General features: G+C 60.1%; 85 protein-coding genes and 1 pseudogene. 31 read left to right on the top strand and 55 right to left on the bottom strand.

The genetic code is table 11. The features are described from left to right. The 15 genes from FUU19_RS11765 to FUU19_RS11695 all read right to left on the bottom strand — a co-directional run. Positions 1-204 (bottom strand): transcriptional regulator GutM (locus FUU19_RS11765; RefSeq protein ID WP_304622315.1); only part of this gene is annotated, 204 nt, incomplete at its 3' end. A 46-nt stretch (positions 205-250) separates the two neighbouring features. Then, a complete protein-coding gene (srlD, locus tag FUU19_RS11760) occupies positions 251-1,030 on the bottom strand; it encodes a sorbitol-6-phosphate dehydrogenase (RefSeq protein ID WP_230490582.1) in 780 nt (259 codons plus the stop codon). A 10-nt stretch (positions 1,031-1,040) separates the two neighbouring features. Beyond that, complete coding sequence (gene srlB, locus FUU19_RS11755; RefSeq protein WP_004941520.1) at positions 1,041-1,403, bottom strand: PTS glucitol/sorbitol transporter subunit IIA; 363 nt, start codon at positions 1,401-1,403, stop codon at positions 1,041-1,043. A 22-nt stretch (positions 1,404-1,425) separates the two neighbouring features. Then, positions 1,426-2,406, bottom strand: coding sequence for a PTS glucitol/sorbitol transporter subunit IIB (gene srlE, locus FUU19_RS11750; protein WP_025303875.1), 981 nt, complete (start codon positions 2,404-2,406; stop codon positions 1,426-1,428). A 15-nt stretch (positions 2,407-2,421) separates the two neighbouring features. Beyond that, positions 2,422-2,970 carry a PTS glucitol/sorbitol transporter subunit IIC gene (gene srlA / locus FUU19_RS11745; RefSeq protein WP_004941528.1) on the bottom strand — a complete coding sequence of 183 codons (549 nt, stop codon included), beginning with the start codon at positions 2,968-2,970 and terminating at the stop codon, positions 2,422-2,424. A gap of 235 nt (positions 2,971-3,205) precedes the next feature. Then, on the bottom strand, positions 3,206-4,255 hold the full coding sequence (gene fbaB, locus FUU19_RS11740; RefSeq protein WP_043137996.1) for a class I fructose-bisphosphate aldolase: 1,050 nt from the start codon (positions 4,253-4,255) through the stop codon (positions 3,206-3,208). Positions 4,256-4,461: 206 nt separating this feature from the next. After that, positions 4,462-5,148, bottom strand: a complete 687-nt coding sequence (locus tag FUU19_RS11735; RefSeq protein WP_025303872.1) for a GntR family transcriptional regulator — start codon at positions 5,146-5,148, stop codon at positions 4,462-4,464. Positions 5,149-5,246: 98 nt separating this feature from the next. Further along, positions 5,247-6,578 (bottom strand): MFS transporter, encoded by a 1,332-nt coding sequence (locus FUU19_RS11730; protein ID WP_141967266.1) that lies wholly within the window; start codon positions 6,576-6,578, stop codon positions 5,247-5,249. Then, positions 6,559-8,064 (bottom strand): mannitol dehydrogenase family protein, encoded by a 1,506-nt coding sequence (locus tag FUU19_RS11725; protein WP_230490583.1) that lies wholly within the window; start codon positions 8,062-8,064, stop codon positions 6,559-6,561. The genes FUU19_RS11730 and FUU19_RS11725 overlap by 20 nt, the downstream gene beginning before the upstream one ends. 52 nt (positions 8,065-8,116) lie before the next feature. Continuing rightward, complete coding sequence (locus FUU19_RS11720) at positions 8,117-9,406, bottom strand: MFS transporter (protein ID WP_180547583.1); 1,290 nt, start codon at positions 9,404-9,406, stop codon at positions 8,117-8,119. Positions 9,407-9,497: 91 nt separating this feature from the next. Next, positions 9,498-10,514 (bottom strand): Zn-dependent oxidoreductase, encoded by a 1,017-nt coding sequence (locus FUU19_RS11715; protein ID WP_197834515.1) that lies wholly within the window; start codon positions 10,512-10,514, stop codon positions 9,498-9,500. Positions 10,515-10,519: 5 nt separating this feature from the next. Continuing rightward, positions 10,520-11,734 carry a D-mannonate dehydratase ManD gene (gene manD, locus FUU19_RS11710; protein ID WP_180547582.1) on the bottom strand — a complete coding sequence of 405 codons (1,215 nt, stop codon included), beginning with the start codon at positions 11,732-11,734 and terminating at the stop codon, positions 10,520-10,522. Between the two features lie 167 nt (positions 11,735-11,901). Next, positions 11,902-12,807 (bottom strand): lipid kinase YegS, encoded by a 906-nt coding sequence (yegS, locus tag FUU19_RS11705; RefSeq protein ID WP_141967275.1) that lies wholly within the window; start codon positions 12,805-12,807, stop codon positions 11,902-11,904. A 466-nt stretch (positions 12,808-13,273) separates the two neighbouring features. Beyond that, positions 13,274-14,626: a prephenate-dependent tRNA uridine(34) hydroxylase TrhP gene (gene trhP / locus FUU19_RS11700; protein ID WP_141967277.1), complete on the bottom strand. Its 1,353-nt coding sequence runs from the start codon at positions 14,624-14,626 to the stop codon at positions 13,274-13,276. Between the two features lie 301 nt (positions 14,627-14,927). After that, positions 14,928-15,266 carry a YegP family protein gene (locus tag FUU19_RS11695; RefSeq protein WP_033644064.1) on the bottom strand — a complete coding sequence of 113 codons (339 nt, stop codon included), beginning with the start codon at positions 15,264-15,266 and terminating at the stop codon, positions 14,928-14,930. A 337-nt stretch (positions 15,267-15,603) separates the two neighbouring features. Between FUU19_RS11695 and FUU19_RS11690 the strand changes: the two genes are divergently transcribed. Next, complete coding sequence (locus FUU19_RS11690; protein ID WP_049204860.1) at positions 15,604-15,867, top strand: antitoxin; 264 nt, start codon at positions 15,604-15,606, stop codon at positions 15,865-15,867. Between the two features lie 3 nt (positions 15,868-15,870). Beyond that, positions 15,871-16,260 carry a type II toxin-antitoxin system VapC family toxin gene (locus tag FUU19_RS11685; RefSeq protein WP_149571695.1) on the top strand — a complete coding sequence of 130 codons (390 nt, stop codon included), beginning with the start codon at positions 15,871-15,873 and terminating at the stop codon, positions 16,258-16,260. 8 nt (positions 16,261-16,268) lie between these two features. Here FUU19_RS11685 and baeR read toward each other — a convergent pair whose 3' ends face one another. From baeR to FUU19_RS11655, 6 genes are read right to left on the bottom strand one after another with little or no spacing between them, the layout of a single operon-like run. After that, positions 16,269-16,985, bottom strand: a complete 717-nt coding sequence (gene baeR / locus FUU19_RS11680; RefSeq protein WP_060441150.1) for an envelope stress response regulator BaeR — start codon at positions 16,983-16,985, stop codon at positions 16,269-16,271. Further along, on the bottom strand, positions 16,985-18,367 hold the full coding sequence (baeS, locus tag FUU19_RS11675; RefSeq protein ID WP_230507130.1) for an envelope stress sensor histidine kinase BaeS: 1,383 nt from the start codon (positions 18,365-18,367) through the stop codon (positions 16,985-16,987). Before baeS ends, baeR begins: the two co-directional genes overlap by 1 nt. Further along, positions 18,364-19,794: an MFS transporter gene (mdtD, locus tag FUU19_RS11670; RefSeq protein WP_141967286.1), complete on the bottom strand. Its 1,431-nt coding sequence runs from the start codon at positions 19,792-19,794 to the stop codon at positions 18,364-18,366. The genes baeS and mdtD overlap by 4 nt, the downstream gene beginning before the upstream one ends. Positions 19,795-19,804: 10 nt before the next feature. Beyond that, a complete protein-coding gene (gene mdtC / locus FUU19_RS11665) occupies positions 19,805-22,885 on the bottom strand; it encodes a multidrug efflux RND transporter permease subunit MdtC (protein WP_230490584.1) in 3,081 nt (1,026 codons plus the stop codon). Next, positions 22,882-26,004: an MdtB/MuxB family multidrug efflux RND transporter permease subunit gene (locus tag FUU19_RS11660; RefSeq protein WP_230490585.1), complete on the bottom strand. Its 3,123-nt coding sequence runs from the start codon at positions 26,002-26,004 to the stop codon at positions 22,882-22,884. Before FUU19_RS11660 ends, mdtC begins: the two co-directional genes overlap by 4 nt. Then, positions 26,004-27,242, bottom strand: coding sequence for an MdtA/MuxA family multidrug efflux RND transporter periplasmic adaptor subunit (locus tag FUU19_RS11655; protein WP_141967292.1), 1,239 nt, complete (start codon positions 27,240-27,242; stop codon positions 26,004-26,006). Before FUU19_RS11655 ends, FUU19_RS11660 begins: the two co-directional genes overlap by 1 nt. Positions 27,243-27,513: 271 nt before the next feature. Between FUU19_RS11655 and FUU19_RS11650 the strand changes: the two genes are divergently transcribed. Together FUU19_RS11650 and FUU19_RS11645 are read left to right on the top strand one after the other, a co-directional pair. After that, a complete protein-coding gene (locus tag FUU19_RS11650; RefSeq protein ID WP_141967295.1) occupies positions 27,514-28,467 on the top strand; it encodes an aldo/keto reductase in 954 nt (317 codons plus the stop codon). A 68-nt stretch (positions 28,468-28,535) separates the two neighbouring features. Then, positions 28,536-29,153, top strand: a complete 618-nt coding sequence (locus tag FUU19_RS11645) for a pyridoxamine 5'-phosphate oxidase family protein (protein WP_141967297.1) — start codon at positions 28,536-28,538, stop codon at positions 29,151-29,153. Here the strand turns inward: FUU19_RS11645 and FUU19_RS11640 are convergent. Next, positions 29,150-29,716 (bottom strand): GNAT family N-acetyltransferase, encoded by a 567-nt coding sequence (locus tag FUU19_RS11640; RefSeq protein ID WP_230490586.1) that lies wholly within the window; start codon positions 29,714-29,716, stop codon positions 29,150-29,152. The genes FUU19_RS11645 and FUU19_RS11640 overlap by 4 nt on opposite strands. Before the next feature lie 51 nt (positions 29,717-29,767). After that, entirely contained in the window at positions 29,768-31,120 is a 1,353-nt protein-coding gene (gene yegD / locus FUU19_RS11635) for a molecular chaperone (RefSeq protein WP_141967300.1), read from the bottom strand. A 164-nt stretch (positions 31,121-31,284) separates the two neighbouring features. Between yegD and alkA the strand changes: the two genes are divergently transcribed. Then, positions 31,285-32,775 carry a DNA-3-methyladenine glycosylase 2 gene (gene alkA / locus FUU19_RS11630; RefSeq protein WP_230490587.1) on the top strand — a complete coding sequence of 497 codons (1,491 nt, stop codon included), beginning with the start codon at positions 31,285-31,287 and terminating at the stop codon, positions 32,773-32,775. A gap of 9 nt (positions 32,776-32,784) precedes the next feature. On the opposite strand, the gene FUU19_RS11625 is transcribed toward alkA, so the two are convergent. From FUU19_RS11625 to ppk1, 6 genes are all read right to left on the bottom strand, one after another. Continuing rightward, complete coding sequence (locus FUU19_RS11625) at positions 32,785-33,138, bottom strand: DNA-binding protein (protein ID WP_141967305.1); 354 nt, start codon at positions 33,136-33,138, stop codon at positions 32,785-32,787. 192 nt (positions 33,139-33,330) lie between these two features. After that, positions 33,331-36,657 (bottom strand): diguanylate cyclase, encoded by a 3,327-nt coding sequence (locus FUU19_RS11620; RefSeq protein ID WP_230507129.1) that lies wholly within the window; start codon positions 36,655-36,657, stop codon positions 33,331-33,333. 185 nt (positions 36,658-36,842) lie between these two features. Then, positions 36,843-38,276, bottom strand: a complete 1,434-nt coding sequence (gene mgtE, locus FUU19_RS11615; protein ID WP_141967309.1) for a magnesium transporter — start codon at positions 38,274-38,276, stop codon at positions 36,843-36,845. A gap of 103 nt (positions 38,277-38,379) precedes the next feature. Beyond that, entirely contained in the window at positions 38,380-38,562 is a 183-nt protein-coding gene (locus FUU19_RS11610) for a YfgG family protein (RefSeq protein WP_197811300.1), read from the bottom strand. Between the two features lie 181 nt (positions 38,563-38,743). Beyond that, positions 38,744-40,294, bottom strand: a complete 1,551-nt coding sequence (ppx, locus tag FUU19_RS11605) for an exopolyphosphatase (RefSeq protein WP_230507128.1) — start codon at positions 40,292-40,294, stop codon at positions 38,744-38,746. Positions 40,295-40,304: 10 nt separating this feature from the next. Then, the gene (gene ppk1 / locus FUU19_RS11600; RefSeq protein ID WP_141967313.1) at positions 40,305-42,368 is read right to left on the bottom strand and encodes a polyphosphate kinase 1; all 2,064 of its coding nucleotides are present in this window, start codon (positions 42,366-42,368) and stop codon (positions 40,305-40,307) included. Positions 42,369-42,764: 396 nt separating this feature from the next. Here ppk1 and FUU19_RS11595 point away from each other — a divergent pair, with 396 nt between their 5' ends. The 6 genes from FUU19_RS11595 (at position 42,765) to FUU19_RS11570 (ending at position 55,768) form a co-directional block, all read left to right on the top strand. Continuing rightward, a complete protein-coding gene (locus tag FUU19_RS11595; protein ID WP_230507127.1) occupies positions 42,765-44,936 on the top strand; it encodes an ABC transporter permease subunit in 2,172 nt (723 codons plus the stop codon). Then, on the top strand, positions 44,933-46,582 hold the full coding sequence (gene pstA, locus FUU19_RS11590) for a phosphate ABC transporter permease PstA (RefSeq protein ID WP_141967316.1): 1,650 nt from the start codon (positions 44,933-44,935) through the stop codon (positions 46,580-46,582). Before FUU19_RS11595 ends, pstA begins: the two co-directional genes overlap by 4 nt. A 28-nt stretch (positions 46,583-46,610) precedes the next feature. After that, on the top strand, positions 46,611-47,423 hold the full coding sequence (gene pstB / locus FUU19_RS11585; RefSeq protein ID WP_019452422.1) for a phosphate ABC transporter ATP-binding protein PstB: 813 nt from the start codon (positions 46,611-46,613) through the stop codon (positions 47,421-47,423). Between the two features lie 191 nt (positions 47,424-47,614). Next, entirely contained in the window at positions 47,615-49,282 is a 1,668-nt protein-coding gene (locus tag FUU19_RS11580) for a ShlB/FhaC/HecB family hemolysin secretion/activation protein (protein WP_230490590.1), read from the top strand. A 60-nt stretch (positions 49,283-49,342) separates the two neighbouring features. Continuing rightward, positions 49,343-55,393, top strand: a complete 6,051-nt coding sequence (locus FUU19_RS11575) for a DUF637 domain-containing protein (RefSeq protein ID WP_230507126.1) — start codon at positions 49,343-49,345, stop codon at positions 55,391-55,393. A gap of 9 nt (positions 55,394-55,402) precedes the next feature. After that, positions 55,403-55,768 carry a DUF596 domain-containing protein gene (locus tag FUU19_RS11570; protein ID WP_049242884.1) on the top strand — a complete coding sequence of 122 codons (366 nt, stop codon included), beginning with the start codon at positions 55,403-55,405 and terminating at the stop codon, positions 55,766-55,768. A gap of 207 nt (positions 55,769-55,975) precedes the next feature. Here the strand turns inward: FUU19_RS11570 and FUU19_RS11565 are convergent, their stop codons facing one another. The 4 genes from FUU19_RS11565 to purM all read right to left on the bottom strand — a co-directional run bounded on the left by FUU19_RS11565 (position 55,976) and on the right by purM (position 58,734). After that, positions 55,976-56,191 (bottom strand): hypothetical protein, encoded by a 216-nt coding sequence (locus tag FUU19_RS11565; protein ID WP_197786669.1) that lies wholly within the window; start codon positions 56,189-56,191, stop codon positions 55,976-55,978. Positions 56,192-56,393: 202 nt separating this feature from the next. Next, positions 56,394-56,945, bottom strand: coding sequence for a spermidine N1-acetyltransferase (gene speG / locus FUU19_RS11560; RefSeq protein WP_004941631.1), 552 nt, complete (start codon positions 56,943-56,945; stop codon positions 56,394-56,396). Between the two features lie 113 nt (positions 56,946-57,058). Continuing rightward, on the bottom strand, positions 57,059-57,697 hold the full coding sequence (gene purN, locus FUU19_RS11555; RefSeq protein ID WP_015378720.1) for a phosphoribosylglycinamide formyltransferase: 639 nt from the start codon (positions 57,695-57,697) through the stop codon (positions 57,059-57,061). Next, the gene (purM, locus tag FUU19_RS11550) at positions 57,697-58,734 is read right to left on the bottom strand and encodes a phosphoribosylformylglycinamidine cyclo-ligase (protein ID WP_025303843.1); all 1,038 of its coding nucleotides are present in this window, start codon (positions 58,732-58,734) and stop codon (positions 57,697-57,699) included. Before purM ends, purN begins: the two co-directional genes overlap by 1 nt. Positions 58,735-58,989: 255 nt before the next feature. On the opposite strand from purM, the gene upp reads away from it, so the two are divergent. The 3 genes from upp (at position 58,990) to FUU19_RS11535 (ending at position 61,742) form a co-directional block, all read left to right on the top strand. Beyond that, positions 58,990-59,616: a uracil phosphoribosyltransferase gene (upp, locus tag FUU19_RS11545; protein WP_038873707.1), complete on the top strand. Its 627-nt coding sequence runs from the start codon at positions 58,990-58,992 to the stop codon at positions 59,614-59,616. A gap of 76 nt (positions 59,617-59,692) precedes the next feature. Further along, positions 59,693-60,982, top strand: coding sequence for a uracil permease (gene uraA / locus FUU19_RS11540; RefSeq protein WP_021504398.1), 1,290 nt, complete (start codon positions 59,693-59,695; stop codon positions 60,980-60,982). A gap of 109 nt (positions 60,983-61,091) precedes the next feature. Then, complete coding sequence (locus tag FUU19_RS11535; protein ID WP_019452427.1) at positions 61,092-61,742, top strand: DUF421 domain-containing protein; 651 nt, start codon at positions 61,092-61,094, stop codon at positions 61,740-61,742. Between the two features lie 34 nt (positions 61,743-61,776). Here the strand turns inward: FUU19_RS11535 and FUU19_RS11530 are convergent, their stop codons facing one another. Together FUU19_RS11530 and FUU19_RS11525 are read right to left on the bottom strand one after the other, a co-directional pair. Beyond that, entirely contained in the window at positions 61,777-62,025 is a 249-nt protein-coding gene (locus FUU19_RS11530) for a GlsB/YeaQ/YmgE family stress response membrane protein (protein WP_016926728.1), read from the bottom strand. 33 nt (positions 62,026-62,058) lie between these two features. Next, positions 62,059-62,574, bottom strand: a complete 516-nt coding sequence (locus FUU19_RS11525; RefSeq protein WP_141967334.1) for an E3 ubiquitin--protein ligase — start codon at positions 62,572-62,574, stop codon at positions 62,059-62,061. Between the two features lie 272 nt (positions 62,575-62,846). On the opposite strand from FUU19_RS11525, the gene hda reads away from it, so the two are divergent. Continuing rightward, positions 62,847-63,548 (top strand): DnaA inactivator Hda, encoded by a 702-nt coding sequence (gene hda, locus FUU19_RS11520; protein WP_025159568.1) that lies wholly within the window; start codon positions 62,847-62,849, stop codon positions 63,546-63,548. Between the two features lie 7 nt (positions 63,549-63,555). Here the strand turns inward: hda and FUU19_RS11515 are convergent, their stop codons facing one another. From FUU19_RS11515 to bepA, 4 genes are all read right to left on the bottom strand, one after another. After that, complete coding sequence (locus tag FUU19_RS11515) at positions 63,556-64,101, bottom strand: helix-turn-helix transcriptional regulator (RefSeq protein WP_141967336.1); 546 nt, start codon at positions 64,099-64,101, stop codon at positions 63,556-63,558. Between the two features lie 13 nt (positions 64,102-64,114). Then, entirely contained in the window at positions 64,115-64,345 is a 231-nt protein-coding gene (locus FUU19_RS11510; RefSeq protein WP_074181238.1) for a hypothetical protein, read from the bottom strand. Between the two features lie 200 nt (positions 64,346-64,545). Continuing rightward, complete coding sequence (gene arsC, locus FUU19_RS11505; RefSeq protein ID WP_033648817.1) at positions 64,546-64,899, bottom strand: arsenate reductase (glutaredoxin); 354 nt, start codon at positions 64,897-64,899, stop codon at positions 64,546-64,548. Positions 64,900-64,919: 20 nt separating this feature from the next. Next, a complete protein-coding gene (bepA, locus tag FUU19_RS11500) occupies positions 64,920-66,389 on the bottom strand; it encodes a beta-barrel assembly-enhancing protease (RefSeq protein WP_038873698.1) in 1,470 nt (489 codons plus the stop codon). A 340-nt stretch (positions 66,390-66,729) separates the two neighbouring features. Here bepA and FUU19_RS11495 point away from each other — a divergent pair, with 340 nt between their 5' ends. Together FUU19_RS11495 and FUU19_RS11490 are read left to right on the top strand one after the other, a co-directional pair. Further along, positions 66,730-67,269, top strand: coding sequence for an RrF2 family transcriptional regulator (locus tag FUU19_RS11495; RefSeq protein WP_141967338.1), 540 nt, complete (start codon positions 66,730-66,732; stop codon positions 67,267-67,269). Between the two features lie 160 nt (positions 67,270-67,429). Next, entirely contained in the window at positions 67,430-68,638 is a 1,209-nt protein-coding gene (locus tag FUU19_RS11490; protein WP_230490592.1) for an NAD(P)/FAD-dependent oxidoreductase, read from the top strand. Positions 68,639-68,674: 36 nt separating this feature from the next. On the opposite strand, the gene FUU19_RS11485 is transcribed toward FUU19_RS11490, so the two are convergent. Continuing rightward, positions 68,675-69,136: an Lrp/AsnC family transcriptional regulator gene (locus tag FUU19_RS11485; protein WP_060434434.1), complete on the bottom strand. Its 462-nt coding sequence runs from the start codon at positions 69,134-69,136 to the stop codon at positions 68,675-68,677. Positions 69,137-69,330: 194 nt separating this feature from the next. Between FUU19_RS11485 and FUU19_RS11480 the strand changes: the two genes are divergently transcribed. Next, positions 69,331-69,948, top strand: a complete 618-nt coding sequence (locus FUU19_RS11480; protein WP_004941674.1) for a LysE family translocator — start codon at positions 69,331-69,333, stop codon at positions 69,946-69,948. A 36-nt stretch (positions 69,949-69,984) separates the two neighbouring features. On the opposite strand, the gene FUU19_RS11475 is transcribed toward FUU19_RS11480, so the two are convergent. Together FUU19_RS11475 and FUU19_RS11470 are read right to left on the bottom strand one after the other, a co-directional pair. Then, positions 69,985-70,413, bottom strand: a complete 429-nt coding sequence (locus FUU19_RS11475) for a TOBE domain-containing protein (RefSeq protein WP_230490593.1) — start codon at positions 70,411-70,413, stop codon at positions 69,985-69,987. A gap of 113 nt (positions 70,414-70,526) precedes the next feature. After that, on the bottom strand, positions 70,527-70,979 hold the full coding sequence (locus FUU19_RS11470) for a GNAT family N-acetyltransferase (RefSeq protein ID WP_141967344.1): 453 nt from the start codon (positions 70,977-70,979) through the stop codon (positions 70,527-70,529). A 391-nt stretch (positions 70,980-71,370) separates the two neighbouring features. On the opposite strand from FUU19_RS11470, the gene FUU19_RS11465 reads away from it, so the two are divergent. Both FUU19_RS11465 and FUU19_RS11460 read left to right on the top strand, forming a co-directional pair. After that, positions 71,371-72,453 carry a YncE family protein gene (locus FUU19_RS11465; RefSeq protein WP_033644010.1) on the top strand — a complete coding sequence of 361 codons (1,083 nt, stop codon included), beginning with the start codon at positions 71,371-71,373 and terminating at the stop codon, positions 72,451-72,453. Positions 72,454-72,510: 57 nt separating this feature from the next. Beyond that, positions 72,511-74,706, top strand: coding sequence for a TonB-dependent receptor (locus FUU19_RS11460; RefSeq protein ID WP_033644008.1), 2,196 nt, complete (start codon positions 72,511-72,513; stop codon positions 74,704-74,706). Positions 74,707-74,775: 69 nt separating this feature from the next. Here the strand turns inward: FUU19_RS11460 and FUU19_RS11455 are convergent, their stop codons facing one another. Next, entirely contained in the window at positions 74,776-74,991 is a 216-nt protein-coding gene (locus tag FUU19_RS11455) for a hypothetical protein (RefSeq protein WP_033644007.1), read from the bottom strand. A gap of 853 nt (positions 74,992-75,844) precedes the next feature. On the opposite strand from FUU19_RS11455, the gene FUU19_RS11450 reads away from it, so the two are divergent. Continuing rightward, positions 75,845-76,921, top strand: a complete 1,077-nt coding sequence (locus FUU19_RS11450; RefSeq protein WP_230490594.1) for an AI-2E family transporter — start codon at positions 75,845-75,847, stop codon at positions 76,919-76,921. A gap of 44 nt (positions 76,922-76,965) precedes the next feature. Here FUU19_RS11450 and bcp read toward each other — a convergent pair whose 3' ends face one another. Together bcp and FUU19_RS11440 are read right to left on the bottom strand one after the other, a co-directional pair. Next, the gene (gene bcp, locus FUU19_RS11445; RefSeq protein ID WP_025303830.1) at positions 76,966-77,430 is read right to left on the bottom strand and encodes a thioredoxin-dependent thiol peroxidase; all 465 of its coding nucleotides are present in this window, start codon (positions 77,428-77,430) and stop codon (positions 76,966-76,968) included. Between the two features lie 2 nt (positions 77,431-77,432). Continuing rightward, a complete protein-coding gene (locus FUU19_RS11440; RefSeq protein ID WP_369783268.1) occupies positions 77,433-78,038 on the bottom strand; it encodes a glycine cleavage system transcriptional repressor in 606 nt (201 codons plus the stop codon). Between the two features lie 110 nt (positions 78,039-78,148). Between FUU19_RS11440 and dapA the strand changes: the two genes are divergently transcribed. From dapA to ypfH, 6 genes and pseudogenes are all read left to right on the top strand, one after another. Then, a complete protein-coding gene (gene dapA, locus FUU19_RS11435; RefSeq protein ID WP_004941701.1) occupies positions 78,149-79,030 on the top strand; it encodes a 4-hydroxy-tetrahydrodipicolinate synthase in 882 nt (293 codons plus the stop codon). 16 nt (positions 79,031-79,046) lie between these two features. Beyond that, complete coding sequence (gene bamC, locus FUU19_RS11430; protein WP_033644004.1) at positions 79,047-80,099, top strand: outer membrane protein assembly factor BamC; 1,053 nt, start codon at positions 79,047-79,049, stop codon at positions 80,097-80,099. A gap of 170 nt (positions 80,100-80,269) precedes the next feature. Continuing rightward, positions 80,270-80,984: pseudogene (purC, locus tag FUU19_RS11425) on the top strand (phosphoribosylaminoimidazolesuccinocarboxamide synthase). Positions 80,985-81,193: 209 nt separating this feature from the next. After that, positions 81,194-82,060 (top strand): KPN_02809 family neutral zinc metallopeptidase, encoded by an 867-nt coding sequence (gene ypfJ / locus FUU19_RS11420; protein WP_043140420.1) that lies wholly within the window; start codon positions 81,194-81,196, stop codon positions 82,058-82,060. A 56-nt stretch (positions 82,061-82,116) separates the two neighbouring features. Continuing rightward, positions 82,117-84,129, top strand: a complete 2,013-nt coding sequence (locus FUU19_RS11415; protein ID WP_197834494.1) for a tRNA(Met) cytidine acetyltransferase TmcA — start codon at positions 82,117-82,119, stop codon at positions 84,127-84,129. 120 nt (positions 84,130-84,249) lie between these two features. After that, a complete protein-coding gene (ypfH, locus tag FUU19_RS11410) occupies positions 84,250-84,939 on the top strand; it encodes an esterase (protein WP_197834493.1) in 690 nt (229 codons plus the stop codon). A 30-nt stretch (positions 84,940-84,969) separates the two neighbouring features. Here ypfH and FUU19_RS11405 read toward each other — a convergent pair whose 3' ends face one another. From FUU19_RS11405 to FUU19_RS11385, 5 genes are all read right to left on the bottom strand, one after another. Continuing rightward, a complete protein-coding gene (locus FUU19_RS11405; RefSeq protein WP_004941720.1) occupies positions 84,970-85,155 on the bottom strand; it encodes a YpfN family protein in 186 nt (61 codons plus the stop codon). A gap of 2 nt (positions 85,156-85,157) precedes the next feature. Beyond that, the gene (locus FUU19_RS11400; protein WP_048234517.1) at positions 85,158-85,832 is read right to left on the bottom strand and encodes a M15 family metallopeptidase; all 675 of its coding nucleotides are present in this window, start codon (positions 85,830-85,832) and stop codon (positions 85,158-85,160) included. Then, on the bottom strand, positions 85,829-86,956 hold the full coding sequence (gene dapE, locus FUU19_RS11395; protein ID WP_141967355.1) for a succinyl-diaminopimelate desuccinylase: 1,128 nt from the start codon (positions 86,954-86,956) through the stop codon (positions 85,829-85,831). The genes FUU19_RS11400 and dapE overlap by 4 nt, the downstream gene beginning before the upstream one ends. Further along, complete coding sequence (locus FUU19_RS11390; protein ID WP_141967357.1) at positions 86,953-87,339, bottom strand: ArsC family reductase; 387 nt, start codon at positions 87,337-87,339, stop codon at positions 86,953-86,955. Before FUU19_RS11390 ends, dapE begins: the two co-directional genes overlap by 4 nt. Before the next feature lie 254 nt (positions 87,340-87,593). Further along, a complete protein-coding gene (locus FUU19_RS11385) occupies positions 87,594-88,145 on the bottom strand; it encodes a helix-turn-helix transcriptional regulator (protein ID WP_038873648.1) in 552 nt (183 codons plus the stop codon). 531 nt (positions 88,146-88,676) lie between these two features. Between FUU19_RS11385 and FUU19_RS11380 the strand changes: the two genes are divergently transcribed. After that, a complete protein-coding gene (locus FUU19_RS11380) occupies positions 88,677-89,102 on the top strand; it encodes a GNAT family N-acetyltransferase (RefSeq protein ID WP_141967359.1) in 426 nt (141 codons plus the stop codon). A 7-nt stretch (positions 89,103-89,109) separates the two neighbouring features. On the opposite strand, the gene FUU19_RS11375 is transcribed toward FUU19_RS11380, so the two are convergent. Beyond that, complete coding sequence (locus tag FUU19_RS11375) at positions 89,110-89,541, bottom strand: GNAT family N-acetyltransferase (RefSeq protein WP_141967361.1); 432 nt, start codon at positions 89,539-89,541, stop codon at positions 89,110-89,112. A gap of 9 nt (positions 89,542-89,550) precedes the next feature. Then, the gene (locus tag FUU19_RS11370; protein ID WP_230490595.1) at positions 89,551-90,024 is read right to left on the bottom strand and encodes a tetratricopeptide repeat protein; all 474 of its coding nucleotides are present in this window, start codon (positions 90,022-90,024) and stop codon (positions 89,551-89,553) included. 216 nt (positions 90,025-90,240) lie between these two features. On the opposite strand from FUU19_RS11370, the gene ypfM reads away from it, so the two are divergent. Next, positions 90,241-90,300 (top strand): protein YpfM, encoded by a 60-nt coding sequence (gene ypfM / locus FUU19_RS24680; RefSeq protein ID WP_100396732.1) that lies wholly within the window; start codon positions 90,241-90,243, stop codon positions 90,298-90,300. 126 nt (positions 90,301-90,426) lie between these two features. Here the strand turns inward: ypfM and acrD are convergent, their stop codons facing one another. Next, entirely contained in the window at positions 90,427-93,564 is a 3,138-nt protein-coding gene (acrD, locus tag FUU19_RS11365; RefSeq protein WP_197834490.1) for a multidrug efflux RND transporter permease AcrD, read from the bottom strand. Between the two features lie 293 nt (positions 93,565-93,857). Here acrD and FUU19_RS11360 point away from each other — a divergent pair, with 293 nt between their 5' ends. Beyond that, a complete protein-coding gene (locus FUU19_RS11360; RefSeq protein ID WP_004941750.1) occupies positions 93,858-94,136 on the top strand; it encodes a winged helix-turn-helix domain-containing protein in 279 nt (92 codons plus the stop codon). A 32-nt stretch (positions 94,137-94,168) separates the two neighbouring features. Here the strand turns inward: FUU19_RS11360 and FUU19_RS11355 are convergent, their stop codons facing one another. After that, positions 94,169-94,801, bottom strand: coding sequence for a response regulator (locus FUU19_RS11355; RefSeq protein WP_141967367.1), 633 nt, complete (start codon positions 94,799-94,801; stop codon positions 94,169-94,171). Positions 94,802-94,962: 161 nt separating this feature from the next. After that, positions 94,963-96,639 (bottom strand): nitrate/nitrite two-component system sensor histidine kinase NarQ, encoded by a 1,677-nt coding sequence (gene narQ / locus FUU19_RS11350; RefSeq protein WP_230490597.1) that lies wholly within the window; start codon positions 96,637-96,639, stop codon positions 94,963-94,965. A 386-nt stretch (positions 96,640-97,025) separates the two neighbouring features. On the opposite strand from narQ, the gene nudK reads away from it, so the two are divergent. Then, positions 97,026-97,601, top strand: coding sequence for a GDP-mannose pyrophosphatase NudK (gene nudK, locus FUU19_RS11345; protein WP_197834488.1), 576 nt, complete (start codon positions 97,026-97,028; stop codon positions 97,599-97,601). The last annotated feature ends 25 nt before the right edge of the window (positions 97,602-97,626 follow it).

Genomic DNA, 97,626 nt, shown 5'->3' with positions numbered 1-97,626 from the left:
GCTGCCGCACACCCGCCGATCGGCATCGAAGGCCAGCGCCAGCACCACCCGCGGGCGGAAACGGCCGCCGGAACGGCCGACGCCGACGGCGCCCAGTTGGCACAGGCCGTCGAAGGCGCGATTGAAGCGCTGCAGTTGCCACCAGCCGAAGGCGATTTGCAGCAGCCAGGCCAGCAGCGCGAAGGCGATCAGAGCTTGAGTCATGGGATTCTCCTTAGGCCCCCTTCGGCGGAAGGGGGCGTCGATGGCGTCAGAACATCACCTGGCCGCCGGTGATGTTGATCGACTGGCCGGTGCAGTAAGAGGCCTTGTCGCTGGCGTAGAACAGCAGGGTGTTCAGCACGTCCTGGTAGTCGCAGCCGCGTTTCAGCGGCACCTTGTCGATGTAGTACTGCTCCACCTGTTCCGGCGCGATGCCCAGTTTTTGCGCGTACTGCGGCAGCAGCGACTGGAACATCGGCGACTTCAGAAGGTTGCCAAGCATCAGTGAATGCACGGTAATGCCGTACTCCGCCAGATCGAGCGCCAGCGACTGCGTCAGCCCCACGCCGCCGAACTTGGCGGCGCTGTAGCCGGAGTTGTGCTTGCTGCCGACCTTGCCGGACTTGGAATTGATCTGAATGATGCGCCCGGCGATGCCGTCACGGATCATCAGGCGCGAGAATTCGCGGGCGCAGAGGAAATAACCCACCAGGTTCACCTGCAGCGAGCGATCGAAGTCGCCCAGCGGGAAATCGGTGATCGGCGCCGCCTTGGCGATGCCGGCGCTGTACACCAGCAGGTTGGTCTGGCCGAATGCCCGGTCAACCGCCGTCGCCAGCGCGATCACGCTCTGTTCGTCGGTGGCATCGGCCTGAAAACCGCAGGCGCTGCCTGCGCCAAACGCTTCGTTGATCTGCTGTGCCACCAGATTGGCGTTATCGGCGTTCAGATCGGCCACCGCCACCCGATAACCGGCCTGCGCCAGCCCGTGGGACAAAAAGGCGCCTAACGTTTGGCCGCCGCCAATCACTACAGCTACTTCAGACATGGTCTACTCCTTATGCGATAAATGACAGCGTGCTGCCCAACGGGATATCGGTCGGCGTCGGGCCGGATACGTGGATCGAGCCGGGGAATTCGGCTTCGGCTTCGCCGTCGAAGCGCACGGTGATGTGGCCCAGCTCGCGCAGATTCTGCGTGGCAACGCTGCCGACGGCGGTGATGGCGTAGCGCTGCTGCGCCAGTTCCATCACGCCGCCGACCTGCAGCTCACCGGCGGTCGCGCCGTGGCGGTGGATGAAACAGAACTCTTCGATATCCGCCGGCGCGCCTTCACGGAAGGTGATCAGCATGTTGTCCAGCAACGCGTCGCGGGCGCAGCCGCCGATCTGCGTGATGGTGGTATGAAAAATGGTGTGCATAAACGTCTCCCTGGGAATCAAATTATTGATAAATAAAGGCCGAGGCGGCCCAGGCGATCAACACCGTCGGCGCGCCGGTCAGGAAGCGGCCGACCAGCACCGAGGGCACGCCGACCCGCACGGTGTCCTGCTTGGCTTCCGCCAGCGACAGGCCGACCGGAATGAAGTCGCAGGCGGCCTGCGCGTTGATGGCGAACAGCGCGGGCAGCGCCAGCTGCGGCGGAATATGGCCGAGGCCGATCTGCACCCCGACCAGTACGCCGATCACCTGGGCGATGACCGCGCCGGGGCCGAGGAACGGCGACAGCAGCGGGAATGAGCAGATCAGCGCCAGCGTCACCAGGCCGATCGGGCTGTTGGCCAGCGGCGTCAGGCCGTGAGCGATAAAGTCCCCGAGGCCGGAGGCCATGATGATGCCGATCAAGGCCGAGACGAACGCCATAAACGGCAGGATGGTCTTCAGCACGGTGTCGATGGTGTCGCGCCCGGCCTGGAAGAACACCGCCACCACCGATCCCATGCCCATGCCGACCTTCGCCAGCAGCCCGTCGCTTTGCTCGGTGATCTTCTTGCTGGTGTCGTAGTCGCGCGCCTTGGGCGGCGCGGCAACGGCGGCGGCGGGTTGGCTATCTGCCGCTTCGATTCGGCTGATGTTGTGGTCACGCACGCCGGAGACATAGATGTCTTCGAGGATAAACTGCGCCAGCGGGCCGGACTGGCCGGTGGCGTGGATGTTGACTGTCGGAATGCGGCGTTTCGGATACAGGCCGCAGCGCAGGGTGCCGCCGCAGTCGATCACCGCCACGCCGATCTCTTCTGCCGGCGGCTCGCCCTCTTTGAAACCGTCGACGGCCGGCCAGCCGGTCAATTCGCTGAGGCGATCGACGATCGAAGGCCGGGTGCCGGCGGTGATGTACACCACTTTCTTGCCGGGCTCTATCGGCAGCTCCAGGGGGCCACCCCAGCCGCTGGCGCCTTTTTCAATACGGATATAAGCACTCATGCTGCACTCCACGAATTAAAGTTGCACCTGGCGATCCAGACGGATGCCCATCTTGCGTTCGAACAGGCTGGTGGTCAGATCGGTGACCCAGCCGCGGAAGAAGTTGGTGAACAGCCCCACCAGGAAATAGCTCACCGCCAGCGGGCCGAGCGGCAGGCCGAGGGTGGTCAGGCCGCTGGCGATGCCGAGGTAAACGAACAGCTCGCCGGGGTTGATGTGTGGGAACAGGCCGTTCATCGAGTGGCAGCTGTAGGAGGCCGCCGCGTAGTAGCTCGGCTTGTATTTCTCCGGCATGAAGCGCCCCAGGCTGAGGGTCATCGGGTTGCAGAAGACAAAGGTGCCGATCAGCGGCAGCAGCAGATAACGCGAGACGGGGTTGCCCGCGCAGCGCTGCGCCAATCGTTCGATACGTTCCTGGCCAACAAATTTGATCAGCGCGTTCATGATTACCAACAGGCTGATCAACAAAGGTAAAATGCCGGTCACCATGCCGACAAACACTTCACCGCCTTTCTGAAACAGGCCGATAAACCACTCGGCGCCGTGGGTGATTAGCTCAATCATTATGTTCTCCTGTAATGGACTGATATGGCCTGGAGCGAACGGCGGCTCTGTCGCCATGGGCCTTACAGTAGTCACTTTGTTGGGTTATTTGTTTTAAATAGATCACAATTTGAAAGATAAATATTTTATTTTGAAAGTTTAAAGTGAAAGAAAGAGAAGTTCTGTGGCAGGAGGGGGAGAAAGCGGGCACAAAAAAGCCCGGCGAGCCGGGCTTTGGGACAGACGGTCCGTCACATCAGGCGATAGTGACCTTCTTGTCCAGGTAGGCGTCTTGCACGGCGTTGATCAGCGCCACGCCGTCTTTCATCGATTTCTTGAACGCCTTGCGCCCCAGGATCAGGCCCATGCCGCCGGCGCGTTTGTTGATCACCGCGGTGCGCACCGATTCCTGCAGGTCGTTCTCACCGGCGGCGCCGCCGGAGTTGATCAGTCCAGCGCGGCCCATGTAGCAGTTGGCCAGCTGGTAGCGCACCAGATCGATAGGGTGATCGGTGGTCAGTTTGTTGTAGACGCGATCGTCGGTATAGCCGAATTTCACCGCACGGTAGCCGCCGTTGTTTTCCGCCATTTTCTGTTTGACGATGTCGGCGCCGATGGTGGCGGCGATGTGGTTAGCCTGGCCGGTCAGATCGGCGCTGGAGTGGTAGTCCACGCCGTCCTTGGTGAACGCCGGGTTACGCAGATAGGCCCACAACACGGTGACCATGCCCAGCTCATGCGCGCGCTCGAAGGCGATCGAGATCTCTTCGATCTGGCGGCGCGACTGCTCGGAGCCGAAGTAAATGGTGGCGCCGACCGCCACCGCGCCCATGTTGAATGCCTGCTCGACGCTGGCGTACAGGGTCTGGTCGTACTGGGTCGGGTAGCTCAGCGTTTCGTTGTGGTTGAGTTTGACCAGGAACGGGATCTTGTGCGCGTAGCGGCGCGATACCGACGCCAGCACGCCGTAAGTGGAGGCGACGCAGTTACAGCCGGCTTCAATCGCCAGCTCGACGATGTTCTTCGGATCGAAATACAGCGGGTTGGCGGCGAACGAGGCGGCGGCGGAGTGCTCGATGCCCTGATCGACCGGCAGGATCGACAGGTAGCCGGTGCCGGCCAGGCGGCCGTGGTTGAACAGGGTTTGCATCGAACGCAGCACGCTGTTGGGACGGTTGTTATCGATCATTACGCGGTCGACGAAGTCGGCGCCCGGCAGGTAGAGATTCTCGGCGGGGATAGTGGTACAGCGGTGTTGCAGCAGATCTTCCGCTTCCTTTCCTAGCAACTGCACAATATCAGTCATGATTCACTCCCGATTAAGCTTCTTCATACACCGGCAATGCAAGGGTTTTTGACCACCGGCGAAGTAAAAAAGCGGTGATTGAAGCTGTAAAGCGATACTACCGAACTTGATCCGGCAAGGACAAACAATAGATGCGATTGAGAGGAAATGCCATTTGCGAGGCCAAATACGCGGGGACGATCGCCCCCGGCGCGCTAAGCGATTGATTATTCGATCTCGAACCACTCGGTGTTCTGCAGGGCGATCGGGGTGATAGAGTAGATCATCTCCTGCAGGTGATCGTGGATGGCGCGCTCCGCCGCCTCGGCATCGCGCGCTTTCAGCGCCTCGTAGATGCGGTAGTGCTGCTTGATCAGGCTCTCCGGCGGCGAGACTTCGCTCAGGCTGAGGAAACGCACCCGATCCATGGTGGCCTTGATGGTTTCGATGGTCTCCCATGCCAGCGGGCAGTCGGCGAACTGGGTCAGCAGCTGGTGGAATTCATCGTCCAGCGCCAGAAACTCGCGCGTCTGCCCATTCTGCGCCGCCAGCGCCTGGCGGTGCAGGTTATGCTCCAGCGTCATCAGCTGCGCCGGGGTGGCGCGCTCGGCCGCACGGCGCACGATGGCGCATTCCACTGCCTGACGAATAAAGCGCCCGTCGGCCACGCGCTTGGCGGAGATTTTCATCACGAAGGTGCCGCGCTGCGGCAGGATCTGCACCAGGCCGGCCTCCGCCAGCTTGATAAAGGCTTCGCGCACCGGCTGGCGCGAAACGCAAAAGCGGGTGGAAATCTCTTTCTCGGACAACAGGGTGCCGGGGGGGATGGTGCAGTCGACGATATCCTTGCGCAGGAAGCGATAGATCTGCTGGTTGACCGGGACATTGTTGGTGAGACTGTACGTTTCAGACATGGCGACAATCAGGCATCTGGCTGGAGTTCGAATGCCACCATACTAGCAGATTATTGGTTGAGGGCGGGGGGATAAATCCACCCGCCGGGTAGGGTAACTCAGTGATGCCAATCCTGATATTCCTGCTTGCGCCGCCCCGGCGCGGTTTCCGGCATCAGGCTCAGGCCGATGGCCGACACCACGCCCAGCACCATCATGTAACCCGCCAGCCCGTAGTAGTGGCCGCCGGTCACCTGCAGGATCTTCACCGCCAGCAGCCCCAGAATGCCGCTGCCGATCAGCGAGCCTATCTGCCAGATCAGCGCGATGCCGCTGCAGCGCACGCGGGTGGGGAACAGCTCCGGGAAGTAGGAGGCCTGCGGCGCGTAGCACATGCTGTGGCCGAAGGTCAGCACCACGATCATGGCGATCTGCGTCACCCAGAAACTATCGAGGTTGATCGCCATAAAGAACGGCACGATGCACACCACCTGCAGCAGCGCGCCGGCGATGTACACCGGTTTGCGCCCCAGCCGATCGGAGAGGCGGCCCATCAGCGGAATGGCGAAAATTTCCAGCAGCACCGCCACGATCATCGCCTCCAGCAGAATGCTTTCGTTGAGGTGGTTGGCCTTGCCATAGGCCAGCACGATCACCGTGAACATGGCGAAGGCGCAGGCTTCAATCAGCTTGGCGCACACCCCTTTGCCGATAAGGCCGGGGTAGCGGCGGGCTACTTCCACCACTGGCCGGCTCTCCACCGCCTTGGTGGCGCGGATCTGGGTAAACACCGGCGACTCGTCGATCTTCAGGCGAATAAACAGCCCGACGATCACCAGCAGCAGGCTGAGCAGGAACGGAATGCGCCAGCCCCAGTCCAGCATCTGCGCCGGCGACAGCACGGCGGTCAGCAGCGCGAACAGCCCCGATGGCAGCAGGAAACCGGCGGGCGCGCCGATCTGTACCCAACTGGCGTAGAAACCGCGCCGCGGCGCCGGTGCGTATTCGGCGGTCATCAGCACCGCGCCGGCCTGTTCGCCGCCGACGCCGAAGCCCTGCAGCACGCGGATAAAGATCAGCGCGAGCGGCGCCCAGATGCCGATCTGCTCATAGGTGGGCAGCAGGCCGATGCAGAAGGTGCCGAGGCCGACGATCAGGATGGTGATCACCAGTGCCTTCTTGCGGCCGACCTTGTCGCCGATGTGGCCGAACACGATGCCGCCCAGCGGGCGCGCCAGGAAACCGACCGCGTAGGTGGCGAAGGCCGCCAGCGTGCTGATCAGCGGATCGGCGCTGGGGAAAAACAGCTGGCCGAAGAACAGCACCGCGGCGGTGCCGTAAGCGAAGAAATCATAATATTCGGCGGCGGTGCCGATGGCCGAAGCGCTGGCGACGCGCCGCAGCAGCGGTTGATTGCCGGTATTGACGGCGTTATGCGTGGTGACGGTCATCGGAAACCTCCCGGTCGGTAAGCGGCAGAGCGGCGACGGCGGCTTTGGCCCCCAGGCTCAGCAGTTGATGATAAGCGTGGCTGACGGCGCGGACGAAGTCAGGCGAGTCGGGCAGATCCTGGCCGAAGACGCTGTCGAGCTGCAGCAGCGCCAGGACGCGGGGCCGGCCTTCCTCGCTGCCGGCGACCAACGCGGCGAGGCGCTCGCGCAGCGGATCGCTGATGTTGATCGGCGCGCCTTGCTCATCGCGGCCGCCGACGTAGCGCATCCAGCCGGCGACGCCCAGCGCCAGGCAGTCGAAGCGGCTGCCGCGCGCCAGATGCCAGCGGATCGCGTCCAGCAGCCGCTGGGGCAGCTTCTGCGTGCCGTCCATGGCGATCTGCGCGGTGCGGTGCTTCAGCGCGCGGTTGCGGTAACGCTGCAGCAGCGAGTCGGCATACTGCGCCAAATCGACGTTCGGCACCTGCAGGGTCGGCGCCTGTTCCGCCAGCATCAGGTGACGGGCGGCGTGGACAAAATCCGCATCCTGCATACAGTCGCCGACGTGCTGATAACCGGCCAGATAGCCGAGGTAGGCGAGGAACGAATGGCTGCCGTTCAGCATGCGCAGCTTCATCTCCTCATACGGCAGCACGTCGCTCACCAGCTCGGCGCCGACCTTTTCCCAGGCCGGTCGCCCCTGGGGAAAGCAGTCCTCAATGACCCACTGGCTGAACGGCTCGCAGGCCACGCCGACCTCATCCTCGACGCCGCCCAGCCAGGCGTGCAACTGCCGGCGGGTCTCCGGCGTTACTGCCGGCACAATGCGATCCACCATGGTGGAAGGGAAGGCGACCTCTTGACGCACCCAGTCGGCCAGCGTCGGATCCTGCCGCTGCGCCAGGTCGAGCAGCACCTGGCGCGTGACCCGGCCGTTGGCCGGCATGTTATCGCAGGACATCACGGCGAAGGGCGGCAGCCCGCGTTCACGGCGCAGGCGCAGCGCCGCCAGCAGCAGCCCCGGCGCCGACTGTGGCTGTGCGGGGTGGGCGATATCATGCGCGATCGCCGGGTGTTCCGCCATCAGCCGGCCGCTGGCGGGGTGGTGGCAATAGCCCTTTTCGCTGATGGTCAGCGAGACGATGGCGAGCTCAGGCTGCGTCAGGGCCGCCAGCACCGCCGCCAGCCCGTCGGTTTGCAGGTGCAGCGCCTGGCGCACCACGCCGATGATCCGGCCCCGCCAGCCGTCGTCGTCCATCTCCGCCACCGAGAACAGCAGGTCCTGTTGCCGTAGATCGGCGATCTTTTGCCGGCCGTGCTGCATGCTGATTTCGCAGTAGCCCCAGTCGCTGCCGTGCTCGCTGGCCAGCCTGTCGGCGTACATCGCCTGGTGCGCGCGGTGAAACGCGCCGAAGCCGATATGCACCATGCGCGGTTTCACGCGCTCACGTGCGTAGCCGGGCCGGATAACGGCGGCCGGCAGCCCGCTGTGGTCGGAAAGTCTCATGTTCAATGTCCCTGGAGAGGTAAGCAAAGGGGCGAAGCTGCCCCGTCTGGCGTTAGGGTTTTAAGATTTGCACGCCCGCCGTTGCGCGCGGCGCCTTGATCACCAGCAGCACCAGCAGCGCGCCCAGCGCGGCGACGCCGCCCGCCAGCATAAAGGCGCTGTCGAATTTGCCGGTGTTCTGCACGATGTAGCCGGTGACGATCGGCCCGATGATGCCGGAGACGCTGCCGATCAAATGAATGAACCCGCTGGCGCCGCCGACCCGGGATTTATGCACCACGTCCTGGATGATCGCCCAGTAGAGGGCGCCGGTGATGTAAAGGAAGAAGATCGACACCGACATCAGCATCACCGCCGGCACCACGCTGCTGACGGTACCTGCCAACGCCACGCACACCGCCGCCGCCAGCAGGCTGGTGACCAGCACGATCTTGCGCGACAGCAGCAATTTGCCGGTGATGTTAAAGATTTTGTCGGAAATATAGCCGCCGAGTGCCAGCCCGACGAAGCCGACGATCCACGGGATCATCGTGGTCAGGCTCATCTCTTTGATGTTCAGGTTGTGCGCCTGCACCAGATACGAAGGGAACCAGCTCAGGAAGAAGAACAGAATGTAGTTGTAGCAGAAGAAGGCGAAGGCGGTGACCAGAATGATCGGCTGCTTCAGGTAGTAACCCAGCCCGTGCGCGGCGTCGCTCAGCGCGCTTTCCTCGCCGAGGTTTTCCTGTTTCAACCGCGCGATCAGCGCCCGTTCTTCGGCGCTGGCGCGTTGGCTTTTCGCCGGGTTATCCGCCACCACGAAGAACCACACCAGCATCCAGACGATGCCGATGGCGCAGATGATCATAAACGCCGGCCGCCAGCCGAACGCCAGCGCCAGATAGCCGACGATCGGCCCGGCCACCGCGCCGCCTAATGGCGAACCTGCGCTGAGCAGGCCCATGGCGGTCGCCGCCTGCTTCTTCGGGAACCAGCCGTTGATCATCTTGTTGGCCGAGGCGCAGATCGGCCCTTCGGCCATGCCGAACAGGACGCGTAGGATCAGCATCGAGTAAAAACCGGTGGCGATCGCCGTCATGCCGCAGAAGAGAGACCACAGACCGACCGCCACGCCCAGCACCAGCGTCGGGCCGAAACGGTCGACCGCCAGCCCGCCGACGAAGTTGAAGATGGCGTAGCCGAAGAAGAAGCTGCCGAAGATCAGGCCGAACTGTTCGGCGTTCAGCATCAGATCCTGTTCGATCATCGGCACGGTGATCGACAGCGCCACGCGATCGAGGTAGTTGATCATGTAGACCATGAACAGCAGGAACACGATGGTCCAACGCAGGTTTTTAAACATAAAGCACTCCACTGGGTGTCGTTTTAATCGTGATGCTTCGTTGTTTGCACGGGCGGCGGGGGCCGCCCAATGCCCCGATGCTGCCGTGACGTTACTCGAACTGCAGCAGTACCTTGCAGCAGGTGCGCTGATCCCGCTCGAACATCAGCATCGCCCGTTCGACGTCGTCGGCGGGCACGCAGTGGGTGAGCAGCCGCTCCGGGTCTAGCTTGCCGTCCGCCATCCAGGCGATCACCTGCGGGAAGCGCGCGCTGTTCAGGCGCGAGGAGAAGATCGACAGCTCCTTGCTGGTGATGCCCTGCTGGGTCAGGGTGCAGGCCTCGCCGGAAAAGCCCATGATGCCGATGCGCGCCGCCGGCGAGGCCAGCGCGATCGCTTCCGGTAAAATGGCGGGGTGGCAGGCGGCATCGACGATCAGCGTCGGCTGAATGCCACGCTGCTGGAGCGCCTGCGGCAATGCGGCCTCGGCGTTGTTGAACACTTCATCAGCACCGTTGGCGCGCGCCATGTCCAACCGCTCGGCGATGCGATCGACGACCCACACCTGCTTGACGCCGTACACGCCTTTCAGCGTCTGGATCACCGTGAGCCCCATCGGCCCGGCGCCGTAGATCAGCGCGATGTCGTCGGGGCGCGGTTGCAGATGGGCGGTGATGTTGGCGGCGATGCTGAACGGTTCGATCATCGCGGCGTGGCGATCGCTGATGGCGGGTGGAACCGGGTAGGCGTTGCGCGCCGGCACGCAGGCGTAGTCGCTGAAGCCGCCGTCGCGGTGCACGCCGATCACCTGCAGCGAGGTGCAGACGTTGGGGCGGCCGACCGAACAGGGATAGCAGTGGCCGCAGCTCACCACCGGGTCTACCGAGACGCGTTCGCCGAGGCGGGCCGGATCGACGCCTTCGCCCAGCGCCTCGATCAGGCCGAAGAACTCGTGGCCGATCACCCGTGGGTAGCGGGCGAACGGGTTATGGCCGTGATAGATGTGGACGTCGGAGCCGCAGATGCCGGCGAATTTCACCTTGACCCGCACCTCGCCGGCCGCCGGCTGCGGCAGCGCGCGCGTCTGCAGCGCCAGGCGCCCGGGCTGTTCGATCACGACGCTGCGCATGGTGTTTACCAATTCCATAAGGTGCCATCCTCCAGACGTGCGACCGGCAGGTAGGCCGGTTCATACGGGTAACGGGCCGCCAGCTTCTCATCGAACTCGATGCCGATGCCCGGCTTATCGCCCGGATGCATATAGCCGTCGTCGAACGTCCAGCTGTGCGGAAACACCTCGAGCATCTGCTCGGAATAGCCCATGTATTCCTGCACGCCGAAGTTCGGCACCCACAGATCGAAATGCAGCGCCGCCGCCATGCAGATCGGCGACAGATCGGAAGGGCCGTGGGAGCCGGTACGCACCTGATACAGCGAGGCGAAGTCGGCGATGCGCCGCATGCCGGTAATACCGCCCGCGTGCGTCAGGGTGGTGCGGATATAGTCGATCAGCTGCTCTTCAATCAGCTGTTTGCAGTCCCAGATGCTGTTGAACACCTCGCCGACGGCGATCGGCGTGACGGTATGCTGGCGGATCAGGCGGAAACAGGCCTGATTTTCCGCCGGCGTCGGATCTTCCATCCAGAACAGGCGATACGGTTCGGCGCTTTTGCCGAAGCGCGCCGCTTCAATTGGCGTCAGGCGATGGTGCATGTCGTGCAGCAGATGCTCGTTGAAGCCGAACTTGTTGCGCACCGCGTCGAACAGTTTGGGGGTGAAATCGAGGTATTTTTCCGTCGACCATAGCTGTTCTTCCGGCCAGTCACCCTTGGTGGCCGGCTCATAGGCCTGGCCTTTGCCCTTGGCCATGCCGTAGGTGGTTTTCATGCCCGGCACGCCGCATTGAACGCGGATCGCCTTGAAGCCTTGCTCTTTATGTTTGGCGTAGTCGTCGAGCACCTCGTCGATCGAGTGGCCGGTAGTGTGGCAATACACCATCACCCCCGAACGCGATGCGCCGCCCAGCAACTGATACAGCGGCATGTTGGCGGCCTTGGCCTTGATGTCCCACAGCGCCATGTCGACGGCAGAAATGGCCGACATGGTCACCGGGCCGCGCCGCCAGTAAGCGCCTTTGTAGAAGAATTGCCAGAGGTCTTCGATCCGCTGTGCGTCGCGGCCGATCAGCTGCGGGCAGAGATGATCTTTCAGGTAAGAGGCCACCGGCAATTCACGCCCGTTCAGCGTGGCGTCACCGAGGCCGATGATGCCCTCATCGGTGGTGATCTTCAGCGTGACAAAATTGCGCCCCGGGCAGGTGACGAACACCTCGGCGTTGACGATTTTCATAACCTTCACATCCTGTAGCTGCGGAGAGATAGCGCGAAAATACGCCATGAACTAACTACCATACAAGTATGAATTAATGGATTTGCCGGAGAGGATCACATTTGATCGCGAGCGGAAGCAGATAAACGGGGGGAAGATGCGGGGCGCAGCGGCTGCGCCCGACAGAATTAGCCCAGCAGAGCGCAGTTAGGCGGCAGGCGACATTCGATGGCCTGCGGCAACACTTCGATGCGGAAATGACGGCCTTTGAGCGGTTCGCCGTCGAGGTTGAAGGTGATCTCATGAGGCGCGTCGATCTCGAGCCACGGCAGCGCCGCGCTGAGGATGCTGTTGCTCTCTTCGTCGTTGAACAGGGCAGCGACCAGCGCCGGCAGCAGCTCATCGGCGATCAGCAGGCGCAGCTGCAGCAGGCCGTCGTTGATCAGCGCTGTGGGGCACAGTTCCTGGCCGCCGCCGGCCTGTTTGCCGTTGCCGATACCGATCACCAGCGCGTCGCCGGCCCAGTGGAAGTTCGGCCCGCGGATTTCACAGCGGTCGGCCTGCAGCGTATCCATGCGCAGCAAGCCGTGAACGAAGTAGGACACGCCGCCCAACGCCGCCTTCAGCTTCTCCGGCGTTTCGGTGGTGATGCGGGTGCCGAAGCCGCCGGTGGCCATGTTGATGAAGTAGCGCTCGCCGTTGACCTTGGCCAGATCGATCGGCACCGAGCGGCCCTTGATCGCCAGCTGTAGCGCCTGTTCCGGCGACGGGGGAATATTGCAGGCCATGGCGAAATCGTTGGCGGTGCCGAGCGGCAGGATGCCCAGCGCCGGCCGGTTATGCGCCGGCAGCTGCACCAGCGCGGCGGCCACTTCGTTGATGGTGCCGTCACCGCCGCCGGCGACGACGGTGCCGACGCCAAGCTGTGCGGCTTCCGCGACGTAGCGCGCGGCGTCGCCGTGCTCCCAGGTGACGCGTACGTGCAGCGTTACCTGCTCTTCGCGCAGCCGTGTGACCGCCTGACGCAGTTCTTCGTTGCCGGCGCCCTTGCCGTTGAGAATAAGCAGGGCGGCTGCATGTGAGTGTTGAGGCATTGCCGATCTCCTCCGGCGGAAAACCAAGAATGCCTCAAGATAAACCAGCTGCCGCCGTCAGGCCATCAGAATATTCAGCTAATTCCGCTTATATCCCGCATCGCAGTGAATAGGGTGATGGTACGAATTTATCTGAATTTTGCAGGATAATAAGAGAAGTTTTTATGACGGAGGGATTATTCGCTGTAGCGTTATTTATATATCGATGTGACGTTATTATTCTTATTTAAATGGATAACGGGAAAAGATAATGGAAATAGGCACAGCGAAAAAATAGGCGCACCCATAAAGAAAAAGCCAGCCCAAGGGAGATTGGGCCGGCTAAGGAGGTGGTTCCTAGTATTGCTATGCAAATATTTTCGTTGTTCGTTTTAAGCAGCGTGATAGTAACCAAGCTGCGCGCACATTGATGTGATCCAATTCTAATATTTGCTAAAAATCGCCGCCGAATGACGGCGATTCGTTTTTATGCCACGACGCTATTTTCTTCCGCCAAATTGCGGATCAGCAACGCATAATTGAGATCGATATCCTGCGGGATCGGCAAATAAACGATATGGCCGTTGCCCGGCGCCACCTCAATCGGCTCGCCTTTCTTATTTTGCATGCTTTCGAGGGTGAAGACCACGTTGCCGCCCGGCGTCATCATTTCGACGCTGTCACCGAGTGCGAACTTATTCTTCACGTCGACTTCCGCCCAGCCATCACGGCGCACGCCGGTGAATTCGCCGACGAACTGCTGGCGTTCGGAGAGCGAGGAACCGTAGTCGTAATTCTGCTGCGCTTCGTGCACGTGGCGGCGCAGGAAGCCTTCGGTGTAGCCGCGGTGTGCCAGGCCTTCCAGCGTGGTGAGCAGGGTCGCATCGAACGGTTTGCCGGCGGCCGCGTCGTCGATGGCGCGACGGTAGACCTGGGCGGTGCGGGCGCAGTAGTAGAAGGACTTGGTGCGGCCTTCGATCTTCAGCGAGTGCACGCCGAGCTGCGTCAGACGCTCCACGTGCTGGATGGCGCGCAGATCCTTGGAGTTCATGATATAGGTGCCGTGCTCGTCTTCGAAGGCGCTCATATATTCGCCTGGTTTTTGCGCTTCAGACAGCATGAACACCTTGTCAGTCGGCGCGCCGATGCCCAGCGTCGGCTCGACGGTTTGCACCGGGATCGGCTCGTGCAGGTGCACGATATTGCCGGTGTCGTCCTCTTTGCCTTCTTCAGCCTTATACTGCCAGCGGCAGGCGTTGGTGCAGGTACCTTGGTTGGGATCGCGCTTGTTGATGTAGCCCGATAGCAGGCAGCGGCCGGAGTAGGCCATGCACAGCGCGCCGTGGACGAAGATCTCCAGCTCCATGTCCGGCACTTCGGCGCGGATCTCGGCGATCTCTTCCAGCGACAGTTCTCGCGAGAGGATCACGCGGGTCAGGCCCATTTGCTTCCAGAACTTCACCGTCGCCCAGTTAACGGCGTTGGCCTGCACCGACAGGTGGATGTCCATCTGCGGGAAGGCTTCGCGCACCATCATGATAAGGCCGGGATCGGACATGATCAGCGCATCCGGGCCCATATCGATAACCGGCTTCAGATCGCGCAGGAAGGTTTTCAGCTTGGCGTTGTGCGGGGCGATGTTCACCACCACGTAGAATTTTTTGCCCAGCGCATGCGCTTCGTTGATGCCCTGCGCCAGATTCTCGTGGTTGAACTCGTTGTTGCGCACCCGCAGGCTGTAGCGCGGCTGGCCGGCGTAAACCGCATCGGCGCCATAGGCGAAGGCGTAACGCATGTTTTTCAGCGTTCCGGCCGGGGAGAGAAGTTCCGGTGTAAACATAGTGTGTCTCGGTCTGATTTCAGGTCAGTATACCTCTGTCTTTCGAACTGCAGCGTTGTTGGCTGCATTCGCTCACTCCAGTCACTTGGTTGACCAAGCTCCTGGAGACTCACGAACTTGCCGCCTAGCTGCCGTATGAAAGCCAGTGGGTATATCGCGCCCCAGATGGCGCAGTAAAAGCGGGGGATTGTAGCCGCAGCGCGGCAAGAAATCAGCAGTTAACCAGATTTATTCAAGGGAGATTGATCCCGGTCAAACGGGAAACGCGCGATGGCGGCCACCGCGCGGGCGAAACGAGGGGTCAGGCGCTCAAATCGCGGATATCGGTGGTCGGGCCGTTTTTTATCACCGACTGGATACCGTTTTTGGCGGCGCTTTCGGAGCTGTACATTTCGCTGACGCCGATCACCTGATGGTTCTTGGCCTTCAGCACAAAATAGGGCTGATTGCTGGTGCTGTGTTTCAGTTCAAACTGCGCTTCGTGCGGCGAGTTGGTCTGCACCGAAGCGATACCGTTCTCCGCCGACGCTTTGCTGGCGTACATCTCGCTGGCCAGAATGATCTCGCCGTTACTGGCTTTCAGGTTGAAGTGGTACTGTCCGTTCTTTGCTTTTTTCAGCTCGTAATGACCGATTGCCATGGTTCTTCTCCTGTAGGTTCCGATTCGTGATGTAAGTGTAGCCAATCGCTTGAAAATCGGCGGCTAAACCTCACAGCAGCTTAGTCTAAAAAATGCGCAGTTTTTTTGCGCCGGCGCGGAGTTTTCATCCGAGCAGCCCGGCGCCGCACGGGAAGCTAAGGGAAGGCGTGGTGATTGCGCAGTGCGCCGCATAATGACAATTACGTGGTTTCATCGAGCAGCATTGCGCGTTACCGTTTGCCCGCTACGTAAAGGTGAGTGAAAAGTGAGCGATAGATCTTGGCATCGAAACGCTGCAGGCATATGCTTTGGCCTATGCCTGCTGTGGAGTGTCGAGATGGAAAGAATCGCCAAGCTGTTTAAAAACGGTAGAAATCAGGCGGTGAGGTTACCGGTGGAATTTGAATTTGATACGGATCGTGTGTATATCCGTCGCGATCGGGAGGGAAACGTGATTTTATCCAAATATCCGGCAAAGCCGGACAGCTGGGCACCGCTGCTGAGCATTATCGCCCAAACGCCGGTGCCGCAAGAGTTTCTTGGCGCGGAAGATCGTCAGCAAGGGGTTGCAGAGCGCGATCCTTTCTCAGAGGAAGAGTAGGCGATGTACATGTTTGATACCAATACCGTCAGCCACCTGTTTCGGCAGCATCCGCAGGTGCTAAGCATCATGGAAAAGCTTCCGCCTTCTGCCGTGTGCATTTCCAGCGTAACGGAAGCGGAACTGCTTTACGGTGTGGCTAAACGGCGGAACAAGGCGTTGCAAAGCATGGTCGAGGCCTTTCTGGCCGCAGTGACGGTCTATGCATGGGATAGCGAGGCCGCCCGCTGCTACGGTGAAATGCGCGCGAACATGGAGAGAAAGGGCAAAATCATGGGCGCGCTGGATCAACTGATCGCCGCTCACGCGCAGAGCCGTGGCGCGACGCTGGTGACCAACGATCGCGCATTTGCCATGGTGCCCGGGTTGGCGGTCGAAGACTGGACGCGCTGATTTCCCCCCTAAACCCCATTCACCAGCCGGCAGGGCTCGGCCTCCCAGCGGTAGCCCACGCCGTATACCGAGCGGATAAAAGATTTTTCCCCGTCGATCAGTTCCAGCTTGCGGCGCAGGTTTTTGATGTGGCTGTCGATGGTGCGATCGGTGACCACCCGGTAGTCGTCATACAGGTTGTTCAGCAGCTGCTCGCGTGAAAACACGTTGCCCGGCTGGCTGGCCAGCGTTTTCAGCAGGCGGAATTCCGCCGGCGTCAGATCCAGCAACTGCCCCTGATAGCTGGCCTGGAAACGCGGCTCATCGATGTGCAGCAGGTCATCTTCCCGCGCGCTCTCCTGCGGCCGATAGCTGCGGCGCAGGATGGTTTTCACTCGCGCCACCACTTCGCGCGGGCTGTAGGGTTTGCAGATGTAATCGTCGGCGCCGATCTCCAGCCCCAGCAGGCGATCGATCTCTTCGATTTTCGCCGTCACCATGACGATAGGCACGTCGCTGAAGCGGCGCAGCTCGCGGCACACCGTCAGACCGTCGGCACCCGGCAACATCAGGTCGAGCAAGATCAGCGCCGGCGGATGCTGGTGCACGGTCGGCACCACCTCGTTGCCGTTGGTCAGCCAGCGGGTGGCGTAACCCGCCGCCTGCAGATAATCCACCAGCAGCTGGCCCAGTTTGGGCTCATCTTCAACAATCATGATCTGCACGGGGTGATTCTGAATGTCCATCAGGGCGCCTTATTTTTTATCGGGGTAGCAAATTCTACTGTAATGCGCACGCCGCCTAAAGGCGAATGCTCGGCGCGGATTTTCCCGTCGTGGGCTTCCACGATGTTGTGGCAGATTGCCAGCCCCAGCCCGGAACCGCCGCTGGCACGGTTACGCGAGCCTTCCGCCCGGTAGAAACGTTCGAAAATGCGCGTCAGCTGCTGATCGCTGATGCCCGGTGCGCTGTCCTGCCAGTAGAGGAACAGCCGCCCCGGCTGCAGCTCGGCGCTGATTTCCAGCCGGCCGCCGGCGTCGGTGTAGCGCAGGCTGTTTTCCAGCAGGTTATTGAACAGCTGGTTCAGGCGATCGGGATCGCCGAACAGCGGCGCCTGGGCCGGCAGTTGCGTAACGATCTCCAGCCCTTTGGCGCGGAAGCGTTCGCGGAAGGCGGCGACGGCGATCTGCAGCAGGTGCACGCAGTCCACTGACGATTTGCGATAGGCCAGCGCACCGAGATCGGAAAGCGACAGCTGGTGCAGATCGTCGACCAGTTTAGTCAGGGTAGACACCTCGGCCTGCAGAGAACTGAGCGCTGCCGGCGTCGGCTGGCGCACGCCGTCCTGCAGCGCCTCCAGCTCGCCGCGCAGCACCGCCAGCGGCGTGCGCAGCTCGTGCGATACGTCGGCCATAAAGGCGCGGCGCATCTGTTCGTTTTTTTCCAGCGAGGTGGCCAGCTGGTTGAAGTCGTGCGCCAGCCGGCCCAGTTCATCCTGGCTGCTGACCGCCACGCGGGTGGTGAAATCCCCCGCCGCCAGGCGGTGGGTGCCCGCCACCAGGCGCTTGACCGGGGCCAGCATGCCGCGTGACAGCAGCCAGGTCACCGCCGCCGCCAACAGGGTGGAGAGCGCGACGATAATCCAGCTGGTGCGCCGCTGCTGGCGATCGAAGTTGATGTCGGTATTGCGCGTCAGGCGCTCGACCGGGGTGGTGAGCACCCAGCCGACGATCTCGTTGTTGTAGCGGATCGGGTGGCGAGGTCCCTCTTTCGGCAAGGGACCCGAATGCCCGACCAGCCGATTGAACTGGCTGTCCACCACCCAAAACTGGGTGCGCCAACCCTTGGGCGGCAGGTTGTGGCTGCTGTCGCTGTTCTGCTCGAACGAACGCATGATTTGGTAGACCACCTGATCGTTGTTGCGCAGGAATACCCAGTTGCCGTGGTGGCTGTACTGTTCCTCCAGCGCTTCGCTCAGCATGTTGATGCGCTGTTCGTTACTGCTCTTGATGTAGTCGATAAAGCCGCGCTCAAAGCTGACGCGCACCCCCCAATGCATGGTGATTAACACCAGCATACAGGCGGCGAAAATGGCCAGGAACAGCTTCCCGGTAATGCCTATCTTCATTGCAACCTCGTTGAGCCGGTTCCCGGCTCTTTGGTCAGCGTGCGGTTGGGCGCGCTATCGGCCGGCACGCGCGCGAAGGCCAGCGCGGGCAGGGCGATAATCAACGCCATACAGCAGTAGCTGTAAATAAATGCGCTGTGGATGGCCGGGCTGTCGGCCACCACCTGGTGATGGGCGAAGCTGCCGATCAAAATGCCGGCAACGCTGACGCCGAGGCTCATCGACAGCTGCATGACCATCGACAGCAGGCTGTTGCCGCTGCTGGCCAGCCGGTCCGGCAGATCTTTCAGCGTCAGGGTGTTCATCGCCGAGAAGCGCAGCGAGTTGACCATCCCCTGGAAGAACAGCACCACCGGCAGCAGCCACAGCCAGCCGAGCATCGCCACCAGCAGGAAGCTCAGGCTGACCAGCGCCAGCAGCAGCGTGGCGGCCACCAGCACGTTGCGGTAGCCGAAGCGATTGACCACCTGCACCACGATGCGCTTCATGCCCATGCTGCCGATGATCATCGGGATCATCATCAGCCCGGCGTGGAACGGCGTGAAACCCATGCCCACCTGCAGGAACAGCGGCGTCATGAACGGCAGCATGCCGCTGCCGATGCGCCCCAGCAGGCTGGCCAGCAGCCCGATCTTGTAAGTCGGGGTGCGCAACAGCCGCAGTGAGAACAGGGCGCGGCTATTGCCGTAGGCATGCCAAACATACCCCAACAGCGCCGCTACGCCCAGCGCCACCAGGCCGGCGATGGCGCTGCCGGACAGCCCCATGCCTTTGTGGCCGTCGAGCGCCAGCGTCAGCGACGCCATGCCGATCGCCAACAGGATAAAGCCGCTGACGTCGAAGCGTCGGGTCTGCATTTGGTAGTTGGGCATCAGCAGCAGCGTGGCGATGGCGCCCACGATGCCTACCGGAATATTGATCAGGAAAATCCAGTGCCAGCTGGCGTATTGCACCAGAAAGCCGCCCAGCGCCGGCCCCATCAGCGGGCCGATCTGGCCCGGCAGCGTCACGAAGGTCATCGCTGCCATGTACTGTTCGCGCGGCACGATCTTCATCACCGTCAGACGGCCGACCGGCACCATCATCGCGCCGCCGACGCCCTGAAGCACACGCGAGGCGATCAGTTCGTTCAGGGTTTCCGAACGGGCGCAGAGAATGGAGCCAAGGGTGAACAGCACGATGGCGCTGAAAAACACCCGCTGTACGCCGACCTTGTCCGCCAGCCAGCCGCTGGCCGGCAGCGTTACCGCCACCGTCAGCACATAGGAGACGATCACCGACTGCATGCGCAGCGGGTTCTCCCCCAGGCTGGCGGCCATCGAGGGCAGGGCGGTGTTGACGATAGTGGTATCCAGCGTCTGCATAAAGAAGCCGAACGCCACTATCCAGAGTTGCCAGCGTACCGTGGCGGTGTGTTTCATCAGCATCGGTCGGCCATTAATGGGGCAGTGGGGCCAGTTGCTTACTGCGGCGGAACTTCGCCTGCAGCCGGTCGAAGTAAAGATAGACCACCGGCGTGGTGTACAGCGTCAGCAGCTGGCTCATCACCAGACCGCCGGCGATGGTGATGCCGAGCGGCTGGCGCAGTTCGGCGCCATCGCCGCTGGCCAGCACCAGCGGCAGCGCGCCGAACAACGCCGCCAGCGTGGTCATCATGATCGGCCGGAAACGCAGCAGGCTGGCCTGGAAAATCGCCTCGCGGGCGCTGATGCCGCCGTTGCGCTGCGCTTCGAGCGCGAAGTCGACCATCATGATGGCGTTTTTCTTCACGATACCGATCAACAGCATGATGCCGATCAGCGCGATCAGGCTGAACGGCGCGCCGAACAGCTCGAGCGCCAGCAGCGCGCCCACGCCCGCGGAAGGCAGCGTGGAGAGGATGGTCAGCGGATGGATATAGCTCTCGTACAGCACGCCGAGCACGATGTACACCGTGGCGATCGCCGCCAGGATCAGGATCACCTGCGATTTCAGGGTATCCTGGAACACTTGGGCGGTGCCGGCGAAAGCGCCGCGTACCGTGGGCGGCACGCCGAGCTGGGTCATGGTGCGGGTGACGGCGTCAGTGGCGTCTCCCAGGCTGACACCGAGCGGCAGGTTGAACGAGATGGTGGAGGCGGCGGACAGACCCTGGTGATTCACCGCCAGCGGCGTATTGGCCGGCTGCCAGTGCGCGAAGTAGGAGAGCGGTATCGCCTTGCCTTCGCTGTTGATGATGAACATTTTGTCCAGCGAACTCACGTCCTGGGTGTAGGGCGGCGCCACTTCCATCACCACCTTGTATTGGTTGAGCGGCTGATAGATGGTCGAGATCTGGCGCTGACCGAAGGCGTTGTTCAACAGGTTGTTGGCGTCGGACACCGAGATGCCGAGGCGGGACATGGTGTCGCGATCGTAAATCAGATCCATCTCCGAGCCTTTATCCTGCTGATCCGAGTTGACGTCCGCCAGCTCCGGCAGGGCGGCCAGCGCGGTGCGGATTTTCGGTTCCCAGGTGCGCAGGGCGCTCAAATCGTCCGACAGCAGCGTGTACTGGTAGCTGGCGTTGGCCTGCCGGCCGCCGACGCGGATATCTTGCACCGCCATCAGGAACAGACTGGCGCCGGGCTCTTTTGCCAGCTTGGTGCGCAGGCGGGCGATCACCTGCTGCGCGCTGTCCTTACGTTCGGACAGCGGCTTGAGCGAGATGAACATCGAGCCGCTGTTGGTGCGCGAGCCGCCGGTAAAGCCGGTGACGTTATCCACCGCCGGATCGTCGCGCACGATGGTCATGAAATCCTGCAGCTTTTGGCGCATCGCCTGGAACGAGATGCTCTGATCGGCCTGAATGGAGCCCATCAGGCGGCCGGTATCCTGTTCCGGGAAGAAGGTTTTCGGGACGCTGATATACAGCCAGACGTTCAGCGCTACCGTCGCCAGCAGGATCGCCAGCACCCAGCGGGCATGATCGAGCACCCAGTGCAGCGAGCGGCCATAGCCCTGCTGCAGTTTCAGCAACAGCTTGCCGAAGCCGCGCACGCGCTGCTGCGCACGTTCCGTTTGCGGGCGCAGCAGGTAGGCGCACATCATTGGCGTGAGCGTCAGCGAGATGATCAGCGACAGCCCGATAGACACCGACAGGGTAACGGCGAACTCGCGGAACAGGCGCCCCGGCAGCCCCTCCATCAGCAGCAGCGGAATGAACACCGCCACCAGCGACATGCTCATCGAAAGCACGGTAAAGCCGACCTCGCGTATCCCTTGCAGCGCCGCCTGCAGCGGCTTGATGCCGGCTTCCACGTGGCGGGAAATGTTTTCCAGCACCACGATGGCGTCGTCCACCACGAAGCCGGTGGCGATGGTCAGCGCCATCAGCGACAGGTTGTTGAGGCTAAAGCCGCACAGATACATGGCGGCAAAGGTGCCGATCAACGACACCGGCACCGCGACGGCGGGGATCAGCGTGGCGCGGCCGGAGCGCAGGAAGGCGAACACCACCAGGATCACCAGCGCGATGGCGATGACCAGCGATTGCTCCACTTCCGCCAGCGAGGCGCGAATGGTCGGCGAACGATCCTGCGCGATGTTCAGCTTGATCGAGGCCGGAATGCTGGCCTGCAGATCGGGCAGTTCGGCGCGGATGCGATCGACGGTGGCGATGATGTTGGCGTCCGGCGAACGGCTGACCACCAGCAGGATCGCCGGTTGGGCGTTGGTCATCCCGGCGTTGCGCACGTCCTGCACCGAGTCGATGACGTTGGCGACGTCGCTCAGCCGGACGGCGGAGCCGTTGTTGTAATGCACGATCAGCGGCTTGTAGCCCTCGGCCTTCTTGATCTGGTCGTTGCTCTGGATCTGCCAGCGCTTGTCCTGGCTTTCGGTCGAGCCGAGCGGCGTGCGCAGGTTGGCGTTGCTGATGGCCTGGCGCACGCTGTCCAGCGAGACGCCCTGGTTAAACAGCGCGGAAGGGTTCAGCTCCACCCGCACCGCAGGCAGCGAGCTGCCGCCGACGGTGACGTCGCCGACGCCCTCGGTTTGAGCGATCTTCTGCGCCAGCTGGGTGGAGGCGAAGTCGTAAAGTTGCCCCTGGCTGTAGGTGTCGGAGGTGAGCGTCAGGATCATGATCGGCGCGTCCGACGGGTTCATCTGCCGATAGGTGGGTCGGCTCGGCATGCCGGAAGGCAACAGGCTTTGTGCGGCGTTGATCGCCGCCTGCACGTCGCGCGCGGCGCCGTTGATGTCGCGGCTGAGATCGAACTGCAGGACAACGCGGGTGCTGCCGAGCGAGCTCATCGAGGTCATTTCGTTAACCCCGGCGATGCGGCTGAGCGCGCGCTCCAGCGGGGTGGCGACCGAGGTCGCCATGGTTTCCGGATCGGCGCCCGGCAAAGTTGCGGTGACGGAGATTACCGGGTAGTCCACCTGTGGCAGCGGCGCGACGGGCAGCAGGCTGAAGCCCAACGCGCCCGCCAGCGCAATCGCCAGCGTCAGCAGGGTGGTGGCCACCGGCCGGAAGATAAACAGCGAGAAGAATTTCACGGTGTCTCCCGCGCTTCGTCTTTTTTGGCGTGGGTATTGCGCGCCAGTTTATCGAACAGCAGGTAGATCACCGGGGTGGTGAACAGCGTCAGCATCTGACTCATGATCAGGCCGCCGACCATGCAGATGCCGAGCGGCCGGCGCAGCTCCGCGCCGACGCCGGTGCTGAGCATCAGGGGCAGCGCGCCGAGCAGGGCGGCCAGCGTGGTCATCAGGATCGGCCTAAAACGCAGCAGGCAGGCCTGATAGATGGCGTCATAGGGCTTCATGCCCTGCTCGCGTTCGGCGGCCAGGGCGAAGTCGATCATCATGATGGCGTTTTTCTTCACGATGCCGATCAGCAGGATGATGCCGATGATGGCGATCACGTCCAGTTCGCTGCCTGCCAGCATCAGCGCCAGCAGCGCGCCGACCCCGGCGGTCGGCAGGGTGGAGAGGATGGTCACCGGATGAATGAAGCTTTCATACAGCACGCCCAGCACGATATACATCGCCACCACCGCCGCCAGGATCAGCCACAGCGTGCTGCCGAGCGCCGCCTGGAAGGCCAGGGTCGCGCCCTGGAATTTGGTGGTGATGTCTTTCGGCATCGCCAGGGTCTTCTCGACCTGGGTGATGGCGTTGACCGCTTCTTCCAGCGAATAGCCCTCCGCCACGTTGAAGGAGACCGTGGTCGACGGGAACTGATCGAGATGGTTGATCGCCAGCGGCCCGTTGCGCTGTTCTATTTTGGCGATGGTATTCAGCGGCACCACGGCGCCGCTGCTGCTGGTCAGCCGGATGTCGTTCAGCGCCGCCAGCCCCGGCGTCGCCTGCACGTCATGCTCCAGCACCACGCGGTACTGGTTGGCCTGGGTATAGATGGTGGAGATCAGGCGCTGGCCGAAGGCGTTGTATAGCGCGCTGTCCACGTCGCTCATCTGGATACCGAGGCGCGAAGCCGAGTCGCGATCGACGTTGATATAGGCCTCCAGCCCCTGATCCTGCCAGTCGCTGCTGACGTCCTGCAGTTCAGGCGTCTGTTGCAGTTCGTCGACCAGCTGCGGCACCCATTGGCTGAGCTGCTCGAGGGACATCGCCTGCAGGGTGAACTGGTACTGCGTGCGGCTGACCTGGGTATCGATGGTCAGATCCTGCACCGGCTGCAGGTAGAGCTTCAGGCCGGGCAGCGTCGCCGCTTTTTCCTGCATCCGGTCGATGATGCTTTGCAGGCTGCCGCTGCGTTCGCTCAACGGTTTCAGGTTGATCTGCAGCCGGCCGCTGTTGAGCGCGGCGTTAGTGCCGTCGACGCCGATAAACGAGGTCAGGCTCTCTACCGCCGGATCTTGCAGCACCTGCGCGGCGACCTGCTGTTGCAGTGCCGCCATTTTGCTGAACGATACCGACTGCGGCGCTTCCAGCGTGCCCTGGATCAGGCCGTTATCCTGGATCGGGAAAAAGCCCTTGGGGATGAACAAATAGAGCAGCACGGTGATCGCCAGGGTGCTCAACGCCACGCACAGCGTCAGCCACTGGTGGGCGAGCACCACTTTCAGCCAGCGGCCGTAGCCGGCGATCACGCGTTCGAAGAAGCGCTCGGAGGCAGCGGAGAAACGGTTCTGTTTGTGCAGCGACTCGTGGCTCAACAGGCGGGCGCACATCATCGGCGTCAGCGTCAGCGACACCACGGCGGAGATCAGAATCGCCACCGCCAACGTCACGGCGAACTCGCGGAACAGGCGGCCGACGATGTCGCCCATGAACAGCAGCGGGATCAGCACCGCCACCAGCGAGAAGGTCAGCGAGATGATGGTGAAGCCGATTTCACCGGCCCCTTTGAGCGCGGCGTCGAGCGGTTTTTCGCCTTTCTCGATGTAGCGCGAGATGTTCTCGATCACCACGATGGCGTCGTCCACCACGAAGCCGGTGGCGATGGTCAGCGCCATCAGCGTCAGGTTGTTGATGGAGAAACCGAGGAAGTACATGGCGGCGAAGGTGCCGACCAGCGACAGCGGCACCGCCACGCTGGGGATAATGGTTGCCGGCACGTTGCGCAGGAACACGTAAATCACCATCACCACCAGCGCGATCGCCAGCAGCAGCTCGAACTGCACGTCGCTGACCGAGGCGCGAATGGTGGTGGTGCGGTCGGTCAGCACCTTGACGTCGACCGACTTGGGCAGGCTTTTAATCAGCGTCGGCAACATTTCGCGAATGCTGTCGGCGGTGGTGATGACGTTGACGCCGGGCTGGCGCTGAATGTTCAGCACGATCGCCGGCTGCTTGTTGGCCCAGGCCGCCAGCCGGGTGTTTTCCGCACCCTGTTCGACGGTGGCGATGTCCTGCAGGCGGATCGGCGCGCCGTTTTTGTAGGCGACGATCAGCCGCCGGTACTCATCGGCAGATTTCATCTGATCGTTGGCGGACAGGGTGACCGAGCGGGTCGGGCCGTCCAGACTGCCTTTGGCGGAGTTGACGTTGGCGGCCGTGATGGCGGTGCGCACGGTTTCGCTGTCGAGTCCGTTGGCCGCCATCGCCGGCGCGTTGAGCTTCACGCGCACCGCCGGGCGCTGGCCGCCGGAAAGGGTAACCAGGCCGACGCCGGTCACCTGGGAAATCTTCTGCGCCACGCGCGTTTCCACCATGTCTTCCACCTGCGTCATCGGCATGGCGGTGGAGGTGACGGCCAGCGTCAGGATAGGCGGATCGGCGGGGTTAACCTTGCTGTAGATCGGCGGGTAGGGCAGATCGGTCGGCAGCAGGTTGGTGGCGGAGTTGATCGCCGCCTGCACCTCCTGCTCGGCGACATCCAGCGACAGCGCCAGCTGGAACTGCAGGGTGATCACCGAGGCGCCGCCGGAGTTTTGCGACAGCATCTGTTTGAGGCCGGACATTTGCCCGAACTGGCGCTCCAGCGGCGCGGTGATGGCAGAGGTCACCACGTCCGGGCTGGCGCCGGGGTACAGCGTCACCACCTGAATGGTCGGATAATCGACCTCCGGCAGGGCGGAAACCGGCAGCGCGCGGTAGCCGATGATCCCCGCCAGCAGGATCGCCACCATCAGCAGCGTCGTGGCGACCGGGCGCAGGATAAACAGACGGGACGGCCCGCCGCCGGGGTTCGGCGTCATCACCTGCATCAGGCTTTCTCCCGCTTGGCGTGCGGTGTGGCGTTGCCGCCGGCCGCCGGGGTCTGCGGCGTCACCACCTCGACCTTCATGCCCTCCGTCAGTTGATCGATGCCGTCGGTCACCACACGCTGCCCGGCGTTCAGGCCGCTGGCGATGACCACGTTCTGGCTGTCTTCAATGCCGATGGTGACCAGGCGTTTGCTGACCTTGTTCTCATCGTCCATCGTCCAGACGAAGTTGCCTTCGTTGCCCATTTGCACCGCGGCGGTCGGCACCACGATGGCGTTTTGCAACGTGGCGACTTTCAGCCGCGCATTGACGAACTGATTGGGAAACAGCGCATCGTCCTGGTTGGCGTACTGCGCCTTCAGCTTGATGGTGCCGGTGGTGGTGTCTATCTGGTTGTCCAGGCTGAGCAGGTTGCCCTGCGCCAGCAGAGTCTTGTTGGTGCGCCCCCAGGCTTCGACGCTGACCGGCCCTGTTTTCTGTGCCTTCATGATTTCGCTGATGTTGCCTTCCGGCAGGGTGAACACCACCTCGATCGGGTGCGTTTGCGTGATCACCACGATGGCCGTGGTGCCGCTGGTGATGTAGTTGCCCATATCGACCTGCTTGAGACCCACGCGACCGGAGATCGGCGCGATGATTTTGCTGTAGGTCAGCTGCAGCTGAGCGCTGTCCACCGCGCCCTGATCGGCCTTGATTGACCCTTCGGTCTGCTGCACCAGTGAGGCCTGCGTATCCAGCTCCTGGCGGGAAACCAGGTTGGTTTTCACCAGTTGCTGATAGCGCGCCAGATCGCGCCGGGCGTTGGCCAGCGTTGCCTGGTCTTTCGCCAGCTGCCCTTGCGCCTGCGTCAGCTGCACCTGGAAGGGCCGCGGATCGATCTCTGCCAGCAGATCGCCGGCTTTCACCTGTTGCCCTTCAGTGAAGTGCAGCGTCATCAATTGGCCATCGACCCGGCTGGTGACGGTAACGGTATTGGCAGCGGTGACGGTGCCCAGCCCGATCAGATAGCTTGGCACCGATTGCTGCGTGGCCGTGGCCACCTGAACCGGCGACAGATTGCCGCGTCGTTTGCCGCCGGCCGCCCCTTTGCCTCCACCGGCAGGACGGGCAGCCGCCGGTGTTTCAGCGGCCGGCGGTGCGGTATTGAAATGGCGCCAAATCAGTACGGCGGCAATGGCCACGATGGCGACAACCAGCAGGCGCAGCATCAGGGAACGACGTTGGGGTTTTGCATTCATGGCGGCGAAAATTCTCTCCAAAGGACAAGCGTGCGGGCACGCGTTGCCACAAAAATAGCACTCCTTACAGAATACTAGTTTAGCTAGCCAAAGCGGCATAAAAATGAAGGAAATAAGGAGGAACCGTCAGCATTTTCCGAATAAGTTAACGATTGTTGCCTGCTATGTTTATAAGCGTTGGCTTTTAACTTATAGCCAATGTGTTTTAACGACTTTCTGCATTCAGAGCTAATAATTAACGAGCAAATCATTTAACCCATGGAGCCTTATAATGAGCAAGAAACAACTGGGCCGTTCGGGCATTCAGGTGCCGGCGTTGACCTTCGGCGGCAACGTGTTCGGCTGGACGGCGGATCAAGCGACCTCTTTCAGCCTGCTGGATGCGCTGGTGGACAATCAGCTCAACTTTATCGACACCGCCGATGTCTATTCCAGCTGGGCGCCGGGCAACCGGGGCGGCGAATCGGAAACCGTCATCGGCGAATGGCTCAAGAAGAGCGGCAAGCGCGACCAGGTGATCATCGCCACCAAGGTGGGCAAACCGATGGGCGAAGGCAAACAGGGGCTGTCGCCGCGCTATATTCAGCAGGCGGTGGAAGATTCGCTGCGCCGCCTGCAAACGGATTATATCGATCTTTATCAGTCGCACGATGATGACCGCGATACGCCGTTGGAAGAGACGCTGGCGGCGTTCGATGCGCTGATCAAGGCCGGCAAGGTGCGGGCGATCGGCGCCTCCAACTATCAGGCGGATCGCCTGGAAGAAGCGCTGCGGGTGAGCGAAAGCAACGGGCTGGCGCGTTATGAAACCCTGCAGCCGGAGTACAACCTGTATGCGCGTGAAGGGTATGAAGCCGAGCTGGAAGGTGTGGCGCAGCGCCATGGCCTCGGGGTGATCAATTTCTTCGCGCTGGCCAGCGGCTTCCTGACCGGCAAATATCGCAGCAAAGCGGACGAGGGCAAAAGCCAGCGTGGCGATCGCATCGTCGAACGCTACCTTAATCCGCGCGGCTTCCGCATTCTGGCGGCGCTGGATCAGGTGGCGGGCAAGCACGGCAGCTCCCCGGCGCAGGTCTCGCTGGCCTGGCTGATAGCGCGCCCGAGCATCACCGCGCCGATCGTCAGCGCGACCTCGTTGCCGCAGCTGGATGAGTTGGTCAGCGCCACCCAGCTGACGCTGGATGCGGACGACATTCAGGCGCTGAACGACGCCAGCGCCGAGTAGGGGGCGTTACCCGGCGGCGATTTTGCTCTATGCTGAAGGGGTCAACATGGCCCATTCAGGAAACCGCAATGTCTGGTGATACCATCAACGACCTCGCGACGCTGGAACAGCTGTACGGCAAACCCGCCGCGCCCTCGGTTTTTAAAGAAGTCAGCTATATCCACCCGGCGTACCGCCCGTTTATCGAGGCGGCGCCGTTTGCCGCGCTCTCAACGGTCGGGCCGGACGGCATGGATGTCTCACCACGCGGCGATCCGGCCGGTTTTATCCATATCGAAGACGAGAAAACCTTGCTGCTGCCGGACCGGCGCGGCAATAACCGCATCGATAGCCTGCGCAATATCCTGCACGACAACCGGGTAGCGCTGCTGTTGCTGATCCCCGGCATCGGTGAAACGCTGCGGATTAACGGGCGGGCGGAGATCGTGGTGGCGCCGGCGGTGCTGCAACGCTTCGCCCACCGCAATCAGCTGCCGCGTTCGGTGCTGCGGATTCGGGTGGAGGCGGTGTTCTTCCAGTGCAGCCGGGCGATCTTGCGTTCGGGACTCTGGGAAGAGGGCAGCCGCCTCGAACGTTCGGCGCTGCCCAGCCCCGGCCATATTTTGGCCGCGGTGAGCCAAACGCGCTTCGACGGTGAGGAGTATGACAGCGCGTTGCCGCAGCGACTGAAGGATACGCTGTATTAATCGCCGTGGCGGTCGCGCCACGTTTGCCGGTTCAGCCGGTACAAGACGTGCTTTTGCAGCGGATGGCCCGTCGGCAGGCGCGGGTGCAGGAAGGTTTCGCCGTCAAACTGCATACCGATGCGCGTCATTACCCGGCGCGACGGCTGGTTATTTTCGGCGGTGAAGGACACCACTTCCGGCAAGTGCAGCGTGTCGAAGGCGCACGCCAGCACAGCGCGTGCCGCTTCAGCGGCGTAGCCGTTGCCCCAGTGGGCCGCCGCCAGCCGCCAGCCAATCTCTACGCAGGGGGAGCAAGGCAGATCGTCGCCCGGCCGCGCCAGCCCGACAAAACCGATAAAAGGCGCGCCGCCTTTCACTTCCACCGCCCATAGCCCCCAGCCATGTTGTTGCATGAAGGCGCGGATGCGTTCGGCCTGCGCGTGGCTTTCCTCGGCCGTCATCGTCGCCGGGAAATAGCGCATCACCTGCGGATCGGCGTTAAGCGCGGCGAAGGCCGGCAGATCGTCGTCGCGCCAGGCGCGCAGCCGCAGCCTGGTGCTGTCGAGGGTAAGGATGGTTGACATGATGCATAGCCTCCAATGAGCAAGGGCGCGGCGAACCGCGCCCTTGGGCTGTCAACGGAACAGCGTTTGCGCCCAGCGCGCCAGCCCGGCGGTGACCGAGCCGAAGTCGTTGCCGCCGACGATCGGAATGCCCGGCAACTGCTGTTGCAGCGCGGCGCGCAGCAGCGGTGAGCGCGCGCTGCCGCCGGTCAGGTAGATCACCTGCGGTGCGGTCTGGCTGCTGGCCAGCGCGGCGCTGACCTGCTCCTGAATGCGCATCAACGGCTGCGAGATGGCGTCGGCGAGCTGAGCCTGACTGATGCTCTCCGCCAGATCGGCCTGCACGAAGCTGAGCGGCGCGCTGATGGCCGTTTGGCCGGACAGGGCTATCTTACTCTCTTCGGCCGCGCGCACCAGTCGGTAGCTCAGGCGCTGCTGGTACACTTTCAGCAGGCGTTTGACCTTTTCCGGCTCCGCCGCGTCGAGGATCAGATCGCGCAGCACGCGGCCGTTGGCGGCGCTGTAGAAGTCGTTTTGCGCCGGCACGTCGTTGGTCGCCACCGCGTTCCAGTAAGGCAGCGCTGGCAGGGCGATGCCTTTCCCGGTTTCGCCGCCCAGGCCGAACAGCGGCATCAGCTGTTTGAAGGCCAGCATGATGTCCAGATCGTTACCGCCGACCCGGCAGCCGCTGTGGCCCAGCAGGCTCTGCTGACGATCGGCGCGGTCGCGCCACTGCGGCCCCATCAGCAGCACCGAGCAGTCGGTGGTGCCGCCGCCGATGTCCACTACCAGCACTGTTTGTTCTTCGCTCAGCGTCGCCTCGAAGTCCAGCCCGGCCGCCACCGGCTCGAACTGGAATTCAATGGCTTTGAAACCGGCGCGTTCGGCGGCGCGCTGCAAAATGCCCTGCGCCTGCCGGTTGGCTTCGTCGCCGCCGATGCCCTGGAAGTTGATCGGCCGGCCGATCACCGCCTGATCGATGCCGGTCTGCAGCACGTTTTCCGCCTGGCGCTTGATGTGGAACATCATGGCGCACACCAGGTCTTCGAACAGCGCGATCTGCTGCGGTTTCAGGCCGTTGGCGCCGAGAAAGGACTTCGGCGAGCGCACGAAGTACACTTCTTCCGGATCTTCCATGTAGTGCGCCAGCGCCTGCAGGCCGAACAGCACGCTGTCGCCGTTGACCGGGATGTCTTCTTCGCGGTTGTAACTGATGGCGCGGCGCAGCAGCTGCTGGTTTTCTTCGCTGCCGGTCGGCACCTGCCAATGGCGGTGCAGGCATTCGCTCACCGCTTCGCGGGTCGGCGCGCACAGCATCGAAGGCAGATACGGTTCGTTGTTTTCCAGCGTCAGCAGCTCGGGGCCGTGGTCGCGCATCACCGCGACGGAACAGTTGGCTGTCCCATAGTCGAATCCAATAAACATCTCTTTTTTATCCCCATGCCAATGAAGGGGGGCGACTTTACCCGAGACGGGGCCGGTGGGCAATGCGCCGATGCGCGAGTGTCGAAAAATTTAGCGGGCGTGGCATCGGCATGCTTAACTTAATGTCCGAATTCCGCACGTCAGCGCGCCAGCCGAGCCTCATAATGCAGAAAAAACCGAACCCGAGCGTTGCCATGAATACTCAACAGCAAGCGTTGTACGACGCGCTGCGCGCGCGTGACCGCAAATTCGACGGCCGCTTTTTCGTCGGCGTCTCCTCCACCGGCATTTATTGCCGCCCGGTGTGCAGCGCCCGCACGCCAAAGCTGGAAAATTGCACCTTCTATCCGAGCGCGGCGGCGGCCGAACTGGCGGGCTTTCGCCCCTGCCTTAAATGCCGGCCGGAACTGGCGCCCGGTCTGGCGCTGATCGATCTGGGCAACCGCTATGCGCAGGTGGCGGTGCAGCTCATCGAGCAGGGCTATCTGTCCGAACACAGTTGCGAAGCGCTGGCGGCGCGGCTCGGCATTTCCGATCGCCACCTGCGGCGTATCTTCGCCGAGCAGTTTGGCGCTTCGCCGATCGATTACGCGCAGTCGCACCGGCTGCTGCAGGCCAAGCGCCTGTTGGCGGATACCGACCTGCCGCTCAGCGAGGTGGCGTTCGCCGCCGGTTTCGGCAGCCTGCGGCGTTTCAACGAGCTGTTCAAGGCGCGCTACCGCCTGATCCCGTCGGCGCTGCGCAGCGGCGGCGCGCGTGGTGAACGGGCGGCCGCCAGCGGCCTGGTGTTCCACCTGGGCTATCGGCCGCCCTATGACTGGGATCGCATGCTGAACTTCTTGCAGGCGCGCGCCGTGCAGGGCGTAGAGCGGGTCGAGGGACGCCGCTACCTGCGCTCGATCGCCGTCAGCCAGGCCGGCACGGAGTATTGCGGCTGGGTCAGCGTACAGCCGGAAGAAGCGCGCAACCGGGTCAGGGTCGAGATCGCGCCTGCGCTCAGTCTGGTGACGACGGAGGTGTTGCGTCGTGTGCGTTTGCTGTTTGATCTGGACGCCGCACCGGATCGCATCAATGAGGCGTTGGGTTCGCTGGCGGCTGATGCGCCGGGATTGCGCCTGCCGGGCTGCGTGAACAGTTTCGAGCAGGCGGCGCGTGCGGTGCTGGGCCAGTTGGTCAGCGTGAAAATGGCGGCGACCTTCGCCGGGCGGATGGCCGAACGCTGGGGGGAAGCCCTGGCAACGCCGCATGAGGGCATCACCCATGTCTTCCCCACCGCAGAACGGGTGGCGCAGCTGCAGCCCGAAGAACTGCGCCCGCTCGGGGTGCAGGTGAAGCGTGCGGCGGCGCTGATCGAGATCGCCCGCGCACTGGGCGAAGGACGGCTGCAGCTCGATAACGTGCTGGATATTGAACAGGGCATCAAGGCGCTGACCGCGCTGCCGGGCATCGGCAGCTGGACCGCCAGCTATATCGCCATGCGCGCCTGGTCGTGGCCGGACGTGTTCCTGGCGGGCGATTACCTGATCAAACAGCGTTTCCCCGGCATGACGCCGCGCCAGATCGAACGCTATGCCGAGCGTTGGCGCCCGTGGCGCTCTTACGCCACGCTGCACCTGTGGCATAACGACTGTTGGGCGCCGGAAGGGGAGGATTAAGGTTTCGGGCTAGCGGGGGGCGTCGATTAGCTGCAGCAGGCGGCTCATGCCTTCGCGCATCAGGAACGCCAGCAGCTTTTCCCGCTCGGCCGGCGTCAGATGGTAGTAATATTCGATCCAGACCCGAACCGGATCCTGGCGTTTGATGTCGTAGTCCGGATGGTCGGCCTCGCGCAAGGCCGACAGGCTGCGCGCGCCGAACGGCAGGCTGTCGATATGGTATTCCAGCGCTTTACCCTGCACGCCGCTGCGGCGGCGGCTGACCCAGCCTTCGCGCCGGGCCATCAGATTGACCCCTTGCGGGGTCGAGGGCAACCCTGCTTTCCCCATCAGTTCCCTGGCGGAAAACCATTTCTTTTCCATAGTCCCTTATCCCTGAGCTATCACATGTCGAGGAAAATCAACGGATACGTCGATGTCCGCATGGGAGCTTCATCTTACTTAATCGTTTAAGCTTCAGGTGTTATTTATATCACTAATCTCGTATGGGTTAACATAATGTGAAAGACGAGACGTGCGGCGCCGCCCGGGAGACGGCGCCGGCGAGGGAAGGCGTTAGCGGATGCCGAAGTAGCCGTCGCTGAGTAGAACCGCCAACGGCTGCTCCAGCGCCACCTGGTCGCCGTCTGCCAGATCGACGCCGACATCGCGCAGCGCCTGCAGCGTCACCGGCTGGTGGGCCGGCCCGGCGAGCGTCTGCGCCTTGATCCGATGCGCCGCGCCGTTGAGCATCGAGACCATCAGTTCATCCATCTGGTTGCAGTGCAGGTTGGTGATAAAGCGTTCATCGATGCGAATGATGTCTATCTTCTGATCGCCCAACTCATCGAAGGCATTGATGTTATGCCCAAAGCCGTTGACGATCAGTCGGCAGCCCAGCTGCTGCAGCTCGCGGAGAAATGCCCGGCACTGCGCGGCATGTTCCAGCACCGCAGCCTCATCGACGCTAAACAGCAGTGCCTGCGGCGGCAGCGAGGAGGCGCGCACCGTTTCCGTCAGGTAGCGCTGGAAGTCGGTGCTCAGCAGGCTGTCGGTGGCCAGCGGCAACGCGAGCGACAGCCCCTTGCGCTTGATGTCGTCGGCGCACGATACCAGCAGCTGCGCCACCGCCCAGCGGTCGATATCCGGCATCAGGCCGTACAGCTGCGCGGCGGCGATGAACGCCTCGTGCGGCAGCGGCCGATCGTCCGGTGCCATCACCTGCAGCTTCACCTGGTGGAACGCGGCTGACAGCGGCGTCGCCGGCGGCGCGACCGCGTGGGTCAGCAGCCGCAGTTGCCCCTCGCTGATGATGGCCTGTACCTCCTGCGAGTTCAGCAATTCATGCTGCCGTTCCAGCAGCTGTTTTTGCCGCGTTTCGTATAGATAAACCTGGCCGCGCCCGTGGTGTTTGGCGGTGTAGCAGGCGATGTCGGCCTGCGCCAACAGTTCGCTGCTTTTGGCGTCGCCGCTGATGCGCGTGATGCCGGCGCTGGCGCCGACGCGGTAAATTTTTCCTTCCCAATAGAACGGATGCTGGCTGATTTGGTTGACCACCTGCTGTACCAGCGATTTGGCCTGTTCCAGCCGGCAGTCGAACAGGATCAGACCGAACTCGTCGCCACCCAACCGAGCCAGGCAGTCGCTATTGCGCAGCTGGTGGCGCATCAACTGAGCGATGTCGCGCAGCAAGGCATCGCCCGCCGCATGGCCGGCGGTGTCGTTCACCGCCTTGAACCGATCCAGATCGAGGAATACCAGCGAATGCGGCGGCGACGGTTCCCCGGTGGCGGCGATCGCCGCCTTCAGCTGCTTCTCGAAGCGGGTGCGGTTCGGCAACCCGGTCAGCGCGTCGTGTGAGGCGCTATAGCTGAGCTTTTTCATCAGTTCGCGCGAGGCGGTGACGTCCTGCAGCACCATGACTGCGCCCATGGTTTCGCCGTCGAGAGTTTTCAGCGGTGAGACCGACTGCTGCACGTCGAAATAACGCCCGTCACGGCTGTGCAGCACCAGCGCATAGTCCGCCGGCCATTGCCGCGGGTATTGCGTGAGGTTTTCGATTTCCGGGCCGTCTTTGCCGTTGGTCAGGCGCACCACGCCGGCGACCGGCATGTCGATCGCCAGGTCGAGCGGCCAGCCGCACATTTGCTCGGCCACCGGGTTCATAAAGGTGATGCGGAGGTGGCCGTCGGTGGAGATCACCCCTTCGCCGATGGCGTCGAGAGTGATGTGCAGGCGCTCTTTTTCTTCGTGCAGCGCCTCGGCGAGGATCTTGAGCTCGGTCATGTCGATATTGGTGCCGATCATGCGCAGCGGCTGGCCCAGGTCGTCGAGGATCACGTTGCCCTGGCCGCGAATATGGCGCAATTTGCCGGCGCGCGTGGTAATGCGAAATTCCATGATGAACGGCCGCGGCTGCGCCAGGATCTCGGCCAGTTCGCGATCGGTGCGCTCGCGATCTTCCGGCACCAGCAGGCTGCGCCACAGCGCCAGCGTCGGCGTTTGGTCGGGATTGAGATCGTAGAGTTCGAACATACGCTGATCCCAGGTGAAGTTTTCCTGGTTCATCACCCATTCCCAGATGCCGACGCCGCCCACCTGGTTGGCCAGCGTAATGCGCTCCACCAGCCGGTTGTTCTCCGCCTCGCTGCGTTTGAGGCCGCTGATGTCCTCGACCTGAGAGATGAAGTACAGCGGTTGCCCTTCGGCGTCGCGCACCAGCGAGACGGCCAACAGCGCCCAAACGGTCTGGCCGTCGCTGCGGATATAGCGTTTCTCCATGGTGTAGCTGCTGATGTGGCCGTCGAGCAGATCGTGCAGCTGGCTGAGATCGGCGTTGAGGTCGTCCGGGTGGGTGATCGCCTGGAACGTCAGGCGATGCAGCCCTTCCGGCGTATAGCCGAGCAGTTTGCACAGCGCCTGATTGACCTGTAGCCATTTGCCCTCCGGCGACACCAGCGCCATGCCGATGGCGGAATACTCCAGCGCGCTGCGAAACCGGCTCTCGCTCTCGACGATGTGCTGTTTCTCCACCCGGAAGGTGTGCATCACCATCGCCATCGCGTGCGCCGGGATCAGGATCAGCAGCATCGGCAAGTACAGGCCGAGCTCACCGAAGACGTGTGCAGAGGCCTGCAGGTGCAGCACGCCCAGCGAGATCAGCACCGTGATCAGCAGCAGGGTGCAGAAACAGACGGCGAAGGCTTCGAAGCGCGGCAGCGCGATGGCGGCCCACAGCAGCGGCAGGATGACGAAGGTGAACGGGAACGGCAGATAGGTCAGCGCCAGGTAGCTGAAGGCCAGGGAGCCCATCAGCGTGAGCAGCAGCGGGTAGGGGTTCAGCACTGCCAATGTGCGGCGGTGATAGGTGAGGCCGAGCGGCGCCAGCGACAGCACCCCTATCGCTTCGGAGATGAACCAGATGCCGAACGATTGCCAGAACGTTTGATCCGGCGTGGGCGAGAGCCCGGCGGCCAGCAGCGCGCTGAACAGCGGGGTGAAGATCACCGCGCACACCACAAAGCGCAGCCAGCAGCCCAGATCGCTCAGCGGATCGTTCACCGGCAGTGTGCGGCGCAGCAGCAGGGCGCAAACCGCCGCTTCCAGCAGGTTGATGGCGGCCAGCTTGACGGGAGTGGCGCTGACGCCGAACAGCAAGAAACTGGCGAGCACGATGCCGAGGCCGCTGGCCAGCAGCGGCAGGCCCCAGTGGCGCGGGGCGTGGCGGAACAGCACGGCGATCGCGGCGGCGGTCGGGAACCACAACGGCGTGAAGTGGCGGGCTTCGCTGGATAGCGACAGGCTCAGCAAGGCGAGCAGAAACGTCGCCAACGCCACGAACAGGGAATGCGTCAGCATGACGCCTTTGTGGGTGCCGAACGTGTTCGGCGCGCTGATCTCCATAGACACCCTTACCGATGGCCTCTGTCAGTGATTGGATTCATGACGTGGATGAATTAAGACGATTTATTGGCAAAGGGTAGTACAGCGCGAGAGGAAAACCTACCGGGAAGGCCGACTTTACTGCGTTAACGCCAGCCCGGCGGCAGAATGACGAAAAAGCCGGCGCGAGGCCGGCTTTTGGCGTATTACAGCAGGAACAGGGTGGCGAGGCCGAGGAAGATGAAAAAGCCGCCGGTGTCGGTCAGCGCGGTGATGAGCACGCTCGAGCCGACCGCCGGATCGCGGCCCAGTTTGAGCATGGTCATCGGGATTACCACGCCCATCAGCGCCGCCAGCAGCAGGTTGAGCAGCATCGCCAGCGTCATCACGCCGCCCATCGCCGCGTCGCCGTACAGCAGCCAGGTGATCACGCCCATGATGCCGCCCCACACCACGCCGTTGATGATGGCGACGCCCAGCTCCCTGAGCATCAGGCGCGAGATGTTGCCGACTTCAATCTGGTGCAGCGCCAGTGCGCGCACAATCATGGTGATGGTTTGGTTGCCGGTGTTGCCGCCGATGCCGGCGACGATCGGCATCAGCGCCGCCAGCGCCACCAGCTGGGAAATGGTGTGTTCGAACAGGCCAATCACGCGCGAGGCGACGAACGCGGTGCAGAGGTTGATCGCCAGCCAGGCCCAGCGGGTCTTGACCGCCTTGCTGACCGGGGCGAACACGTCTTCTTCCGGGCTCAAACCGCCCATGCGGCGCAGGTTGGTGTCGCTCTCTTCGTTGACGGCGTCGACGATCTCTTCGATGGTCAGGCGGCCCATCAGTTTGCCCTTGGCGTCAACCACCGGGGCGCTGATCAGGTCGTAACGTTCGAACGCGCCGGCCGCTTCATCGGCCTTGTCTTCGGGCTGAAAGGTGGCGGGATCGCTGTCCATCACGTCACGCACCGGGATCTCCGGATCGTTCAGCAGCACTGCGGTCAGCGGCAGCTCGCCCAGCAGGGTGTTTTTGCGGTCGGTGACGAACAGTTTATCGGTGGCGTCGGGAATGGTTTTGCGCATGCGCAAGAAACGATGCACCGCGCCGAGCGTGACGTCCGGCCGCACCGTCACCAGTTCGAAATCCATCATCCAGCCGACGCTGTCTTTGGCGTACTGGCTCATCTCGCGCACCTGGGCGCGCTGCTCCGGCTCCAGCGAGGTCAGCAACCGGCCCATCAGGTTACGCGGCAGGTATTGCGCCAGGTAGGCCTGTTCGTCGACGTCCAGCGTTTTGATCGCTTTGAGCAGGTCTTTGTCGCTCATTTCCTCGATCAGGCTGTCCCAGACTGGCTCGGCGACTTCCACCAGCGTCTGGCCGCGCTTGCTGTTGCCCACCAGCCGCCACAGCGCCATACGTTCGTCCTGCGGCAATGCTTCCAGCAGGTCCGCCAGGTCGGCGGCGTGCATATCGTCCAACAGGCCGGTGATTTCCGCCGTTTGGTTCAGCCGTTCGCTTTGGCTGAGAGCGTGTTCATCGCCTGGCCGGCCGAGAATGCCGTCGACCAATTCCTTATTGTTCAACAGCAGAGTGAGAATGCGCTGGCGGTGTTCAGCGACTTTTTTGACGTTATGGGTTGCGGCTGACATGGTGTTCCTTAACGGGCGCTCGGCGTTCCTGACGCAGGCTCATTAAAAGATAGAGCATAGCGGGTGCCGGAGTCATTTTTATGAAACGGACGGGGCGCGGCGGTTATTCAGAGGTGGCGTCCTGTTGCGGCGCGCTGACTTCGGCGGCGTTTTGCGCAGCGGCCTGCTTTTTTTCCTGATGATGAGGCACCGCCACCACGGCGGCGTACAGCAGTCGGCCGACTAAAATGATAAAGCTGATAAACAACACTATCTTCGTCATCTGTCCGGTGGTTTTCTTGCGCATATATCACCCGGTATGCCGGTGTCCTGTGTTATTCGCTCGAGAATTTGTAACCGGATTTTAGGCGCTGATGACAAAAGTTGTCCATTTTTTTCCGGCGTGCGGCACGGCGCATTAGGGTTTCGTTTAGGTTGACGGGGCGAAGGCGGAAAGGAAAACCCCCTGTCTGGCAGGGGGCGGGGGATCAGGCGGAGCGCTGTTCGTCTTGCGAGCCTTCTTCGTCTATCAGCAGCTTCCAGCCGACGACGTCGTTCCAGTAGGCCTGCTCGCGTTCGAAATCCAGCTGCACCAGGTTGTTCTGCGCCAGGTAGCCGGCCGGGAAGCGCAGCGTCCAGTGGTTGTCGTCGGTGGTCAGGCGCAGCGTTTCCGGCGTGGTGGTCGACTGACGCTGGTTGTTGAGCAGGGTGCTCAGACGCAGCAGCTGGATCAGCGGCAGGTAGTGTTTCTTCTTGAACAGGTTAAGGCGCGGCAGCTCTTCCAGCTTGATCGCCTTGCGGTGGAAGCGTACCAGCGCCGCCAGCAGCTGCTGCTGTTCCTGGTTGAAGCCAGGCAGGTTGGAGTTTTGCAGAATGTAAGCCGAATGGCGGTGCATGCCGCTGTGGTTGATGCTCAGCCCCACCTCGTGCAGCATGGCGGCCCATTTCAGCAGGGCCTCCAGCTGCGGATGCGCCAGCTTGGTGTTTTGCGCCATCCACTGCGAGTAGAGCAACTCGGTGGTTTCCAGCACCCGTTTGGCCTGCTCGCGGTCGATGTTGTAGTGATCGGCCAGGCTCTTGGCGGTGCGGCTGCGGATGTCCTGGTGGCGGAAACGGCCTTCCATTTCATACAGCACGCCTTCGCGCAGCGCGCCGTCGGACAGGCGCAGATCGCGGATCGCCAGCGCATCGAACACGCCGCACAGGATAGCCAGCCCCGGCACGAATACCGATTGGCGGTCTTCCGACAGCCCCGGCAGGCTCAGCGAGCCGAAGCTTTTGAACTGCAGCACCTGTTCGGTGAGCATTTCCAGACGTTCCAGGGTGATGAGACCGTCTTTTTCTCCCATCGCCACCAGCACTTCGTGGGCGGCCTTGATGGTGCCCGAGGCGCCCAGCGCATACTGCCAACCTTGAATGCGGTACTGCCAGGCCAGCGTTTCCAGCTTCTGCGCCGCCGCCAGCCGCGCGCGGCGGAAGTTGTTTTTGCTGATCTCGCCACCCGGGAAGAACAGCTGGGCGAAGCTGACGCAGCCCATGCGGCGGCTTTCCGCCAGCAGCGGCTCGAAGTCTTCGCCGATCACCAGCTCGGTGGAGCCGCCGCCGATGTCGATCACCAGCTTGCGGCCTTTCTCTGGCTGGGTGTGTTCCACGCCCATGAAGATCAGACGCGCTTCTTCCTGACCTGCGATGATTTCGATCGGGTAGGGGATCACTTTGGCGGCGCGCTTGAGGAATACTTCGGCGTTCACCGCCTGGCGCAGGGTGTGTGTCCCAACGATGGTGACGTTATCCGCCGGGAAGCCCTGCAGCCGTTCGGCAAACAGCGCCAGGCAGGCCAGGCCGCGTTCTATCGCCTCTTCACTGAGTACGTTGTTGCTGTCCAATCCGTCGGCGAGATGCACCCGTTGTTTTAAACGGCCCAATACCTGTAAGGCGCCGTTGACGACGCGGGCGATCACCATGTGGAAACTGTTCGACCCGAGGTCGATGGCGGCGATTTCCTGCGGTTTGTTCGTTGCAGTGTTTTTTAGCGGCATAGTTGCTGGCCTACTGTCCTGGTTGTTCCAGAGCTTTTAAGTACTCGTAAATAGCCACCTGGGCACGCACTTTGCGACGGTTGCCGCGCGGCACGTACTGGTTGCTCAGTTCTTTATCCACATAACGGGCCTTGACCGTGTCGCTGAACAGGATCTCCAGAATATCCAGAACGCGCTGTTTCAGCGCCGGATCCAGCAGCGATACCGCCACTTCGATACGGTAATCTATGTTGCGGGTCATCCAGTCGGCGGAGGACAGATACACCCGTTTGTCACCTTTATTGTCGAAAACGTAAACCCGATCGTGTTCCAAAAAGCGATCGACGATGCTGATCACCTGAATATTGTCGCTGATCCCCGGCAGGTTGGGAATCAGGGAACACATGCCCCGCACCAGCAGGCGGATCTTCACGCCGGCGCCGGACGCGGTATATAACCGATCTACCAGCCCTTTATCCACCAGATTATTTATTTTCAACATAATGCCGGCCTGTTCCCCGGCCTGCGCGTTGGCGATTTCGTTGTCGATCAGCTCATACAGCTTCAGGCGCGAGTTCTGCGGCGACACCATCAGGTTGTCGAAGGTGACCGGCCGGTAGGGGTTCTCGATAAAGTTGAATACCCGGCGCACCTCGTTGGTGATGCGTGAATCGGCGGTCAACAGCGAATAGTCGGTGTAGATGCGCGCGGTTTTTTCGTTAAAGTTGCCGGTGCCGATATGAGCATAGCGCACAATGTCATCGCCTTCACGGCGTGAAATCAGGAACAGCTTGGCGTGGATTTTCAGGCCCGGCGCGGAGAAGATCACGTGTACGCCGGCTTCGGTCAGGCGCTTCGCCCAGTGAATGTTGGCCTCTTCGTCGAAGCGCGCCTGCAGCTCGACCACCACCGTGACCTTTTTACCGTTGTGCGCGGCGTGGATCATCGATTCGATGATGCGCGAATCTTTCGCCACTCGGTAGATGTTGATTTTGATCGCCAACACGCTCGGATCGAACGACGCCTGGCGCAGCAGCTCCAGCACGTGCTCGAAGGTGTGGTACGGGTAGTAGAGCAGCACGTCTTTTTCACGAATGGCGTCGAAGCCGTTGCGGAAACCGTCGAACCAGATGTGGCGCAGGCGCGGCAGCGGCTTGTTGACCAGGTTGGCTTTGCCGACGTTCGGGAAACTGATGAAATCTTTGAAGTTGTGGTAGCGGCCGCCGGCGATCACCGAATCGTAGTTGGAGATGCCCAGCTTGCCGCGCAGCAGCTCCACCATTTCGTTCGGCATGTCGCGCTGATACACGAAGCGCACCGGCTCGGCGGTCAGGCGCTGTTTCAGGCTGGAGGACATCAGTTCCAGCAGGCTGGATTCCATTTCGGTGACCAGATCGTACTCCGCGTCGCGGGTCATTTTCATCGAGTAGGCGTTGAGCGCGTCGTAGTCGAAGAAGCCCTTGAAGATATCGTCCAGGCAGTAACGCAGAATGTTGTCCAGCAGGATCATCGGCTTACGGCGGCGCGGCGCTTCCGGCGGCAGATTGACGAAGCGCGGCACCTTGTCGGACGGGATCTCCAGCAGCGCATAGTCGATGCGCGCGCCGCGGATGATCTCCACCGCCAGATAGGTGTAATCGTCTTTCAGGAACTGCACCAGGTTGGTGTCGTGGTTGATCAGGATCGGTGTGATGTGCTGGCGCAGATGCTGTTTGAAATATTGCCGCAGCCAGATTTGCTGGTTCTCGGACACCTGGCGCTCGTTGATCAGGAAGATCTGGTTACGCGCCATTTCCAGCAGCAGATCGTTGTACAGGCCGTCGAACTCCTGATCGGTTTTCAGCACCTTGGCCTGGATCTTTTTCAGCAAATGGCGCGAGGAACCGGCGGAGCCTTGCTCTTCGCTGATCAGGATACGCCGTTTGAGATCGGCGAAGCGGACCTTATAGAACTCGTCGAGGTTGTTGGAGTAAATGCCCAGAAAACGCATACGTTCAATCAGGGGATTGCTCTTATCTGCGGCTTCCTGCAACACACGTTCATTAAAGGATAACCAGCTTAGTTCTTTTTCGATGTAGAGCTTTTCCTGACCCATTGCCACTCCAGTTCAAATTTAGAATAGGATCCGGGACGCAGCGCCCGGATGCCGCTCTAGTGTCCTTCATCATTATTGCGAGAGATTGACAGGAAAGTCCAACATATCCACTGCGTTGGCGCGCGGCGTTTTTCGGTGGCAATAAATTTTCGCCGAGGCGGGATGTTCGGCAGTGAAGTGATTAGCATGAAATGACGGTTAGCAGGCTTATTTTTGGCATTATAAAGCGTGTTTGTGGTCATTTTTCAGCAATATATCAACTTCATATTGTCTGTTTGTAGCGTAAAAAACCTGGGTTAGGGTGGGTAACTTTGTCATGCAAACGTCATAAAACTGACATAAGATGCCCGGTTATCTTACGGCGCAAGCCCGATTACATCAGCGACAGCGAGACACATGACTCAGACGACGGCAAATCAACATCCCCGAGATCGCCTGCGCGGGCGCATCGACCGTGGCGTGCAGGCGGCAGTGACCGCCAGCGGGCTGATGGTGCTGATGACGTTGATGCTGATCTTCGTTTATCTGCTGTTTGCAGTGCTGCCGCTGTTCAAACCGGCCTCGCTCGGCCAGGCGCAGCCGCTGCCGATCGCGGTGTCGGCCCCGGCGCTGGCGCTGGGCATGGACGTGCAGCAGCGCGTCGGTTACCGCATCGACGCGCAGGGCGCGGGGCAATTTTATCGCCTGACGCCGGCGCCGAACGGCCAGCCACAGACGCCGCTGGCACAGCAGACGCTGCTGGCCAAACCGGCACTGCTCGCGCAGGCCGCCGGAGAGCGCGATCTGTTCGCACTGGCGCAGGCCGATGGCCGGCTGGTGGTGGCGCGCGCGGATTTCGCCACGGCGGAAAACGGCCGGCCGCAGTGGCTGTTCCCGCTTGGGCAACAGCCGTTGGCGCTGGATCCGCAGCGCAAGCCGCTGAAACTGCTGTCGCTGGCGGATGCGCATCGCGGGCAGTATCTGCTGGCCGGGGTGACCGACGATCGGCGGCTGGTGTTCGGCCGTTTCAGCCCTGACCGGCCGCCGCAGTTCAGCGAGCGGCCGCTGGAGCACGACGCAGAACAACTGGTGCTGACGCCAGATGGCCGCCAGCTTTACCTGCTGACCGGCAACCGGCTGGCGCGTTATGAAATCGACGGCGCACAGCTGCAGCTGCGTGAAACGCGCACCCTTGGCGAACACGCCCCGTATCAGATGACGGCGCTGCCCGGCGGCAGCGCGCTGCTGATCAAGGGCGCCGACGGCAATCTGCGCGAGTGGTTCGAAGTAGAAAAAGAGCAGCGCTGGCGCCTGACGCCGGTGCAGCATTTCGACCACGGCGCTGACGGGCAAGAGCTGACGGTGGCGGAGCCCTATCGCCGGGTGTTCGCCACCCTACGGCCCGATGGTGGCTTCTCGTTATTCTCCACTATTCAACCGCAGCCGCTGCTGAATACCCGTTTGGGCGCCGAGGTGCGGCAGATGGCGTTCGCGCCGCGCGGCGATGGTCTGCTGCTGGAGAGTGCACAGGGCTGGCAGCGCTATGCGCTCGACAACCCGTATCCGGACGTCACCTGGCGTTCGCTGTGGGGCAAGGTGTGGTATGAAAACTACCCGCAGCCGGCCTACGTCTGGCAGTCCACCTCCGGTGAAGACAGCTACCAACCCAAATTCAGCCTGATGCCGGTGATCTTCGGCACCTTCAAGGCGGCGGCTTACGCGATGCTGTTCGCCATTCCCTTGGCCTTGGCCGGCGCCATCTATACCGCTTACTTTATGACGCCGGGGCTACGGCGGGTGATCAAACCGGCTATCGAAGTGATGGGCGCGCTGCCGACGGTGGTGATCGGGCTGGTGGCCGGCATTTGGCTGGCGCCGATCATCGAGCAGTATCTGTTGGCGGTGCTGGCGTTGCCGCTGTTGCTGGCGGCGGCGGTGCTGCTGTGCGGCGCGTTGACCCATCGCTTTATGCCGCGCTGCCGGCCGGGCGTCGATCTGCTGTTGCTGTTGCCGCTGCTGGCGTTGACGGTGTGGCTGGCGCTCAGCCTGGGGCCGCGGCTGGAAGTGGTGCTGTTCGGTGAGCCGCTGCATTTCTGGCTGGGGGATAATTACCACCAGCGCATTGCGCTGGTCGTGGGCGTGGCGATGGGCTTCGCGCTGGTGCCGATCATCTTCTCGCTGGCGGAGGACGCGCTGTTCAGCGTGCCGGCCACCCTGAGTCAGGGTTCGTTGGCGCTGGGCGCTACCCAATGGCAGACGGTGGTCAAGGTGGTGCTGCCTTCCGCCAGCGCCGGCATTTTCTCCGCGCTGATGATCGGCTTTGGCCGTGCGGTGGGGGAAACCATGATCGTGCTGATGGCCACCGGCAACACGCCGATTATCGACGGTAGCCTGTTCCAGGGGCTGCGGGCGCTGGCGGCCAACATCGCCATTGAAATGCCGGAGGCGGTCTCCGGCAGCAGCCATTACCGCGTGCTGTTCTTGACCGCACTGGTGCTGTTTGTCTTCACCTTCGTGTTCAACACGCTGGCGGAGGCGGTGCGCCTGCGGCTGCGCAAGCGTTACACGCCGAATCAGGAGGCGCCATGAAGAACTGGGTGAAGAGCGGATCGCCGTGGATATGGCTGACCGCCGGTTCGGTGGCCGTCAGCCTGTTGGCGCTGGTCGGCATTCTGTTGCTGCTGGCCGGGCAGGGGATGCGCTATTTCTGGCCGAGCCCGGTTTATCAGTTCGAGCTGAATCAGAACGGCGCCGGGGCGGTGACGGTGATCGGCGAGCTGTATCAACAGCAAAGCATTTCACGTCGCCAGCTGACGGAGGCGGGCGTGGCGCCGCCGGGCGAGGCGCAGAGCGTCGAACGTTATCTGATTAAGGTCGGCAACCGCGAGCGCGAGGGGCAGGATTTCCGCACGCTGCTGGCCAGCGACATCCGCAGCCAAAGCGCGCCGCGCAGCCTGCTGGTGCTGGAGCGGAACAGCCACGGCACCGCCTACGGCTATCTGGCGGGCATGCTGGAAGACGGGCAACCGCTGACCGGCCGCAATCTGGGGCAGGCGTTGCAGCAGCGGCTGCCGCAAATCGCTGCGCTCTCGCGCCAGGCGCACGACATCCAATTCCGCGATATGGCGCGCATTAATCAGCAGTTTGACGCGCTGCGGCTGCGAGAAAAGCGCCTGCAGCGCGACGCTAAGCTGGACGCCCGCGCGCAGGACGCCATCAAGGCCGAGCGGCTGGCGTTGCAGCGGCAATACCAGCTGCTGTCCGAACGCCTGGCGGGGCTGAATCGCGATCGCCAGCGCGATGCGCTGCTGCTGCGCGACATGCACGGCCAAACGTTGACCATTCCGCTCAGCCAGGTGCGCGATGCCTGGTACCCGAACGCCATGAGCACCACCGAGAAACTGACGCACTGGGGCGAGCAGGTGAAGAAGTTCCTCACCGACAGCCCGCGCGAGGCGAATACCGAAGGCGGGGTGTTCCCGGCCATTTTCGGCACGGTGTTGATGGTGATCCTGATGTCGATCGTGGTGATGCCGTTTGGCGTGATTGCGGCGGTATATCTGCACGAGTATGCCGGTAACAATCTGCTGACGCGGGTGATCCGCATTGCGGTGGTCAACCTGGCCGGCGTGCCCTCGATCGTCTACGGCGTCTTCGGCCTCGGCTTTTTCGTTTATATGATAGGCGGCACGCTCGACCAGCTGTTCTACCCTGAATCCCTGCCTAACCCGACCTTCGGCACGCCTGGCGTGCTGTGGGCGGCGCTGACGCTGGCGCTGCTGACGCTGCCGGTGGTGATCGTCGCCACCGAGGAAGGGCTGTCGCGCATTCCCACTTCGCTGCGGCAGGGCTCGATGGCGCTGGGCGCCAGCCGGGCCGAGACGCTGTGGCGCATCGTGCTGCCGATGGCTGCGCCGGCGATGATGACCGGCTTGATTCTGGCGGTGGCGCGCGCCGCCGGGGAGACCGCGCCGCTGATGCTGGTGGGGGTAGTGAAATCGGTGCCGGTGCTGCCGGTGGACGAGATTTTCCCGTATCTGCACCTGGAACGGAAGTTTATGCATTTGAGCTTCCAGATCTACGATATGGCATTCCAGAGCCCGAGCGTAGAGGCGGCCCGGCCGCTGGTGTTCGCCACCGCCTTCCTGCTGGTGACGATCGTGGTGAGTTTGAATCTGGCGGCGATGGGTATCCGCCATTCGTTGAGGGAGCGGTACCGAGCATGGTCGCAGTAACAATGACGCTATTTTTGGGGAGTGCGTAATGGGTTTGATGACGCCAGGCAGTTTGCCCCGGCTGGATGTCCAGCATCTCGACGATGAACAGACCGCGCTGGCGGTCAACGGTCTGAACCTGTTTTATGGCGACAAACAGGTGCTGCACGATATTTCGCTGCGCATTCCGAAACACCGGGTGACGGCCCTGATCGGCCCTTCGGGCTGCGGTAAATCGACGCTGCTGCGCTGTTTCAACCGCATGAACGATCTGGTGGACAACTGCCGCATCGAGGGCGATCTGCAGCTGAACGGCGCGGCGATCTCCGGCGCGCAGATCGACGTGGCGGCGCTGCGGCGGCGGGTGGGCATGGTGTTCCAGCGGCCGAACCCGTTCCCGAAATCGATCTATGAAAACGTGGTGTACGGCCTGCGGCTGCAGGGTGTGCGCGACCGGCGTTTGCTGGATGAAGCGGTGGAGCGTTCGCTGCGCGCCGCCGCGCTGTGGCATGAGGTGAAGGACCGGCTGCGCGAAAATGCGTTCCGCTTGTCCAGCGGCCAGCAGCAGCGCCTGGTGATCGCGCGCGCCATCGCCATCGAACCGGAAGTATTGCTGCTCGACGAGCCGACCTCGGCGCTCGATCCGATCTCCACGCTGACCATCGAAGAGCTGATTTCCGCGCTGAAGCAGCGTTACAGCGTGGTGCTGGTGACGCACAACATGCAGCAGGCGGCGCGCGTCTCCGACTACACCGCCTTTATTCATCAGGGCCGGCTGGTGGAGTACAACGACACCGACGCCATTTTCACGTCGCCGCGCCAGCGCCGCACCGAGGATTATATTACCGGGCGGTATGGATGAGTTCTGGGGGGCGTTGCATACGGCGCCCCTTTTCCCGTCTTTGTGTTTCCTCCGATTATTCTCGCTAACACGCCAAGCACGTCTTTTCACTGGCTACATTAATAAAAATAATTCTCATTTGCATGGACGGAGCCAGCGAATTGTTTATAATTCGCCAATCTGTGTAAATCAGTGTAAATGGATGTGTTTGAATGTGTGCATGGAGGCTTGGCGCCTGGTCGCTATTATTAGCGTTTTGCAGCTCGGCGTGGTGCGCGGAAATCACCAGCCCTGCCGATCGCGACAGCATTACCCAACAGCAGAAAACGTTGCTGGAACAGGCCCAGCAGCAACGCGAGGCGCTGCAAAATAACGTTGAACTGCCGGCGTTACCGCTGCCTGAGCCGGCCGCCGCAGGGGCGGTTTGCCAACCGGTGCGGCAGATCGTTTTTCAGGGCGCCGAACATCTTTCCTGGTCGGTAAAAGAAAGCCTGGCCCGCCCGTATCAGGGGCGCTGCCTGACGCTGGAACACATCAACCGTCTGGTGCGCGAAACCACCAATGCTTATCTGCAACGCGGCTATGTCACTTCGCAGGCCTGGCTGCAGGAGCAGGATATCTCCCGCGGCGTGTTGACCGTCAGCGCCAGCGAAGGGCGAATCGAGTCCATCACGCAAAACGGTGAGCAGACGCTGGCGTTGAAGATGGCGTTTCCCGATCGGGTTGGTGACGTATTGAATCTGCGCGATATCGAGCAGGGCATGGAGCAGCTCAACCGCCTGCCGTCGCAACAGGTGACTATCGATATTCAACCTGGCGAGCAACCCGGCTTTTCCAAAGTGGTTTTGCTGCGCGGTGCCACGCGCGCACCGGTCTCTTTCTCTTTCGGCGCCGATAACAGCGGCCAGAGAAGCACCGGCACCGGGCAGATGAACGCCGCCTTCTCGCTGGAAAATCCGCTGCGTCTCGCCGATCAATGGTCGCTTTCTGCAGCGCGCAATAACGATTTCAGCCCGCATCATCGCAGCCGCAGCCTGAACGGCAGCGTCACCTTACCCTATGGCTATTGGCTGTTCAGCTACCAGTATGCCTGGAACGATTTTTTCCAGCAGGTGCCGTTCAACGGCGCCGCTTACCGCTATCAGGGCAACAACCAGACCCAGCGTTTGGGCGCCAACCGCACGTTGCTGCGGGATGGCAAACGTAAGCTGGCCGTCGATATCGGGCTGGCGCGGCGCACCACGGAAAACAAGCTGGCGGGGGAACGGTTGGGCGTCAGCAGCACGACGCTCAGCATTGCCAGCCTGGGCCTCAATTACAGTGCGGTCGCGGGCGGCGGCTATATGACGCTGAACCCGACGGTAAGCCGTGGGCTGCGCATGCTGGGCGCCACCGCCGACGATCCTGAGCGCAACGGGGCGCCGCGCAACGAGTTCCGCAAGCTTGGTCTCAGCGCCAGCTATTTCTATCCGCTCGCCCCCTCTCTCTACTACCTGACCTCGGCCTACGGGCAAACCAGCGCAGACAACCTGTATGCCGGGGAACGCATTTCCATCGGCGGGCAATACTCGGTGCGTGGCTTTAAAGAGCAGTACCTGACCGGCAATCGCGGCGCCTACTGGCGCAATGAACTCAACTGGCAATGGCGGACGTTGCCGGGGCTGGGGGCGCTTTCTTTGACCGGCGCGTTAGACGCCGGCTGGCTGCAGGGGCGCGCCGGGCAGATAGACGGCGGCAGCGTCGTTGGTGCGGCGCTGGGCGCCACGCTAAGCGGCCGCTGGTTCAATCAGGCGATCACCGTCGGTAAACCGTTGACGCACCCAGACAGCCTGCAACCGGATCGTTGGGTGGCCTACTGGCAAGCCACCGTCACGTTATAACGCCAGCACACAGCAGGAGCGCCTCGGCGTTCAAAACAACATCCTTTCGAAGGAATGAATATGGATAAGCTCAATCATCCGCTGGCGCGCGGCGCCAGCTATTTGCTGATCTACCTGACGGCTTTCCAGCCGTTGCACCCGGTGTTCGCCGCCGGCATTACCGCCGCCAACGGCAATACGCAGGTGGTTATCAAGCCGGGTGACGTGCCGGTGGTGAATATCGCCACGCCGAACGGTGCGGGCATCTCCCACAACACCTATAAAGATTTCAACGTTGGGCCACAGGGCGCCGTATTGAATAACGCCACGCACGGCGGCAAAACGCAGCTGGGCGTGGAGATCTACAGCGCGCAGGGCAACACCTACCTGAAGGGAAAACCGGCGGAGTTGATCATCAACGAGGTGATCGGCGGCAGTCGTTCCGAGCTGCAGGGCAAGCTCGAGGTGTTCGGCAACAAGGCCAATGTGATGATCGCCAACCCGAATGGCATCACCTGCGACGGCTGCGGCTTTATCAACGCGCCGGGCGTGACGCTGACCACCGGCAAACCGCAGTTCGACAAGCAGGGCGCGCTGGAAGCGCTGGAGGTGAAAAAAGGCGGCGTCACCATCGGCGGCAAAGGGCTGGACGGCAGCGGCGCCGACTATGTCGATATCATCAGCCGCGCCACCGAGCTGAACGGCAAAATCAACGCACAAAATCTGTCGCTGACCCAAGGCGCCAACCGCATTAGCTTCAAGGACGGCAGCATCAAACCGATCGCCGGTGAAGGCGCAAAACCTGTGCTGGCGGTGGATACCAAGGCGCTGGGCGGCATGTACGCCAACAAAATCCGCCTGGTGGCCAATGAGGATGGGGTGGGGGTGAACCTGAAAGACCTCACCAGCAAACAGCGGGATATTACGCTGAGCGTTAACGGTAACCTGGTGCTTAACGGCACCACGCACAGCAAAGGTGACCTCAATGTCAGCGCCAAGGAATTGCACATTACGCCAGGCGCTGTCGTGCAGGCGGACGGCAACGCCACGCTGGCAGCAACGACGCTAGTGAATGACGGGCAAACCAGCACCAGTGGCGATATGCGTATCTTTGGCGACCATATCCGCAACGCCGGGGAAAATGCCAAGCTGCACGCCAATAAAAATATGTGGATCCAAAAGGATGCGCAGGGCAACAAGGCTAAATCCGTCGAGAACCGTTCGGCGAAAATCCTGACCAACAGCGGCGATTTGGTGATACGTGCCGAACAGGTTCGCAATAAAAGAGATGTCGAGAGTATTAGTAAAACCAAGCTAATACCGACATCAACTGATAAAAATATGCAAGTGGCGAATGTCATGGCAGAAACCGGTGATTATCCGGTAATTATTACCGCTGAGTTGACGTCGCCATTACCTGAAAAATGGTTTGGAAAAGCGGATTTTAGCAATATTGAGCGGGGGGTATTGGTTAACGACCAGCAGACTCGGTTTGATGTGGAGGGAAGTTCAGCACCTGCAGAGATCTCTTCTGGTAAGCACCTTTATATCTATGGAGATGAATTAGATAATAATAACAGTGTGTTGAGTGCTAATTTAGACCTTATTTTGACGGGTCAGCGCTTTGTCAATACGCAAACTTCCACAGGCACGTTATTGAATTACATTCGCTATATTCCTGATGAAAAAGCCAATAAAGAAAATGGGGGAGTGACATTTAATCCATTAACGGCAAAAGAGTTACGTATAACCAATTACTTTACCCGAGGTGATAGTGTTCAAGCTTGGCATTCTGTAGGCTACGTTTTACAGCGTATCAGTTTAAGTGCTGGAAAAAGTTTGGTGGCGGATTTCAAAGATAAAATAGAGATAAAAAACCAAACGCCAGAAGAAAATAAACCCTATGAAGTGAGAGCATTACAACGTCCTGAAACCTTAAAGGCGCAGAACATTTTTCTGCATGCTGCGAATATCATCAATACTGACATAATTCGTGCTGACGGCAATATCACCGCGATTGCCGAAGATCGGATTGTTCTTGGGCAAGGCATTTTGGCCGCCGGAAAAGAACTGTCTCTGACGGCAGTCAACGCTATCGACGCATGGCAAAGTGAGCTGAAAGGGCAGGACGTCACGTTAAACGCCAAAAACGGTGAGATAAAAATACATTCCAGTGAGAAACCTCATTACTTCCGCCCTGACGGCTCTCGCTGGTTGGGCAGCCTTGAGGCTTCACGCGATTTGTCTCTCACGGCTGGCAGCACCATTACGTTGCTGAATACGCTGTTGGCGCCGCAAAGCCGCAATATCGCTATGACGGCTAACGGCAGCATTGCCATCGTCAAAAACAGCGCGTTGTTGGAGGGGCCGCTATTAGGGGGGCCGGTTTCTCCGGCTAAACGGCAAGAATATTTCAACCAACTGTTGGCCAGTGGCCAAATGAGGGCAACGGGTTCGGTGCTGCTTAATAGCGGTGGCTATCTGGCGCTACGCGGCACCAAGATTAATGCGGACAAGGACGTTACGCTGTTAGCCGCCCATAACGCCGATCTTAATTACCGTGAACTTGACGGCCGATTCAATGCGCTTTTCCCTGTGTCCCGCACGCCTGAACTGGGCAGCCGGGTACACGCCGGCGGCAATTTGCTGATTAACTCGGCTCGCGACATCGGCACCCAGGGCGGCGCGCTTTCCGCTAACGGCAACATCACGTTGCTGGCCGGGCAGAATCTATGGTTATCGAATCTGGCCTATTCCGCCATTGATGCCGCCAACGACAACAATAAAGACGACCGCCATGTGGTCACTACTCTCAGCGCCGGGAAAAACCTGACCGCGGCGGCGAATAACCAACTGCTGACTTACGGCGCCAGGTTGACTTCGGGCGCCAATATGACGCTATCCTCCGGCGGTGATATGCGCTTCGAGGCGGTGCAAAACCACACTTACCGAGAAGGTGGCAACGAATTTACCGAAACTCGCACCCAGCAAGGGACCGAGCTGAATGCCGGCGGCCTTATGGCGGTGATTTCCGGCGGCAGCATTCTCTTTCAGGCCACCAAACTCCTGTCTAAGGGACAACTTGGACAGATAGGTATTTCTATTGACCTTTCTGGGGTTGACTCTGCATTTTCAATGGCTGAACGCCGGGTTCAGGAGGCTAGGCAGCGACTTGAACAGACGATAAATAATAGGTCTAAGACCGAAAACCAACTAAATGCAAGTAAACACGCATTGGGTAGCGCACGTCAGCACCCTGATACCTTGTCGTTATTTGATGCTGCCGCACATCCAATTACGTCATCATCATCCCGGTTCGTTTCAGTGCCGGTTTATAGCGGAGGGGGCGTTCACTTTGACGCTTCGGCATTGATTGATAATCAGGCACACCTCGAGCGGTTATTACGAGAAGGGGGCCGGGCGTTTGTTAATAATGTCCTTCAATGGGGAGATGTCACTGCACCGACTCAAGACGGCGTCAAAGTCGGTAACGCGATAAAAGAAGCGACCATAGAAGAATATGACAAGATTCGTCAGCGTTTAATAGACCGCCAGAATGCGATAAATAACGCGCAAAGTGCGCTAAATGCATCCCAACATGCATTTGACCAGGCCCAGCAGCAGACTCTACAACAGACGAAAGAAAAAAATGATGCCGAAAATCAACTTAACGTGGCTCTGGCAGCAAAACAGCGCCAACATGATGCGGAAAGACAACGTAAAGAGCAGGAAGATGCTCGAAATCGTGAACTGGCGATTCGCACCGGTTCCTTGGATATCGCCGCCAAGGGCGGCTATCTCTACGCCCAGGCGATGGAAGAGTCCAGCCACTACGAGAAAAAGGAAACCAAGCGCAAATGGTGGGGCAAGAAAACCGAGGTTAAGCAGACCCGCCATGACGTGACCAACAAGGTTACCGAGTTTACCGCCGCCGGCAATATCACGCTGATGAGCCGCGACGACAGCACCTATGAAGCCAGCAAAATCGCCGCCGGGCAAAACGCGCGCCTGACCAGCTCCCGTGGACAGGTTAACTTCCGCGCGGTGAAAAACACCTCTTTCGAACAGACCGTCAGCAATTCGAAAGGCTTCTTTATCAAGCAGGCCAATAAAGGGTACGAAGACAATAAGTGGGTGCTGCCGAGCATCCATACCGGTGGCGCCTTGACCGTAGAGGCCGCCAAGGGTGTTAACGCCGATGTGAAGGTGAAAAACGGCCAGGCGCTGCAAAGCGCCATCGATGCCCTGGGCAATACGCCGGGCACCACCTGGGTCAAAGATCTGAACAAGCGCAACGACGTGCAGTGGAGCAAGGTCAAAGACGCTTACGACAGCTGGGATTACAAGAGCCAGCACCTGAACCCGGCGGTGGCGGCGGTGATCGCCATTGCGGCCGCGGCGGTGACCGCAGGCAGTTCACTGGCGGCCACGGCGGCCTCCAGCGTTTCCGGCGCCGTGGGCGGCGGGGTGGTAACCAGCGGCGCGGTCACGGCCGGGATGTCTTCTCTGGCCTCCCAGGCGGCGGTCGCGCTGGTTGAGAATCAAGGCAACCTGTCGAAAACGCTGCAGGCGCTGGGCAGCAATGAAAACGTCAGGGCGACCGCCACGGCGATGGCGATCGGCGGAGCGCTCAACGGCTTCGACAGCGCGATGGGCTGGAGCAAGGATGCGGCGGGCAAACCGCTCAATCCAAATAACGTCAAACTGCCGCAGCTGAGCAACGGCGACTGGAGCAAAGTGGCGCAGCGGGTGGCCGGGCAATCGGTCATCAGCTCCAGCCTGAATACCGCCATCAATGGCGGCAGCTTCAAGGACAACCTGACCAATGCGCTGCTGGCGAACATCGGCAGCCAGGTTCAGGCCGAGGGCGCCAACCTGATTGGGGATAACGGCGACGTTCTGGGTGCGGCCGGGAAGTCAGTCAGCCATGCGGTTGTGGCAGGCATCGCTGCGGAAATCGGGCGCGGCGACGGTAAAGGGGCTGCTGCCGGGGCGCTGGCGGCGGAGCTGGCCGGCGTCCTGATGCAGAGCACGCTGTTCGAACCGGCCAATCTCAACGAAAAGGAACGCCAGCTCTATCGTCTGCAGGAAGCGTTAAACGGCAATGAAGTAAAAGAGCAAACGGCACGAGTAATCGGGGCTTTGACCGGGGCGTTGACAACGCATACGCCGGAAGGCGCCTACAGTGCTGCAGACAGCGCGCAGTCGGTTTATCGCTACAACATGACCGAACATATGTTGATGCAGTATGCGCTGGATAATCAGAAAGACATTTTGGCCGCTGATAAAGGTGATGTTGCTGCGGCAAAACGTGTTGTGGCTCGCCGAGAAGCTGCCGCAATAGTGGCGACCGTAGGTGGCGGCGGTCTGGTACTTACTGCGGGGGGAATGACGCTGGTGGGAGCTGCGCCAGAATTGGTTCTGGCTGCACGATTGGCAATTGCCGGCTGTAAAACCAACCCCGCGCTTTGCCTGAACCAAGCCGGTATTTATGCGGCAGACATTGTGGCACCAGAGGCGATTATTGGTACTGGCGCCGTAACCACCGGCAGCACATTGATTTTGGGTAAGACCGAAGACAGCGTGAGGAAGTTGAGCCGACAGCTGGTGAACGCTTCCGATGAATTATACAAAACAAAAACGTTCAACACTCAGCCGGTTGCCGATTTTATCAAAGGGGAAACGGCAGCCGGGGCGAATTTGTCGACTAAAACGGCAGATTATCTGCGGGACATGCAGAAGGTTAACACTAACCAGTTGGTTAAACTTTTCGACAAAACGCAGCCAGATGGTAATGTAACTGTTTTTGGTAAGTCCATAGCTCAAGTTTTAGGCGATGGAGGGAGTAATAGAAAAGGAACAACAAAAGTTTTTGCTTCTGAATCACTTAGCGATAAGGATATCTATGATTATGCGCAATCACTTGCTGGAGGCCTCCCTCTTAACGAGGTGAGAAACGCGAAAGGTATTGTGTACTATGCAAAGTTTGAAGGGAAAATAATAAATCTGAGAAACTATTCTACAAGTGCACAAGAGTCGAAAGCTCGGTGGACGATTGATATTATTGGGAATAAAGATATAAACAAATTATCGAATCTCTCCGATAACAAGTTTGAAATCAAGTTTAGATAGGTGATCTATATGCTTACAATAGAGCAATATGAAAATAGGAAGGAAGCTCTTGTGGGAGCATCGATGGTGACTATTTGGGAAAATATTCATCCGGATAGTCTATCAGGTAAGATCTGCCTTTCTTTTTATGAGGAAAAAGAGTTATTCCTCTGGTTTATCGAGCATTTGATGAATGAGGGGATAGTAAAACTTGGCAACGGGGGCGAGTTCTTGAAGGGAACAGTGAAAGAGCAGGTCGATAAATTTAGAGCCAGTTTTCCTAATACTCCTGAAGAGATGGAGTATGGCGCTTTTAATGGATACTGGTTTTTATCTGATGCATGCCCCGCTGGCCTTGTCTGGATTCACGAAAACGGCTATCAAGATTGGACTTAGATGCTGTTGTTATAAATAGTGCGTAATATTATTGTTTGACTACTAAAAGCCCGCTGTTGCGGGTTTTTAGTTTTTTAAACTTGTATCTATTCCATCTCAGTTGTTATAAGTGATTCTGTTAGAGTGCAGATGCGTTACAAAGTGCTCTTTTTGATAATATGTCTCCCGCATAACTTGTTCTGCAATATCTACGATGAAATTGGGTTTTTATCGTCCCCGCCCCGTAACCCGCAACACTACCCCCACCAGCAGCAACGCGGCCCCCGAGGCATAGAGCGGGAACCAGCGCGTCCACCAGAGCGGGGAAAACAGCGGGGTGCTATTGGGATCTGCAGGCGCGTAGCCGCTATAGGTATTCAGACCGGCGGCGATGGCGAGCATCGCCAGGCCGATAAAAAGCAGCAGGTTTGAGACGGTTGTCATGGCATTTTTCCTTTGTAGAGGCAGAGGGTAACTCTTACTATCAACATGAATTATTATTCGATTAATTATCTCTGCTGAATGTTATTTATTTCCGCATTCATCAGGCTATTTCCTGACGATAAAATAGCATCCATTAATACTAGTCGCTTATTTTCCAATAAAAAACCCGCCTGCGCGGGTTTTCTCTTTTTCTTGCCGATCGTCACTTCACCAGCGGCTTATCATTGGGCGTTTTGAACTTCGCCAGATATTGCGGCTGGAAGATGCACATGCGCAGCACGGTGCGGTATTCGCCGTTGACGAAGAACTCGTCGATCAGCTCGCCTTCCACGTTGAAGCCCAGCTTGCTGTAGATGTGGATCGCTTTCGGGTTCTCCTTGTCGACGATCAGGTACAGCTTGTACAGGTTCAGCACCGAGAAGCCGTAGTCCATCGCCAGACGGGCGGCGGTGCTGGCGTAGCCTTTGCCCTGGTGGGCAGGATCGATGATGATCTGGAACTCAGCGCGGCGGTGGATGTGATCGATCTCCACCAGCTCCACCAGGCCGACCTTGGCGCCTTCGTGCTCGATGATAAAGCGGCGCTCGCTCTGGTCGTGGATGTGTTTGTCGTAAAGATCGGAAAGCTCGACAAAGGCTTCGTAGGGTTCTTCAAACCAATAGCGCATAACGCTGGCGTTGTTGTCCATCTGGTGGACGAACGACAGATCGTCCCGTTCCAATGGGCGTAACCTGACGCTGGCAGTGCTGGACATGTGGGCTCCTCTGTGCCGTGAAATTGTGCAAAGTATAACTTCACAGAATGGAAGAAGGCGAAAAAAAACGGCGCCGCGTGGGCGCCGTTTAGGCAAGGTTCAGGCTGCGCGCATCAGTCGGCGGCGTGACCTTGCTCAGGCAGGCGTTCGCCGTCCAGCCAGGCGGCGCCATCGCGCATCGCCAGGCGGCCGTCCACGAACCAGCTCACCACCAGCGGATAGATCGTGTGTTCCTGGGTTTGCACCCGCTCAACCACGTCATCCTCTTCGTCGTCAGCGAAAATCGGCACCTTGGCCTGTAAAATCACCGGGCCGCCGTCGAGCTGTTCGGTCACGAAGTGCACCGAGGTGCCGTGTTCGCTGTCGCCGTTGTCGATGGCCTGACGGTGGGTATGCAGACCCGGGTATTTCGGCAGCAGGGAAGGGTGGATGTTCAGCATGCGGCCGGCATAGCGCTGCACGAACTGCGGGCTGAGGATGCGCATGTAGCCGGCCAGCACCACCAGATCGGGCTGGTACTGGTCGATGGCGTCAGCCAACGCGGCGTCGAACGCCGCGCGGTCGGCGTAAGCCTTGGCATCCAGCGCCTGGGCGGCGATACCCGCCGCCTCGGCGCGTTGCAGGCCGTAAGCCTGCGCCTTGTTGCTGAACACCGCCACGATTTCGGCGGCGATGCGGCCCTGCTGGCAGGCGTCAATCAGCGCCTGGAGATTGCTCCCCTGGCCGGAGACCAACACCACGATCTTTTTCATCAGTTGATGACCACTTGTTGTTCGTCGGAAGAGGCGGTCAGTTTACCGATTTTCCACGCTTTTTCACCTGCCGCGGTCAGCAGCGCGATGGCCGCTTCCACTTCGGCTTCCGGCAGGGCGATGACCATGCCTACGCCGCAGTTAAACGTGCGGTACATTTCATGACGGCTGACGTTGCCGGCCTGCTGCAGCCAGGTGAACACCGCCGGCCACTGCCAGCTGGCTTCGTCGATCACCGCCTGCATGCCTTCCGGCAGCACGCGTGGAATGTTTTCCCAGAAGCCGCCGCCGGTGAGGTGAGCGATGGCGTGGACGTCCGCCTTCTCGATCAGCTCCAGCACGGACTTCACGTAAATCTTGGTCGGCGCCAGCAGGTGGTCGGCCAGCGGTTTGCCTTCCAGCTGGGTGGCGGTCGGATCGGTGTTGCTCACTTCCAGGATTTTGCGCACCAGCGAGTAGCCGTTGGAGTGCGGGCCGGAAGCGCCCAGGGCGATCAGCGCGTCGCCGGACTGTACTTTGCTGCCGTCGATGATCTCGGATTTTTCGACCACGCCGACGCAGAAACCGGCCACGTCGTAGTCTTCGCCGTGGTACATGCCCGGCATTTCAGCGGTTTCGCCGCCCACCAGCGCACAGCCGGACTGTTTGCAGCCTTCGGCGATGCCGGTGATCACGCTGGCCGCGGTGTCCACGTCCAGCTTGCCGGTGGCGTAGTAGTCGAGGAAGAACAGCGGCTCAGCGCCCTGAACCACCAGATCGTTGACGCACATCGCCACCAGATCGATGCCGATGGTGTCGTGGCGTTTCAGATCCATCGCCAGACGCAGCTTGGTGCCCACGCCGTCGGTACCGGAAACCAGCACCGGCTCGCGGTATTTCTGCGGCAACGCACACAGGGCGCCAAACCCGCCCAGACCGCCCATCACTTCCGGGCGACGGGTCTGTTTAACTACACCTTTGATGCGGTCTACCAATGCGTTGCCTGCATCGATATCGACACCTGCGTCTTTATAGCTGAGAGAGGTTTTGTCGGTCACTGCGCGATTCCCCACGACGATTTGCGGTTTGAAAACTGTGCTTCCGATGTTGATTCCGGAATAAGGCGCGGCAATTCTAACAGCGCAGGCAAACGTTTGCGAGCGGCTTGTGAACCGGCTCCGCTTTTTCGTCATCTATACTGATATTCAAACTTTTGTTGATCCCGATCGGGCTATTGTGGGTGGCGCGGCGAAAAAAAGGAGGTATAATCCCGCGATTTTTTTGGCCGCAACCACCTTAATAGGAGAAAAATGATGAAGATCGTTGAGGTGAAACACCCGCTGGTAAAACACAAGCTTGGCCTGATGCGCGAAAATGACATCAGCACCAAACGCTTCCGTGAGCTGGCCTCAGAAGTGGGTAGTTTACTGACCTATGAAGCGACCGCCGATCTGGAGACGGAAAAAGTCACCATCGAAGGCTGGTGCGGGCCAGTTGAAGTGGAACAGATCAAAGGGAAAAAGATTACCGTGGTGCCGATCCTGCGCGCAGGCCTGGGCATGATGGAAGGGGTGCTGGAGCACGTGCCGAGCGCGCGCATCAGCGTGGTGGGCGTTTACCGCGACGAAGAAACCCTGGAGCCGGTGCCGTACTTCCAGAAATTGGTTTCCAACATCGAAGAGCGCATGGCGCTGGTTGTCGACCCGATGCTGGCCACCGGCGGTTCGATGATCGCCACTATCGATCTGCTGAAGAAAGCCGGCTGCCACAGCATCAAGGTGCTGGTCCTGGTGGCGGCGCCGGAAGGCATCGCCGCGCTGGAGAAAGCGCACCCGGACGTTGAGCTGTACACCGCCTCCATCGATCAGTGCCTGAACGACAAGGGCTACATCGTGCCTGGCCTGGGCGACGCGGGCGACAAGATATTTGGTACTAAGTAAACATTTGAGCCGACTTAACGAGTCGGCTTTTTTTTGACTAAAACCTATAAAACCAATAAACCGAGGAAAAGCACACATGACCCGTCGCGCCATCGGCGTCAGCGAGCGCCCGCCGCTGCTCCAGACCATTCCGCTCAGCTTCCAGCACCTGTTCGCCATGTTCGGCGCCACCGTGCTGGTGCCTATCCTGTTCAAGATCAACCCGGCGACCGTGCTGCTGTTCAACGGCATCGGCACGCTGCTGTATCTGTTCATCTGTAAAGGCAAAATCCCGGCCTACCTCGGTTCCAGCTTCGCGTTTATCTCGCCGGTGCTGCTGCTGTTGCCGCTCGGTTACGAAGTGGCGTTGGGCGGTTTCATCATGTGCGGCGTGCTGTTCTGCCTGGTGGCGCTGATCGTGAAAAAGGCCGGCACCGGCTGGCTGGACGTGATGTTCCCGCCGGCGGCGATGGGGGCGATCGTCGCCGTCATCGGGCTGGAGCTGGCGGGCGTGGCGGCCAACATGGCGGGGCTGCTGCCGGCGGAAGGCACCAGCGCCGACTCGACCACCATCACCATTTCGCTGGTGACGCTGGCGGTCACGGTGCTCGGCTCGGTGCTGTTCCGCGGTTTTCTGGCAATTATCCCGATCCTGATCGGCGTGCTGGTGGGCTATGCGCTGTCGTTCTTCATGGGCGTGGTGGATTTGACCCCGATCCGCGAGGCGCACTGGTTCGCGCTGCCGACCTTCTACACCCCGCGCTTTGAGTGGTTCGCCATCTTCACCATTCTGCCGGCGGCGCTGGTGGTGATCGCCGAGCATGTCGGCCACCTGGTGGTGACCGCCAACATCGTGAAAAAAGACCTGATCCGCGATCCGGGGCTGCACCGCTCGATGTTCGCCAACGGTATCTCGACGGTGTTCTCCGGCTTCTTCGGTTCCACGCCGAACACCACCTACGGCGAGAACATCGGCGTGATGGCCATCACCAAGGTCTACAGCACCTGGGTGATCGGCGGCGCGGCGGTGCTGGCTATCCTGCTGTCCTGCATCGGCAAGCTGGCGGCGGCGATCCAGGCGGTGCCGGTGCCGGTGATGGGCGGCGTTTCCCTGCTGCTGTACGGCGTGATCGGCGCCTCGGGCATTCGCGTGCTGATCGAATCCAAAGTGGATTACAACAAGGCGCAAAACCTGATTCTGACCTCGGTGATCCTGATCATCGGCGTGAGCGGCGCCAAGGTGCACATCGGCGCGGCGGAGCTGAAAGGCATGGCGCTGGCGACCATCGTCGGCATTGGCCTGAGCCTGCTGTTCAAGGTCATCAGCCTGTTCCGCAAGGAAGAAGAGGTGCTCGACGCGCCGGACGAACCGGCGGAGCAGAAGTAACGAAAAGGGCAGCCCAGGGGCTGCCCTTTTTATTCGTGTTTCTGCATTTATATCCGTTGGGATAAAGTAGCTGATAGCATTAACAACATCGGTTAAAAGGAAAGAGGGCATGGAGTACTACGGCTATATTTTGCTCAAATTTGTGATTGGCTTTGTCATTGTTATCACCCACCTGAACCTGTCGGGAAAGACCCAGCTATCGCAGATGACCCCAGTAGATTTTATCGGTAACTTTGTGCTCGGGGGCATTATTGGGGGCGTTATCTATAGCGACAGCATCCCCTTGTACCAGTATGTCGTTGTATTACTTATCGGTGTAGGGCTAATTTCTCTGTTGAATGCAATCAGTAAACACTGCAACTTCTTTCGTTCGGTCACTATAGGCAATCCGATACCAATTATAAAAAATGGCCGCTTTTTGATGGAAAATATTTTAGCCAAGAAAAATAAAATCGACATCTTGAACGTTTCCTCACAGCTGCATGCGCAGGGGATTCACGCCTTTCAGGAGATTGTCTATGCGCAAATTGAGCCGGGCGGCCAGATCACTGCGGTATGCGAGGGAAATGAACTGCCTTCAGTTATCATTATGAAAAATGGCAGGGCCAGGCCTTATGAGCTGCAGGAGATTAGTAAAGATGAGGAGTGGTTGAACCAAACTATCCGTGAACATGGCATAGAGCCGAAAGATATTTTTATTGCTGAGTTTTGGGACGGTAGGACAGCATTCATTCTTAATGACGGACGTATAGTTAAATAGTGAAAAAGGGGAGCCTCAGCTCCCCAATGTCATATTAGCTGCGAATTTTGCGGTACACGAACAGCACCACGATGGCGCCGATAACCGCTACCACGAAGCTGCCGAAGTTGAAGCCGTCAACCTTGCCGTAGCCGAAGAAGGTGCTGATATAGCCGCCGACCACGGCGCCGATGATCCCCAGCACAACGGTCAGGATAAAGCCGCCGCCGTCTTTGCCGGGCATGATCCACTTAGCCAAAATACCGGCGATTAGGCCGAAGATAATCCAGGAAATAATCCCCATTTACTGCTCCTTTCTTTTGTGGCTGAGAATAGCTTACTGCTGGGTGGCCGGCTGCTTATTGCCGTTCACCGCCGCATCGGTCTCTTGTTTCAACTCTTGCGCTTTGTTTTCGGCGCTGTTCTTGATGGCTTCGGTCTTCGCCTTGGCCTGCTCGGTCAGATCGTTAGCGCCGTTGATGGCGTCGTTTTTGATGGCCTTGGCCTGATCCACCAGCTGCTGGCTTTGTTTGCCGGCGTCATCCTTGATCGCGGCGGCCTTGGCCTTGGCGTCGTTGGTGATGGCGTCGGCCTGCTTGGCGGCTTCATCTTTAATCGCCGAGGCTTTGTCCTTCAGCTGGTCAGCCTGCGTGGCGGCCTCTTTTTTGATTTCATCCGCCGTCGCTTTCGCCTTGTCCGTCAGATCGTCCGCTTTTTTCTGGGCGGCGTCTTTCATCTGCTCGGCGCTGTCTTTGGCTTTATCCAGGTTGGCGTCAACCTTGGAAGAGTCATCACAGCCGGCAACCAACAACCCGATAAAGGAGGCTAACAGCACTTTATTCCATACTTTCATCGTCTATATCCTTGCAGAAACCTTGTTGATGGTGATTGTGTTTTGCCTACCTATACTAGGTCAGGTTTTACTTAAATTACAAATTTAACCTGCTTAGGCATGGGGTTAGGGTTTGATATCAGACTATTCTTGCCGGCGAGGGAGCCGCAATCGATTAAACGGCGCTAAGGCATTGCTCACTATTGCGGCATAAGATCCTGCCGGTTCAACAGCGCCCGTTTTCTGTGTTAAACTGCCCGCGTTTTTCTGCCAGTTTTGGTTGAGGTGCTTCTCTGAATACGCCGGCACAGCTTTCACTGCCACTTTATCTTCCCGATGATGAAACTTTCGCCAGTTTTTATCCGGGCGAGAACCCATCCCTATTAGCCGCGATCCAATCCGCCGTCCGTCAGGAACATGGCAGCTATATCTATTTTTGGTCGCGTGAAGGCGGCGGGCGCAGCCATCTGCTGCATGCGGCCTGCGCCGAGCTTTCGCAGAAGGGGGAAGCGGTGGGCTATGTGCCGCTCGACAAACGCGCTTACTTCGTGCCCGAAGTGTTGGACGGCATGGAGCAGCTGGCGCTGGTTTGCATCGACAATATCGAATGCATCGCCGGCGACGAAGAGTGGGAGATGGCGATCTTCAACCTCTACAACCGCATCTTGGAAACCGGCCGCACCCGTTTGTTCATCACCGGAGATCGTCCGCCGCGTCAGCTGAACCTGCGCTTACCGGATCTGGCTTCGCGCCTGGACTGGGGACAAATCTACAAGCTGCAGCCGCTGTCGGACGAAGAGAAACTGCTGGCGCTGCAGCTGCGCGGCAAACTGCGCGGCTTCGAGTTGCCGGAAGACGTGGGCCGCTTCCTGTTGAAACGGCTGGATCGCGAGATGCGCACGCTGTTTATGACACTCGATCAGCTCGATCGCGCCTCGATCACCGCCCAGCGCAAGCTGACCATCCCGTTCGTTAAAGAGATCCTGGGGCTGTAGCGAGCCATCAAGTCTGTTTTTCCGCGTGTTCCAGCAGGGAGCAGTAGTGCTCAACCTGCTGGCGTTGCCGATCGCTTCGCAGTTGCAAAGCGAGATTGATATGTTCCAGACACTGCGCATTGTCTGCAAGACGTGGATCGATTTTCCCCTGCTGTGCCAACCAGGCCGCCACGTCAGCCCAGCGCCATAACGGTGAGGTGCCGCCGAGCCGTTGAATAGGGGAAGGGAAGCCGCCGGGGCCGCGAGTCCCGTCTTTTAGCATGGCGATCGCCTGACGCGACAGTTCAGTGAGCTCGGCAATATCGCTTAATCCCACCAGGCTGGAGTCTACTGATATCACCTTGGCGCCAATATTTGCAGACTCAATATCGCTGATGGCGCTGCAAATTGCGTGGGCAAAGTTTTCGCTTTCTCGATCAAACTCGAGGTAGACGGCTTTACCGTAGAAACAGATCAGTGCGTCATCGCATCCCGCCGCATACAGCGCATCCTCCAACCCGGTGGTATCGGCGGTGACCCCACCCAGCGTCAATGCGAAATGATAGAGCGTCATGGTGATTCTCCGGTTATTTTTTCTGCGACAGCGCCAGGCAGTGATCGACTTTGCGCCGGATCTGTTTGGCATGCAGCTCGGGATTTTTCGGCGTGCTCCAGATGCTCATCATATGTTCTTGATGACCGACAAAGGCGCAATGCAATCGGCCAAAAGCATGCCCCTTGCTGGGACGAAAATGCCAGCCCTGAGAAAGGGCGTAATCTAACGCCGCCTGGATATGCTTGTCTGGGTGTTTTTTCATCGCTCGTCCAGTGATGCGATCAGAGTAGATGGGGTGTTGACGGTTGTCAACGCTTGTCTTGCCGTAAGGCTCGGCATTTGTGCAGCATAGCAGCAGGAGAAGCGGGGGATGGTGAAAAGTACTTATATAACAACAAATTAAAAATAGCCCTATTCAGGGCTATTGGTATTTTGCGGTTCAATAAGAGACTTGCCGGACGATTACAAAATCTCCAGCACCTGCTCCGGCGGCCGGCCGATACGCGCCTTGCTGCCTTTCACCACGATCGGGCGTTCGATCAGTTTCGGGTTCGCCGTCATTGCCGCCAGCAGCTGTTCTTCGCTCAGACTGTCGTCCGCCAGCTTCAATTCTTTGTACAGATCTTCTTTTTTGCGCATCAGATCGCGCGCGGATGTGAAGCCTAATTCTTTCAACAGCTTTTTCAGCTCATCGGCCGACGGGGGCGTTTCAAGATACAGCACCACCTTGGGATCGACACCGTGCTGCTCCAGCAGCGCCAGGGTTTCACGGCTCTTGGAGCAGCGCGGGTTGTGGTAAATCGTGACGTTTTTCATGGCGTTCATTCCTTGTTGAATCAGCTGCGCTGGTATTGGCGGAAGCGCTGTTGCAGTTGGCGCAGCTGGTCGATGCGCGCATCGTAGCGCGCCTGTTTCAGGCTGCCGAGTTTCTGCAGCGAGCTGGCATTGCTGAGCAGGCCGATGGCCTGATCGAGCCGGCCGGTCAGCGCCAGGCTTTCGGCGCGGGCCGACAGCTCTTCATCGCGCAGCCCCTGGGCGGCGCTGGCCTGCGCCAGCAGATCCCAGCCGTTCGGATCGTCCGGATGGGCAAAGGTATAGCGGTTCAGGATCTTCGAGGCCTGCGCCGGCTGGTTGCCTTCGACATAGGCATTGGCCAGGTTGAGCTGCAGCACCGGGTTGTTGTTCTGGGCGGCGTTGGCCGCCTGCAGGCGGGCGATGGCCTGTGGCGCGCGTTTCTGGCCGAGATCGATGTCGGTCATCAGGTCGATCAGCCAGACGTTTTTCGCATCCTGCGCCAGCATTGGTTGAATGATGTTGCGTGCGTCGTCGTATTTTTTCGCTTCATAGAACAGGATGGCGCGGCCGTATTTGGCGGCCGCCTGTTCGCGCACGTTGCCCTTGCTGAGGGAGCCGAGCAGCTCTTCGTTCAGGCCATAGCCTTCCGAGCTGTACATACCCAGTGCGCGTACCTTGGCCATCAGGTAGTCCTGTGAAGACTGAACGATGTGTTTCGGCATCTGGTTGGCGCGGTTGCGCGCGTCGGAGAGGCGGCTGTCCGGCAAGGGGTGCGTCAGCAGCATTTCCGGCGGTTTGGAGGCATAGCGCGACTGATCCGAGAGTTTTTGCAGGAAGTCGGGCATCGCTTCGGGATCAAAACCGGCGCGCTGCAGCACCTGAATGCCGATGCGGTCGGCTTCCTGTTCGTTCGACTGGGTAAAGCTGATCATGCCCTGCTGGGTGCCGGCCAGGGTGCCGCTCAGCGCCGCCATGCCCATGGTCGGGTTGGCCATCGCCAGCAGGATCGAGCCGAGTGCGCCCACCCAGGTTAGCGGGGCGTTGCGCTGCTGATCTTCCATGGCGCGCGCCAGGTGGCGCTGGGTGACGTGCGAGATTTCGTGTGCCAGCACCGAAGCCAGCTGGCTTTCGTTGTCGCTGACGCGGAACAGCGCGGAGTGCAGCACCACGTTGCCGCCGAAGAAGGCGAAGGCGTTGATCTCGTCGTTGCGCACCAGATAGAAATGGAACGGCGTGCGCACTGAATAGGCGCTGGCCACCAGGCGGTTGCCCAGCTGGTTGATGTACTGGCTCAGCAGCGGATCGTTGATCAGCGGGGCGCTGGCGCGCAACTGGCGCACGTAGAAATCGCCCATCGCCAGCTCTTGTCCGATGCTCAGGGTGCCGCCGGCGGAGGTGCCCATGTCCGGCAACTGGTCCTGGCTTTCCGCCTGTGCTGGCGCCAGGGCGGTGGCGTTCAGCGTGCCGAGCAGCAGCACCGCTAACGCGGTTTTGGTCAACCGGTTGGTCATAGTCAGGCGTTTCCCTTAAATAATCATTTCTAAGACGTCAGCAGCAGACAAGAGTTCTTTATTCCCACGGCGCAATCCGCGTGAAAGTGCGGCGGCTCACAAACCGCGGCGGCGGCACCCATCACATCATAGTCAGCCGCAGGCGACAAGGAAACGTTAGCCGGGCGCGGATCGGGCAAAAAAGTTTTATTTTTCATTTTGAAGGGCGCTTTCTGCGTCGCCGGCGGCCTGCATTGTCAATAAAACACGGACAAAGTTGATCCGCGTTTTATTGACAAGATAAACGCAGACTCATATAGTCTGCGTTATTGAATGTTCATTGACGGTCGAAAACGGACATATGGCGTACATCACAACCAGCGTTGAATATGGCATCCACTGCCTGCTGTGGCTGGTCGGCGATAACCAGCGCGCGCTGAGCAGCCGCGAACTCGCCGAGTTGCAGGGCATCTCCCCTAGCTTTCTGGCCAAGATTTTCCCCAAGCTGGAAAAGGCGGGGATCGTCGCCGCCAGCGAAGGGGTGCGTGGCGGCTACCGGCTGGCCCGCCCGGCGGACGAGATCAGTTTTCTGGCAATCATCGACGCCATCGAGGGGCACAAGCCGCTGTTCGATTGCCAGGAGGTGCGCGGGCGCTGCGCGGTGTTCGATGACTCCCCGCCGGATTGGGCGATCTCCGGCAAATGCGCTATCCATGCGGTGATGCTGCAGGCGGAGAAGGCGATGCGCGATGCGCTGGCGGCGCAGACCCTCGGCGCCGTCGCCGCCCGCTTTGGCCGCAAGGCGCCGCAGGGCTTCTTCGGTGAGGTCAACCTCTGGCTCGACGAGCGCATGACGGAACGCACCGCGCGCAGCGGCAAAACGGCGCGCGCCAAGACCTAATCGCCGCCTTTCCTTAAAGCGAAACACACTTTTTCCCGCCTCTTCGGAAGGGGCGGGCGGGCCTTCTGCACCCTGTTACGGGAGCGGAACGGCATCGTTCATCCGAAAAAACTGCGGGCAGCCTTGTCGCCCGGTTAACCCTGTATGAAGGAGTCATCCCATGACGCAGAAAATAGTGATTGCCGGTTCCGGTTTTGCCGGTTTTTGGGCCGCCGTGTCCGCCATGCGCGCCATTACCCTTGCCGGTAAGCATGAGGATATCGAGGTGCTCATGGTCTCACCGACGCCAACGGTCACCATCCGCCCGCGCCTGTATGAAGCGGTGTTGGAAAACATGAACCCGGACATTTCCGCGCAGCTCGCCGCCGTCGGTGTACGGCATCTGGCCGGGACGGTAGAGGGCATCGATGCCGCCGCCAAAACGCTCACGGTGGCGCAGGCGACGGGGGAAGCCCTTGAATTGGTTTACGACCGCCTGGTGTGGGCCACCGGCAGTCGGCTGTCTGTCCCGCCGGTACCGGGTTTTGCCGAATACGGTTTCAACGTCGATACGCTGGAAAGCGCGCAGCGTCTGGATGCTCATATTAAAGCGCTGGCGGCCAAACCGTCGACGCCGGCGCGCAACACCGCCGTGGTGGTGGGAGCGGGACTGACCGGCCTGGAGAGCGCGGCAGAGATGCCGCAGCGGCTGCGCGATGCGCTGGGCAAAGACGAGAACGTGCGCGTGGTGATCGTCGATACCGCGCCGGAAGTGGGCGCGGGAATGGGGGCAGAGCCGGGGGCGGTGATACGCCAGGCGCTGGCGGAGTGCGGCGTGGAAGCGCGGGCCGGCCTGCGCGTTTCGGCTATCGATGCCGAGGGAGTGATGCTGTCGAACGGTGAACGCATCGCTGCCAACACGGTGATCCTGGCGGCGGGCGTGCGGGCTCACCCGCTGACCGAACAGATCCCCGGCGAGCGTGACGGCAGTGGCCGAGTGATCGGCGACGCCTTCCTGCGCGCGCCGGCGGCGGCGGGCATTTTCGTGACCGGCGATACGGTGAAGGCGGCGACCGACGATCTCGGTAACCACAACCTGATGACCTGCCAGCATGCGCTGAGCCTTGGCCGTGTCGCTGGCCATAATGCGGCGGCGGAGCTGACGGGCTTGCCGACGCACCCTTACAGCCAGCCGAAGTATGTGACCTGTCTGGATCTGGGCCCCTGGGGCGCGCTGTATACCGAAGGCTGGGAGCGCCAGGTGCGCTTTACCCGTGAGGAAGGCAAAAAGATTAAGCAGGAGATCAACACGCAGTGGATTTACCCACCGGCGGCGGATCGCGAGGCGCTGTTTGCCGTCGCCAATCCGGATTTCGTGATTGTGCCTTAAAGAAAAGAGAAAACGGGAGCGGCAACGCTCCCGTCGTCATTGGCCCAGCGGCAGGAACGAGCGCTCCGGCACCACGGTTTTCATCACCAGCGTGGAGCTCAGGCGCTGCACGCCCGGCAGAGCGGAGAGCTTCTCGTCGTAAAGCTGCTGGAAGGCGGGCAGATCGCGGGCGATCACGTGCAGCAGATAGTCGGGATCGCCAAACAGCCGCTGTGCCTGCACCACCTGCGGAATGTCCACCATGGCGTTTTCGAAGGTTTCAACGGCGCGGCGATCGCCTTCGCGCATGGTGACGAACACCAGGGCGGAAAAGTTATAGCCCAGGCTGCCGGGATCGAGCTGGGCGCGGTAACCCCTGATCACCCCGGACTCCTCTAATGCGCGCACTCGGCGGTGGCAGGGGGACACGCTCAAACCGATCCGCTCGGCCAGCTCGGTCACCGACAAACGGCCGTCAACCTGCAATTCAGCAAGAATCTTGCGATCAATCTTATCCATTTGGAAAAATTTCCCCGCTTATGCCAGTTTCAGGCAAGTAATTGAAAGCACATTTTAACGCCTTGAGGATATTCTTGCCATCTGTTGAACGGTTTTGACGGCCAGCATGGCAGGCGGAGGCCGTTCTTCTTCCAAGAGGAAAGCGCAATGGTTCTTTGTTCGGAATGGCGCGGCGCGTTTGAGCGGGTGCCGGCATGACGCTCGCTCTGTTCGCCGCTTTTTGGGCGGTGTCGATTTTGTTGGTGATCACGCCGGGTATGGATTGGGCCTATGTGATCTCGGCGGGCATTCGCGGCCGGGTGGTGGTGCCCGCCGTCGCCGGTTTGCTGTTCGGCCACCTGCTGATGATTGCGATCGTGGTGGCGGGCGTCGGTGCGCTGCTGGTCGGCAACCCGCTGGCGCTGACGGCGCTCACCTTGCTGGGAGCGGCTTATCTGTTGTGGATCGGTTTCAACATGCTGCTGCACCCGCCGGTGCCCGGCGCCGGTGAAGATCAGCGTTCCGATTCCTGGCTGCGCTGGGCCGGCAAGGGCGTGTGCGTCAGCGGCCTGAATCCCAAGGTGTTTCTGCTGTTTCTGGCGCTGCTGCCGCAGTTTACCGACGCCAGGGCCGAATGGTCGGTGCCGATGCAGATGCTGGCGTTGGGCGTGGTGCATTTGATCAGCTGCGGCCTGGTGTATCTGCTGGTGGGATTCGGTTCGCAGTCGGTGCTGCGCACGCGCCCGCAGGCTGCGAAGGTGGTGGGGCGCATCTCCGGCGCGGCGATGATCGTCATCGCCCTCGGGCTGCTGGCCGAGCAGGCGCTGAAATAGTGGTTCGAAAGGCCCGCTGGCGCGGGCCAGGCGGTATCAGGATCTGACGGCGAGCAGCACCGATGAGGCTTTGATCAGGGCAATGGCGCGCGAACCGTTCTTCAGCGCCATCTCCTGCAGGCTTTCATTGGTGATCACCGACGTCAGCACAAAACCGGCATCCGCTTTGAGGTGTACGGTGCTGTTGACCGCGCCGTGCTCAACCGCAATCACTTCCCCGGCAAACTGGTTGCGGGCGGAAAAACGCAAACCGCAATCCTCTGTCGCCAGGATCACCCACGGCGCTTTAATCAGCGCGACGGCCTCTTTGCCGACGCTTAACCCCAGCGACTGTTGGCTTTGTACCGTGACGATAGCCACCAGTTTTTCACCGCCCTGCAATGCGATCTCCACTTCGTCATTGACGGCGCCTTTGGCGACGGCGGACACGGTACCGGTGAATTGGTTACGGGCTGAAACGGGCATAGACTCTCCTTGAAAGGGGCAAACGGTAAAATTTTTCGCCAGCATGCACCCTAACCGCCGCGATTGCCAATGCAGCGGGGAAAGAGTGTGAGCAGAGCGAGCTTACTTAAAAATTAACGCCGATAGATGTCCGGCCGGGCGATCTGCCAAACAAAATCGGGACGATTGATGGCGCTATACCCCACTTTTTCATAGAGCCAGGGGGCGGTGCTGGTGACCAGCATGATTCGCCGCAGCGTCGCCATCAGCGGATGGGCCTGGCAACATTCCGCCAGCCACAGACCCAGCCCGCTTTTTTGGTACGTTTCCAGCACGTACACGTCGCACAGATAGCCGAAGGTGGCGTAATCGGTGACCAGCCGGGCGAAACCGATTTGTCTGGTGCCGTGATACAAACCGAAGCACAGGCTGTGGGCGAGGGACTGGCGAACGGTCTCTTTATCAATGCCTTCCGCCCATGACGAACGGGTCAGAAATGCATGGATGGCGTCAAGATCCAGCAGGGCGGGCTCGGTGCTGACGAGATAGTCAGCACGCCGCCACTCCCGTGGGTCAGAGGTTGTCATGAGGGGGCATCTCCTGTTGTCTGCTTGTTTGCCGTTAAGTGTCTGTACGCAGGGTGAGGCAGTCTCTCGACGGTGTAAGGCGAGATAATCATGCCCGGCACCGCGGTCGATAGCTGACGTATTGGCTTTGATAATACGAGATACCGCCATGACTTTTAGAGAGCGAAGGAAAATAATTACGCTTGATTGCGTAAATAATAATGAGTATGTTTCTCATTCTCTTTGTTGTTCGCGGGCGCACGAAGGAGTTATTAGCCTGCATTAGCGTGATAGTTGATTCACAGGGAAACACTGAGACGCGCGGTGGCGCTCATTTCTCGTTATGAGAAAGCTCAAAACTAAACTGCAGAGCCCCCGTTAACGCCGTTTTAAATGGTCAAGGATTTCCCCGATGAAAATGAAAATCTCTGTGCTCGCCCTGCTGACGGGTATGGCGCTAAGCGGCTGCGCGCCGCACCAAACCACTTCCTCTTCCCCTGCCGTGCAACCTCTCGCGCCAGCGGCGCAATCCGACAGCGTCGTCAAACGCCAACTGGCTTATGGTTTGTATGAAATGGCGCTGACGCCAGGGGGAGATGCGCTGTACGTCGCCAGCGCCGAAAGTTTTAAAGATGTACAGGGGGGCGTGGTCTATAAGCTGGACGCCAAGACCCTGAAAACCCTTGGCACGACGCATACCGATCTGAAAAATTTCGCCATGCAGGCCTCTGCGGATGGAAAAACCCTTTATGTCAGCAATTCGCTGGACGGCGGTATCAGCGCAATCGGCGCCGCCGACGGTAAGGTGAAAGGACGTTTGTTGTTCAGCGAGCGCAATGAGAAAGGGTTGCCGTATGGTGCGCGCCAAATTCTGGCTCACAACAATACGCTGTATGTGGGGGCGGTGGCCGATCCGGCGCAAATTTGGGTGGTTGACGCCGAAACGCTCAAGCTGAAAACGCGCATTAAAAATACCGGCAAATGGATGACCGGCCTGCATTACTCCGAACAGACCCAACGTGTGTATGCCGCCAATGGCAGCGGCGAGATCCTGGTGATCAACCCGCGTTCCAATCGCATCGAGAAACGCTGGAAACCGTTGGGAGACCAACCGGCACTGCTGCTTAATATGGCTGAAGACGAGGCTACCGGTCGTTTGTTCGTCACTGACAACTCCAAGGCGAAGACCACGCTGGTCTTGGATATTCATACCGGAAAATTATTGAAGCGGCTTGATGTGGGCGACTCTTTGGCTGTCGTTTTCAATTCACGGCGCAATGAAATTTATATCTCGCAGCGTGAATCCGGCAATGTACTGAGCCTGGATGCGACGACCTATGCGGTGAAACAGCGCTGGGCGCTGCCGCCGAATCCAAACAGCTTGCTGTTGTCGGCAGATGGCCAGACATTGTTCGTTACTGTCAAACAACCGTTTAACAAAGATCATTCCACTCAGGGGCCGGACAGCGTGGTTCGCATCGCGTTGAATCAATAAGCCCCATCGGCTCGGCGACGGGCCATTTAACTTTTTATCCTCATTCATGAGTGAATTATGCACAACACCAGTACAACGAATTCCCCTTTACGCAAAACGCTGCTGGCGCTGGCTATCGGCGCGCTGAGCCAAGGCGCGCTGGCCGCAGACGGCGACGCCAAGAAAAACCAGGAGGACACCCTGGTCGTCCGGGCCGAAAAACACGCCGATTTCAACTCCGGCGGCAATGATTTGGTTCCCGCCTACCTGGATGGACAGGTTGCCCACGGCGGCCGCCTGGGAATGTTGGGCGAACAGAAAGCGATGGACGTCCCGTTCAACGTCATAGGTTATACCGCGAAGCTGGTACAGGATCAGCAGGCGAAGACCATCGCCGACGTGGTCAGCAACGACGCGGGTGTGCAGGCGGTGCAGGGATACGGTAACTTCGCCGAAACCTATCGCATCCGCGGTTTCTCACTGGACGGCGACGACATGACGATGGGCGGGCTGCCGGGCGTGGTGCCGCGTCAGGTGATGGATACCCAGATGCTGGAGCGGGTAGAGATCTTCAAAGGGGCGAACGCCTTGCTGAACGGCCTGGCTTCCAGCGGCGTTGGCGGCATGATCAATCTTGAACCGAAACGGGCGGAAGAAACGCCGACCACTCAGATCGGCCTCGACTACACCTCCGATTCTCAGGTGGGCGGCAAGCTGGATCTGGGCCGCCGTTTTGGTGACGACAACCAGTTTGGCGCTCGCGTCAACCTGGTACACCGAGAGGGGGAAACGGCGGTTGAGGATGATAAGCGGCGCACCACGCTGGCATCGGTCGGGCTGGACTATCGCGGCGATCGTTTCCGTTCATCGTTGGACTTCGGTTATCAGAAAAAGACCTTCCATGGCGGAACGATGGGGGTCAACATCAGCGGCATCGATGTGATACCCGCAGTGCCTGACACCCGTAAAAATTACAGTCAGCAGTGGGGCTACAGCGATATCGAGAACGAATTCGGCATGGCGAAAGCGGAATATGATTTAACCCGCGACTGGAAGGCCTATGCCGGGTTGGGTGCGCAGCACGGCCATGAAACCGGCGTTTACAGCGCACCGAAGCTCATCAACGCCAACGGCGATGCCACGGTTGGGCGTCTGGACACCAATCGCATCATCGACGCTTTCAGCGGCATGGCGGGGCTTGAGGGCAAGTTCACGACCTGGGCGGTTTCGCATCGGGTCAACGTCGGTTATTCCGCGCAGATTAAACGCGACAAAACCGCGTGGCGCATGTCTGCCAACAATCCGACGACCAATATCTACGATAACCATGATGTCGCAATACCGGACAACGCCTATTTCGGTGGCAACTACAGCGATCCGCTGACCACGGCGCGCAACCGGACGCAGGGCTGGTTGTTCAGCGATACGCTGGGCTTTTTCGGCGACCGGGTGTTGTTAACGGCGGCCGCGCGCCATCAGAAAGTGGTGGTGCGTAATTACAGCAACGCCACCGGTCTGGAGGATACCGCCTCTCGTTATACGCAAAGCCGTTGGATGCCGACGTTCGGGCTGGTCTACAAGCCGTGGGAAACGGTGTCGCTTTATGCCAACCATACCGAGGCCTTGCAGCCTGGCGGCATCGCGCCGAAAGAGGCGGCCAACTTCGGGCAAAGTACCGGTATCGCCCGTTCCAAGCAAAATGAAGTGGGGGTGAAAGTTGATTTCGAACGCGTGGGCGGCTCGTTGGCGCTGTTTGAAATCAAAAAGCCGGCCACCATGATCGACAGCAACAACTACTACACGTTGAACGGCGAACAACGCAACCGCGGCGTGGAGTTGAATGTGTTCGGCGAACCGGCATTCGGCCTGCGCCTTAACGGCAGCGCTACCTGGCTTTCGCCTGAGTTGACCAAAACCCAGGGCGGTCGTAACGATGGCAAAGACGCTATCGGCGTAGCGCACTTCTACGCGGTACTGGGAGCGGAATACGATATCAAGCCAATCGATGGCCTGACGGCAACGGCGAAAGTGCGGCATACCGGTTCGCAATATGCCGACTCTGCCAATACCAAAAAGCTCGATAGTTTCACGACCCTGGATCTCGGCCTTCGCTATCGCATGCGTTTGAATGAGGATCAAAACACGCTGGTATGGCGTGTGGGGTTGGACAACGTCACGAATGAGAAGTATTGGTCCGGCGTAGAAAGCAATGGCACTTACGTCTTCCAGGGACAGGCGAGGACGCTGAAAGCGTCGGTAACTTACGACTTCTAATCGATACAGAAACGACGGCGTCCCACATGCGATGGGACGCCGGTTCCTTTGCCACCGGGAGGGCGTTTTTCAGCATGACCGGTGGGTGAGTACGCTGATCAAATCCAGCGCGTCGTCCGCCGCCGCGATTTCGCTTTCGCTGAGCGCCTGTCGTTCGATGAAGCATTCGATAGCTTCCAACAGGGAGAAGACGCTGATTTCATCCCCTATCTTCACGACTTCGCAAACGCCACGCCCGATTGCCAGACAGATGGCTTCATCAAATTCACACGGTTTGCTGTTCATCTTTCCCCCTTACGGCATTTGGGATGATATCGGCCATGCTACCGGTTTTTGCTCGACGGCTGTCTGACGAAAATCCCATTTTTTCGTTGATGCTGACTGGCGCGCGATCGCGTGCATTGGCGAAATTCTGATTTCCTCACGGTGGTCAAATTTCCCTTGTGACCGCCATGGCGGCGCGGTATTGTCGCCAAATGACGACAATACCGCCTCATTGTCCGCATAAAAAATTTATGACGTTATCATCCCTTCATCCCGCTGCCGTGCGGGATTTTTTTATGAGGTTTATCTCAAAGTGCGGATAACCTCGACGCGATCGCTTGCTATGTTCTGGGAATAATCCTAGCTTGAAATAGTCATTTAGGGTTAGCAATCCCTCATGACCTCCTTGTAATACTTGATGCACCAGAACGTCTTCTCCCCCGCTTAGGCGGGGGTTTTTAATGATGTGCATCGGCAAAGGCCGTCAACGTAGAACCGACAGAGTTCGTGACGATAATCACTTCAAGCATCAAGGGACGGGACAATGAAAAATGATTTGGCGGCGGCGATCGCGATTGGCTGTGTGCTGTTGTTCGCACTGGCGGTTGGTTCGCCCCTCTCCATCAGCGCCTCGCTGTAATCTTCCACGGCCCCGTCCGGGGCCGTTCACCCAGTCTGTCGCCGCGTCTGCGGATTTTTGCGCCAATCGCTCGCCGGCGCGATAAAATCAGCCAAATCGCTGTTGATGTATGGCCAACTTTGAGTACTCTGAGTGCTTTGCACACCTCGAGTGCGCCCGTTCTATCTATGCTTTAATCAGGCCCATCACAGGAATCGCCATGCCCGCCCGCCAAATCTCGAGGAGCCCGCTCTGATGCTGGAGATGTTATTACAGTGGTACCGCCGCCGCTTCACCGATCCGCAGGCTATCGCGCTGCTGGTGATCCTGGTCGCCGGCTTCCTCATTCTCTATTTTCTGCACGGCATTCTGACCCCGTTGCTGGTCGCCATCGTGCTGGCCTATCTGCTGGAGTGGCCGACCGCGCGCCTGCAGCGCATCGGCTGTTCGCGCACCTGGGCGGCGAGCATCATGCTGCTGGTGTTCGCGGGCGTTGCCATGCTGCTGGTGTTCGTCGTCGCGCCAACCGCCTGGCAGCAGGGCATCAATCTGATGAGCGATCTGCCGGGCATGCTCAACCAGTTCTATAACTTTGCCGCGACGCTGCCGAAGCGTTACCCGGCGCTGGTGGATGCCGGCATCATCGACATGATGGCGGAAAACCTGCGCAGCCGGCTGTCCGGCATGGGCGAGTCGGTGGTGAAATTCTCGCTGGCGTCGCTGGTCGGCCTGCTGACGTTGGCTATCTACCTGATTCTGGTGCCGATGATGATGTTCTTCCTGTTGAAGGACAAAGAACAGCTGCTGAACGCGGTGCGCCGCGTGCTGCCGCGCAATCGCGGCCTGGCGGGGCAGGTCTGGAACGAGATGAATCAGCAGATCACCAACTACATTCGCGGCAAGGTGCTGGAGATGGTGATTGTCGGCGTGGCGACCTACCTGGTGTTCGCCGTGCTGGACATGCGCTACTCGCTGCTGCTGGCGGTGCTGGTGGGCTTCTCGGTGTTGATCCCCTACATCGGCGCGGTGCTGGTCACCATTCCGGTGGTGGTGGTGGCGCTGTTCCAGTGGGGCGTCGGCGCCGATTTCTGGACGCTGATCGTCGCCTATCTGGTGGTACAGGGGCTGGACGGCAACCTGCTGGTGCCCATTTTGTTCTCCGAAGCGGTCAACCTGCATCCGCTGGTGATTATCCTGTCGGTGATCGTGTTCGGCGGGATGTGGGGCTTTTGGGGCGTGTTTTTCGCCATACCGCTGGCGACGCTGGTGAAGGCGGTGTTCCATGCCTGGCCGGATGAACTGCGGGTCGAAGTGGAAAACAAGGCCGACTGACAGGGAAGAAACGAAGCGCAGCAGGCCGCTGCGCTTCGTGAGAATTACTGCTGCAGGTAGCTCAGAACGATGTCGTGGTGATTGGTGGTTTTGAAATCATCAAACACTTTTTCAATCTTGCCGTTGGCATCGATCAGGAAACTGATGCGGTGAATGCCGTCGTAGGTCTTGCCCATGAAGGTTTTTTCGCCCCACACGCCAAACTGTTGCGATACCTGATGATCTTCATCAGACAACAGCGTGAAGTTGAGCAGCTCCTTTTCGGCGAAGCGCGACAGTTTTTCCGGTTTGTCGGTGCTGATGCCCAGCACTTCGACGCCGACCTTTTTCAATTCGTCCATGTTGTCCCGCAGGCCGCAGGCTTGCACGGTGCAGCCCGGCGTCATCGCCTTCGGATAGAAATAGACCAATACTCGCTGTCCCTGGAAGTCGGCCAAATTAATTTCCTCACCGTCCTGGTCAGGCAAACTAAATTTCGGCGCTGTGTCACCGGCTTTCAATGGGCTCATCACTACTCTCCATCTTTCTCATCATGCTGTGGATAGTTCACCACGCTAATACTGCCTTGCGCGTTCAATTCTGTACATAGGCGATGGAAGGCTTGCTCAATATTTGAGGCGTCCCGATCGCCGGAGCTGTGGGCGGTGATTTGGATATACAGCTGCGGCGGCAGATCGCCATCCGCCGGCTGCGTGCGTGAGACCAGTTCGGCGATATTCATCTGGCTGGAGTCGAACAGATCGGTAAAGCGTTCGATGATGTGCGGCGAGTCCTTCACTTCCACCTGCACCCACACCGTGGCCGGCATCGGCGGCCTTTCGTGCGAGTTTGTGCGCTTCATCACGATCAGCAGATCCAGCTCCGCGCCTTTTTGCGGCAGGGTGGATTCGATCAGGGTGATGGCGTTCCAGCTGCCGGACAGCAGCATGATGAACGTGAACTCCTCTCCCAGCATGGCCAGACGGCTATCTTCGATATTGCATCCGCAACTGCTGACGTGGCGGGTGATGGTATTGACGATTCCGGGGCGGTCGGCGCCGAGCGCGGTAATCACGAGATAGTGTTCGTCTGACTGAGGCAAAATAGCGCTTCCTGTCGTGCTTAATGGGGTTACCATGGTAAACATAAAAAAAACCGCCTGCCAAGCGCTTACAACGCGGTTGTGCGCTTGCTTTTGGATAGGCAGCAAAAGTACCATGAGTGACTTGTTTGTGGAGGGGACGGCCAATGTTTACGGGAAGTATTGTTGCACTGGTTACGCCGATGGACGACAAAGGTGCTGTCGATCGCGCGAGCCTAAAAAAATTGATCGATTATCATGTAGCCAGTGGCACCGCGGCGATCGTTTCCGTAGGGACCACCGGCGAGTCCGCAACGCTTGCCCATGACGAGCACGTTGACGTGGTGCTGCAGACGCTGGAGTTGGCCGACGGCCGCATCCCGGTGATCGCCGGCACCGGCGCCAACGCCACCGCCGAAGCCATCGCGCTCACCACCCGCTTCGCCAATACCGGCGTAGTGGGCTGCCTGACGGTGACGCCGTACTACAATAAGCCGACGCAGGAAGGGCTGTACCAGCACTTCAAGGCGATCGCCGAGAGCACCGAGCTGCCGCAGATCCTGTATAACGTGCCTTCGCGCACCGGCTGCGACATGCTGCCGCCGACCATCGCTCGGCTGGCGAAAATCAAGAATATTGTTGCTGTAAAAGAAGCGACGGGGAACTTAAGTCGCGTTAGTCAGATCCAAGTGCTGGTTGACGATGAAGACTTCATTTTGCTGAGCGGCGACGACGCCAGCGGGCTGGACTTCATGCAACTGGGCGGCAAAGGGGTGATTTCCGTGACGGCCAACGTGGCCGCGCGCGAGATGGCGGAACTTTGCGCGCTGGCGGCGCAGGGCAAGTTTGCCGAAGCGCGCCGCTTAAATCAGCGCTTGATGCCGTTGCATCAGGATCTATTTGTAGAAGCAAACCCAATTCCGGTGAAGTGGGCCTGTAAGGCGTTGGGATTGATGGCAACCGATACGCTGCGTCTGCCGATGACGCCGTTGAGCGAAGCCGCCCGCCCGGTGGTGGAGCGCGCGCTGAAAAGCGTCGGTTTGCTGTAACTCTAAGGGAAATTTGATGGCTTATTCATTGCAAAAGTCGACGGTAGCAAAAGTAGTGGGCATCTCTTTGGTGATGATGCTGGCAGCCTGCAGCAGCGATCAGCGCTACAAGCGCCAGGTCAGCGGCGACGAGGCTTACCTCGACGCCGCTCCGCTCAAGGCGCTGAACGCGCCGTCCGGCATGATCCTGCCGGTGCAGAGCGGCAACTATGACGTTCCCGCCACGACGCTGCAAGGCAACGTCGGCAAGCAGCTGGACATTCGTCCGCCGGTGCAGCCGTTGGCGCTGCTGAGCGGTTCACGCGCGCAATACGCCGGCGACAGCGGCACGCTGCTGCTGGAAAACAGCCCGCAGAACCAGAACCTGTGGTCGCGCGTGGTCAGCCTGCTGCAGGCGAAGAACATCGCGATCGCTTCCCGCCAGGACGCCGGTCAGACCCTGACCACCGACTGGGTGAAGTGGAACCGTCTGGACGAAGACAACCAGTACGAAGGCCGTTATCAGATCAGCGTGCAGCAACAGGGCTACCAGCAGGCGCTGGTGGTGAAAAGCGTTGGCCTGCAGCAGCAGGGCAAGACCGAGCAGGTGACCGACCAGTCTGAGATTCAGCGCTACAACGGCATGATGATCAACACCCTGATTGAAGGCCTGGACAAGCAGGACAACCTGGCGAGCAGCCAGACCGCCAGCCGCTTCGGCGCGCTGGACGTGCAGAGCGGCGCCGATGACACCGGCCTGCCGATGCTGGTGGTGCGCGGCCCGTACACCGTGGTGTGGGATCGCCTGCCGCCGGCGCTCGAAAAACTGGGGATGAAAGTGGGTGACCGCAGCCGTCCGCAGGGCACCGTCGCCGTGACCTACAAGTCCCTGAGCAGCAGCGATTGGGATGCATTGGGCGTCAAGGACCCTGAACTGGCAGAAGGGGATTACAAGCTGCAGGTCGGCGATCTCAACAACCGCACCAGCCTGCAATTTATCGATCCGAAAGGCAAACCGCTCACCCAGTCGAAAAACGACGCACTGGTGGCGGCATTCCAGTCTGCCTTCAGTAAAACCAGCGTTAAATAATCAAAAAGGGGCCTCGGCCCCTTTTTGTTTTGTCTATACGGTATCGTTTGCGTCGAAGGTTTGGCACAATAGTGTCCGGCACGCCAAAGAATTCATTAGGTCAATTCTATACCCCCTAATTTCGGGCCGCGCTCGGGAGACAACGGGGATACATCACTGGAGTAAGTAAGATGCAAAAGCTAGCTGAGCTGTATCGCGGAAAGGCAAAAACCGTTTACACCACCGAGAATCCCGATCTGTTGGTGTTGGAGTTCCGCAACGATACGTCAGCACTGGATGGTCAGCGCATTGGAGCAGTTCGATCGCAAAGGCATGGTGAACAACAAGTTCAACCATTTCATCATGAGCAAACTGGAAGAAGCCGGCATCCCGACCCAGATGGAGCGTCTGCTGTCCGACAACGAAGTGCTGGTGAAGAAACTGGACATGGTGCCGGTGGAGTGCGTGATCCGCAACCGCGCCGCCGGTTCGCTGGTGAAGCGTCTGGGTATCGAAGAAGGCCTGGTGCTGAACCCGCCGCTGTTCGATCTGTTCCTGAAAAACGACGCCATGCACGATCCGATGGTGAACGAATCCTACTGCGAAACCTTTGGCTGGGTGAGCAAAGCACATCTGGCACGCATGCGCGAGCTGAGCTACCGCGCCAACGACGTGTTGACCCAGCTGTTCGACGACGCCGGCCTGATCCTGGTGGACTTCAAACTGGAGTTCGGCCTGTTCAACGGCGAAGTGGTGCTGGGCGATGAGTTCTCGCCGGACGGCAGCCGCCTGTGGGACAAAAACACCCTGGACAAGATGGACAAAGACCGTTTCCGTCAAAGCCTGGGCGGCCTGATCGAAGCCTATGAAGAAGTGGCGCGCCGCATCGGCGTGAAGCTCGACTAAGCGTTGGCACCGCCATTCGGGGCGATCCGGCCGGATCGTCCCGCTATTCTGCGTTTTTCCAGAAAATTTCTACATTTCCTCCGCGGCAGACCATTTATAATGATGGATGCGAGATGACTAAAACCTATCCCACTCAGGCTTGAAGCTGCCTTTGCGCTTACGATCGCGGCGCAACTTCAACGAGCAGGGGAAATATCTGGAGTATATTTATGCGTTGGCAAGGGCGTCGGGAAAGTGACAATGTTGAGGATCGTCGCGGGCAATCTTCAGGTTTGGGCGGCGGTGGCGGCGGCTTTCGCGTGCCGCGTGGCAAGGGCGGCATTGTCATTCTGGTGGTGGTGCTGGTGGCCGGCTATTACGGTATCGATCTGTCGCCGCTGCTGAACGGCGGTAACGTCGCACCGCAGGGTCAACAGCAGAGCGCCAACATCAGCCCGAAAGACGATGAGCTGGCCAAATTCACCTCTGTGGTACTGGCCTCAACCGAGGATAACTGGAAAGAGATTTTCCAGCGCATGGGCAAAACCTATCAACCGCCGAAGCTGGTGATGTATCGCGGCGTGACGCGCACCAGCTGCGGCACCGGCCAGGCGGCGATGGGGCCGTTCTACTGCCCGGGTGACAGAACGGTATATATCGATCTGTCTTTCTATCAGGACATGAAAACCAAGCTGGGCGCCGGCGGTGATTTCGCCCAGGCCTATGTGGTGGCGCACGAAGTCGGCCATCACGTGCAGAACCTGCTGGGCATCGAGCCGAAGGTACGCCAGATGCAACAGGGTGCCAGCCAGGCGGAAGTGAACCGCCTGTCGGTGAAAATGGAGCTGCAGGCGGACTGCTTCGCCGGCGTGTGGGGCAAATACGCCGAGAAGCAGCAGATGCTGGAAGAGGGCGATCTGCAGGCGGCGCTGAACGCCGCGCAGGCGATTGGCGACGATCGGTTGCAGCAGCAGAGCCAGGGCCGCGTCGTGCCGGACAGCTTCACCCACGGTACCTCGCAGCAGCGCTACACCTGGTTTAAACAGGGCTTCGACAGCGGCGATCCCAATACCTGCAACACCTTCGCATCCCGTTAACGCCTCAAGTGCCGGAGCCTGACTCCGGCATTTTTTTCGGATTGAGATACAGCCTTATGTTACAGGCAGCGCAACAACTCATGCGACGGCAGGGCATTCGGCGTTTGCTGGTGCTCAGCGGTGAGCCCGACTGGTGCCGCGAACAGGCGCAGCGGCTGGCGGCGACGCTGCCGGGCGACTGGCCGTGGGTGGGGGAAAACCCGCCGCCCGGCCTGACGGCGTTGGCGAGCGGCGCAGTGCGCCAATTGCTGGGGCAGGAACGGCTGCACGCGGTGTTCGACGCCGGTCAGTCGCTGGACGTGGAGGCGTTGGCGGCGCTGTGCGGCGCATTGCGCGCCGGCAGTTGGCTGCTGTTGCTGACACCGCCCTGGCGGCAATGGCCGCAGCAGCCGGACGGCGACAGCCTGCGCTGGAGCGATTGCCCGCAGCCGATTACCACCCCGCATTTCATCCACCATCTGCAGCATCATTTGGCCGACGACCGAGAAGTGACGATCTGGCGGCAGGATGAACCCCTGACGCTGGCCGCGCTGCCGGCGCGTGAGGGATGGCAGCCGCCGGATGGCCGGCCGACCGAGGAACAACAGGCGATCTTGACGACGCTGCTGCAGGCCGAATCCGGCGTGTGGGTGTTGACCGCCGCCCGCGGCCGCGGCAAATCGACGCTGGCCGGCATGCTGGTGGCGCAGTCGCCGCTGACCTGTTGGATAACCGGGCCGAGCCGCGCCGCCACTGAGGTGGCCGGGGAATGGGCACAGGGGCGCGCGCAGTTCTGGGCGCCCGATGCCCTGCTGGCGCAGTGCCGGGAGGGGGACGTCAGCGCCGTGGGGTGGCTGCTGGTGGATGAGGCGGCGGCGATCCCCGCGCCGCTGTTGCAGCAGCTGATCGGTTATTTTCCTCGCGTGCTGTTGACCACCACGGTGCAGGGGTATGAGGGCACCGGCCGCGGTTTTCTGCTGAAGTTTTGCGCCGGGCTGCCTTCCTATCAGGCGTTGAGCCTGCAACAGCCGATGCGTTGGGCGCAGGGGGACGCGCTGGAACGGATAACGGACAATGCGCTGTTGTTCAATGAGCTGCCCGCCTGGCCGGCGGATGGCCTGGCGATCGATTACAGTCAGGCGGAGCAGCGTGAACTGTGCGCCGACCCGCAGCGGCTGGCGCGTTTCTATGCTCTGCTGAGCAGCGCGCATTATCGCACCTCGCCGCTGGATTTGCGCAGGCTGATGGATGCGCCCGGCATGCATTTCGGGCTGGCGCAGGCCGGGCAGGAGGTGGTCGGCGCCGTGTGGCTGGTGGACGAAGGCGGGTTGAGCGCCGAGTTGGCGCACGACGTGTGGGCCGGTCGCCGTCGGCCGCGCGGCAACCTGGTGGCGCAGTCGTTGGCGGCGCATGGCGGCCAATGGTGGGCGCCGACGCTGCGATCACGGCGCATTACCCGCATCGCGACGCTGCCGGCGTTACGGCGGCAGGGTATCGCGCGTCAGCTGGTCGAGCGGCAACGCCGTCAGGCGCAGGGGCTGGATTTTCTGTCGGTCAGCTTCGGCTATACCGAGCCGCTGTGGCGCTTTTGGCAATCCTGCGGTTTCGAGCTGGTGCGCATCGGCAGCAAGCCGGAGGCCAGCAGCGGCTGCTATACCGCGATGGCTATCTTACCCCTGAGCGAGCAAGGAGAGGCGCTGCGGCACGCGGCGCACAAGCATCTGGCGCGCGACTGGCCCTGGCTGCGGCAGCGCATCGAGCTCGCTCTGGCGATCCCGGGCGACGACGGCGACACGTCGCTCGGCGAAGAGGACTGGCGTGAGCTGGCCGGGTTCGCTTTCGCCCATCGGCCGCTGGAGGCCAGCCTGGGGGCACTGCAGCGTTTGTTGTTGGCCAGCAATCTGCCGCTGCCCGCGCTGCGCGGCCATCTGCAACGGCGGCAATCCCCGGCGGTCTGCGCGGAGCAGGCGGGCGTCAGCGGCCAGAAAGCCTTGCTGCGGCATTGGCGACACGAAGCGGCGCAGGCGCTGGAACAGTTGAATGCGCAGCACTGCCGCTACTGGCGCGACTGGGCGCAGTCGTTGCAATAAATTGAATAACTCGCTCAATAAAACCCGATTTTCCCGATTTCTCAATGGCGTATAGTCACTGTCAGCGGTGTGGCGGCGAGCGTCGCCGCACCAGGTTTGGTTACTATTAAGGAGTCATCGATGAAACATGAGCATTTCGTTGTCCAAAGCCCGGCGACCCCGGCGGCGCAGCTGATCTTGCTGTTTCACGGTGTCGGCGACAACCCGGTGGCGATGGGAGAGATCGGCAGTTACTTCGCCAAAGACTTTCCTCAGGCCCAGGTGGTGAGCATCGGTGGCCCTGAAGCGTTTGGCAACGGCGCCGGGCGCCAGTGGTTTTCGGTGCAGGACGTGACCGAAGAGAACCGTATGGCCCGCATCGCAGACGTGATGCCGCAGTTTCTGGCGGTGGTGCGTCATTGGCAGCAGCTGAGCGGCGTAGGCTATGCCGGCACTGCCCTGGTGGGATTCTCGCAGGGAGCGATCATGGCGCTGGAGGCGTTAAAAGCGGAAACCCGGCTGGCCGGGCGTGTGGTCGCGTTCAGCGGGCGTTTCGCCCAGCTGCCTGAGCAGGCTTTCGGCGACAGCGTGGTGCATTTGATCCACGGTGAAGAGGACGCGGTGATCGCGGTGCAACATGCTCACGCGGCGGCGGAAGCGCTACGGGCCGGCGGCGCCGATTTCACGCTGGACGTGGAGGAAAACGTCGGGCACGCCATCAACCAGGGCATGATGAGCGCCGCGCTGGAAAGGCTGCATTATTATGTGCCGCAGCGCTACTGGGATGAGGCGTTGTCCGGCAAGCGCGGCGAGATGATCGCCTTTCGCTAAAAACTCAGGGCGCTGATGAGCGCCCTGATATCATTTCTTTTTCGGCCAGTCGTCTTCGTCATCCCACTGGGCGTTATTGTCGCGGTGCGGCGGTATCTCCGGCTTGTTGGCCAGATAGCTTTTCACGTCAACGCGGCGCAGTTCCTTGATGCCGCTGACGACCATTCCCACCAGAACCAGCAGGATAATCCACCAGTAATCAGCTAACCATTGCATAGCTACTCCTTTCCTTCACTGCGTATAAAACGCGAAAAAATCGATGGCAGATGGCGTTCGAGCCATTCGGCACCGGCGACCTCCTTATCTTGCCAGGCCGCCAGCAACAGCGCCGGGGTCAGCAAATGCTCGGCTTCTTGCGCCAGCGGCCGGTAGCTCAGATGCCACGGCTCTACCGCCACGCCACCGCTGTCTTCGGTAAAGGGGCGATAGAAACCGAACTCGGCCATATGCGCTGTCAGCCACTGGTTAAGCGGCGCAAAGTAACCGCCTTCTTCATATTCCCACGGCTCCAGCTGCAGCTTTTGCCCTTCCGGCAGCAGCGACGGGTCATACACGTCGAGATCGCTGCCCCAGTGATGGCGGCTGGCGCCCGGCAGGGCCGACCAGCGCAGGATCGCTTCACAGCGCTCGGCGGCGGACAGCGGCGCAACGTCTATCGGGCGGCTGTCCTTATCTAATACTGGCCGCTGGCCGCAGAATTTGCCATTCCAGATAGCCAACTGCCGGTCGAAATCGCGGAAGGTGCTGGCGGGCTGGAGATCGAATCCCGCCTCACGCGCCGCCTGCTGCATCGCCAGGAAGGCGTTGACCGCCTGCGGCTGCAGGCGGTGGTTCCCGCTCAGCGGCGCCAGGTGTTCGGTTGAGCGGCCGGTGAGCATCTCTGCGTTGATCATGCGACCAATTGCTCCATGATGCGTTGATACATGCGGCTCAGCAGCTGCAGATCCGCGGCGTTGACACATTCGTTGACCTTGTGGATGGTGGCGTTGACCGGCCCCAGTTCCACCACCTGCGCGCCCATCTGCGCGATGAAGCGGCCGTCGGAGGTGCCGCCGGTGGTCAGCAGCTGCGGCGTCAATTCAGAATAGTGCTCGACGGCGTTGACCACCGCATCCACCAGCGCGCCGCGCGAGGTGAGGAACGGTTGGCCGGACAGTCGCCACTCGATGCTGTAATTCAACTGGTGGCGCTCCAGCAGCTCTTCTACGCGCTGTTTAATCATCGCGTCGGTGAGTTCGGTGCTGAAACGGAAGTTGAACTGGACGTAAAAATCGCCCGGGATCACGTTGTTGCTGCCAGTGCCGGCCTGTACGTTGGCGATCTGCATGCTGGTCGGCGGGAAAAACTCGTTGCCGCGATCCCATTCGATCGCCACCAGTTCATTCAGCGCCGGCATGGCGCGGTGCACCGGGTTGTCCGCTAGGTGCGGATAGGCAACGTGCCCCTGCACGCCGTGAATGTGCAGGTTGGCGGTGATGGAGCCGCGTCGGCCGTTTTTCACCACGTCGCCGACGCGCTCGGTGCTGGACGGCTCGCCGACCAGGCAGTAATCCAGGCGCTCGTTGCGCGCCATCAGCGTTTCGACCACTTTAACCGTGCCGTGGGTGGCGCTGGCCTCTTCGTCGGAGGTGATCAGAAAAGCCAGGCGGCCCTGGTGATTCGGGTTGGCGGCGACAAAGCGTTCTGCGGCCACCACCATTGCGGCCAACGAGCCTTTCATGTCTGCCGCACCGCGGCCATACAGCATGCCGTCGCGGATCGCCGGTTCAAACGGCGGGTTATCCCAACGCTTTTCATCGCCGGTCGGCACCACGTCGGTATGCCCGGCAAACGCCAGGGTTTGCCCTTCGCCGCGCCAGGCCCAGAAGTTTTGGGTGTCTTCGAAGTCCATCGCCTCGACGGTGAAACCGATCGCCTGCAGGCGATCGATCATCAGCTGCTGGCAACCTTCGTCATTTGGGCTGAGGGAAGGGCGTTTAATCAGCTGCTGGGCCAGTTCGATAACCGGGCAAGTCATACGGCAACCTCGGCGATAAATTGCTGGTAAGCGTCGGCGTTGAAACCGAGCAGGGCGTGGCCGTTGCCGTCGTCCAGCAGCGGGCGTTTGATGATCGCCGGCTGCGCCAGCATCAGCGCGATGGCGGCATCGGCGTTATCGCAGGCGTTGCGTTGCGCTTCATCCAACTTGCGCCAGGTGGTGCCGCGAGTATTGAGCAGCGGTTCCCAACCCAGTTGCGCGACGAAACCGCGCAGCTGCTGTTCGGTCAGGCCGTCGGCGCGGTAGTCGTGAAAATGATAGGCCACGCCCTGATCTTCCAGCCAGCGGCGGGCTTTTTTGATGGTGTCGCAGTTTTTGATGCCGTACATCGTCAGCGTTGTCTGTTGCGGTTTGTTTGCCATGGCGTAAAGCTACCTGTCTCGTCGAGTCGATACTGAGCGGCGGGCGCGCTCTTTGGCCCTCTCGCCGCCCGGCGATAGCAGAGATAATGCCAGTAAAGCGGCGGCGAGATCCAGACAACGATGCGGGTGAGGTGCGATTGGGTGCCTGGGAGAGGGGAGGCAACGTGGCGGAGCCGCTGCCTTCGCCGGCGGTGCTCTCGAAGAGATACCGGCGAATGCGTCCAGCCGCAAATGCGGATCTGAAGAAGAGGACGTTACTCTTTATTTATTCTTATGTTTAAACGATCGGTTAAACAGCGCACGCGGGTAATGTGCAATAGCGGTTTTATCCGGCTGGCGCCGAGTTTTTTCATTATTCGTGACTTGTAATGATTGGCGGTTTTATTTCTGATATTCATGGCGCTGCTGATGTCGGCCAGCGATTTTCCCGTCGACCATTCCGAAAGGAAAAGCGACTCGCGCTGGGACAGTTGCGGCGGCTCGGTATAGTGGCTGTAACGTTTATATAAGTCGCCGATCAGGTGGCTAAAACGACTCAATGATATAAGGTTTGATAATATAATGGTCTTTCTGTCAACAATCACCATTTCATGCGGGCAGTCGGTGATAATGACTATTTTGTAGGTGTTGGGGTTGGCATATTCATCGCGGTAACGTGCTTCAAAATTGGCGATGGTGACATCGATAAAGCAGACTCTTTTGCGGCTAAAGCCGGCCGGTGCGCGTTTTTCCGCCCAAGTTTGCTTAATGAGTTGTCGGATGCCGACGGTGGTATAGGCACACTCGCTGAAAATATCAATTTCCATTTTATTATAGTCCTTTACTTTCTATTTCCCGGTGAGGAGCGATATCTTAAAACATAAAAAAAGAAATAATATAAATAATTTCATGTTGAACTTATCTTGCACCGCAAACGAATGAGCGTTATCTGGGCGCGAGCTTTGCAGGGAGGGCTACATACTAGCATGATTTATAAAGAGTAAATCTTTTTTTCAACCGAATTTTTAAGTAAGGCAAGATTTATAGAATAGACATCTTCTATTAATACCCCGGCGATTGAAAGGAATTAACATAGATGCAGGCTATCAAAATTATAAAAACGATCGTTTTTGACGATCATTTGATGGCAATGATTTTAATTTAACGAATTAATAACTAAGATTTTTCTTGGATTTATCACGATGCGTGGCTTTACTTTAATCGTCAGTAAAGTCGGCGCTGAGGTCGTGCAAAAATTAACGTAGAAATTGAGGTAAAGATAATTCTAAACAAAGAAAACGCGATGTTTTAAGCTGTGGTCAGAGTGCGTTCGTGGGTGATTCATACGGAGAGTTAGCGTGAAAGAATGTCATATCGAAATTTCCGAACGGATAACGCAGGAAATAACCTCCTGTATCGCGGACGGGTTGGACCGTTTTAACGATGAATATATCGGCTACGGCGATCGCCGGCCGCTGGCAGTGGTGGTAAAGGAACCCGATAGCGGGAAAGTTCTGGGGGGAATTACCGGGCGCTCATCATTAGGCCTGCTGTTTCTCGATCTCTTTTATCTGCCGGAAGCACTGCGCGGCGCGGGGCTGGGCAGCGAACTGTTGCGCCGTTTCGAACAGGAAGGCCGCCGGCGCGGTTGCCTTTCCGCCGTGTTGTACACCATCAGCTTTCAGGCGCCGGACTTTTATCAACGGCATGGCTGGCAACGCATGGGTGAAGTGCCTTGCTTGCCGCCGGGAACCAGCCGCATCTTTATGAGCAAAACCTTGTGATGCGCGTTTAACGCACGTAGCCTCCCTGTTGCAGGCGCTGCAGGGCTGCGCCGTCCGCATACACCATGCCGGTGGTCAAATCGTGAAAGCCGTATTTTTTATAAAAGGCCAGTTTTTCCGGCACCGAATAGATGAAAATCTTGCCGAGCGGCGCCAGATCTTGCATTACCTTATCCATCAGCCGGCGCCCCAACCCCTGTCCCTGAAAGCGCGGATCGATCGCCACGTCAGCCAGGTAGGCTACCGAGGTCAGATCGCTAATGGCGTGCGCGGTGGCGATCAGCTCGTCGCCGATAAATCCCCAGTAGCAAAACTGGCTGTGTTGGTAAACGCGCCGCAAGGTGTGCGGATCGCGCTTACCCAGCCCGGCGGCCTCCAGCAATTCGCACAGCCGCTGCCAGTCGATGGCGCGGCGGTTCAGGTCGGTGACAATTTCCATTGTTTTCCTCTAACCAATAAGATTGAGATCGGCGGCATAGTGCCGAATGGCGCGCTGATAGCCGCGGATGTCGGGGTCTGACGAGGTGTCCGCCAACAGCAACAACAGATCGGCCACGGCCCGTTTATTTTCACCCAGGTTGTACAGCGCCATGGCGCGAAACAGCATCAGCTCGTTGGCCTGCGGGAACTCGGTCAGGCCGTCGTCGAAAGCCCGCAGCGAAGCCGGGTATTCTCCCAAGGCGCGGTAGGTGCTGCCGAGGCCCAGCCAGGCCTCGCGGCGCTGGGCGGGCGGCAAATCGCGGGCCAGCGCCGCGAGGTAAATGGCCTGTTGCTCCAGACCCTGTACGTCATACAGACAGGCCAGCTGAAAGTGCAGCATCGCTGCTTCCGGCTCTGTCGCCAGCTGCCGTAGCGCCAGTGCAGTGGCTTCCTGATAGCGGCCCTGCGTTTTCAGCTGTGAAAGAGACAAAGAGGTGGGCATGATCGGCGCTCCATTGGCGTATTTTTATACCTTTTACACGCTATCGTGGAGAAATTGATATCACAAGGGAATAGCTGCACTGAGTATTGATCAGATAAATACGAAAATGTGCGCTAGCCCCGGTTTCCGGGCCCGGCATCGTTCCCGTTTTCCTTCACATGGTCAAAAAACAGGCGTAGAATCCGCTTCGTCAAATAATTGAGGTTGTAAAGTATTATGGTTGATCGTGAATTAGGAAACTGGAAAGACTTCATTGATGAGATGTTGGGCAACTGACACAGCGTTGAAGCAGATGGCAAGGTTGAGTCATTGGAACGTCACTGAAACACCTTGGGAACGAAAATTATCGTTCAGAAAAAGCAGCATCGGCTACCCGACGCTGCTTTTTTTATCCCCTGCGATTCAGTCCCCGGCGCCCGTCGTATTGCCTGCCGGATGCGCTTTACCCGGGAAACGGCGGCGCACCAGCACGAAGAACAGCGGCACGAAGAAAATGGCCAGCAGGGTGGCGGAGATCATGCCGCCCATGACCCCGGTGCCGACCGCATGCTGACTGCCGGAACCGGCGCCGCTGCTGGTGGCCATCGGCAGCACGCCGAAGATAAACGCCAACGAGGTCATCAGGATCGGCCGCAGACGCATGCGTGAGGCGTCGAGCGTCGCGGACATCAGATCCTGCCCTTTATGGTTCAGCTCATTGGCGAACTCGACGATCAGAATGGCGTTTTTCGCCGACAGCCCAATGATGGTCAACAGGCCGACCTGGAAATAAACGTCGTTCTCCAGCCCGCGCAGCCAGGTGGCGGCGACCGCGCCGATCACCCCCAGCGGCACCACCAGCATCACCGAGAACGGAATCGACCAGCTCTCATACAGCGCCGCCAGGCACAGGAACACCACCAGCAGCGAGATGGCGTACAGCGCCGGCGCTTGCGAACCGGACAGCCGTTCCTGATAGGACATCGCGGTCCATTCCAGGCCAAAGCCGGTCGGCAATTGGCTGACCAGCTTCTCCATTTCCGCCATGGCGGTGCCGGTGCTGACGCCGTTGGCCGCCTCGCCGACGATCTCCAGCGCCGAGCTGCCGTTATAGCGCTCCAGCCGCGGTGAGCCGTATTCCCAGTGCGAGGTGGCGAAGGCCGAGAACGGCACCATGCCGCCTGCGCTGTTGCGTACATACCATTTGTTGATGTCATCCGGCAGCATGCGGAACGGCGCTGCGGCCTGCACGTAGACTTTTTTCACCCGGCCGCGGTCGACGAAATCATTGACGTAGGTCGAGCCCCAGGCGGTAGAGAGGGTATTGTTGATGTCGTCGATCGACACGCCCAGCGCCTGAGCCTTGCGCTGATCGATATCGATTTGCAGCTGTGGGCTGTCGTCCAGGCCGTTGTGGCGTACGCGCGACAGCAGCGGGTTTTGCCCGGCCAGCTGCAGCAGTTGATCGCGCGCTGCCATCAGTTTGGCGTGGCCGAGCCCGGCGTGGTCTTCCAACTCCATATCGAAGCCGGAGGAGTTGCCGAGGCCGGTGATCGCCGGCGGGCTGCTGGCGATCACCCGCGCTTCGTTAATCTTGTTGAACGCCAGGGTGGCGCGATCGATGATGTCGAACGAACTGTTGGCGCCCGAGGTGCGCAGATCCCAGTCTTTCAATCGCACGAACAGACGCGCCACGTTTTGGCCGTTGCCGCCCGGGCCGGAGCCGATGATGGCGAACACCGACACCACATCCTGTTTCTCTTCGGTGAGGAAGTACTGCTCAACCTTTTCCACCACTTTAGAGGTTTGCTGCAGGGTCGAGCCCGCCGGCAGCTGCACCTGAACGGTGAAGATACCGCGGTCTTCCTGCGGCAGGAACGAGGTCGGCAGCTTGATGAACAGCAGCGCCATGCCGCCGAGCAACAGCAAATAAATCACCATGTAGCGGCCGCTGGCGTGCAGGATCCGCCCCACGCCGCGCTCATAGCGTTCGGCGTTGCGGTTGAACATGCGGTTGAACCAGCCGAAGAAGCCGCGCTTGCCGTGATGGTGCCCCTTGGCGATCGGTTTGAGCAGCGTGGCGCACAGAGCCGGGGTCAGGATCATCGCCACCAGCACCGACAGCACCATGGCGGAGACGATGGTGATGGAGAACTGGCGATAGATGGCGCCGGTGGTGCCGCCGAAGAACGCCATCGGCACGAACACCGCCGACAGCACCAGCGCGATGCCGACCAGCGCGCTCTGGATTTGCCCCATGGATTTGCGCGTGGCTTCACGCGGCGGCAGGCCTTCCTCGCTCATCACGCGTTCGACGTTTTCCACCACCACGATGGCGTCGTCCACCAGCAGGCCGATCGCCAGCACCATGGCGAACATGGTGAGGGTGTTGATGCTGAAGCCGCAGGCGGAAAGGATGGCGAAGGTGCCCATCAGCACCACCGGCACGGCGATGGTGGGGATCAGCGTGGCGCGGAAATTCTGCAGGAACAGGTACATCACCAGGAACACCAGCAGGATGGCTTCCAGCAGCGTTTTCACCACGTCCTTGATCGAGGCTTTGACGAACGGGGTGGTTTCATAGGCCACTTTGGCCTCCAGCCCGTGCGGGAAGTACTGCGACAGCTCGGCGATCTTGTCCTTCACCAACTGGTCGGTCTGCAGCTCGTTGGCGCCGGAGGCCAACTTGATATTCATGCCCGCGGCCTGCATGCCGTTGTAGCGGCTGAGGTAGTTGTAGTTCTCGCCGCCCAGTTCGACGGTGGCGACGTTGCCCAGCGTCACCAGCGAGCCGTCCTGATTGACCCGCAGGGTGATCTGGCGGAACTGTTCCGGCGTCTGGAGCTGCGACTGGGCGTTAATGGTGGCGTTCAGCGCTTGCTTGTCGACCGACGGCGTGCCGCCCAGCTGGCCGACCGCCACCTGGGCGTTCTGCGACTGAATGGCCTTGACCACGTCCTGGGTCGTGAGCTGGTAGCTGTTGAGCTTGTTGGGATCGAGCCAGATGCGCATGGCGTATTGCGAGCCGTACACGTCCATGCTGCCGACGCCGTTGATGCGGCTGAGCGGATCCTGCAGGTTGGAGACGATGTAATCGGCGATGTCCTGCTTGTCCATGCTGTTGTCGGTGGAGACGAACGCCACCATCATCAGCGTGGTGTCGCCGGATTTCGACACCGTGACCCCCTGATTCTGCACCGCCTGCGGCAGTCGTTTGATCGCCGCCTGCAGCTGGTTTTGCACCTGCTGCATCGCCTCGTTGGGATCGGTGCCGGCTTCGAACGTCAGCGTGACGGTGGCCTGGCCGGTATTGGTGCTCTGCGACGACATATACATCATGTTGTCGAGGCCGGTCATATTCTGTTCAATGATTTGGGTAACGGTGTTTTCCAGCGTTTGCGCCGAAGCACCTGGGTAAGTTGCGCTGATGCGCACGTTCGGCGGCGCCAAATTCGGGTATTGTTCTACCGGTAGGGAAGAAATCGCCAACGCCCCGGTCAGGCAAAGAATAATTGCCAGCACCCAGGCGAAAATCGGGCGATCAATAAAAAAATTGGCCATGCAGCGCGAACCTCGTTATGACTTGTTCTATCTTTAAAACGCATCAGAATTATGCATTTCAGCGGCAGGGAAGGATTCCGGCGCTATTGCACTTTACTCGGGATAGCCGAGGAAAGCGTGGAGAAAAAAAGGAGATAGTGTAAATAACGGTAGCGGAAAACGGCGTGGCTGCACTGGCGTCGGTAATTGTACGCTATTAAGACATTTTTATTACTATCAAAGGCCTTGCGCATCTCTTCGCCGCAGGGAACCGGAAAGTAAAAACTGGACTTACCTTACAGCAGGAGCTTGGCATGGGAATTAACCCGGTATTTGCCCGTCGGCTTTATTTGTGCTGGCTGATCAGCCACAGTGAGCGGCCCAATGTGCCGCGGTTGATGGCGCTGACCGGCTGGCCGCGCCGCACGTTGCAGGATGTGCTGAAAGCGCTGCCCGGCATGGGGGTCGAGCTGCAGTTCGTGCAGCAGGGCGTGCGCAACAACGACGGTTTTTATCAGTTGGAAAGCTGGGGGCCGTTCAACAAGAGCTGGGTGCACCAGCATCATCAGGCGCTGCTCAGCGCCATCGAGTAAGCTGCCCCGGCGCATCGGCCGGGGCGGGGCGATCATTGACTTTTGTGCTCCAGGTACATCACCGTCGCCGCCACGCGCGAACGCACGTCCAGCTTGCGCAGTATGTTACGGATGTGCACCTTCACGGTTTCTTCAGAGATATGCAACTGCGCCGCCACCTGCTTGTTGGACAGGCCGCGCGCCACCTCTTGCAAGACGTCCAATTCGCGTTCGGTCAAGGCGGCGAAGGGATCGCGTTGCTCGCCGCGCGCCAGCAAATAGTCGGCTATGGCGTCGCTTATCACGTTCTGCCCTTCGGCGGCGGCGCTGATGTGTTCCAGCAGCTGTTCCGGTTCGCTGTCTTTCAGCAGGTAGCCGTCGGCGCCGGCGTCGATCAGCGCATACAGATCGCTGCGGGCGTCGGAAACCGTCAGCACGATGATGCGCGCGTCCACGCCCTCGTCGCGCAGAGCCCGCAGCGTATCCAGCCCGGACATGCCCTTCATGTTCAGATCCAACAAGATCACGTCCGGCGTGTGCTGCAGTGCCAGCGCAACCGCCTCACTGCCGTTGCCGGCCTCTGCCACCACGCCAAATCGCGCATCCAGTCCCAGCAGTTGTTTGATGCCGCGCCGCATCAACGGATGATCGTCAACGATCATGACTCGGTATTGCTTCATCACCATGAAATATGCTCCCTGTAGCAAGTAAAGCCACTCAAACGCGCCCTGGGGCGTGCTTCACAGTGGGACTGTCTCTTCAAAAATAGCGGCAATCTTCGCCGCAAACCTCCCCGGGCGGCCTTCTGCCCGGCGGCAGCCGTAACGCAAAGTGAACAGCCGCGAGGTCAGGGCGGGAATGTCAGGCCGACCGCCGTGCCGCCGCCGCTTCTGCGCCGAATGTGCAGCGTTCCTCCCAATCGCGCCGCGCGTTCGCTCATGATGGTCAAACCGTAGTGCCCTTCCGGTTCCTCCAGACTGGCGATGCCGCAACCGTCATCGATAATGCTGAATACGTTGTCGCCTGCGGCGTTGACTTCGCAACACAGGATTATTTCGTTCGCCCCGGCGTGCTTGACGGCATTGAGCACCGCCTCGCGCACGATCTGCAGCGCGTGCACCTGCTGCTGGGCATTGAGCGCCTGCGAGGGCAGCCGACAGTGTAACTGAATCCGCGCGGTGGTTAGCGCCTTTAATGGCTGCAACAGCTGCTCCAGCGCGGCGTTCAGGTCCGCCTCCTGAATATTGAGACGGAAGGTGGCCAGTAATTCCCTCAGTTGGCGATAGGCATCGGCCAGCGTGCGATCGAAATCGTCGATAATCGCCTGCGCCGCCGGGGCATCGGTGGCGCGCCTGAGCAGCGTAAGCTGAATGCGCAGGAATGACAGCGTCTGCGCCAGCGAATCGTGCAGCTCGCGGGCGATGGTCGCGCGCTCCTCCATCAACAGCAAATATTGGTGCTGCTTTTGCGCCCGGTTGAAGTAGACGCCGCGGCCCAACATGTTGGCCAGGCTCTGCATCAGATGAGGATGCGGCGGGTGTGCCTCGGGCTGCCAACGCAGCTCGCCCAGCGGTTTGTCGCTCTGGGTGATCGGCAGCGTGTTCCAAGCCTGCGTCGGCGCCGCTTCCCCTTCGCTTAGTTGCCACTGGCCGTGGTCGTCCGCCACGTTCAGCCGAATGCAGCGCAGCCGTTCGCTTTGGCGCACGATGCGCAGCACATTTTCGAACGCCTGCTGATCGATCTGGCGCTCGCTCAGCGCCTGCGAACAGCGATAAAGCACTTCCAGCGTTTCGTTGGCCTGCTGCAGGCGCTGGGTCTTCTCCTGCACTTTCAGCTCCAGCGACTGATAGAGCCGGGCCAGCTCGTCCGACATGGCGCTGAAGGTTTGCGACAGCACGCCGAGCTCGTTCGGCAGCGCCACGTCCAGCTGCGGGTGGCGAAAATCACGCTGTTGCACGCGCTGGCTGGCGTCGACCAGATGCTGCAGCGGCGTGACCACTTGGCGGCGCATAAAACGAATGCAAAACAGCACCAGACCGATGATGGCGGCGTAACCGAGCACGCTGACGGCGGCCACCAGGGTGAGTTTCAACTCGGAATAGCGCTGCAGGGCGGAAACGAAATGATCGACGCGGTTGACGTAACCGGCGACCTCCGCCCGGTAGGCGGCCGCCTGCCCGTCGCGGATCTGCCGCTCCATCGTTTGCCATGCCCGTTGCAGCGCCAGATAGTGATTCCGCACCTCGGCCGGTACGTAAAACCGCGCCAGGTTTTGCAGCGCCGGCGCCTGTAAAGAGTGCCGGTACTGCTGCAGGTGCAGCTCCAGCTCCGGGCTCTGCTGGTCGAGATCGAAAGCCAGCCGGTAGCTTTGCATGCGCAGCGAACCGGCGATATTGATCGCTTCGGCGTCGCTCTGGCTGCCGGCGACGGTGGTCAACGCCAGCCCGGTGGCGAGCACCGACAGTATCACGATGCCGAACAGCGCTCTAGCCAGGCTGCCGGTCACGGAACGTTTAACAAGCAATCACGGATCCTTCTCTCAGGTGAGGCGCTTCGCCAGTTTCATTCGAAAGCAAAACTATAACTTTTGCAACTAAAATGCACCGCGATTTGTATCAAGTTGTCAACAAAACGGGAACAATTGTCGTCGTGTAATCAAATGAATAGCGAAACGCTCGTCGATTTTCAGCGGCGGGCCGGTTTCCTCTGACGATTTGTCTTTGGGTGGCGAATCGCACTGGGTTTTATGCAATGTCATGCGCCTGAGCGCGACTTATTTTTCATTATTTTAAGCAATATTAAGTCCCGGCTTGTCCGGCTGGGAGCGATGATGTTTTGTTGCAAATCGTCTGCCGCAGCGCGGCGTAATCGCGGTATGATCTTCAGGTTGTAACTCAAGGGAAAAGGGTCATGTCGTCGAAAATTGAGAATGTGAAGAAAGAGCTGCTGTCGAACAACTGGTATGTGCTGCACAAGTACACGTTCGATCTGAAACGCAAAAACGGCGGTTCGGTGCAACAGGTGCGCGAGGTCTACGATCGCGGCAACGGCGCCACCATTTTGCTGTACAACCGCGCCAAGGGCACGGTGGTGCTGACCAATCAGTTCCGTATGCCGACCTATGTCAACGGCAACGAAAGCGGCATGCTGCTCGAGGCCTGCGCCGGCCTGCTGGACGCCGATTCCCCGGAGCAGTGCGCGCGCCGCGAAGCGGTGGAAGAGACCGGTTTTCAGGTGAGCGAGGTCAAGAAAATCTTCGAAGCCTACATGTCGCCGGGCGGCGTGACCGAGATCGTGCACTTCTTTATCGCCGAATACCATGACGATGAGCGGCGCGCGGCCGGCGGCGGCATTGAAGATGAAGATATCGAAGTGATCGAACTGCCGTTCAGTGAAGCGGTGGCGATGATCGCCGACGGCCGCATTAAAGACGGCAAGACCATCATGCTGCTGCAATATTTGCAGATTCATCGGGTGATGGCATAAAAAAAGCCGGTCACGATGACCGGCT

This window comes from Serratia montpellierensis (assembly GCF_020858655.1).
Taxonomy (GTDB): domain Bacteria; phylum Pseudomonadota; class Gammaproteobacteria; order Enterobacterales; family Enterobacteriaceae; genus Serratia; species Serratia montpellierensis.
This window is presented reverse-complemented; position numbering and strand designations above follow the sequence as displayed.

Coding starts and splice junctions, on each gene's coding strand:
- FUU19_RS11720 (WP_180547583.1), bottom strand. CDS start 9,406: ATGTTTAAAAACCTGCGTTGGACCATCGTGTTCCTGCTGTTCATGGTC.
- FUU19_RS11385 (WP_038873648.1), bottom strand. CDS start 88,145: ATGGAAATTGATATTTTCAGCGAGTGTGCCTATACCACCGTCGGCATC.
- bamC (WP_033644004.1), top strand. CDS start 79,047: ATGGCTTATTCATTGCAAAAGTCGACGGTAGCAAAAGTAGTGGGCATC.
- FUU19_RS11695 (WP_033644064.1), bottom strand. CDS start 15,266: ATGGCAATCGGTCATTACGAGCTGAAAAAAGCAAAGAACGGACAGTAC.
- ppk1 (WP_141967313.1), bottom strand. CDS start 42,368: ATGGGTCAGGAAAAGCTCTACATCGAAAAAGAACTAAGCTGGTTATCC.
- bcp (WP_025303830.1), bottom strand. CDS start 77,430: ATGAGCCCATTGAAAGCCGGTGACACAGCGCCGAAATTTAGTTTGCCT.
- FUU19_RS11580 (WP_230490590.1), top strand. CDS start 47,615: ATGTGTGCATGGAGGCTTGGCGCCTGGTCGCTATTATTAGCGTTTTGC.
- mdtD (WP_141967286.1), bottom strand. CDS start 19,794: ATGCTGATGAAACACACCGCCACGGTACGCTGGCAACTCTGGATAGTG.
- yegD (WP_141967300.1), bottom strand. CDS start 31,120: ATGTTTATTGGATTCGACTATGGGACAGCCAACTGTTCCGTCGCGGTG.
- ypfH (WP_197834493.1), top strand. CDS start 84,250: ATGAAACATGAGCATTTCGTTGTCCAAAGCCCGGCGACCCCGGCGGCG.
- FUU19_RS11525 (WP_141967334.1), bottom strand. CDS start 62,574: ATGAAAGTATGGAATAAAGTGCTGTTAGCCTCCTTTATCGGGTTGTTG.
- FUU19_RS11610 (WP_197811300.1), bottom strand. CDS start 38,562: ATGCGCAAGAAAACCACCGGACAGATGACGAAGATAGTGTTGTTTATC.
- trhP (WP_141967277.1), bottom strand. CDS start 14,626: ATGTTTACACCGGAACTTCTCTCCCCGGCCGGAACGCTGAAAAACATG.
- dapA (WP_004941701.1), top strand. CDS start 78,149: ATGTTTACGGGAAGTATTGTTGCACTGGTTACGCCGATGGACGACAAA.
- FUU19_RS11400 (WP_048234517.1), bottom strand. CDS start 85,832: ATGATCAACGCAGAGATGCTCACCGGCCGCTCAACCGAACACCTGGCG.
- acrD (WP_197834490.1), bottom strand. CDS start 93,564: ATGGCCAATTTTTTTATTGATCGCCCGATTTTCGCCTGGGTGCTGGCA.
- FUU19_RS11715 (WP_197834515.1), bottom strand. CDS start 10,514: ATGCGCAGCGTCGTGATCGAACAGCCCGGGCGCCTGGCGCTGCAGACG.
- FUU19_RS11510 (WP_074181238.1), bottom strand. CDS start 64,345: ATGAAAAAACACCCAGACAAGCATATCCAGGCGGCGTTAGATTACGCC.
- FUU19_RS11455 (WP_033644007.1), bottom strand. CDS start 74,991: ATGAACAGCAAACCGTGTGAATTTGATGAAGCCATCTGTCTGGCAATC.
- FUU19_RS11620 (WP_230507129.1), bottom strand. CDS start 36,657: ATGGAGATCAGCGCGCCGAACACGTTCGGCACCCACAAAGGCGTCATG.
- uraA (WP_021504398.1), top strand. CDS start 59,693: ATGACCCGTCGCGCCATCGGCGTCAGCGAGCGCCCGCCGCTGCTCCAG.
- FUU19_RS11640 (WP_230490586.1), bottom strand. CDS start 29,716: ATGTCAACCATCCTTACCCTCGACAGCACCAGGCTGCGGCTGCGCGCC.
- FUU19_RS11655 (WP_141967292.1), bottom strand. CDS start 27,242: ATGAATGCAAAACCCCAACGTCGTTCCCTGATGCTGCGCCTGCTGGTT.
- FUU19_RS11460 (WP_033644008.1), top strand. CDS start 72,511: ATGCACAACACCAGTACAACGAATTCCCCTTTACGCAAAACGCTGCTG.
- srlD (WP_230490582.1), bottom strand. CDS start 1,030: ATGTCTGAAGTAGCTGTAGTGATTGGCGGCGGCCAAACGTTAGGCGCC.
- FUU19_RS11535 (WP_019452427.1), top strand. CDS start 61,092: ATGGAGTACTACGGCTATATTTTGCTCAAATTTGTGATTGGCTTTGTC.
- nudK (WP_197834488.1), top strand. CDS start 97,026: ATGTCGTCGAAAATTGAGAATGTGAAGAAAGAGCTGCTGTCGAACAAC.
- FUU19_RS11405 (WP_004941720.1), bottom strand. CDS start 85,155: ATGCAATGGTTAGCTGATTACTGGTGGATTATCCTGCTGGTTCTGGTG.
- mgtE (WP_141967309.1), bottom strand. CDS start 38,276: ATGTCAGCCGCAACCCATAACGTCAAAAAAGTCGCTGAACACCGCCAG.
- bepA (WP_038873698.1), bottom strand. CDS start 66,389: ATGACCAACCGGTTGACCAAAACCGCGTTAGCGGTGCTGCTGCTCGGC.
- FUU19_RS11355 (WP_141967367.1), bottom strand. CDS start 94,801: ATGGTGATGAAGCAATACCGAGTCATGATCGTTGACGATCATCCGTTG.
- srlE (WP_025303875.1), bottom strand. CDS start 2,406: ATGAGTGCTTATATCCGTATTGAAAAAGGCGCCAGCGGCTGGGGTGGC.
- FUU19_RS11390 (WP_141967357.1), bottom strand. CDS start 87,339: ATGGCAAACAAACCGCAACAGACAACGCTGACGATGTACGGCATCAAA.
- FUU19_RS11530 (WP_016926728.1), bottom strand. CDS start 62,025: ATGGGGATTATTTCCTGGATTATCTTCGGCCTAATCGCCGGTATTTTG.
- pstA (WP_141967316.1), top strand. CDS start 44,933: ATGAAGAACTGGGTGAAGAGCGGATCGCCGTGGATATGGCTGACCGCC.
- srlA (WP_004941528.1), bottom strand. CDS start 2,970: ATGATTGAGCTAATCACCCACGGCGCCGAGTGGTTTATCGGCCTGTTT.
- manD (WP_180547582.1), bottom strand. CDS start 11,734: ATGAAAATCGTCAACGCCGAGGTGTTCGTCACCTGCCCGGGGCGCAAT.
- FUU19_RS11415 (WP_197834494.1), top strand. CDS start 82,117: ATGTTACAGGCAGCGCAACAACTCATGCGACGGCAGGGCATTCGGCGT.
- FUU19_RS11370 (WP_230490595.1), bottom strand. CDS start 90,024: ATGCCCACCTCTTTGTCTCTTTCACAGCTGAAAACGCAGGGCCGCTAT.
- FUU19_RS11645 (WP_141967297.1), top strand. CDS start 28,536: ATGTCTGGTGATACCATCAACGACCTCGCGACGCTGGAACAGCTGTAC.
- FUU19_RS11480 (WP_004941674.1), top strand. CDS start 69,331: ATGACGCTCGCTCTGTTCGCCGCTTTTTGGGCGGTGTCGATTTTGTTG.
- ypfJ (WP_043140420.1), top strand. CDS start 81,194: ATGCGTTGGCAAGGGCGTCGGGAAAGTGACAATGTTGAGGATCGTCGC.
- FUU19_RS11490 (WP_230490592.1), top strand. CDS start 67,430: ATGACGCAGAAAATAGTGATTGCCGGTTCCGGTTTTGCCGGTTTTTGG.
- dapE (WP_141967355.1), bottom strand. CDS start 86,956: ATGACTTGCCCGGTTATCGAACTGGCCCAGCAGCTGATTAAACGCCCT.
- FUU19_RS11625 (WP_141967305.1), bottom strand. CDS start 33,138: ATGGAAAAGAAATGGTTTTCCGCCAGGGAACTGATGGGGAAAGCAGGG.
- FUU19_RS11565 (WP_197786669.1), bottom strand. CDS start 56,191: ATGACAACCGTCTCAAACCTGCTGCTTTTTATCGGCCTGGCGATGCTC.
- ppx (WP_230507128.1), bottom strand. CDS start 40,294: ATGCCGCTAAAAAACACTGCAACGAACAAACCGCAGGAAATCGCCGCC.
- purN (WP_015378720.1), bottom strand. CDS start 57,697: ATGAAAAAGATCGTGGTGTTGGTCTCCGGCCAGGGGAGCAATCTCCAG.
- baeR (WP_060441150.1), bottom strand. CDS start 16,985: ATGGACATTCAGAATCACCCCGTGCAGATCATGATTGTTGAAGATGAG.
- arsC (WP_033648817.1), bottom strand. CDS start 64,899: ATGAAAAACGTCACGATTTACCACAACCCGCGCTGCTCCAAGAGCCGT.
- FUU19_RS11730 (WP_141967266.1), bottom strand. CDS start 6,578: ATGACCGTCACCACGCATAACGCCGTCAATACCGGCAATCAACCGCTG.
- FUU19_RS11470 (WP_141967344.1), bottom strand. CDS start 70,979: ATGACAACCTCTGACCCACGGGAGTGGCGGCGTGCTGACTATCTCGTC.
- yegS (WP_141967275.1), bottom strand. CDS start 12,807: ATGCCTCAACACTCACATGCAGCCGCCCTGCTTATTCTCAACGGCAAG.
- baeS (WP_230507130.1), bottom strand. CDS start 18,367: ATGAAGATAGGCATTACCGGGAAGCTGTTCCTGGCCATTTTCGCCGCC.
- FUU19_RS11735 (WP_025303872.1), bottom strand. CDS start 5,148: ATGTCTGAAACGTACAGTCTCACCAACAATGTCCCGGTCAACCAGCAG.
- pstB (WP_019452422.1), top strand. CDS start 46,611: ATGGGTTTGATGACGCCAGGCAGTTTGCCCCGGCTGGATGTCCAGCAT.
- FUU19_RS11660 (WP_230490585.1), bottom strand. CDS start 26,004: ATGCAGGTGATGACGCCGAACCCCGGCGGCGGGCCGTCCCGTCTGTTT.
- FUU19_RS11595 (WP_230507127.1), top strand. CDS start 42,765: ATGACTCAGACGACGGCAAATCAACATCCCCGAGATCGCCTGCGCGGG.
- FUU19_RS11575 (WP_230507126.1), top strand. CDS start 49,343: ATGGATAAGCTCAATCATCCGCTGGCGCGCGGCGCCAGCTATTTGCTG.
- FUU19_RS11570 (WP_049242884.1), top strand. CDS start 55,403: ATGCTTACAATAGAGCAATATGAAAATAGGAAGGAAGCTCTTGTGGGA.
- FUU19_RS11725 (WP_230490583.1), bottom strand. CDS start 8,064: ATGAGACTTTCCGACCACAGCGGGCTGCCGGCCGCCGTTATCCGGCCC.
- FUU19_RS11515 (WP_141967336.1), bottom strand. CDS start 64,101: ATGACGCTCTATCATTTCGCATTGACGCTGGGTGGGGTCACCGCCGAT.
- speG (WP_004941631.1), bottom strand. CDS start 56,945: ATGTCCAGCACTGCCAGCGTCAGGTTACGCCCATTGGAACGGGACGAT.
- FUU19_RS11685 (WP_149571695.1), top strand. CDS start 15,871: ATGTACATGTTTGATACCAATACCGTCAGCCACCTGTTTCGGCAGCAT.
- FUU19_RS11375 (WP_141967361.1), bottom strand. CDS start 89,541: ATGGAAATTGTCACCGACCTGAACCGCCGCGCCATCGACTGGCAGCGG.
- FUU19_RS11485 (WP_060434434.1), bottom strand. CDS start 69,136: ATGGATAAGATTGATCGCAAGATTCTTGCTGAATTGCAGGTTGACGGC.
- FUU19_RS11495 (WP_141967338.1), top strand. CDS start 66,730: ATGGCGTACATCACAACCAGCGTTGAATATGGCATCCACTGCCTGCTG.
- FUU19_RS11450 (WP_230490594.1), top strand. CDS start 75,845: ATGCTGGAGATGTTATTACAGTGGTACCGCCGCCGCTTCACCGATCCG.
- FUU19_RS11465 (WP_033644010.1), top strand. CDS start 71,371: ATGAAAATGAAAATCTCTGTGCTCGCCCTGCTGACGGGTATGGCGCTA.
- alkA (WP_230490587.1), top strand. CDS start 31,285: ATGCAGAAAAAACCGAACCCGAGCGTTGCCATGAATACTCAACAGCAA.
- FUU19_RS11360 (WP_004941750.1), top strand. CDS start 93,858: ATGGGAATTAACCCGGTATTTGCCCGTCGGCTTTATTTGTGCTGGCTG.
- FUU19_RS11475 (WP_230490593.1), bottom strand. CDS start 70,413: ATGCCCGTTTCAGCCCGTAACCAATTCACCGGTACCGTGTCCGCCGTC.
- upp (WP_038873707.1), top strand. CDS start 58,990: ATGAAGATCGTTGAGGTGAAACACCCGCTGGTAAAACACAAGCTTGGC.
- fbaB (WP_043137996.1), bottom strand. CDS start 4,255: ATGACTGATATTGTGCAGTTGCTAGGAAAGGAAGCGGAAGATCTGCTG.
- FUU19_RS11440 (WP_369783268.1), bottom strand. CDS start 78,038: ATGGTAACCCCATTAAGCACGACAGGAAGCGCTATTTTGCCTCAGTCA.
- FUU19_RS11650 (WP_141967295.1), top strand. CDS start 27,514: ATGAGCAAGAAACAACTGGGCCGTTCGGGCATTCAGGTGCCGGCGTTG.
- FUU19_RS11690 (WP_049204860.1), top strand. CDS start 15,604: ATGGAAAGAATCGCCAAGCTGTTTAAAAACGGTAGAAATCAGGCGGTG.
- srlB (WP_004941520.1), bottom strand. CDS start 1,403: ATGCACACCATTTTTCATACCACCATCACGCAGATCGGCGGCTGCGCC.